This is a genomic window from Rhodococcus sp. P-2 (genome assembly GCF_016598535.1).
Taxonomy (GTDB): domain Bacteria; phylum Actinomycetota; class Actinomycetes; order Mycobacteriales; family Mycobacteriaceae; genus Rhodococcus_F; species Rhodococcus_F baikonurensis.
In genome coordinates, this window is record NZ_CP066779.1 from 2356420 (window position 1) to 2468823 (window position 112404).

113 protein-coding genes (2 of these 113 cut by a window edge) are annotated in these 112404 nt (G+C 62.5%); 49 read left to right on the top strand and 64 right to left on the bottom strand.

The window, feature by feature from the left end:
- Positions 1-291 carry the 3' portion of a nitroreductase family deazaflavin-dependent oxidoreductase gene (locus I7X09_RS11160; RefSeq protein WP_200316810.1) on the top strand. It extends 84 nt beyond the left edge of the window, so only the last 291 of its 375 coding nucleotides appear in the window; its start codon lies off the left edge, out of view; the stop codon is at positions 289-291.
- Positions 292-300: 9 nt separating this feature from the next.
- On the opposite strand, the gene I7X09_RS11165 is transcribed toward I7X09_RS11160, so the two are convergent.
- The 4 genes from I7X09_RS11165 to I7X09_RS11180 form a co-directional block, all read right to left on the bottom strand.
- Positions 301-852, bottom strand: a complete 552-nt coding sequence (locus tag I7X09_RS11165) for a TetR/AcrR family transcriptional regulator (protein WP_124569599.1) — start codon at positions 850-852, stop codon at positions 301-303.
- 27 nt (positions 853-879) lie between these two features.
- Complete coding sequence (locus I7X09_RS11170) at positions 880-1566, bottom strand: ABC transporter ATP-binding protein (RefSeq protein WP_200316811.1); 687 nt, start codon at positions 1564-1566, stop codon at positions 880-882.
- A complete protein-coding gene (locus I7X09_RS11175) occupies positions 1563-2693 on the bottom strand; it encodes an ABC transporter permease (RefSeq protein WP_200316812.1) in 1131 nt (376 codons plus the stop codon). Before I7X09_RS11175 ends, I7X09_RS11170 begins: the two co-directional genes overlap by 4 nt.
- Before the next feature lie 142 nt (positions 2694-2835).
- Positions 2836-3786, bottom strand: coding sequence for a TauD/TfdA dioxygenase family protein (locus I7X09_RS11180; RefSeq protein ID WP_200316816.1), 951 nt, complete (start codon positions 3784-3786; stop codon positions 2836-2838).
- A 174-nt stretch (positions 3787-3960) separates the two neighbouring features.
- Between I7X09_RS11180 and I7X09_RS11185 the strand changes: the two genes are divergently transcribed.
- The 3 genes from I7X09_RS11185 to I7X09_RS11195 all read left to right on the top strand — a co-directional run bounded on the left by I7X09_RS11185 (position 3961) and on the right by I7X09_RS11195 (position 7240).
- Complete coding sequence (locus tag I7X09_RS11185; protein ID WP_200316818.1) at positions 3961-4728, top strand: MerR family transcriptional regulator; 768 nt, start codon at positions 3961-3963, stop codon at positions 4726-4728.
- A gap of 77 nt (positions 4729-4805) precedes the next feature.
- Positions 4806-6362 (top strand): alpha/beta fold hydrolase, encoded by a 1557-nt coding sequence (locus I7X09_RS11190; protein ID WP_200316820.1) that lies wholly within the window; start codon positions 4806-4808, stop codon positions 6360-6362.
- A 92-nt stretch (positions 6363-6454) separates the two neighbouring features.
- Entirely contained in the window at positions 6455-7240 is a 786-nt protein-coding gene (locus I7X09_RS11195) for an IclR family transcriptional regulator (protein ID WP_095968426.1), read from the top strand.
- Positions 7241-7245: 5 nt separating this feature from the next.
- On the opposite strand, the gene I7X09_RS11200 is transcribed toward I7X09_RS11195, so the two are convergent.
- The 14 genes from I7X09_RS11200 to I7X09_RS11260 all read right to left on the bottom strand — a co-directional run bounded on the left by I7X09_RS11200 (position 7246) and on the right by I7X09_RS11260 (position 20618).
- Complete coding sequence (locus I7X09_RS11200) at positions 7246-7932, bottom strand: SDR family oxidoreductase (protein WP_442800596.1); 687 nt, start codon at positions 7930-7932, stop codon at positions 7246-7248.
- Between the two features lie 55 nt (positions 7933-7987).
- Positions 7988-9718 (bottom strand): IlvD/Edd family dehydratase, encoded by a 1731-nt coding sequence (locus I7X09_RS11205; protein WP_200316822.1) that lies wholly within the window; start codon positions 9716-9718, stop codon positions 7988-7990.
- Positions 9711-10604, bottom strand: a complete 894-nt coding sequence (locus I7X09_RS11210) for a 3-keto-5-aminohexanoate cleavage protein (RefSeq protein ID WP_095968423.1) — start codon at positions 10602-10604, stop codon at positions 9711-9713. The genes I7X09_RS11205 and I7X09_RS11210 overlap by 8 nt, the downstream gene beginning before the upstream one ends.
- Positions 10601-11230, bottom strand: a complete 630-nt coding sequence (gene dhaL / locus I7X09_RS29390) for a dihydroxyacetone kinase subunit DhaL (protein ID WP_234036881.1) — start codon at positions 11228-11230, stop codon at positions 10601-10603. The genes I7X09_RS11210 and dhaL overlap by 4 nt, the downstream gene beginning before the upstream one ends.
- Positions 11231-11262: 32 nt before the next feature.
- Positions 11263-12258 (bottom strand): dihydroxyacetone kinase subunit DhaK, encoded by a 996-nt coding sequence (locus I7X09_RS29395; protein ID WP_095968422.1) that lies wholly within the window; start codon positions 12256-12258, stop codon positions 11263-11265.
- Entirely contained in the window at positions 12255-12689 is a 435-nt protein-coding gene (locus tag I7X09_RS11220) for a hypothetical protein (protein ID WP_166809079.1), read from the bottom strand. Before I7X09_RS11220 ends, I7X09_RS29395 begins: the two co-directional genes overlap by 4 nt.
- Positions 12689-13045: a hypothetical protein gene (locus tag I7X09_RS11225; RefSeq protein ID WP_007732768.1), complete on the bottom strand. Its 357-nt coding sequence runs from the start codon at positions 13043-13045 to the stop codon at positions 12689-12691. Before I7X09_RS11225 ends, I7X09_RS11220 begins: the two co-directional genes overlap by 1 nt.
- Before the next feature lie 58 nt (positions 13046-13103).
- Positions 13104-14024, bottom strand: coding sequence for a 3-keto-5-aminohexanoate cleavage protein (locus tag I7X09_RS11230; protein WP_095968419.1), 921 nt, complete (start codon positions 14022-14024; stop codon positions 13104-13106).
- The gene (locus I7X09_RS11235; protein WP_095968418.1) at positions 14014-14778 is read right to left on the bottom strand and encodes an SDR family NAD(P)-dependent oxidoreductase; all 765 of its coding nucleotides are present in this window, start codon (positions 14776-14778) and stop codon (positions 14014-14016) included. The genes I7X09_RS11230 and I7X09_RS11235 overlap by 11 nt, the downstream gene beginning before the upstream one ends.
- 2 nt (positions 14779-14780) lie before the next feature.
- Positions 14781-15323 (bottom strand): VOC family protein, encoded by a 543-nt coding sequence (locus tag I7X09_RS11240; RefSeq protein ID WP_234036882.1) that lies wholly within the window; start codon positions 15321-15323, stop codon positions 14781-14783.
- A 136-nt stretch (positions 15324-15459) separates the two neighbouring features.
- Positions 15460-16839 carry an MFS transporter gene (locus I7X09_RS11245; RefSeq protein WP_019745369.1) on the bottom strand — a complete coding sequence of 460 codons (1380 nt, stop codon included), beginning with the start codon at positions 16837-16839 and terminating at the stop codon, positions 15460-15462.
- Positions 16840-17044: 205 nt separating this feature from the next.
- A complete protein-coding gene (locus tag I7X09_RS11250; protein ID WP_200316824.1) occupies positions 17045-18565 on the bottom strand; it encodes an AMP-binding protein in 1521 nt (506 codons plus the stop codon).
- Between the two features lie 73 nt (positions 18566-18638).
- Positions 18639-19760, bottom strand: a complete 1122-nt coding sequence (locus I7X09_RS11255; protein WP_003940189.1) for a DUF5938 domain-containing protein — start codon at positions 19758-19760, stop codon at positions 18639-18641.
- Positions 19761-19814: 54 nt separating this feature from the next.
- Positions 19815-20618 (bottom strand): SDR family NAD(P)-dependent oxidoreductase, encoded by an 804-nt coding sequence (locus tag I7X09_RS11260; RefSeq protein ID WP_200316826.1) that lies wholly within the window; start codon positions 20616-20618, stop codon positions 19815-19817.
- Positions 20619-20925: 307 nt separating this feature from the next.
- Between I7X09_RS11260 and I7X09_RS11265 the strand changes: the two genes are divergently transcribed.
- Positions 20926-21528, top strand: a complete 603-nt coding sequence (locus I7X09_RS11265) for a TetR/AcrR family transcriptional regulator (protein WP_095968842.1) — start codon at positions 20926-20928, stop codon at positions 21526-21528.
- A gap of 6 nt (positions 21529-21534) precedes the next feature.
- Here I7X09_RS11265 and I7X09_RS11270 read toward each other — a convergent pair whose 3' ends face one another.
- Positions 21535-22128 carry a TetR/AcrR family transcriptional regulator gene (locus I7X09_RS11270; protein ID WP_003940428.1) on the bottom strand — a complete coding sequence of 198 codons (594 nt, stop codon included), beginning with the start codon at positions 22126-22128 and terminating at the stop codon, positions 21535-21537.
- 116 nt (positions 22129-22244) lie between these two features.
- On the opposite strand from I7X09_RS11270, the gene I7X09_RS11275 reads away from it, so the two are divergent.
- From I7X09_RS11275 to I7X09_RS11285, 3 genes are all read left to right on the top strand, one after another.
- Positions 22245-23006: an enoyl-CoA hydratase-related protein gene (locus I7X09_RS11275; RefSeq protein ID WP_172436468.1), complete on the top strand. Its 762-nt coding sequence runs from the start codon at positions 22245-22247 to the stop codon at positions 23004-23006.
- 241 nt (positions 23007-23247) lie between these two features.
- The gene (locus I7X09_RS11280; RefSeq protein ID WP_007732784.1) at positions 23248-23763 is read left to right on the top strand and encodes an OsmC family protein; all 516 of its coding nucleotides are present in this window, start codon (positions 23248-23250) and stop codon (positions 23761-23763) included.
- 37 nt (positions 23764-23800) lie between these two features.
- On the top strand, positions 23801-25114 hold the full coding sequence (locus I7X09_RS11285) for a bifunctional o-acetylhomoserine/o-acetylserine sulfhydrylase (protein WP_124569590.1): 1314 nt from the start codon (positions 23801-23803) through the stop codon (positions 25112-25114).
- A gap of 64 nt (positions 25115-25178) precedes the next feature.
- Here the strand turns inward: I7X09_RS11285 and bphC are convergent, their stop codons facing one another.
- From bphC to I7X09_RS11305, 4 genes are all read right to left on the bottom strand, one after another.
- Entirely contained in the window at positions 25179-26099 is a 921-nt protein-coding gene (gene bphC, locus I7X09_RS11290; protein WP_095968411.1) for a biphenyl-2,3-diol 1,2-dioxygenase, read from the bottom strand.
- Between the two features lie 35 nt (positions 26100-26134).
- Positions 26135-27313 carry an acyl-CoA dehydrogenase family protein gene (locus I7X09_RS11295; RefSeq protein ID WP_003940250.1) on the bottom strand — a complete coding sequence of 393 codons (1179 nt, stop codon included), beginning with the start codon at positions 27311-27313 and terminating at the stop codon, positions 26135-26137.
- 125 nt (positions 27314-27438) lie between these two features.
- The gene (locus tag I7X09_RS11300) at positions 27439-28308 is read right to left on the bottom strand and encodes an alpha/beta fold hydrolase (protein ID WP_019745379.1); all 870 of its coding nucleotides are present in this window, start codon (positions 28306-28308) and stop codon (positions 27439-27441) included.
- A gap of 76 nt (positions 28309-28384) precedes the next feature.
- Entirely contained in the window at positions 28385-29293 is a 909-nt protein-coding gene (locus I7X09_RS11305) for an IclR family transcriptional regulator (RefSeq protein WP_095973173.1), read from the bottom strand.
- A 138-nt stretch (positions 29294-29431) separates the two neighbouring features.
- Between I7X09_RS11305 and I7X09_RS11310 the strand changes: the two genes are divergently transcribed.
- The 3 genes from I7X09_RS11310 (at position 29432) to I7X09_RS11320 (ending at position 32207) form a co-directional block, all read left to right on the top strand.
- Positions 29432-30307, top strand: a complete 876-nt coding sequence (locus I7X09_RS11310) for a TIGR03619 family F420-dependent LLM class oxidoreductase (protein ID WP_200316828.1) — start codon at positions 29432-29434, stop codon at positions 30305-30307.
- A gap of 32 nt (positions 30308-30339) precedes the next feature.
- Positions 30340-30831, top strand: a complete 492-nt coding sequence (locus tag I7X09_RS11315) for a nuclear transport factor 2 family protein (RefSeq protein ID WP_124569213.1) — start codon at positions 30340-30342, stop codon at positions 30829-30831.
- Between the two features lie 128 nt (positions 30832-30959).
- Positions 30960-32207, top strand: coding sequence for an Nramp family divalent metal transporter (locus I7X09_RS11320; RefSeq protein ID WP_095973170.1), 1248 nt, complete (start codon positions 30960-30962; stop codon positions 32205-32207).
- 56 nt (positions 32208-32263) lie between these two features.
- Here I7X09_RS11320 and I7X09_RS11325 read toward each other — a convergent pair whose 3' ends face one another.
- Entirely contained in the window at positions 32264-33859 is a 1596-nt protein-coding gene (locus I7X09_RS11325; protein WP_124569212.1) for an acyl-CoA synthetase, read from the bottom strand.
- Positions 33860-33876: 17 nt separating this feature from the next.
- On the opposite strand from I7X09_RS11325, the gene I7X09_RS11330 reads away from it, so the two are divergent.
- From I7X09_RS11330 to I7X09_RS11340, 3 genes are all read left to right on the top strand, one after another.
- The gene (locus tag I7X09_RS11330) at positions 33877-34185 is read left to right on the top strand and encodes a hypothetical protein (protein ID WP_200316830.1); all 309 of its coding nucleotides are present in this window, start codon (positions 33877-33879) and stop codon (positions 34183-34185) included.
- 160 nt (positions 34186-34345) lie between these two features.
- Positions 34346-35284 carry a 3-oxoacyl-ACP reductase gene (locus I7X09_RS11335; RefSeq protein ID WP_095973168.1) on the top strand — a complete coding sequence of 313 codons (939 nt, stop codon included), beginning with the start codon at positions 34346-34348 and terminating at the stop codon, positions 35282-35284.
- Positions 35285-35311: 27 nt separating this feature from the next.
- The gene (locus I7X09_RS11340) at positions 35312-36055 is read left to right on the top strand and encodes an SDR family NAD(P)-dependent oxidoreductase (protein ID WP_095973167.1); all 744 of its coding nucleotides are present in this window, start codon (positions 35312-35314) and stop codon (positions 36053-36055) included.
- A gap of 23 nt (positions 36056-36078) precedes the next feature.
- Here the strand turns inward: I7X09_RS11340 and I7X09_RS11345 are convergent, their stop codons facing one another.
- Entirely contained in the window at positions 36079-36984 is a 906-nt protein-coding gene (locus tag I7X09_RS11345; RefSeq protein ID WP_200316832.1) for an amidohydrolase family protein, read from the bottom strand.
- A 125-nt stretch (positions 36985-37109) separates the two neighbouring features.
- On the opposite strand from I7X09_RS11345, the gene I7X09_RS11350 reads away from it, so the two are divergent.
- The 3 genes from I7X09_RS11350 (at position 37110) to I7X09_RS11360 (ending at position 39879) form a co-directional block, all read left to right on the top strand.
- Positions 37110-37637, top strand: a complete 528-nt coding sequence (locus tag I7X09_RS11350) for a nuclear transport factor 2 family protein (RefSeq protein WP_166809067.1) — start codon at positions 37110-37112, stop codon at positions 37635-37637.
- Positions 37638-37641: 4 nt separating this feature from the next.
- Entirely contained in the window at positions 37642-38775 is a 1134-nt protein-coding gene (locus I7X09_RS11355) for an oxidoreductase (RefSeq protein ID WP_200316834.1), read from the top strand.
- Between the two features lie 105 nt (positions 38776-38880).
- Complete coding sequence (locus tag I7X09_RS11360) at positions 38881-39879, top strand: acrylyl-CoA reductase family protein (RefSeq protein WP_200316836.1); 999 nt, start codon at positions 38881-38883, stop codon at positions 39877-39879.
- A gap of 5 nt (positions 39880-39884) precedes the next feature.
- Here I7X09_RS11360 and I7X09_RS11365 read toward each other — a convergent pair whose 3' ends face one another.
- Positions 39885-40436, bottom strand: coding sequence for a ribonuclease H family protein (locus I7X09_RS11365; RefSeq protein WP_007729467.1), 552 nt, complete (start codon positions 40434-40436; stop codon positions 39885-39887).
- A 45-nt stretch (positions 40437-40481) separates the two neighbouring features.
- Here I7X09_RS11365 and I7X09_RS11370 point away from each other — a divergent pair, with 45 nt between their 5' ends.
- The 3 genes from I7X09_RS11370 to I7X09_RS11380 all read left to right on the top strand — a co-directional run bounded on the left by I7X09_RS11370 (position 40482) and on the right by I7X09_RS11380 (position 42725).
- Entirely contained in the window at positions 40482-41435 is a 954-nt protein-coding gene (locus tag I7X09_RS11370) for a DNA-3-methyladenine glycosylase family protein (RefSeq protein ID WP_200316838.1), read from the top strand.
- Positions 41436-41465: 30 nt separating this feature from the next.
- Entirely contained in the window at positions 41466-42116 is a 651-nt protein-coding gene (locus tag I7X09_RS11375) for a pyridoxamine 5'-phosphate oxidase family protein (RefSeq protein ID WP_200316840.1), read from the top strand.
- A gap of 111 nt (positions 42117-42227) precedes the next feature.
- Positions 42228-42725, top strand: a complete 498-nt coding sequence (locus I7X09_RS11380) for a hypothetical protein (protein WP_200316842.1) — start codon at positions 42228-42230, stop codon at positions 42723-42725.
- A gap of 7 nt (positions 42726-42732) precedes the next feature.
- Here I7X09_RS11380 and I7X09_RS11385 read toward each other — a convergent pair whose 3' ends face one another.
- From I7X09_RS11385 to I7X09_RS11405, 5 genes are read right to left on the bottom strand one after another with little or no spacing between them, the layout of a single operon-like run.
- Positions 42733-43122: an ArsR/SmtB family transcription factor gene (locus I7X09_RS11385; RefSeq protein ID WP_095973161.1), complete on the bottom strand. Its 390-nt coding sequence runs from the start codon at positions 43120-43122 to the stop codon at positions 42733-42735.
- A 60-nt stretch (positions 43123-43182) separates the two neighbouring features.
- Positions 43183-44379 carry an acetyl-CoA C-acetyltransferase gene (locus tag I7X09_RS11390; protein ID WP_200316844.1) on the bottom strand — a complete coding sequence of 399 codons (1197 nt, stop codon included), beginning with the start codon at positions 44377-44379 and terminating at the stop codon, positions 43183-43185.
- 40 nt (positions 44380-44419) lie between these two features.
- Positions 44420-44872, bottom strand: a complete 453-nt coding sequence (locus tag I7X09_RS11395; protein ID WP_095973159.1) for a MaoC family dehydratase — start codon at positions 44870-44872, stop codon at positions 44420-44422.
- Between the two features lie 57 nt (positions 44873-44929).
- Positions 44930-45676, bottom strand: coding sequence for a GntR family transcriptional regulator (locus I7X09_RS11400; RefSeq protein ID WP_095973158.1), 747 nt, complete (start codon positions 45674-45676; stop codon positions 44930-44932).
- A 31-nt stretch (positions 45677-45707) separates the two neighbouring features.
- Positions 45708-46859: an acyl-CoA dehydrogenase family protein gene (locus I7X09_RS11405; RefSeq protein WP_095973186.1), complete on the bottom strand. Its 1152-nt coding sequence runs from the start codon at positions 46857-46859 to the stop codon at positions 45708-45710.
- Positions 46860-47056: 197 nt separating this feature from the next.
- Here I7X09_RS11405 and I7X09_RS11410 point away from each other — a divergent pair, with 197 nt between their 5' ends.
- Genes I7X09_RS11410 through I7X09_RS11420 form a run of 3 tightly spaced genes read left to right on the top strand, consistent with a single transcriptional unit; the run spans position 47057 to position 50179 of the window.
- The gene (locus I7X09_RS11410; protein WP_166809062.1) at positions 47057-47932 is read left to right on the top strand and encodes an HpcH/HpaI aldolase/citrate lyase family protein; all 876 of its coding nucleotides are present in this window, start codon (positions 47057-47059) and stop codon (positions 47930-47932) included.
- Positions 47929-48927: a MaoC family dehydratase gene (locus I7X09_RS11415; RefSeq protein WP_200316846.1), complete on the top strand. Its 999-nt coding sequence runs from the start codon at positions 47929-47931 to the stop codon at positions 48925-48927. The genes I7X09_RS11410 and I7X09_RS11415 overlap by 4 nt, the downstream gene beginning before the upstream one ends.
- Positions 48928-48958: 31 nt before the next feature.
- Complete coding sequence (locus tag I7X09_RS11420) at positions 48959-50179, top strand: CoA transferase (protein WP_200316848.1); 1221 nt, start codon at positions 48959-48961, stop codon at positions 50177-50179.
- A gap of 65 nt (positions 50180-50244) precedes the next feature.
- Here I7X09_RS11420 and I7X09_RS11425 read toward each other — a convergent pair whose 3' ends face one another.
- Positions 50245-51402, bottom strand: coding sequence for an acyl-CoA dehydrogenase family protein (locus I7X09_RS11425; RefSeq protein ID WP_020970861.1), 1158 nt, complete (start codon positions 51400-51402; stop codon positions 50245-50247).
- 195 nt (positions 51403-51597) lie between these two features.
- Between I7X09_RS11425 and I7X09_RS11430 the strand changes: the two genes are divergently transcribed.
- From I7X09_RS11430 to I7X09_RS11450, 5 genes are all read left to right on the top strand, one after another.
- Positions 51598-53052, top strand: a complete 1455-nt coding sequence (locus I7X09_RS11430; protein ID WP_172436749.1) for an MFS transporter — start codon at positions 51598-51600, stop codon at positions 53050-53052.
- A gap of 134 nt (positions 53053-53186) precedes the next feature.
- A complete protein-coding gene (locus I7X09_RS11435; RefSeq protein WP_095973154.1) occupies positions 53187-54317 on the top strand; it encodes a thiolase family protein in 1131 nt (376 codons plus the stop codon).
- Positions 54318-54371: 54 nt separating this feature from the next.
- The gene (locus tag I7X09_RS11440; protein ID WP_124569201.1) at positions 54372-55136 is read left to right on the top strand and encodes an SDR family NAD(P)-dependent oxidoreductase; all 765 of its coding nucleotides are present in this window, start codon (positions 54372-54374) and stop codon (positions 55134-55136) included.
- Between the two features lie 41 nt (positions 55137-55177).
- Positions 55178-56833 carry a class I adenylate-forming enzyme family protein gene (locus tag I7X09_RS11445; RefSeq protein ID WP_166809466.1) on the top strand — a complete coding sequence of 552 codons (1656 nt, stop codon included), beginning with the start codon at positions 55178-55180 and terminating at the stop codon, positions 56831-56833.
- Between the two features lie 53 nt (positions 56834-56886).
- A complete protein-coding gene (locus I7X09_RS11450; protein WP_442800597.1) occupies positions 56887-57792 on the top strand; it encodes an NAD(P)H-dependent flavin oxidoreductase in 906 nt (301 codons plus the stop codon).
- Here I7X09_RS11450 and I7X09_RS11455 read toward each other — a convergent pair.
- From I7X09_RS11455 to I7X09_RS11480, 6 genes are read right to left on the bottom strand one after another with little or no spacing between them, the layout of a single operon-like run.
- Complete coding sequence (locus I7X09_RS11455) at positions 57789-58745, bottom strand: LysR family transcriptional regulator (protein ID WP_200316853.1); 957 nt, start codon at positions 58743-58745, stop codon at positions 57789-57791. The two genes, I7X09_RS11450 and I7X09_RS11455, sit on opposite strands and share 4 nt — an antisense overlap.
- A 3-nt stretch (positions 58746-58748) precedes the next feature.
- Entirely contained in the window at positions 58749-59651 is a 903-nt protein-coding gene (locus I7X09_RS11460; RefSeq protein WP_124569198.1) for a LysR family transcriptional regulator, read from the bottom strand.
- 30 nt (positions 59652-59681) lie between these two features.
- Complete coding sequence (locus I7X09_RS11465) at positions 59682-60494, bottom strand: enoyl-CoA hydratase/isomerase family protein (protein ID WP_200316855.1); 813 nt, start codon at positions 60492-60494, stop codon at positions 59682-59684.
- Positions 60491-61252 carry a crotonase/enoyl-CoA hydratase family protein gene (locus I7X09_RS11470; RefSeq protein WP_166809056.1) on the bottom strand — a complete coding sequence of 254 codons (762 nt, stop codon included), beginning with the start codon at positions 61250-61252 and terminating at the stop codon, positions 60491-60493. Before I7X09_RS11470 ends, I7X09_RS11465 begins: the two co-directional genes overlap by 4 nt.
- Positions 61253-61289: 37 nt before the next feature.
- Positions 61290-62336, bottom strand: a complete 1047-nt coding sequence (locus I7X09_RS11475) for an MBL fold metallo-hydrolase (protein WP_200316857.1) — start codon at positions 62334-62336, stop codon at positions 61290-61292.
- Entirely contained in the window at positions 62333-63892 is a 1560-nt protein-coding gene (locus I7X09_RS11480; RefSeq protein WP_200316859.1) for a long-chain-fatty-acid--CoA ligase, read from the bottom strand. Before I7X09_RS11480 ends, I7X09_RS11475 begins: the two co-directional genes overlap by 4 nt.
- Before the next feature lie 187 nt (positions 63893-64079).
- Here I7X09_RS11480 and I7X09_RS11485 point away from each other — a divergent pair, with 187 nt between their 5' ends.
- On the top strand, positions 64080-65024 hold the full coding sequence (locus I7X09_RS11485) for a LysR family transcriptional regulator (protein WP_200316861.1): 945 nt from the start codon (positions 64080-64082) through the stop codon (positions 65022-65024).
- Here I7X09_RS11485 and I7X09_RS11490 read toward each other — a convergent pair.
- A complete protein-coding gene (locus I7X09_RS11490) occupies positions 64958-65848 on the bottom strand; it encodes a LysR family transcriptional regulator (RefSeq protein ID WP_200316863.1) in 891 nt (296 codons plus the stop codon). The two genes, I7X09_RS11485 and I7X09_RS11490, sit on opposite strands and share 67 nt — an antisense overlap.
- 181 nt (positions 65849-66029) lie before the next feature.
- Here I7X09_RS11490 and I7X09_RS11495 point away from each other — a divergent pair, with 181 nt between their 5' ends.
- Positions 66030-67700, top strand: a complete 1671-nt coding sequence (locus I7X09_RS11495; RefSeq protein WP_200316865.1) for a chitobiase/beta-hexosaminidase C-terminal domain-containing protein — start codon at positions 66030-66032, stop codon at positions 67698-67700.
- A 71-nt stretch (positions 67701-67771) separates the two neighbouring features.
- On the opposite strand, the gene I7X09_RS11500 is transcribed toward I7X09_RS11495, so the two are convergent.
- Positions 67772-68962, bottom strand: a complete 1191-nt coding sequence (locus I7X09_RS11500; protein WP_200316867.1) for an acyl-CoA dehydrogenase family protein — start codon at positions 68960-68962, stop codon at positions 67772-67774.
- 309 nt (positions 68963-69271) lie between these two features.
- On the opposite strand from I7X09_RS11500, the gene I7X09_RS11505 reads away from it, so the two are divergent.
- A complete protein-coding gene (locus tag I7X09_RS11505) occupies positions 69272-70501 on the top strand; it encodes an acetyl-CoA C-acetyltransferase (protein ID WP_200317780.1) in 1230 nt (409 codons plus the stop codon).
- On the opposite strand, the gene I7X09_RS11510 is transcribed toward I7X09_RS11505, so the two are convergent.
- The 5 genes from I7X09_RS11510 to I7X09_RS11530 all read right to left on the bottom strand — a co-directional run bounded on the left by I7X09_RS11510 (position 70498) and on the right by I7X09_RS11530 (position 76215).
- Positions 70498-71694, bottom strand: a complete 1197-nt coding sequence (locus I7X09_RS11510; RefSeq protein WP_200317782.1) for a CaiB/BaiF CoA transferase family protein — start codon at positions 71692-71694, stop codon at positions 70498-70500. The two genes, I7X09_RS11505 and I7X09_RS11510, sit on opposite strands and share 4 nt — an antisense overlap.
- 87 nt (positions 71695-71781) lie before the next feature.
- Positions 71782-72522, bottom strand: coding sequence for a 3-oxoacyl-ACP reductase FabG (gene fabG / locus I7X09_RS11515; RefSeq protein ID WP_003940214.1), 741 nt, complete (start codon positions 72520-72522; stop codon positions 71782-71784).
- A gap of 42 nt (positions 72523-72564) precedes the next feature.
- Positions 72565-73731, bottom strand: coding sequence for an acyl-CoA dehydrogenase family protein (locus I7X09_RS11520; RefSeq protein ID WP_124569191.1), 1167 nt, complete (start codon positions 73729-73731; stop codon positions 72565-72567).
- 120 nt (positions 73732-73851) lie between these two features.
- A complete protein-coding gene (locus I7X09_RS11525) occupies positions 73852-75372 on the bottom strand; it encodes an acyl-CoA synthetase (protein WP_200316869.1) in 1521 nt (506 codons plus the stop codon).
- 45 nt (positions 75373-75417) lie between these two features.
- Entirely contained in the window at positions 75418-76215 is a 798-nt protein-coding gene (locus tag I7X09_RS11530) for an enoyl-CoA hydratase (RefSeq protein ID WP_200316871.1), read from the bottom strand.
- 109 nt (positions 76216-76324) lie between these two features.
- Here I7X09_RS11530 and I7X09_RS11535 point away from each other — a divergent pair, with 109 nt between their 5' ends.
- Entirely contained in the window at positions 76325-77755 is a 1431-nt protein-coding gene (locus I7X09_RS11535; RefSeq protein WP_200316873.1) for a coniferyl aldehyde dehydrogenase, read from the top strand.
- 32 nt (positions 77756-77787) lie between these two features.
- Here I7X09_RS11535 and I7X09_RS11540 read toward each other — a convergent pair whose 3' ends face one another.
- The 6 genes from I7X09_RS11540 to I7X09_RS11565 are packed head-to-tail and all read right to left on the bottom strand — an operon-like array spanning position 77788 to position 85656.
- Positions 77788-79710, bottom strand: a complete 1923-nt coding sequence (locus I7X09_RS11540; protein WP_234036883.1) for an SEC-C domain-containing protein — start codon at positions 79708-79710, stop codon at positions 77788-77790.
- A 35-nt stretch (positions 79711-79745) separates the two neighbouring features.
- On the bottom strand, positions 79746-81659 hold the full coding sequence (locus tag I7X09_RS11545; RefSeq protein ID WP_095973137.1) for an SEC-C domain-containing protein: 1914 nt from the start codon (positions 81657-81659) through the stop codon (positions 79746-79748).
- A gap of 18 nt (positions 81660-81677) precedes the next feature.
- Positions 81678-82355: a GAP family protein gene (locus I7X09_RS11550; protein WP_095973136.1), complete on the bottom strand. Its 678-nt coding sequence runs from the start codon at positions 82353-82355 to the stop codon at positions 81678-81680.
- Positions 82356-82404: 49 nt separating this feature from the next.
- A complete protein-coding gene (locus tag I7X09_RS11555) occupies positions 82405-83958 on the bottom strand; it encodes an acetolactate synthase large subunit (RefSeq protein ID WP_234036884.1) in 1554 nt (517 codons plus the stop codon).
- A 5-nt stretch (positions 83959-83963) separates the two neighbouring features.
- Positions 83964-84704, bottom strand: coding sequence for an enoyl-CoA hydratase/isomerase family protein (locus I7X09_RS11560; RefSeq protein ID WP_200316877.1), 741 nt, complete (start codon positions 84702-84704; stop codon positions 83964-83966).
- A 49-nt stretch (positions 84705-84753) separates the two neighbouring features.
- Positions 84754-85656 carry an NADP-dependent oxidoreductase gene (locus I7X09_RS11565; protein ID WP_200316879.1) on the bottom strand — a complete coding sequence of 301 codons (903 nt, stop codon included), beginning with the start codon at positions 85654-85656 and terminating at the stop codon, positions 84754-84756.
- A 321-nt stretch (positions 85657-85977) separates the two neighbouring features.
- Here I7X09_RS11565 and I7X09_RS11570 point away from each other — a divergent pair, with 321 nt between their 5' ends.
- A complete protein-coding gene (locus I7X09_RS11570) occupies positions 85978-87291 on the top strand; it encodes a YhgE/Pip domain-containing protein (protein ID WP_200316881.1) in 1314 nt (437 codons plus the stop codon).
- A 99-nt stretch (positions 87292-87390) separates the two neighbouring features.
- Positions 87391-88767, top strand: a complete 1377-nt coding sequence (locus tag I7X09_RS11575) for an NAD-dependent succinate-semialdehyde dehydrogenase (RefSeq protein WP_200316883.1) — start codon at positions 87391-87393, stop codon at positions 88765-88767.
- Positions 88768-88866: 99 nt separating this feature from the next.
- Here I7X09_RS11575 and I7X09_RS11580 read toward each other — a convergent pair whose 3' ends face one another.
- Complete coding sequence (locus I7X09_RS11580) at positions 88867-89145, bottom strand: hypothetical protein (protein WP_020970886.1); 279 nt, start codon at positions 89143-89145, stop codon at positions 88867-88869.
- A 49-nt stretch (positions 89146-89194) separates the two neighbouring features.
- On the opposite strand from I7X09_RS11580, the gene I7X09_RS11585 reads away from it, so the two are divergent.
- Positions 89195-89638, top strand: coding sequence for a hypothetical protein (locus I7X09_RS11585; protein ID WP_200316885.1), 444 nt, complete (start codon positions 89195-89197; stop codon positions 89636-89638).
- 4 nt (positions 89639-89642) lie between these two features.
- On the opposite strand, the gene I7X09_RS11590 is transcribed toward I7X09_RS11585, so the two are convergent.
- The gene (locus I7X09_RS11590; protein ID WP_200316887.1) at positions 89643-90476 is read right to left on the bottom strand and encodes an alpha/beta fold hydrolase; all 834 of its coding nucleotides are present in this window, start codon (positions 90474-90476) and stop codon (positions 89643-89645) included.
- Between the two features lie 74 nt (positions 90477-90550).
- Here I7X09_RS11590 and I7X09_RS11595 point away from each other — a divergent pair, with 74 nt between their 5' ends.
- The 5 genes from I7X09_RS11595 (at position 90551) to I7X09_RS11615 (ending at position 96445) form a co-directional block, all read left to right on the top strand.
- Complete coding sequence (locus I7X09_RS11595) at positions 90551-91030, top strand: MarR family winged helix-turn-helix transcriptional regulator (RefSeq protein WP_200316889.1); 480 nt, start codon at positions 90551-90553, stop codon at positions 91028-91030.
- Positions 91027-91659: a 5-oxoprolinase subunit B family protein gene (locus I7X09_RS11600; protein WP_200316890.1), complete on the top strand. Its 633-nt coding sequence runs from the start codon at positions 91027-91029 to the stop codon at positions 91657-91659. The genes I7X09_RS11595 and I7X09_RS11600 overlap by 4 nt, the downstream gene beginning before the upstream one ends.
- Positions 91656-92519, top strand: a complete 864-nt coding sequence (locus tag I7X09_RS11605) for a biotin-dependent carboxyltransferase family protein (protein ID WP_095973124.1) — start codon at positions 91656-91658, stop codon at positions 92517-92519. Before I7X09_RS11600 ends, I7X09_RS11605 begins: the two co-directional genes overlap by 4 nt.
- Positions 92520-92566: 47 nt before the next feature.
- Positions 92567-94117: a bifunctional 3'-5' exonuclease/DNA polymerase gene (locus tag I7X09_RS11610; protein ID WP_200316891.1), complete on the top strand. Its 1551-nt coding sequence runs from the start codon at positions 92567-92569 to the stop codon at positions 94115-94117.
- Positions 94118-94219: 102 nt separating this feature from the next.
- Positions 94220-96445, top strand: coding sequence for an MMPL family transporter (locus I7X09_RS11615; RefSeq protein WP_124569174.1), 2226 nt, complete (start codon positions 94220-94222; stop codon positions 96443-96445).
- Positions 96446-96449: 4 nt separating this feature from the next.
- Here I7X09_RS11615 and I7X09_RS11620 read toward each other — a convergent pair whose 3' ends face one another.
- Genes I7X09_RS11620 through I7X09_RS11635 form a run of 4 tightly spaced genes read right to left on the bottom strand, consistent with a single transcriptional unit; the run spans position 96450 to position 98935 of the window.
- On the bottom strand, positions 96450-97295 hold the full coding sequence (locus I7X09_RS11620; protein ID WP_200316892.1) for a DNA-3-methyladenine glycosylase family protein: 846 nt from the start codon (positions 97293-97295) through the stop codon (positions 96450-96452).
- On the bottom strand, positions 97292-97897 hold the full coding sequence (locus I7X09_RS11625) for a methylated-DNA--[protein]-cysteine S-methyltransferase (RefSeq protein WP_200316893.1): 606 nt from the start codon (positions 97895-97897) through the stop codon (positions 97292-97294). Before I7X09_RS11625 ends, I7X09_RS11620 begins: the two co-directional genes overlap by 4 nt.
- A complete protein-coding gene (locus tag I7X09_RS11630) occupies positions 97894-98448 on the bottom strand; it encodes an RNA polymerase sigma factor (RefSeq protein WP_124569171.1) in 555 nt (184 codons plus the stop codon). The genes I7X09_RS11625 and I7X09_RS11630 overlap by 4 nt, the downstream gene beginning before the upstream one ends.
- Positions 98435-98935 (bottom strand): methylated-DNA--[protein]-cysteine S-methyltransferase, encoded by a 501-nt coding sequence (locus I7X09_RS11635; protein WP_200316894.1) that lies wholly within the window; start codon positions 98933-98935, stop codon positions 98435-98437. The genes I7X09_RS11630 and I7X09_RS11635 overlap by 14 nt, the downstream gene beginning before the upstream one ends.
- A 144-nt stretch (positions 98936-99079) precedes the next feature.
- On the opposite strand from I7X09_RS11635, the gene I7X09_RS11640 reads away from it, so the two are divergent.
- Positions 99080-99625: a hypothetical protein gene (locus I7X09_RS11640; RefSeq protein ID WP_019745442.1), complete on the top strand. Its 546-nt coding sequence runs from the start codon at positions 99080-99082 to the stop codon at positions 99623-99625.
- Here the strand turns inward: I7X09_RS11640 and I7X09_RS11645 are convergent, their stop codons facing one another.
- The 4 genes from I7X09_RS11645 to I7X09_RS11660 form a co-directional block, all read right to left on the bottom strand.
- Positions 99626-100363 (bottom strand): SDR family NAD(P)-dependent oxidoreductase, encoded by a 738-nt coding sequence (locus I7X09_RS11645; protein WP_200316896.1) that lies wholly within the window; start codon positions 100361-100363, stop codon positions 99626-99628.
- Positions 100360-101385, bottom strand: a complete 1026-nt coding sequence (locus tag I7X09_RS11650; protein ID WP_200316898.1) for a phosphotransferase family protein — start codon at positions 101383-101385, stop codon at positions 100360-100362. Before I7X09_RS11650 ends, I7X09_RS11645 begins: the two co-directional genes overlap by 4 nt.
- A complete protein-coding gene (locus I7X09_RS11655) occupies positions 101382-102593 on the bottom strand; it encodes an acyl-CoA dehydrogenase family protein (RefSeq protein WP_200316900.1) in 1212 nt (403 codons plus the stop codon). Before I7X09_RS11655 ends, I7X09_RS11650 begins: the two co-directional genes overlap by 4 nt.
- Positions 102594-102668: 75 nt before the next feature.
- On the bottom strand, positions 102669-104447 hold the full coding sequence (locus tag I7X09_RS11660) for an ABC transporter ATP-binding protein (protein ID WP_200316901.1): 1779 nt from the start codon (positions 104445-104447) through the stop codon (positions 102669-102671).
- Positions 104448-104542: 95 nt separating this feature from the next.
- On the opposite strand from I7X09_RS11660, the gene I7X09_RS11665 reads away from it, so the two are divergent.
- Positions 104543-105130 carry a TetR/AcrR family transcriptional regulator gene (locus I7X09_RS11665; RefSeq protein WP_095973114.1) on the top strand — a complete coding sequence of 196 codons (588 nt, stop codon included), beginning with the start codon at positions 104543-104545 and terminating at the stop codon, positions 105128-105130.
- On the opposite strand, the gene I7X09_RS11670 is transcribed toward I7X09_RS11665, so the two are convergent.
- Complete coding sequence (locus I7X09_RS11670) at positions 105065-106600, bottom strand: LuxR family transcriptional regulator (protein WP_200316902.1); 1536 nt, start codon at positions 106598-106600, stop codon at positions 105065-105067. The genes I7X09_RS11665 and I7X09_RS11670 overlap by 66 nt on opposite strands.
- A 169-nt stretch (positions 106601-106769) precedes the next feature.
- On the opposite strand from I7X09_RS11670, the gene I7X09_RS11675 reads away from it, so the two are divergent.
- The 6 genes from I7X09_RS11675 to I7X09_RS11700 all read left to right on the top strand — a co-directional run bounded on the left by I7X09_RS11675 (position 106770) and on the right by I7X09_RS11700 (position 110241).
- Positions 106770-107144: a PLDc N-terminal domain-containing protein gene (locus tag I7X09_RS11675; protein ID WP_124569165.1), complete on the top strand. Its 375-nt coding sequence runs from the start codon at positions 106770-106772 to the stop codon at positions 107142-107144.
- Positions 107141-107575 (top strand): DUF6325 family protein, encoded by a 435-nt coding sequence (locus tag I7X09_RS11680; RefSeq protein WP_200316903.1) that lies wholly within the window; start codon positions 107141-107143, stop codon positions 107573-107575. Before I7X09_RS11675 ends, I7X09_RS11680 begins: the two co-directional genes overlap by 4 nt.
- A 1-nt stretch (position 107576) precedes the next feature.
- Positions 107577-107897: an SHOCT domain-containing protein gene (locus tag I7X09_RS11685; RefSeq protein WP_200316904.1), complete on the top strand. Its 321-nt coding sequence runs from the start codon at positions 107577-107579 to the stop codon at positions 107895-107897.
- A gap of 64 nt (positions 107898-107961) precedes the next feature.
- Positions 107962-108903 (top strand): DUF1214 domain-containing protein, encoded by a 942-nt coding sequence (locus tag I7X09_RS11690; protein ID WP_200316905.1) that lies wholly within the window; start codon positions 107962-107964, stop codon positions 108901-108903.
- A gap of 64 nt (positions 108904-108967) precedes the next feature.
- Entirely contained in the window at positions 108968-109381 is a 414-nt protein-coding gene (locus tag I7X09_RS11695; RefSeq protein WP_070385180.1) for a phage holin family protein, read from the top strand.
- Positions 109382-109419: 38 nt separating this feature from the next.
- The gene (locus I7X09_RS11700) at positions 109420-110241 is read left to right on the top strand and encodes a tyrosine-protein phosphatase (RefSeq protein WP_234036885.1); all 822 of its coding nucleotides are present in this window, start codon (positions 109420-109422) and stop codon (positions 110239-110241) included.
- Here I7X09_RS11700 and I7X09_RS11705 read toward each other — a convergent pair.
- Positions 110228-111205, bottom strand: a complete 978-nt coding sequence (locus I7X09_RS11705; RefSeq protein WP_234036886.1) for a DMT family transporter — start codon at positions 111203-111205, stop codon at positions 110228-110230. The two genes, I7X09_RS11700 and I7X09_RS11705, sit on opposite strands and share 14 nt — an antisense overlap.
- Positions 111206-111239: 34 nt before the next feature.
- Here I7X09_RS11705 and I7X09_RS11710 point away from each other — a divergent pair, with 34 nt between their 5' ends.
- Positions 111240-111818 carry a TetR/AcrR family transcriptional regulator gene (locus I7X09_RS11710; protein WP_200316908.1) on the top strand — a complete coding sequence of 193 codons (579 nt, stop codon included), beginning with the start codon at positions 111240-111242 and terminating at the stop codon, positions 111816-111818.
- Between the two features lie 52 nt (positions 111819-111870).
- Here I7X09_RS11710 and I7X09_RS11715 read toward each other — a convergent pair whose 3' ends face one another.
- Positions 111871-112404 carry the 3' portion of a TetR/AcrR family transcriptional regulator gene (locus I7X09_RS11715; protein ID WP_124569159.1) on the bottom strand. 93 nt of this gene lie beyond the right edge of the window, so only the last 534 of its 627 coding nucleotides appear in the window; the start codon falls outside the window, past its right edge — the gene reads right to left on this strand; the stop codon is at positions 111871-111873.

The following is a 112404-nucleotide window of genomic DNA, read 5'->3' on the forward strand; positions in this document are numbered from 1 at the left end:
ACACACGTCGGACGCACATCCGGGACGACCTATCAGACGCCTCTCGACGCCTATCCGGTCGACGGCGGCTACGTCTTCATCCTGGTGTACGGATCAGGCTCGGACTGGGTGCAGAACGTCTTGAAAGCGGGGAGCGCTCGACTGTCGGTCGACGAGACGGAGGTGAGCCTCGGCGCCCCGCGCCTCGCCGCGAAAGACGAAGCATTTCAAGCACTTTCCTCAGACGTGTCCCAACCCCCGAGGATGCTCCGCATCACCGAGCATCTCCGGATGGATCTGATCACGGCTTGAACCTGCTCGTCACGCGAGGACCTCGCGCACGGCGGACCTGACTTCGTCCATGCTGCAACCGGATTCGATCAGTTCTGTACCCGTATGCACGAGCGAGTTGATCAACTTCGCGGTGAGCTTGGGGTCCGACACACCGCGGAGACGGAGTGCCTCGACCAGTGGAAGCACAAGACTGTCGTGCATTTCCATGATCCGCGAATCTCGAAACGTTTGCGGGGTCAGCGTCGCCAGCGCTCCGACTATCGCATGCTCCCCGTCGGCAACCAATTGCAAATTTGCTTCGACGTACGCCCATACCGGATCGTCGGCGCCTGCCATCGCCTCGACGATCTTGTCGTTCCAGCGCGGGAACATGTCTTCGACGACAGCGCTGAGGAGATCCTCTCGGGACCGGAAATAGTGGTAGGCACTCGACCTGGCGAGCCCGGCCTTCGCTGCAACCTCACCGAGCCCCGGCGGCCGGTCCGGGGTCTCGGACAGAAGAGCGTGTGCAGCGTCGAGGAGAGAACGGCGCTGAGCAGCGCGATGCTCGGCCACAGTGGGGGCATCGATCCTCGGCACCGAATCTCCTCCAGTCCTCTTGCGGGCTTACTCGCTCTGACGCAATCGACCGTCAACCATTTCGAGGATGCGGTCGCAGTGCCCGAGCACGTCGTGATCGTGGGTCACCATGATCGTAGCGACGCCTGCTTCATGAGTTTCGCGCGAGAGCAGTTCAACCACTTCGTGGCTGCGCTTGCGGTCGAGAGCAGCCGTCGGCTCGTCGACGAGCAGGAGCGAGGGGTTACTCATCAGTGCCCGAGCGATACCCACACGTTGACGTTCGCCTCCGGAGAGCTGCCCGGGCCGGCGATCGGCACGGTGACTCATACCGACCGAGTCGAGCAGTTCATCGGCGGCGCGTCCGGGCCGCCCCGTAATCTTGGCAACCAGCCGAAGCTGATCACGCGCCGTCAACGCCGGAATAAGGTTTCCGGATTGAAAGACGAATCCGATCTTGTCTCGCCGGAGTTCGGCCAGGGCACGGGCCGGCATGGCCGTGACGTCGGCGCCGTCTATGACGACCGACCCACTCGAGGTACGCGCGAGGCCGCCTGCGACAGCGAGCAAGCTCGACTTGCCAGCGCCCGACGGCCCGACGATCGCGACGAGTTCCCCGCGCCGGACGTCGAGATTCACGTCGTCGAGGGCGAGCACGGTGGAGTCACCGTCACCGAAACGAAGACAGACCGCGGCCAATGTCAATCCGGTAGTGGTCTTTTCGACTGTGGTCATCGGTTTTCTCCCAACGCGGTGAGCGGGTTGACACGGGTGATGCGGACGATGGCAACGGCTGCGCCCATCAGCCCGAGTACCGCCAAGAGCGCCGCGCCGTTGACGATCGGACCGGACTCGAGAGCGAACGGCATTCCTCCACCTTCGAGTCCCGAGCCGAGACCCAACCCGAGTAGGACGCCAACACCGATGGAGCCGAGCAGCACCACCAATGCCTGCGCCAATCCGTCGCGGAGCAGGAAACCGGTGGAAGCACCCATCGCACGCAACACTGCGAGTTCACGACCGCGCTGAACAGTCCAGATACTGAAGAATGCGCCGACAACCAGCGCGGAGATCGCGTACAGAAACGCCTTGATCATCGACATCGTCATCATTTCCGCGGAGAAACCCGGCGACGAGTCGAAAGAGTCCTCGAGCGTCTTGGCAGACGTTCCCGCCGCCGCATCTCCCGATGCGAGGTCCGGCAACGCATCGCCCTTGCCTCGGATTGCCACAACACTTGCCTCGGAATACGCACTGGCGTTGACAGTTTCGCCGATCTTGGCGCCGGCGTGTACCTCCTGCCAGGTATGCAAGGGCAGGTAGGCGACGTCGACGTGTCCGAAAGTGCGTTTGTCTTCGGTGAATCCGACCACTGTCAGCTCGGTGCCGAGTCGGTCGAGTATCACGGTGTCACCGATCGAGACACCGTCGTCACGGAAGGTGGAGCTGACGATGATGTCGGTGTCAGCGAGCAAAGCCCTCCCCTCGGCAGGGACGGGTTCGAGGAACGAGCCCGGTTCGATGCCGAAAAGAGTGAGATCGACGGGAGTGCCACTGCGAGTTTTCGCATTGACGATCATGTTTCCGAACAGTTCGGCGTCTTGGACATCCGGTTGCGCGCGCCATGCCTGCGCCTGCTCTTCGGTGACGACCGACCGTGAAAACGCAGAGTCCGCCTTCGTGTCCGGAGCGAAGGCGAATGCCTGGATCGGTGTCCGCTGCAACGCGGAGACACCATCGTTGACCAGGCCGGACGAGAGCCCGGACAGGATCACCATCAGGATCGCGATGAGGGCAACCACGGCACCCATCAAGAGGAATCGATTTCGCGCAAACCACAGTTCACGCAGGGCGAGGAACATTCGGGAAGCTCCAAAGTCGTCGATGCGAGTCACGCCGACTTTTATCGACGCCTTGTCGAAATCATATCGACAAGGCGTCGAAAAGCTATGTGAGGTACATAACTACGACTTGTAGTAGGCAACCGAAGCAGTGAGTGCCGAATCAACCCACAATGCCCACTGGTCGATCTCCCACAATCGAGATTCGGTCCATCACACGTCTCGCCGGGAAGTAGTCGCTGGCTGCATAGTGCTGGCACGTTCGGTTGTCCCAGAAGGCAACGGTATTCGGCTCCCACTTGAGACGGACCTGAAACTCCGGACGGTTGACGTGCCGGTAGAGCATCGTGAGAAGCTCGTTCGACTCCTCTTCGGATACCCCCAAGATTTTCTGCGTGAAGGTCATGTTGACGAACAACACCCGCCTGCCGCTTTCAGGAATGACCCGCACCACGGGGTGCTGCACAGCAGGAAACTCAGGCCGCAGCATCTCGACGGCATCGGCCGGCATCGACCTCCCGAAAGAATTGATCCAATCATGTTCAGCAACAAGAGGATCGATTCGCCTCTTGACGTCTTCCGGAAGCAGATCGTAGGCAGCAGCGGTGTCAGCCCACAATGTGTCACCACCCACCTCTGGCACCTCGACTGCACGAAGCACAGCAGCAAACGATGGAAACTCGTGCCACGTCACGTCGTTGTGCCAGTTGTTCTCGACGCCGCCGACCATCCCATCCTTGGCCAGCGTCGTGACATCGACGTCCGTCTGCCCGGGCTGCGTGTACTTGAAGAACGGATGCTGTTCCAGATCGCCCCAACGCTCGGCAAATGCTCGATGTTCCGCTCGGTCGAGGTCCTGATCCCGAAAGAAGAGGACTTTCCATTCGAGGAGAGCTCGGCGGAGCTCCGCAATCACGGCATCGGACAGGCCCCCGCCGAGTCGAATACCGGAGATTTCCGCTCCGATCGTCGGCGCGACCGCCTTGACTGCAAAGTGTTCGTACGGCGCCGGAACTACCGACTCGGGATTCCGGCGAGCAACGAGTGGACCGTAGGCAGCAAGCGGATCGGTGGGAATCGGAAAGATTGTTGCCGCAGGAATAAGGGTAGCCATCAGGGCACTTCCTCGGAATCGACAATGTCGTAACGGACGGTACCCACGTTAAGGTTTCATCCTTAATGTGTCAACGGTCACGTTCCCCGGTCGAACCTTGACCCTGACGCCGCGTCAGGGTTGGAGAATGGTTTCCACAGACGGAATCCGATTCGATCACGGGAGGGCAAGGCGATGATGACCATCGGCGAGCTGGCCAAATTGGCCGGCACCACCGTCAGATCCGTGCGCTACTACCACTCGAACGGCCTTCTCGAAGAACCACAACGCCAACCGAACGGCTACCGCATGTACCGCGCGGTGGACCTGGCACGACTGAGCCGCATCCGCCGCCTGCGCGATCTGGGGATTCCTGTCGCCAAGATCGCCGAGCTCCTCGACGGCGACGCTCACGACACCCGGTCCGCACTCGATGCCCTCGACAAGGACTTGGCAACAAAGGCCGAACAGATCGCTGTTCAGCGTGCTCACATCGAGTCGCTACGCCGAAACGCCGACCCTGAACTACCCGATGCATTTTCGGAAGTGCTCGCACAGTATGTCGTTGCCGGTGCGCCGACAGCGTGGATCGACAACGAGCGCGAACTTCTGATCCTCGCACTCACGGTCTCCGGGGGTGATCCCGAGGTCTGCGATTCACTCCTGTCCGCACATCGCCGGGTATTGGCTGAGCCGAACCGCGAGCAGGCCATCGAACTGATAGCTCGCATGTATGCCCTCGCCGACGCACCGGCGGACGCGGATACAATTGCGGCCCTAGCCATTCAGTTCTGCGACTTCACCGAGAGCGTGCTACCCGAACAGGCTGCACCGGAGAACGCTTCCCCAACTCGACTGGTAGCGGTACTGCGCGAACACCAAGCGGATCGACGAACCGTCACCCAGGAAAGATTCGCCAAGGCCGTGGCTGCGGAGTTCTCCGCCCGCCAATCCCGACCCTGAACCCCGACACCGAATCCCCACATCAGAAGTGGGGCGATCAATGCTGCCCGAAGAGGGCTCGACGCAAGGACACGACAATGACTGGATCCATCATGCCCAGATCACGCATGCCTCGACCACGAAAATGGCTGGCTTCCACCGTCGCTGCGGCCGCACTCGCTGTGCCCGCATTGGCGGCGTGCTCGGAACCTTCTGCCCCGCAGACAGCTCCACAACCCGATCTCAGCGCGTTCTACGATCAGACTGTCGAATGGGGGCCGTGCGCCGCCGATACCGCGACATCCACGGCAAGTGACTGCGCCATGGTCACAGTACCTTTGGACTATTCCGCCGCTGACGGCAAGACGATCGAAGTGGCGATCTCGCGGGTTGCCTCCACCGACCCCGCGCAGCGACGCGGGATCCTGCTCACCAACCCCGGCGGCCCGGGCGGCCGAGGTCTGGGCTTGCCCGAGATTCTGAATGCGGGCATGACACCGGAAGTCGCAGCGGCATACGACGTCATCGGTATGGACACCCGAGGACTCGGCAAGAGCACGCCGATCGACTGCGGCGTCGAGCAGATGACATGGATGCGTTCACCCGGTACCACGGATGAGGGGTGGAACGAGAGTGTTGCGCTCGCACGCGAGGCCGCCGACAAATGCTGGGACAAGTACCCGGACTATCTGCCGCACATCAATACTCAGAACATCGCCCGCGATCTCGACGTGATTCGCGGTGCTCTCGACCAGGAAAAAGCGTCGTACTTCGGGTGGTCGTACGGCACATATCTGGGTGCAACCTATGCTCAAATGTTCCCCGACCGGATCGACCGTGTAGTTCTCGACAGTGCACCGGACCCGAAGAAATACGGATACGAAATGTTCCAGGACATGGGCCCGGCCAACGAGAAGGCTATCGACGGTTTCTCGCGGTGGGCAGCAGAACACAACTCCACCTATGCACTCGGATCGACGCCCGCCGAGGTTCGAGCCCTCATCGAGAAGCTGATCTCGGACGCTGCCACCACTCCGATTCGTATCGGTGACTACGTCGTAGACGATCACGTCCTTCCATTCCTGATGTACGTCAACGGAACCGGCGACACCGAGACAGAGAGCGAGGCATTCGCTCAGGTATTGGTTCAGTTGCGCGATCTCGCCGCCGGCAAGACCGTCGAGAACATCCATCCCCAGCTGACGGGACTGATGCAGGCGTGGTTCCAGACCGAGTTGGGAACCGGCCCTGACTATGCCGGAACAATCGCCATTGTCTGCGGAGACGTGTCGATGCCGAGCGATCCCCAGTGGTACCGCGACAAGTTGGAGGAGCACCGCACTGATCAGCCGATCTTTGCCGGCACTCACAACACGATCATGCCGTGTGCATTCTGGCGCAGTGAGGCCCCGACGCGGATCGACATCGACAACAACGTTCCGACATTGCAGATTCAGGCAACCGGTGACACCCGCACGACGTACGACGAAGGACTCGGCATGCATGAAGCGATGAAAGGCTCACGGCTCGTGACAGTTCCAGGCCGTACTCATGCGGTGTTCCCCGGTTACGCGAATACTTGCGCAAACGCCGCCGTCAACTCGTACCTGCTCGACGGCACACTGCCGGAAGAGGACGTGGTGTGCGAGTCGTGACGGTATCCGGTGATCCCGTCGCCGGAAGACCTGCGTGATCTGATGCGCGATTGCCCCTCGACAATCGCGCATCAGGCAGACAGAATAGTTCGGTGAGTCCCATTCATCGGGCCGACGGCGAGATTTCGGCAATTGGTCGTTCCACCGAGATCCTGAAGACTTTTCGTGACAGCTCAGGCGTTCTCAGCGCAGCAGCGCTGGTTCGCCGAACAGGCATGGCGAAAACAACGGTGTACCGAATGGTCGACGATCTCGTCCGAGTCGGGTTGCTCGAACGGCAAGGAACCAACTACCGCCTCGGCCTGCTCTTGTTCGAGATCGGTGAATCCGTTCCACGGCAGCGAAACCTCCGCGAAGCAGCGCGCCGACACCTCTCGGCACTGCGTGAAGCAACCGGACACAATGTGGGCCTCGCGGTGTTGGACGGTTTCGACGTGGTTTACCTGGATGTCTTCCGCGGAGACGACGGACCACGCCTTCCGCAACAGATCGGCGGTCGATGGCCTGCACACGCAAGTTGTTCCGGCAAAGCAGTATTGGCCTTCACAGACTCTTCGGACTTCGCGATGCCCACTCTACTCGAAGCACACACCGAGAACACCATCACCGATCCCGAACTCTTCCGCCGAGAGCTGGACCGTGTTCGCAAGCGTGGTGTCGCCTTCGACCGCCAGGAAGCATTTCCCCGGATCGTCGGCGCCGCAGCACCAATATTCGGCCCCGACGAAGACGTCCTCGGCGCTATCTCCATTTCCGGCATGGCCGGCCGAATCAATCTGACCCGTATCGACGCGGCGGTGCGGACGACGGCAATCGCCATCTCACGCGATCTCTCGAGCGCCCAGTCCGTCGTCCGCCCTGTCCTACAACGACGTTGACGCCGTCAACCACGCCCGACGTACGGCATACGGTTGGCCATGATCGTCAGAGTCGGGACATTCACGTCGAGTGGTAGATCTATCAGTTGCACAACGGTGTCCGCCACATGACGTGGATCGAACGTCGGCTCCGGCTTGGTGGTGCCGTCGGATTGTCTGGCGGAGTGGCCGATTCCGGCTGTCATATCAGTTGCCGCATTACCGATGTCGATTTGACTGCAGCAGATGTCGAACTCTCGGCCGTCGAGAGAGATCGACTTCGTCAAGCCTGACACACCGTGTTTGCTCGCCGTGTAGGCGGCGCTGTCGGGCCGTGGTGTGTGAGCAGAGAGCGAACCGTTGTTGATGATCCGGCCTCCTCTCGGATCCTGCGTTTTCATGATCCGAATCGCTTCACGCGCACAAAGGAATACACCGGTGAGATTGGCTGCGACCGTCGCGTTCCAGGCTTCAGGATCGATCTCGTCCACACTCCCCGATGGCCCGAATGTCCCTGCGTTGTTGACAAGCACATCGAGTCTGCCGAAACGCTCAGACACAGACGCGAACAACCGGTGAACCGAATCGGGCGAAGACACATCAGCGGGAATTACCACTGAGCGCTCGTGACTCGCCCCCGTCGCATCCAAACTCGCTCTGTTTCGACCGGCCAGTACAACATGGTGTCCGGCGTCGAGTAGACCGATGGCCATTGCGCGGCCGAGTCCTGACCCTGCACCGGTCACGACCACGACTCGGCTCACGCGCTCAGTGATTGTCACCGTGTACCTCCGTTCCACGCTTGCCTACCAGGAAATCGAAATCGACCCCACGGTCAGCCTGCATCACATGATCTACGAACAGTCGTTGATACCCACTCGTGCACTTTTGTACGCCCGGCGGCAACGCCTCGAGACGCCTGGCCAGCTCGTCATCGTCGACGAGTACACGCAAAACCCCACGAGCGACATCCAATTCGATCAAATCACCATCCTTGACTGCGCCCAGCGGTCCACCCGCTGCCGCCTCGGGTGCAACGTGCAAAACGACTGTGCCGAAGGCGGTTCCACTCATTCGCGCATCGGAGATCCTCACCATGTCTCGCACACCCTGCTCGAGCAACTTCCGCGGAAGCGGTAGATTACCTACCTCTGGCATCCCCGGAAACCCCTTCGGCCCCGCACCGGTGAGGACGATGACGTCCCCGGCCTCGATGTCGAGATCCGGCGAGTCGACGCGCGCCGTGAAGTCATCCATTCCGTGAAACACGACGGCACGACCCACGTGGTTGAGCAAGTCCGGCGACGCCGCAGATGGCTTGATCACTGCACCGTTCGGCGCGAGGTTGCCAGTCAGCACCGCTATGCCGGCTTGCTCCAGCAACGGTGCCGTCGTGCTACGAATTACGTCGCGGTCCCAGATTGCTTCACCGAAGTTGTTTTCACCGAGCGTCTTTCCGGTAACTGTGGCGGCGGTCAGATGGAGGATGTCTCCGAGCTCGGCGATCACCGCAGGCAGCCCGCCGGCGTAGAAGAAATCTTCCATCAAGTAGGTGCCCGAGGGCATGAGGTTGACCAGCAGAGGAACGTCACGACTCTGCTCGCCGAAATCGCTGAGCTCGAGGGGTATTTCCAGTCTTCCGGCGATGGCAAGCAGATGCACCACAGCGTTGGTGGACCCACCGATCGCCGTGTTCACTTTGATCGCATTCTCGAACGAATTTCGGTCGACGACCGAAGACATCGTCAGGTTCTCAGCGACCATCTCCACGATGCGCACGCCGCTGTCGCGTGCAAGTACACGTCGCCGTGAATCCACTGCCGGGATCGCGGCATTACCGGGGAGCGTGAGTCCCAAGGTCTCGACAATCGACGCCATCGTGGACGCCGTGCCCATCGTGTTGCAGTGCCCTGGTGACCGGGACATCGCCGATTCCGCTGCTCTGAAATCACATTCGCTCATGCACCCGGCTCGCACTGCCTCACTCATCTCGAACACCGAGGTTCCAGATCCGACAGTCTTACCTTGATGGCGGCCGTTCAACATGGGCCCGCCGGATACGACGATCGTGGGGAGGTCACAACTGGCCGCGCCCATCACCAATGCAGGGGTGGTTTTGTCGCAGCCGCAGAGCAGTACGACGCCGTCGACCGGATTGGCTCGGATCGACTCCTCCACGTCCATGCTGACGAGGTTGCGATAGAGCATCGTGGTGGGGCGGATGATCGTCTCACCCAATGACATCACCGGAAACTCAACTGGAAATCCGCCCGCTTCGATGACACCCAGTCGCACCTGCTCGGCCAGATCTCTGAAGTGAGCGTTGCACGGCGTGAGCTCGGAATACGTGTTGCAGATACCGATAACCGGTCGGCCGTCGAACATCCGATCAGGGATACCCTGGTTCTTCATCCACGAGCGGTGGATGAATGCATTGAGATCATTGCCTCCGAACCAATCCTGCGAGCGAAGTGTTCTACTCGTCGGTGTTCTACTCATCCGAACCCTCCAAACCAAGGATTGCCCTTGCCTCCCCAGGTGTTGCAGGCTGCATTCCGAGCCGCTGGACGATGTCGACGATGTTCTCCACCAAACGAACGTTCTCGGCCGGCTCCCCATTCGCGAGAAACGGATAGTCTTCGATTCCCACACGCACGTGCCCACCGAGCACGAGTGCATGAGTCAGACCACGCAGTTGATCTGGCCCGCTGATGCTCACGGAGAAGACCGATTTCTCCGGTAGGTGTTCCACCATCTGCTGCAAGATCTGCGGGGAGTACGGCATCGCATTCTGAAAAGTTCGATCAAGTCCCAGTACAAGATTGACGAGGTGCGGGCCAGGCTGCTCTTCGGTCAACGTACGTATCTCCTGGAGCAGATGTGACGGGCTGAAGGCCTCCCATTCAGGTTTGATTCCTAGTTTGCGCATTGACGCTGCCAGTTCGGCGGCACGACTGGGCGGCGTGTCCATCAGTACCTCACCGACCGGTGAGGTCACATAGGCCGTGATGGCATCGAGGGTGCATGTGTCTGCTCCGCCATGCAGGCCCTGGAGCCTCGCGTCCCAGTCCACGATGCGCGTTCCGTCACTGCGAACACTCACCATGTCACCGTTGACTCCGCCGCCGGTCGAGTTGTTGATCACGATGTCGCAGCTTTGGCGGACAAAAGTATTCATCCGCCGATAGATTGCGGCATCACAGGTCGCTTGATCGTCTGGTCGTCGAGCATGAAGTGCTGCCACGCTGGCTCCAGCGCTGTGGCAGCGTGCCACATCCGCCGCAATCTGTTCAGGCTGAGTCGGAATGAACGGATTGTCGGCAACAGTGAGGAAGCCACCCGTCGGGGCAACTGTGACGATGACCTTGTCTCGCAGATCGCTCATGCCGGAACGCTCTTGTAGCTGGATGCGGCGAAGAACATGGCAATCGCCGATGCCCCGGGGTCCTCGACGCCCCTGGCGTGTTCTCCCACGTAGGCCGCGCGTCCGCGGCGGGCGAGCATCGCGCGAGTCGATTCGGCACCGAGCCTCGCAGCCGTGGCCGCAGAGTTCAAGGCAGCGGACAAGGTTGCCCCGCTGACTGCCGCCTCGGTCAATGCGCTGGTTGCGGGGACCATGGCGTCGACCATGGTCTTGTGACCCACCTGGGCATTGCCGAGACGCTGCACCGCAGCTGTCGCCGTACCTAGGGCAGAAGCCAAGTCTGTTGCGGTCACTTCAACTCCAGAGACTGCTCCGATCCGGCCGAACCACAGACCGAGAAGTGGTCCGCTTGTCCCACCGATGTCGAGAAACGCATCCGACGTACGGGCGAACACTTCACCAGGACTGGTCGGCGGGTCGGAACGAAGTCGTTGCACCGCACTTCGCAGGCCCGTCCGCAGATTCATTCCGAAATCGCCGTCTCCGACGAGCCGGTCCAAATCTGTGAGGGAATCGAATTGATCTTCGGCGGCATCGGCAAATCGGTCGATCCACGCCCGAGTGTCCCCGACGCTCAACATTGTCATCATGAAACTCTTTTCAGTAGTGCATATTCGAGTTACCAAGCGAGTGCGGGAGTGCGTACCGTTGCATCCCAGAGATCCAGAAACTCCTCGGTCGAACGGAGAAGGGTGATAGAGAGCCCGTGCATATCCAATGCAGTGACGAAAGAACCTGCAATCACACGATCCAAACCGATACCGGCATCCTCGAGAAAAGACTTTAATTCTGCAGTGGCAATCGATAATTCGAGTCCATGGGTTGCCCCTAGCCCATTCACTATCGCTATCACACCGTCCCCGCGCTCCACCCCGACAGCATCGAGGATCGGCTCCGACAACTGCGCCACGAGTTCGGCTGCAGGAACCGTCGGACGCGTCTCACGTCCACGCTCGCCATGGATTCCGATGCCGAACTCCATCTCCCCCGGCGCCAGTTCGAAGGACGGACGATCCTGTCCGGGAGCCGTGCACGAGCGGAAAGCTGCACCCAACGTCGCCGACGCCGCCACCACCCGGCGCCCCAAGTCAGCGATCTCGGAAAGCGCCCAGTGCCGTTCCGCGGCCGCCCCACAAATCTTCTCCACGGCAATTACCGCAGCGGTACCACGACGTCCAGGTCCACCCTCGTCTGCAGTCGTCGTCGCGAGATCGTCGTCGACCATCACGATCTCCACTTGCCGCTCAGTTCCGAGTAACTCGGCCGCGATCGAGAAATTCAGTTTGTCTCCGGTGTAGTTCTTCACGATGAGAAGGGCACCCCGTCCGGTCTCGACAGCATTGACCGCAGCGCGGATCTGAAAGGCTGTGGGACTGGCGAAGACCGACCCAGGAACTGCGGCGTCCAACATGCCGGATCCGACGAACTCCGCGTGTAGCGGCTCATGCCCGGCCCCGCCACCCGAGACCAACACAACTTTGTCTCGGGCGACAACCGCGCGAGTCACAAACGACGGATCTCGGTGGTAGGAGAGCATTTCCGGGTGCAGGATCTGAAGTCCTTCGAGCGCTTCGCGGACTACATCCTCGGGCCGATTGACCACATGGCCGATCATGACGAACTCTCGGACGCCGACATTGGACCGACAGGGAAGCAAACCGCGAACGCACTCACACACGTGCGAACATTGTCACCGACCCGTATCCCAGCCGACGCCGCGGGTTCGTTGACGTAGGAGACAGTTCCGTTGTGCCACATATCCATTCCATTGCTGATTTCGGCAGAGTCGTGACTGACCGCTACGCCGGCAAGTCCCGCATCTCCCATGCGGACGATTCCGATGATCCCTGCGTTATCCTTGCCGATTCCGGCATCGTTCAGCACAGCCAACGCACAGCCCGTCGCAATCGCCATCCGCCCTGACTCTTGACCGCCGTTGGATGCCGCAACGACGATGCGGTCGCGGTCCGACCGTTCGATCTGCGACATACTGTCCATGACGACAATCTGTCTACCGTTCTCCACACCGACAATGTTCCGAAACATCAGTCGACGCTCCTCTCTATCAGTGCCAGCACTTCTTCGGAAACGCGGCTGCCCACACGCACACCCGCTGCGACCGCAGTCGGATTGGCATACGTCACGATGCCGCACTCCCACACGTCGTTGCCATCTCCGATACGCGAACTCTCGTGTCCGACTGCAATGCCGACGATCTTCTGGGCATCGATCGCAGCCAAGCCTGCGATTCCGGCCTTGTTCTTCCCTATGCCGGCGTCATTGCACACCACAACACGAACCCCGAACCCGACGGCGTACTCTCCAGCACTCGTCCCTCCGTGTGATCCGGTCACGATCACATCACCGGCCTGAGCCGAAGAAGCAAACGCAATCGAATCCATGATCCACACCCTCTTTCCGTTAGAGGAATGAACCAAAGTAGGTTCGGCACCTTCGGTTTCAACTACTCGCATGGCCATCCACCCCTAGAATTCGACGTGCCTGATCAGGACTTGCGGGTTCACGCCCGTACCGCCGAGCGATCGAAACAACTTCGGTGACCAGATCAGGTGTGGAGGGATATCCCAGTTCTTCGTAGTGGTAGTCACCGGCTCCGATTGCAACGTGGCCCCCGCGCTTGATCGACTCTTCAGCTGCTGCAAGAACATTGCCTCGGTAGGCCGAGACGATCCACTCCACTGGAAGATCAGCCGGCAGGAGGTCCAGTTGCGCACGTAGCCCTGCCGCTGTCGCCGGATGTGCAGCCGGAAACTCGTCACCACCGAGAATGAAAGCGATCACCAATGGTGACGACGGATTCCGCACCCTTGCGTGGGCGAAGATCGCGCGCGTCCAACTCACGTTGAATGACGTCTGGTATGGCGTCATTCCCAATTCACCAGCGCGCGAAAGTAACTCGATCTGTGTTCGAGTGTCGTTGACGAAGACCCTGGAATCGGTTGCGAACAAGCCTGTCGTCGCATCGATCAAGTCCATCGCCGCACAACCCATATCGACGACCAAGAAGTCGGAACGTCGTTTCGGATCACTTTGGTTCGGGGCAAGATTCGACAGCCGCTCATCTATCGTGTAGCCGGGAACATTGGCCATCGACGGCGCAAGCAGCAGATTCGATACCGCCCGAACCCGCTCGACGATCTCTCCGTAGGTCGCCGCCGAGTGATCCACGCCGCCGTCCACGGCTCGACCGTGAAAATGCATCAACGACGCCCCCGCATCCTCACAAGCGCGGGCGGTGTCGGCTATTTCGCTGGGCGTCCACGGAATGTGGGGATTGGGTGCGCGCATGGTGTTCTCGTTGACGTGCACTCCGATGATTACCGGTTTCTCCGTTGTATTGGACGTTGTGTCAAGAGTCATGTCGCTCCTTCGCAAGATTCCAACCGGCTGTCATCGACTGACCTCCGTCGACCGTCCACGTCTGACCCGTCACGAAACCGGCGCCGGGACCAGCGACAAAGGTCACGACTTCGGCAATCTCAGCCGGCTCCGCGTAACGGCTCAACGGGATCGACTGCAAGATGGCGCTCTGCATTTCAGGGCTCTGGGCCCGACTGGCGAGCGGGGTCAGGGTCGATCCGGGCGCGACGCAGTTGACTCGGATCCCCTCGCCGGCGAGCTCGATCGCGAGTTGTGTGGTCAACGCGACCACGCCACCTTTCGAGGCGGAATACGCAGCGCGGTCTACGCTGCCGCGTAGGCCGGAAACCGAGGCAATTGTCACCACCGATCCGCCGCCATCTCCGGCGAGCAGATCCACGAACTCCCTGACCACCGCAAACGTGGAAACGAGGTTCAGCTCGAGGGTTCGCCTGAATCGATCGGGTGTGGTGTGCCGGATCGGCGCGTTGTCCGCGGTTCCCGCCGAGGTCACAACCGTGTCGACACGACCGAACAGCTTCTCGGCGACGTCGCGAAGCCGTCGGATATCCCCCTCATCGGTGACATCCACTCGAACGCCGACTGTCCGTGTATCTGGTTCTGGCGCAGTGTCTCCGGATGTATGCGACAGGTCGGCAGAGATGACATTCCAACCCAAGTCGGCGAATCGTTTGCACGTTGCCAGGCCAATCCCCGATGCGCCACCAGTGACGATCGCTACCTTCCTACTCACGACTACAGCACCTTCCTCATGTCGCGAATGGGATTCGACCCGTCCCACTCCTTCGATGCAGCCTCGACTGCGCGAAACAGATCACCCTTCCTTCCCCTGACCTCCGAGATTTCGATGACTGTTCCCGGATACGGGCCGTCCTCGTAGTACACGAATCGCTCGTCCGGAGCGCCACTACCGGACCTACCACTCTGCAATTCGACAAGCCCTCGGTTCTTGGATTCCTCCATATATCGATCGAAATCCGTTGTCCAGTAGGCAACATGTTGAAGTCCTTCGAGCCCGCGATCTGCGAACTCGCGAAATGCCGACGGCTCATCGTTGTGTTGTTGAATCAGCTCGATCTGCGCGCTTCCGCTGTGCGCGAGCGCCACACTGAATCGAGGCGCACTCGACTTGCCACGGAAGACGAAGTCGTTCAACGGTTGGTCCTCCACGAAGAAGAAGGGGCCAACGCCGACAACGTCGATCCAATGCTTCAGCGCGCTGTCGATGTCGTTGACCACAAAACCCAATTGGCGCAAAGGCCCGAAGTATCTACTCACGAAGTCCTCGTTTGTTCGTTGCCGACGAAACCACGGTCGACGACTGTGATCCTGATAAGTGATGATGTCCTGCGCATGCTCGCCTGAAGAATGAAGAATTCCCGTTGATCGGGAATCTTCCGGGCCGAGACTCGGCTCAAACCTGCTCAGGTGCAACCAAGGTTCCGGCGTCGCGCTCCGCCCGGTAATCCAGAGTCAGTTGGGCGTTGGCCTTGTCGGCCTTTCTGGTGATCACCTTGAGCAGCAGCACGATCAATGCTGCCGTCGCCAGCACCGCGGAGTACACCCCGATCGCCGGTGTGAAACTGTTGGTCGCGTCCTTGATCCATCCGGTGACCTGTGGACCGAAATAGCCTCCGAGGTTACCCATTCCGTTGATGACACCGAAACCTGCCGCCAAGGCAGCGCCGGTAAGGAAGCTCGAAGGCATGGTGATGAAGATGCTCATCGAACTGTAGAGACCGATCCCGGCGATGCAGAATCCGAAGATGGCGACAACAGGTGTGGTGAAGAACAGCGCAGCAATAGCAAAACCGAGTGCTGCGACCGATGCGGCGATGGCGAAGTGCACGGGGCGCTCTCCGGCGCGGTCCGAATGGCGCGTCCACCAGATCATCGGTCCGATCGCAATCAGTGCAGGTAGTGCGGCAACCCATCCGATCTGATTGGTGCTCATCCCGAATTGCGCGTAAATCTGCGGCATCCAAATCTGGAAACCGTTGAGGCTGAAGGTGAAACAAATGAACACGGCGATCAACACCAGTACTCGTGGGTGCACGAGTCCCTGGAGGAAGCTGTGCTTACCGACGACCGCTTCGCGCTCTTGCGCCTCCGACTCGAGCGTATCGGTGAGCCAACCGCGTTCTTCCTCGGAGAGGAACTCCGCCTCGGAAGGCTTGTCCCGCAGAACCTTGTAGATCACAAACGCCATGACCACGGCGGGGACGCCGGTGAGAATGAATACCCATCGCCATCCGGAAAGCCCGAGAAAGCCGTCGATAGCCATCAGGTGCGTGGTGATCGGAGTACCCAGGCCGGAGATACAGATGAAGGTCACGATCCACGCCATTGCTTTGCCTCGATCCCGATTCGGGAACCACTTCGAGACGAAGAACAGCATGCCGGGCGAAAAGCCGGCTTCGGCAATACCCAACAGGAATCGTGCTGCCACCAATCCGCTGGCACCCTGAACGAACGCGGTTCCGATGGTGACCACGCCCCACGTGATCATGATTCGTGTGATCCAGCGCCGCGCACCGACCTTTGTGAGGATGTAGTTGCTCGGGGGTTCGCAGATCGTGTAACTCCAGAAATAGATTCCGGCCGCAAACCCGAACATCGAGGCCGATATTCCGAGTTCTTTGTTCATCGTCAATGCTGCAACGCCGATGTTCAATCGGTCGAGATACAGGACGATGTATGCCAATCCGATGACCGGCATGAAGCGGAGCATGACCTTCCGGACGGTCCTGGCCGGAAGGGGAAGTTGCTCGGTGACTGTTCTTTCGTGACGCATGATTCACCTCGTACTCATTCGAACACATCATTGTGATGGCTGACACAGAGACGATGCGGGTCGCGGTTCGAACTTCACAGACACGATTCCCGATGATCGGTACTCGATTCGTGAGCAATCGACCGGCCGGGGTGACAAGAAGGCGGAGTGCCTGTCGGTTTCGACAGGCACTCCGCGCGGTGAAACATAGGCGTTCCGGGGGCATTCAGCCAGTCAGCTCACTCTTGATCTCGTTCTTGAGAACTTTACCGACCTTGGAGCGAGGTAGATCGTCCCAGACGATGACTTGCTTCGGAGTCTTCACACTTCCGATGCGAGCTTTCACGAAAGCCATCACCTCGGCGCCGTCGATAGCGGCGCCGAGGTGTGGCTGCACCACTGCCACAACACGTTCGCCCCACTTGTCGTCCGGCAATCCGATGACTCCGCAGTCCTGGATCCCCGGATACGCCATGAGCGCCTGCTCCACCTCGACCGAGTAGACGTTGAAACCGCCCGTGATGATCATGTCTTTTGCACGATCGACGATGAACAGGAAATTGTCCTCGTCCAGGTACCCGATGTCGCCGGTGTGATGCCAGCCGTGAGCCGACGCTTCCGCGGTCGCGTCGGGGTTCTTGTAATAGCCCGCCATCACCAACGAACTGCGGATCACCACCTCACCACGCTCCCCGCGGTCGAGCAGTGCGCCTTTGTCGTCCATGATCCCCACGGTCACCAACGGCGACGGTCGACCGGCCGAGGAAAGTCGCGACGTTGCGACAGTGCCGTCCGGGCCGAAGTGTTCCTTCGGTGACATCGTCGAGATCATCATGGGGGCTTCACTTTGCCCGAACAGCTGAGCCATGACCGGGCCGATCTTGTCGATCGCCTCCTCGAGCCTGGTCGGGGAGATCGGTGCCGCGCCGTACCAGAAGCACTGCAACGAGCTGAGATCCGTGGCCGCAAGGCTCTCGTGCTCGAGCAACATGTAGATGAGCGTCGGCGGCAGGAAGGTGTGAGTCACCTTGTGCTTCTGAACGTTCGCGAGGAAGTACCCGAGATCGGGCTTCGGCATGATCACCACTTCGCCGCCGAGGGCCATGATCGGGAAGCACAGAACACCGGCGGCGTGAGTCAACGGCGCCAACGCCAGATACACCGGTCGTCCCTCGAACGGATAGCTCATCAAGGTGATGGCCGTCATCGTCTCGATGTTGTGCCCGGTCAGCATCACGCCCTTCGGCCGACCCGTCGTACCACCGGTGCCGACCAGCATAGTGACGTCGTCGGGTGCAACGACATCGAGTTCTTGTTCCCCGAGCCAGCTTTCGAGAGACAGAGCCGATTCCCATTCGCCGTCGATGCAGACGAGCGTCACCAACTGGGGAAGCGCGTCCTTGATCTGGTCGACCAGCGACGCGTACGACTTCTGGAAGAACAGCGCACGACAGTCGAACAGATCCAACAGATCCCGATTTTCCGCGGCTTCGTTACGAGGGTTGATCGGGCACCAGACCGCGCCGGCCCTGCTGATACCGAACACGCAGGAGAACGAGATCGGGTCATTGCCGGACAGAATCGCGACCTTCTCGTCCGGCCCGATGCCCGAAGCCGCGAGCGACGCTGCGAAGCGTCGACTGAACTGTTGCACCTCGCCGTAGGAGAGAGTGCGCTCCCCCATCGTCAAACACGGTGCGGTGGAACCCAGAGAGGCTCCCTTGTCGAGATAGTCGGTCAAACGCATGGGGAGCCTCCAGGGCGGGGCTCCCGGCGCGATGCACGCCGGGAGCCGTGAACATGATGACGAGGATGACGAGCTAGGCGTTGATGGTTACTTCCGGTTCCAGCGCCAGCCCGAAACTACGTAGCGCGCCGAGCAGTTCGCGATGGCCGAACGCCTGGCACGCCGAGGCAAGCCCGGTCCGCTTGGGCGCCTGCTGAAGCAGCGAATGTGCTGCATATGCATGCAGTAGGCCCGTCTGCTTGTAGTTGCAGTTGCCGTGGATCACGACGTGCGAGCGACCGAGCGGGCCCGACGCGTAGACGGAGTCCAATGAGGTGTTGATACGCGGATTCTCACGAGGCGGCATACCAGCCTGCACCGAACCGGCGATCTCGGCCAGGGCGGCTTCCTGCTCGTCGGCAGGCAGGGTTTTGATCTGCTCCTCCACGATCTTCTGTGTCGCGACAACACCTTCCATCACGGTGCGGTCGAAGACACCGCCCGCAGCCTTGACGTTGGAAACTCGCGGATCGTTCTTGAACCACACCGGGTGACACGTTCCGCCCCACGGCAATGCCAGCGCGGTTTCGTGCTGGCCGGGAACGACGACGTCGAAAGTCTGACCGGGCGCCCACTGCACGTACTTGTTCTGCTCGAGGTAGTACCAGTTCGCCTTGAGGATGGTGAAGATCGTCTGAGTGGAGGCGTAAGTGGGGAATCCCTTCCACAGCACCAGAATGTCGAGCGTATCGAGGCCCGGCGTTTCCAGTGCGATGTTGGCCGCGATCTCACCGGTGGTGTACATCTGCGCGATGCCGGGTGAGAGAAGCAGGCCCTTCTCCTGGTACTTGTCGCTGAACTTCTCCTGGACGTCGAGTACCCAGTCCTGCTCACCGGTGGTGTCCATGTAGTGGCAACCGGCATTCAACGCGGCCTCCACGACGGTGCCGCCAAGCTTGATGAACGGCCCGACCATGTTGCTGACAACCTGTGCACCGGTGAACAATTCGGTGAGCGCCTCGACAGTGTGCTCGACCTCGACGACCTCGTGATCGACGGTGTCCAAACCGGGGATCTTGTCGAGTACCTCTTGAATGCGAGCGGCGTCTCGGCCGGCAGCGATGAACGGGATGTTGAACTCGCGCAGGTATTCACACACCAGGCGACCGGTGTACCCGGAGACGCCGTAGACGATGACTGGCTTCTTTTCGGACATGTTCGTGGAACCTTTCGAAGACGAGAGAAGGGGATAGTTACGAATCGGGGCGAGTTACATGCCCATTCCACCGTCGACCGGGAGGCCGATACCGGTGATGAATCGTGCGGCGTCGGAAGACAAGAACACCACGGCGTCCGCCATGTCGTTCACTTCACCGAGACGGCCGAGCGGGGTGAGACCGACGACGTCACCGACTGCTGCTTCGGCACTGGGCCAGAGGCCGAGCTTCTCCATGTCCGCCGCGAGTCCGAGCCCCATCTCGGTGGCTACGAGGCCCGGGTAGATGCAGTTGACGCGGACTCCGTAGCCGAGCTTGCCCGACTCTGCGGCGGCAACCCTGGTGAAGCGATCGACCGCGGACTTTGTCGCGGAGTACCCGCTGATGCCGGGAAAGGGAATGGTTGCGGCGACCGAGGAGATGTTGATGACGGAACCGCCGGTGCCGGCTACTCCGCCCGGACGCATGCTACGCAGTCCGTGTTTGGTTCCGAGCGCCGTTCCGAGGATGTTGACCTCACACATGCGCCGAATGTCGCCTGGATCGAGGTCGACCACCAGCGAGGAAATCTCGATGCCGGCGTTGTTGACGAGGATGTCGAAGCCACCGAGAGTCTCCGCGGTGGCAGCAACCGCCTCTGCCCAGTTCGCGTCGTCGGTGACGTCCAGCTTCACGAAGCCGGTCTTCACTCCGCCGGAACCGACAGCCTCCGCGGTGGCGCGGCCCTCGTCTTCGAGAACGTCGCCGATCATCACCGACGCTCCCGCCTTTGCCAACGCCTCAGCCATACCGGCTCCGAGCCCCTTGGCACCACCTGTGACCAGTGCTTTTCGTCCCTCGAGATCAAACACACTCATTTTCGACTGCCTCCATGACTGAAACGACTCTCGCGATGCCACCGTTCACAGCGACGCTGCCAAGTGGTGTGAGTCACAGAGTATTCAACTTTGGACGAGTGTCAAGAGAAATCTTGACGACTGTCAAGATTTCGTTACACGCTCGTCAAAGACCAGGGGTTACACTGGGTCGAACGCGGCGATCGTGCCGCTGTGGAAACCGCAGGGAACAGGACGTGCCATCGTGACCACGACAGTCGAGAAGCCAAGTGGGGCAGGAAAAAAGGCGGTTCCTGCCTCTTCGGAGAAGCGGTCCAACGCCGACAAGGTGTCACGTCGCCAGGTCGACAAGTTCTCCGAGCGACGCGATCAACTGGCCGAGGCGGCACTGCAAACACTGGCCGAACTGGGTTACGCACGCACGAGCCTGCGCGAAATCGCCCAGAATTCGGAGTTCTCACACGGCGTTCTGCACTACTACTTCAGCGACAAAGTCGACCTGATCACCCACTGCGTGCGCCACTACAAGGCGCGCTGCGTCACCCGCTACGACGGCATCGTCGCCACCGCTCAGACGCCGGAGGAACTGAAAGCCGGTTTCGGCGCGCTGCTCGCGGAGACCATGATCGAAGAACCGACGATGCACCGCCTCTGGTACGACCTGCGCGCGCAGTCGATGTTCGAGGAGTCGTTCCGAACGGACGTGGCCGCGATCGACGAGAGTCTCGAAAACATGATCTGGCGCATCGTGTCTCGCTACGCCGAGCTTCTCGACGTCGAAGCATCGGTCACCTCGCCGGCGATGTACGCGATCTTCGACGGCCTGTTCCAGCAGAGTCTGCTCCGCCATCTGTCCGGTGATCAGACTGCTGCGAACTATCTTTCGGAGAGCGTCCAGCAGATGCTGCCCCTGGTCGTGCCCACACCCTGAGTCGGCTCAGCGGGCAGCGATGCCTTCCGCGACGTACCTGGCTCCGCGATCGAATTCGCCGACCACGTCGTAGTCGGCGTCTTGCCGCCAGAAGCGGACCAACGCCCCGTAGGTACCACCGATCATCTGCGCGAGAAACAGCGGCGGGTAGTCCGATCTCACTTCGCCGGCTTCGATACCGGCAGTGACGATCCGCAGGAGTTCCACGTGGAACCGATGATCGTGGGCCGCCCCCGCTCCGGAGGAGGCGAAGTCGCGCTCCAGTTCTGCAGTCACCATGCGCAGATAGCGCGGATGCATGATCGCCTGTTGCGCAAAGTCCTGAAAAATCCTGGAGATCCGATCAGAGGTCGGCATCGGCGATTCCATGAGCTGATCCACCAGTGCCGCAAGCTGATCGAGGTGATCACTGTGCAGCGCCTCGAGAACCGAGTCCTTGCCCTGGAAGTAATTGAAGAAGGTGGCTCGCGACACCTCGGCTCGCTCGGCGATGTCGTCGACGGTCGTGCTGGCGAAACCCTGCGCCGAGAACAGAATTCGAGCAGCCGAGAGCAACCTGTCGTTGGTATCGCGCTTGTTCTGTTCTCGTTTGGAAATCACGTCGACCTGCCTTTCTCCGCCTCAGGACACAGTCTTCGCCACAGTCCGGAATGTGTCCAATGTCGGTCTCGCCAGTTGAAGCATCACCCCTTCGATAGATGGACTACAGTCCAATTATGTCGACTGTTTCCACAGACCGCCACGACCGCGTTCTCATCGTCAGGATCGAACGCGAAGAACGTCGCAATGCGATCAATCGTGAAACTGCCGAGGGAATCGAAGCCGCACTGAACCTTCTCGACGACGACCCCGATCTGTGGGTCGGCATCATCACCGGAACCCCCAGCATCTTTTGCGCCGGAACCGATATCCGAGAGCGGGCCGATCTTCGCATGCCCCGCGGCGGCGAGTACGGCGTCATTCGGCGCCGGCGGAACAAGCCCCTGATCGCTGCAGTCGAGGGATACGCGCTGGGTGGCGGTTTCGAAATCGCATTGGCCTGCGATCTGATCGTCGCCTCCGCCACAGCACAATTCGGCCTTCCCGAAACCAAACGCGGCCTGGTTGCGACGTCCGGTGCACTCTTTCGGGCGCCTCGCGCGCTTCCGATCAACGTCGCCCGCGAACTCTTGATCACCGGCCGCACACTGGATCCCGAACGGGCCAAGGACCTCGGCGTCGTCAATGCAGTCACTGCCGAGGGCAAAGCACTCGACGAGGCACTGGTGATGGCAGCGGAGATCTGCGAGTCCTCCCCCACCTCTGTGAGCTTGAGCCTGAAGGCGATCGACGCGCTCTACGCCGACGCCGACGCCGTCGGATGGGAGGTCACCGACGACGCCAAGGACGCAGTGTTGCGCTCCCCGGACATCGCCGAAGGGCTCGACGCCTTTGCCAGTCGTCGGACACCCCGATGGAGCGGACTGCCGCCCGCATGAGCGACCACGATCCGAGACAGATTCCCTATACGTCTGGTCGGAAAGGGTATGAACCGGTTACAGTCTCTCCTGTGACGGGAATCGGCGCATACGAGACGGGCACGCTGCTGACGCGGCGGCGCCATGTCGACTTTGCGCATGTCTGTACATCCGGGTGTCCGATCTACTGATCGGACCTACGACGTGAGCGCCGCTCACGTCGATACTCGTATGTACACCCAGATCAGGGGACATTTCTGTCATGACCACCGCTTCCATCTCACACCTGAGTTCCGTCGTAGCAGCCAACGCCGACGCCATCGACAAGGACGCGAGCAAAGCGCACGTCGTCTTCAAGGCTTCCGCCCAGGCGCACGACGCCGTTGCCAGCACCATTTCTCTCGGTAAGTACAGCGTCGAGGTCGACGAGCCGCCGGCCCTCGGCGGCGAGAACACCGCAGCCAATCCTGTCGAGTACTACCTTGCTTCGCTTCTGTCGTGCCAGGTGGTCACCTACCGCGTCTGGGCCGACAAGCTCGGTATCGCTCTCGACGACATCTCGGCCAGAGCCGAAGGTGACCTCGACGTTCGTGGATTCTTCGGCTTCGACGACGCCGTCCGTCCGGGATTCTCCGAGGTACGCGTGGTCGTCACCCTGACCGGCCCGGAAACCCGCGAACGGTATCTGGAGCTGCAGGAGACGGTCGACGCCCACTGCCCCGTACTCGATCTCACCCGCAATCCCGTCCCAGTGCATACAGTCGTCGAAACCGCCTGACCCGCATCAACCCACCTTCACCACGGAGTATGAATTCATGAGCGAGAACACCCCCGTCGACACCGATCCGACCGCCGATTGGTCGTTCGAAACCAAGCAGGTCCACGCCGGACAGGGCCCGGACAGCGCCACCAACGCTCGGGCACTTCCGATCTACCAGACCACCAGCTACGTCTTCGACAACACCGACCATGCGGCAGCACTCTTCGGCCTCGCCGAGCCGGGCAACATCTACACCCGCATCATGAACCCGACTCAGGACGCCGTCGAGCAGCGGATCGCCGCACTCGAAGGCGGAGTAGCGGCTCTGCTGGTTGCGTCCGGCCAGGCCGCCGAGACCTTCGCGATCCTCAACATCGCCGAAGCCGGTGACCACATCGTCTCCAGTCCTCGCCTGTACGGCGGCACGTACAACCTCTTCCACTACACGCTGCCCAAGCTGGGTATCACCGTCGACTTCGTCGAAGACCCGGACAACCTCGATCACTGGCGTGAGGCAATCCGTCCGAACACCAAGGCGTTCTACGGCGAGACCATCTCCAACCCCAAGAACGACGTGTTCGACATCCCCGGCATCAGCGCAGTCGCCCATGAGCACGGCATCCCCCTGATCGTGGACAACACGGTGGCAACTCCTTACCTCATTCAGCCGCTGAAGCACGGCGCTGACATCGTCGTCCACTCCGCCACCAAATACCTTGGCGGACACGGCACCGCGATCGCCGGCGTCATCGTCGACGGTGGCACCTTCGACTGGACCCAGGGACGCCACACCAACTTCACCACCCCGGACCCCAGCTACCACGGCGTCACCTTCGCCGATCTCGGTGCACCCGCCTACGCCCTCAAGGCGCGCGTTCAGCTTCTGCGCGATCTCGGCTCGGCCATCGCACCGTTCAACGCCTTCCTCATCTCGCAGGGCATCGAGACCTTGAGCCTGCGCATCGAGCGCCACGTGTCCAACGCCCAGAAGGTCGCGAAGTTCCTCGAGGGCCGCGCCGAAGTCACGTCGGTCGCGTACGCCGGACTGGAATCCTCACCCTGGCACGAGCGCGGAAAGCAGCTGGCGCCCAAGGGAACCGGCGCCATCGTCGCGTTCGAGCTCGCCGGTGGAGTCGACGCAGGCAAGAAGTTCGTCAACGCACTGACGCTGCACAGCCACGTCGCCAACATCGGTGACGTTCGCTCACTCGTCATCCACCCCGCCTCGACGACGCACTCGCAGCTCACCCCCGAGGAGCAGCTCGCTTCGGGCGTCACGCCGGGGCTCGTCCGCCTCGCGGTCGGTATCGAAGGAATCGACGACATCCTCGCCGACCTCGAAACCGGTTTGGCAGCAGCAGCTTCCTGATCGAGCACACGAAAAAGCTCGGCCCCGACAAGAGTCGGGACCGAGCTTTTTCGTTGCGTCAGAACTAGCTCTTGGGAGTGAACGCGGCCAGCGGTTCACTGTCGGACCAGTCGTGGCCCCAGTAGCTGTCCGCCGTGATTTCCTCAGCGGTGTAGAAGGTTTCGTCGACAAGCATGCCTTCGCAACCGAACTCGAGATCCCAGCCACCCGGTGCACGCACGTAGAACGACACCATCTTGTCGTTCGTGTGGCGACCCAACGTCGAGGAGATCGAGAAGCCGAGCTTGGCAACACGATCGAGAGCCTGACCGACGGCGTCGAGAGTCTCTGCTTCCATCATCAGGTGCACGAGACCAGGCTCGTCCACCGGCGGCGCCGGGCACAGCGCCAGGCTGTGGTGGCGCTGGTTGACACCCATGAAGCGAACGCGGCGAGCCGGCGGCGGCGCATCGATTCCGCCGAGACGGATGGAACCGCGCGGGAGGAATCCGAGCACCTCGGTGTAGAAGGTGTACGCCTCGTCGAAACGCGTAACCGGAAGCACCACATGGCCGAGGCCCTGATCGCCGGTGACGAAACGGCCGCCGTGCGGGGTGACCAGCGGGCTGTGGTCGAGCACCGGCCCGAAGAAGACCTCGACGCGGTTGCCGTTGGGATCGTCGAATGCGATGACCTGCTCGGCATCGCGGTAGCTTGCGTCGACCTCGGAAAGAACCTCGACCTCGACTCCGGCCTTCTCCACTGCTTCACGAACGCGCTGGAGCGCGAACTGATCTCGCACTTCCCAGCCCACTGCGAGGGCCTTGTCCGTCTCGCCGGGCAGGACGATCAGTCGCGCACGACGCTCGTCCAGGCGCAAGTAGAGGCCGTCGGCTTCCGGGCCACTACCGACCGCGAGGCCGAGTCCGTCGACCACGAGCTCGCGCCAGCGAGCCACGTCCTGCGTTTGGATCCTGAGATACCCCAGGCCCCGAATTTCAGTCATGCCTAACCGTCCTTGCTTCGAGAGTGATTGTGGGACTAGATCATCGAGCGGTGGATGCCCTGCGGTTCGCCACCGAGCTGCGAGAGCGTCGACGCGTGGAAGATGGAACCGGGTACGTGGATCGCGTGCGCGAGACCGGCATGCGCATCACGCCAGAACCGCTGCATCGGCGTGTTCAACTGCAACGCGCCACCACCGGAACGAGCAAAGATCTCGTCCACCGCCCGCACCGCCCGCCACGCCGCAGCAGTCTGCGTACGGCGACCGATCGCACGAAGCTCGAACGAAACTTCCTGACCCTTCTCGGTCATGTCCCAGAAACGATCCACCGTCTCCAAAATCGCAGCCCGAGAAGCAGCGATCTCGGCCGCCGCCTCACCGATCGCGAACAGCACGTACGGATCTTCCTTGATCGGAACACCACTGACCGTCACACGCTCACGCTGCGCAGCCATGTTGCACGCCAACGCACCCTCCGCAATACCGATCAACGACGAGGTGATTCCCAGCGGGAAAATGCACGAGAACGGGAACTTGTACAACGTCTCCGTACGGCCCGCTTCCTTCCACGCCGTCCCGTCGTACACCTTTCCGGCGTCGATCGTGCGGTAGGTGGGCAGGAATGCGTCCTTGACGATCAGGTCCTTCGACCCGGTTCCGCGCAGGCCCACGACATTCCAGCTGTCCTGGTCGATGTCGTAATCAGAGCGCGGCAGCAGTACGTGCAGGTGCTTCGGCGGCATCAACGGCTTACCGGATTCGTCACCGACCATCGCGCCGATCATGATCCAGTCACAGTGATCGGTACCGGACGAGAACGACCAGCGACCGTTGAGGATGTACCCACCCTCGACCGGCCTCGCTACGCCCATCGGCGCATACGGCGACGCCATCCACGTATCAGGATCGGTTCCCCACACCTCTTCCTGAGCCTTGCGGTCGAAGAACGCAAGCTCCCACGGATGCACACCGACGATGCCGCTGACCCAACCCGTGGCACCGTCCATCGCGCCGATAGCCATTGCCGTCTCGGCGAATTCACGCGGATGTGCCTCGAGGCCTCCGAATTCCTTCGGCTGGAACATCCGGATGACGCCGGAGTCGCGCAGTCGCTTCGCGCTGCCGTCCGTCAAGCGCATCAGCTTGTCGCCCTCGACTCCGTCGGCGCGGATCTCGTCGGCGAACTGTGAGATGTTGTCCAGAACCTGACCCATGATTTTTCCGGCTTTCTGGTTTCGGTACCCGGCGAGTGCCTAGGCAGAATGAAAATCTGTTGGTGAAACGGTGGCAGGTAGCCCGCCGAAGTGCAGAAACGCTTCCCGGTGAGTGGGAGCACCCATTACTTGCCTTCTGGACGCGTCAGGAATGCCAGAACGGACGCAACCCAGGCGTCACGGGCTTCGATCATCGTCCAGTGTCCGCAGTTGGGGAAGATGTGAACTTCGCCGTTCGGGATGTCGCGCATCGGCAGTATGGCCATGTCCACGGGGCTGACGCGGTCGTCGCGTCCCCAGGTCAACAGCGTCGGTGCCTTGATCTTGTTCAGCTGCGCCCAGTACGGCACGGCGGTCGATGCAGCGGCAGCTGCGCCCATGGCGGCCATGGCCTTGCTGCTGTACATACGACGGGCGATCTCGAGCGTCGTCGGCTCGGTGGCCAGGGCCCAACGCTCTTCGATGAGTTGCTCGGTGACGACGGCACGGTCGAAGACCATCGAATGCAACCACCGGACCAGAGCTTCGCGGGTGGGGTTGTCGGTGAACTCCATGAGGAGTTTGATGCCTTCACCGGGACCGGGAGAGAAGGTGTTCTTGCCCATGCCGCCGATGGTGACGAGCTTGCTCACGCGGTGCGGTTCGTCGATCGCGACCTTGGTGGCGACGATGCCGCCCATGGAGTTGCCGATCATGTGGACCGGTCCGAGGCCGAGGCCATCGAGGAACATCCCGACCGATGCCTGCGCCATCATCATCGGGTGGTCGGGGCCGGGATCGCTGACGCCGAATCCGGGGAACTCGAGAACGTAGCAGTGGAAGTGCTCCGCGAAGTCCGCGAGAACGCCACGGTAGTTACGCCAACCGGTGACACCGGGACCCGATCCGTGCAGCAGCAGGAGCGGCGGGCCGTCGCCGGCTTCGTGGTACCGGAGCACACCGAGATCGGTCTGCAGTTCCTTCAGAGTTCCCTCGTAGCTCAGTTCAGTCGTCATGGTCCGAACGGTGCCATCAGTACCGCTGAGCTGCTATGACCCGTCCCGATCAGCGAGACAAGTCGATCGAAATACGTCAGATCCAGTGGTCGGACGACGCTGCCAGCAGGCGATCCATCGTCTCCGCCGAGAACGTATTGGTCGGAACGGGAGGCGTCTTGCGGCCGCGGCGAGGAGCACCCAGTTCGGGGTACAACGTCCGCGAGACCTCACGAGCCGCGTCGACGACCAGCGGAGCAACTCGCTCGAGCTGAGCGGTCCGCATGTCGCCACACAACGCGATGCTGCCGACGGGACCCTCGTGTCCGCGAATTGCCGAAGCCACGCACGCGACTCCACGCGCCGACTCCCCGCGTTCGAAGGCCAGTCCCCGACGCTGACGGATGCGGTTCAGTTCCTGATGGAGCACAGCGACGTCGGTGATCGTGTTCTCGGTGCAGCGGGGAAGAGCCGACCCGAACAGAGCGTCGACGCGCTCGGGGTCGATCCATGCCAGCATCGCCTTGCCGCCGGCCGTCGAATGAGCGAGCACTCTGCCGCCGACGCGGGACGGCAGGGCCGCGGCAAACCGTCCGCCGACCTTGTCGAGGTAGACACTCTCGCGTCCGTCGAGCACGGACAGGTGAACGACCATGCCGGTCTGCAGGTGCAGTTCGTGCAGAAGCGGTGCTGCGGCTTCGCGGATCTGGCTGTGGCCGCCGTCGCCACCACCGAGGCCGAGTGCGCGGCGCCCGAGGCAGTAGCCGAACGATGCGTGATCGACCCAGTCCAGCTTGACGAGCTGATCGAGAATGCGGTGGACGGTGGACCGCGGCAACTGAGTACGGCACGCGACCTCTTCCAGCGTCAGCCGCGCTGCACGGCCGTCGAAGGCGTCGAGAATCAGCGTCATCCGCTCGACCATCGACGGCGGCAGATCCTTCTTGGGTTGCCCACCGGCAGTCTGGACGGTGGACAGTGTGTCGTTCATGTCAACGATGGTCATGGACGCCTCCCGAAAACTGGAATTGATTCTACCGACTATAACCCAGGTCACAGTTCCTGGAAAGTGAATCAACCTTTTCGATCCCGATCAGCGGTAATTCCCCTGCTGCCATGCGAGCAGGAGGGCTATAAACGCCCGATGCACCTGGGAATCGTCACGCCGGTACTGATTCAGCACCCGAGCACACGTTCGGAGTGGGAGGCGAGTGCCGACATCGGTGAGATCGCCACAGTGGCCGCTACGGCAGATCGACTCGGTTTCCATCATCTGACCTGCAGTGAGCACGTAGCAGTTCCCGAAGAGATTGCCACCGAACGCGGCGGAACCTATTGGGATCCACTCGCCACACTGGGCTATCTGGCCGCCCGCACGTCGCGGATCCTCCTGACGACGCAGGTGCTGGTACTGGGTTATCACCACCCCCTCGAGATCGCCAAGCGCTACGGAACACTGGATCGCGTCAGCAACGGACGCCTGATACTCGGGCTCGGAGTCGGAACTCTGAAACAAGAATTCGATCTCATAAATGCTCCGTTCGTCGACCGGGGAGCGCGTGCCGACGATGCTCTGGCAGCACTTCGTGCATCACTGTCGACGCCGACTCCGGAGTATCACGGCGAGTTCTACGACTACTCCGGATTCGTCGTCGAACCCCATGCCGTCCAGAAGCGCGTACCCCTGTGGATCGGCGGCCGGACCAAGAGGTCGTTGCGCCGGGCCACCACACACGGCGACGGTTGGGTTCCGTTCGGGCTGCGATTCTCCGAACTGAAGGAAATGCTCGACGCCACGACGCTCCCCGACGGATTCGACGTCGTCCTCCCCGCCGGCGCTCCGCTCGACCCCCTCGGCAATCCCGAATCCACGTTTCGTGCCCTCACTCGCGTCCGCGACGCCGGGGCGACCATCGCCAGTTGCTCGATCGGCGCTCGAAACGTCGAGCACTACTGCGAACAACTCGAAGAACTTCACCGAATCGCCCTCACCGAGGGCGTCGCTTTCACCACTTCCTGATCCGTCAACCTTCCCGAGTAAAGGACGTACCCATGACCGACACGACCGCCCTGATCGAATCTCTGCTGGCCCGAGTGGAATTGCTCGAGGACAAGCTCGCGATCACCGAACTGCTGACCACCTACAGCCCCGCCGTCGACAGTGGATCAGCCGACGAGGTCGCGAACCTGTGGCTCGAGGACGGCGTCTACGACGTCGACACCGGCGCGATGCACGGCCGCGGCGAACTCCGGGCCATGGTTCACAGCGCCTCTCACCAGAACTGGATCATGAACGGCGCGGCCCACATGATGACGCCAGCGCACATCCGCATCGACGGCAACAAGGCCGTCGCGACCTGCCATTCGCAATTGGTCATCAAGGACCCCGAGAACCCGACCGGGTTCAAGGTCCTCCGTATCACCGCGAACCGCTGGGAACTGATCAAGACGGACGGCGAGTGGAAGGTCGAACTGCGTACCAACGCCCTCCTCGACGGACGGCCCGAGGCTCGCGCTCTCCTGGCCGCCGGGGTGACGGCCTAACCCCCTGTGCGCGGTTAAGGACCCTCTGCGGTCGCTAACCGCGCACAGCTGTTGAAAGTTCGGCTCCCCGAACTCTATAGTTCACTTATTCGAACCAACAGGTCCGAGTACGTGTGACCAGGAGACCGATGAGCACCAGTACGCAAGAGCCGACGACTCCGCGCCGACGACCTACGGGGAGATCCATCGCTCTGCTCGGTCCGGCGTTCGTCGCGGCAATCGCGTACGTCGATCCGGGCAACGTCGCCGCCAACCTCACCGCCGGCGCGAAGTACGGCTATCTCCTCATCTGGGTGCTCGTCCTCGCCAACGCGATGGCCGTCCTGGTGCAGTATCTGTCCGCGAAACTCGGGTTGGTCTCCGGCAGATCCTTGCCCGAGATGCTCGGTCAGCGGCTACGCAAGAACAACCGTCGCGCGTTCTGGCTCCAGGCCGAGATGATGGCGATCGCGACCGACGTCGCCGAAGTCATCGGCGGCGCCATCGCACTCAACCTGCTCTTCAACATCCCGCTCTTCCTCGGCGGGCTGATCACCGGATGCGTGTCGATGGTGATCCTGACGATTCAAAGTCGGCGCGGACAGCGCACTTTCGAGTTCGTGGTCATGGGATTGCTGGCCATCATCACGATCGGCTTCCTGACCGGGCTCGCCTTCACCGACGTCTCCGGCAGCGAAGCAGTCGCGGGACTGGTGCCCCGCTTCGAAGGCACCGAGACCGTACTGCTCGCCGCCAGCATGCTCGGCGCCACGGTCATGCCGCACGCGATCTACCTTCACTCCGCATTGGCACGTGATCGCCACGGCCACATCAAACCCGGGCCACGGTTGCAGCGACTACTCAAAGTCACCCGTTGGGATGTCGTCGTCGCCTTGATCATCGCGGGCGGCGTGAACATCGGCATGCTGCTTCTGGCCGCTTCGGCTCTGCGCGGAGTACCCGGCACCGACACCATCGACGGCGCGCATGCCGCGATCGAGAATTCGCTCGGCCCGGGCGTGGCCGTTGTCTTCGCAATCGGGCTCCTCGCCTCGGGACTCGCGTCGACCTCCGTGGGATGCGCAGCCGGCGCCGAGATCATGCACGGTCTTCTGGCCATTCGCATTCCGGTGATCACACGCCGAATCGTCACTCTCATCCCGGCGCTGATCGTTCTCGGACTCGGCGTCGACCCGACGCTGGCGCTCGTGCTCAGCCAAGTGGTCTTGAGCCTGTGCATCCCCTTCGCGATCATCCCGCTGGTGCGAATGACCTCGGACCCCGAACTCATGGGCGACGCGCGAAATGCCCCGATCACGACCGTCGCGGCGTGGATTGCGGCGGGCTTGATCGTTGCACTCAACGTCGCTCTGCTGGTTCTGACGGTGACAGGCTAGAGCACCGGAGCCACCCAACGCGTCCCTCACAAACGCGCTGGACGGCTCCGGCCGGACTAGGAGGCTTGCTCGGCGAGAGTGGCCTTGGCCCAGCGGTAATCGGCCTTTCCGCTGGGAGAACGCCTGATCGACGGAACGTTCATGACGGTGCGCGGCACCTTGTACCGAGCGACCTGCGACGCGCAATGCTCACCGATCTCGGCAGCGTCCGGGACGTCGAAGCCTTCGCGGGTCGTGATGACCGCAGCGACGCGCTCACCGAACTTCGCATCCGGAATTCCCGCGACCAGTGCGTCGAGCACAGCCGGGTGACTCTTGAGTGCCTGCTCGACCTCCTCGGGATACACCTTCTCCCCACCGGTGTTGATGCACTGAGAACCACGCCCCAGCAGGACGATCGAGCCGTCGGCTTCGACACGTCCGACGTCGCCGAGCACCGACATCCGCACCCCGTCGATCACCGGGAACGTAGCCGCGGTCTTGACCGGATCATTGAAGTAGCCGACCGGCACGTGACCACTGCGAGCGATGTACCCGGTCTCGGGAGATCCCGGCTCCAGCGGCCGCATCCTTTCGTCCACGACGCGGGTCTCGTCGCGAGCCGCGATGCGCATCAATCCGTCTTCGCCGATCTCGAGATTGCCGTCGACGCCCGACTCCGAGGAGCCGAATCCGTCGCGGATCACCAGGTTCGGGAGTATGGACTTGAGCTGCTCGCGCAGGGAGAGCGAGAACAATGCTCCGCCCGACGAGACCATTCCGACCGTGCTGAGATCGTAATCCGCAGCGTTGGCAGCCAATTCGTCTGCGAGCGGACGCGCCATCGCATCTCCGACGACGGTGATGGAGACGGCCTTCTCACTCCCGGCGAGCTGCAGGGTCGTCTTCGCATCGAAGCGCGCCATGAGAATTGCGTTGGCGCCCATGAAGAATCCGGTGAACAGCGAGTACGACGCTGCGCCGTGCATCAACGGTGCAGTGCTGAGCATGTTCATCGCGGGCACGTTCGGGACCGCGGCGTACAGAGCTTCAGCGGTGGTGTGCGGCGGACCGAACGGATTTCCGCCGGTGAGCGCCGCGAAGTAGAAATCCTCGTGACGCCACATGACACCCTTGGGCATACCCGTCGTGCCACCGGTGTAGATGACGAAGAGGTCGTCGTTGCTGCGGGGCGCGAAGTCACGAGTAGCGGGCTGCTCCGCGGCAGCGTCGGCATATCGAACGACGTCGACGCCTTCGATGTCGCGGACCACCGACCCACCGACGACAACGACGTGTTTAATTCCGGGCGCGGCCGGGAGGACAGTCTCCACGACGGGAACGAACTCCTCGTCCACGATCAGCGCTACCGACTGCGAATCGTTGTACAGGTAGGTCAGTTCGGCGTCGACGTAGCGATAGTTGACGTTGATCGGGACTGCGCGAATCTTGAGGCAGCCGAGCAAACTCTCGACGAACTCGATGCTGTTGCGCATGTGCAGAGCGACGTGATCACCCGGCCCGACACCGACGCTCGCCAAGTGGCGGGCAATGCGGTTCGATCCCTCGTCCAGTTCGACGTAGGTGCGACGACGGCCATCGCACACGAGTGCGGTGCGGTCCGGAATCAAATCCGAAATGCCCTCGTACAGATCTGCCAAATTCAGTGACACTACTGGTGCCTTCCTTGATGTCCGGCCCGGGGAATGCGGGACCGACCGTACTGCGTTTCGGTGAGAACTATCCGACCCGGGTGCCGACGAATGCGGCCAAGAACTGGGCGGATTCACCCGTTGCGCCACCAGAAGTCGCGAAAGCCGATCCTGCCGTGAGGATCTCCGACGGCGGTGTGGGATGGGGACGTTTCTGGGTGTCGACAACCATGGTGGCTCCGGGACAGGATCGGTGGTGGCGCAGGGCGCGTACGCGGTGGGGTCGCCGCGTCGACCCAAGGTGGCATGCGCCGCTCGTGACCCAGATCACCGCTCCCGCTCAGTGAGACTACTCGTCTTTAGGCCGACATTCTGCTCAAAACTAGAACTAATTCTGATTTTGCTCGAATGATTTTTTCGGAACGACAACCGAACTCTCGACTTCAAATTAGAATGAATACTAATTTTTCTGAACCTACTCGCCAGACCGGATCGAAGGAGCACGACATGACGCAATCACTGAGCTTGGAAGGCAAAGTTGCCGCCGTCACCGGCGCCGGCGCCGGCCTGGGTCGCGCCGAGGCACTCGGACTCGCCGCTGCCGGCGCAGCCGTCATCGTCAACGACATGGGCGCAGCGGCCAACGACGTGGTCGACGAGATCAAGGCAGCAGGCGGACAGGCACTCGCCATCACCGGCGACGTCTCCGATTGGTCACTCGGCGGGCGCATCATCGAAGAGGCCGTCAAGAACTTCGGATCCTTCGACATCCTCGTCAACAATGCAGGCATCCTGCGCGACAAGATGATCTTCAACCTGACCGAATCCGATTGGGACGACGTCATCCGCGTACACCTCAAGGGTCACGCCGCCACCTCACACGCAGCCGCAGTCCACTGGCGCGCAGCCAGCAAGGCCGCCGACGCACCGGTCTACGGCCGCATCATCAATACCTCTTCCGAAGCCTTTCTCTTCGGCAGCGCCGGACAGCCCAACTACTCGGCAGCCAAGGCCGGTATCACCGCGCTGACGCTCTCGAGCGCAGCAGGTCTCTCCCGCTACGGCGTCCGCACCAACGCGATCTGCCCCCGCGCCCGCACCGCTATGACGGCAGAAGCCTTCGGCGAAAACAACACCGGCGTCGTCGGCCTCGATCCGCTTGCACCCGAGCGCGTCGCGACCCTGGTCAGCTACCTCGCATCCCCCGATTCCGACGAGATCAACGGTCAGGTATTCGTCGTCTACGGCAAGATGGTGGCGTTGATGGAAGCACCCAAGGTCGAGAATCGTTTCGACGCAGCCGGATCCGCGTTCACGGTCGAAGAACTCGGTGGCCAGCTCTCGTCCTACTTCTCCGGCCGTGGGCCGTACGAGACCTACGCCGCCTACAGCGTCGCCGGCCTCGAAAAGATCGCACTTGCAGTCGACGAGACCGCAACAGTTTAAGCAGCACTGACGAAGAGGAGCGTTTTCATGAGGTTGAACGGCAAGGTAGCGATCGTCACCGGCGGCGCCGGTGGAATCGGTCGCGCCATCACCCGAGTCTTCGCCCGTGAAGGCGCGAAGGTCCTGTTCGTCGACATCAACGACGAGCAGGGCCAGGCCCTCGAACAAGAACTGGCCGGCTCCGGCAAGTTTCTGAACGTCGACCTTGCTGCTGCCGGTTCGGCCGAGCAGATCCGTGACGCTGCGCTCGCGGCTTTCGGCAAGCTCGACATCCTGGTGAACAACGCTCACGCGTCCCGTCAGGCTCCGTTGCTCGAAACCACGCAGGACATGTTCGACCTGTCCTTCAACACCGGTTTCTACCCCGTTGTCCACCTGATGCAGGCGTGCCACGACGAACTCGCGAAGACCAAGGGTTCGGTCGTCAACTTCGCATCGGGTTCAGGTTTGGACGGAATGCCCACCCAGACGTCCTACGCTGCGGCCAAGGAAGCTGTGCGAGGCCTGACGCGCGTCGTCGCCAACGAGTGGGCGCCGGAAGGCATTCGGGTCAACGTGGTCTGCCCGTTCGCTGCCACCGAAGGCGTCGTCAAGTGGCAGGAAGCCTTCCCCGAACGTGCAGCCGCATCGGTTGCCAAGGTACCGCTCGGACGCATCGGGGATCCCGAAACCGACATCGCTCCTGTCGTGGTGTTCCTGGCGAGCGACGATTCCCAGTACATGACCGGACAGACGTTGATGGCCGACGGCGGCAGCATCAAACTGCGCTGAGCCGAAGTTCTTCTCGGTGGGACTCAGCTCACCGAGAAGAGCTTGGCAGCGTTGTCGTGCACGACGGCTCGCAGCCACTCGTCTCCGAGATCGAAGCGCGTAACCGCTTGCAAGGCCGTGAGATACGGGTACGGGATGTTGGGGAAGTCGCTGCCGAACAGGATGCGGTCCTGCATGTCGACGAGCCGTGACACGTCGGCCTTCGGGAAGGCACACTGCTCTTCCGTGAAGTCGGTGAAGGCCATGGTCGTATCCAGGCGAATGTTGCCGTAAGCCTCTGCCAGATCGAGGAATTCGCTGTACTCGGGCATCCCCATGTGCGCGACGATCAACGACAGGCGCGGGTACCGTGACAACAGCGAAGCAATGCGATCGGGCCCCGTGTACTCCCCCGGCGCCGGTCCCGATCCACAGTGGATCACGATAGGCGTCTCGGAGTCCTCGAGCTGACCCCAGACCTTGTCGAGCAGAGGGTCGTTCGGATCGTAGTTGCCGACCTGGATGTGGGACTTGAAGATTCGCGCACCCGACTCCAACGCCTTCCCGACGTACGACGCTGCCGACTCCTCGGGATAGAAAGTGGCCGTGTGCAGGCAATCGGGTGTTTGCGCGGCAAACTCGACGGCCCACTGGTTGAGCCACTCGGCCATCGCGTGCTTGTGCGGGTAGATCATGGACGTGAAAGCTCGGACGCCGAACTCGCGGAGACGGTGTACCCGCTCCTCCTCGGCAAGGCGGTAGGCGATGGGCCATGGTCGCCCGATCATCGGGCCCGCCGAATCGAAGTAACCCCACACCTTGTCCATGACGCTCTTCGGCATGAAATGGGTATGGACGTCGATCACGCCCGGAACACCCAACTCGCGCCAGAAAGCCCGAACCTCGGCGATCTCTTCCGGTCCGGTCGATGGGACCTCTTCGGTACACACGTCTGACACCCCTTTCGTTCGCTCGACCATACCGAGCGCCGTCGCGCTCACCGGGACAGGTCGTTGACGGCCCGCCATGAGCACCCGAGTGTGAACCCATCTTGCCGATCACCGTTGGAGGTTGAATGTCTCAGGCCGAGTCCGAAGTGGGGTCGATCAGTGCCGTCGAGGAACTGCTCGCAATCGAGGAAATCAAACGTGTCTTCGCCGCGCGCCTACGCTGCATGGACACCAAGCAGTGGCACGTCTACCCGACCCTGCACACCGCAGACGTCGTCAGCGAGACGTGGGGCGGACTCCCGACGGACAAGCAACCCAAGACCGGTGACACCTCGAACCAGGTAGTGGGCATCGACAAACTCACCGCCGCAATTCGGAACATGCTCGACGGCGACATCCCCCTCACCACGGCACACCACGCACACACTCCCGAAATCGTGCTGACCTCGCCCACCACCGCAACCGGTATCTGGGCGATGGAGGACATGCTGTGGTGGAACGACGGCGAGAAAGAACTGCATCTACACGGCTACGGCCACTACCACGAGGAATACCGCAAAGAAGACGGCAGGTGGCTGATCAGCTACCGAACGCTCACGCGGCTCCGTGTCGACCAGGACCCCGGATTCTTCCGATTCATGAAAGCGCTGTGACGAAGTGACCAACCCGCTGTTCCAACCGCTCCGTATCCGTTCGCTCGAATTGTCCAACCGCATAGTCATGTCGCCGATGACGCGCACGTACTCCATCGAGGGCGTGCCCGGGCGCGACGTCGCCGACTACTACCGCCGACGCGCCGAGGGCGGAACCGGACTGATCGTCACCGAGGGCGTCGCGATCGATCACGAGACTGCTGTCGATCACGCCAATGTCCCCAACCTCCACACCCCTGCCGCTCAGGCCGGCTGGCGCAAGGTAGTCGACGACGTGCACGCTGCGGGCGGCAAGATCGTGCCTCAGCTCTGGCACGTCGGACCGCTGTGGGGTGCGATGACGCAAATGGGCCCCTCACTCAAGCCGATGCGCCCCTCCGGCGAATGGGGCCCGCTCGGCGTCACCTCGTACTCTGCTGCCTACGTCGAGCGCGCACAGGCGAGCACCGAAGCGATGACCGAGCAGGACATCCAGGACGTCATCGACGCGTACGTCCGCAGCGCCAAGCACGCCGTCGAACTCGGCTTCGACGGCATCGCGATCCACGGCGGTCACGGCTACCTCCTCGACTCCTTCTTCTGGGAGGGCACCAACCAGCGCGACGACGCGTGGGGCGGCGACCTGGAGCGTCGTACCAAGTTCCCGGCCGCCGTCGTCGCTGCGATCCGCGCGGCCATCGGACCGGATCTGCCGATCATCTACCGTTTCTCGCAGCACAAGCAGCAGGATTTCACCGCCAAGATCGCGGAAACTCCCGAGGAGTTGGGCGTCATCCTGGGCGCGCTGGTCGACGCCGGAGTCGACGTTCTCGATGCCAGCATCAGGCGTTTCGACGTCCCGGCCTTCGAAGGCAGCGATCTCTCGCTAGCGGGTTGGGCGAAGAAGCTGACAGGCGCCGTCACGATGGCCGTCGGCAGCGTCGGGATCGGAAAGTCACTGCGCGACAGTCGCATCGAAGGTGTTGCGCCGGTGGTGGACAACATCCCACAGCTCGAGGAGCGCATCGGCAGCGGTGAGTTCGATCTGATCGCGATCGGCCGCCTCCATCTCGCCGATCCGGCGTTGGCGTCGACCCTGCGCGACGGTGGTCCGCTGCCCGCGTTCGATCGAGCGGTGCATGAGGGCAGCTTGATCTAGGGGCTCGCCCCTGTGATGATCTAGTGGCTCCGCCCCCTGTGCGCCTTTCCGGTAGTTCGCACTACCGACAAGGCGCACAGGGCCGAAGGCCTTTATGTTCGACCTATGACTACCTTCAACGCCTGGGTCGCCCGCGAAAGCGACGGCACCATCGACTTCACCCCCGAAACCGTCGACGAGTCCTTCCTCCCCGCAGGTGAGGTCACCATTCGCGTCGAGTATTCGAGCGTCAACTACAAGGACGCGCTCGCGGTCACCCCGAAAGGCGGGGTGGTTCGCGAGTACCCGATCGTCCCCGGCATCGACGTCGCCGGCGAGGTCATTGCCTCCGAGTCCGACGCATTCGCCCCGGGCGACAAGGTCGTCGCACATGGTTACGAGATCGGGACCGCCCGCAACGGCGGCTACGCCGAGATCGCCCGTTTGCCTGCCGAGTGGGTCGTGAAGCTCGACGGCATTTCCACCGCCGACGCTGCTGCGATCGGCACGGCAGGATTCACCGCGGCCATGAGTGTCCAAGCCATTCTGGCCAGCGGAGTGACGCCCGCCGACGGTCCCGTCCTGGTGACGGGCGCGAGCGGCGGAGTCGGCACCGTCAGTGTCGACCTTCTGGCAAGCGCAGGCTTCGACGTGGTCGCCTCCAGCGGCAAGCCCGGCGCGGCAGACCTTCTGGTCTCACTCGGTGCGTCTTCGGTGATCGGCCGGCTCCCCGAGGATCCCGACGCCAAGCCTCGCCCGCTCGGAAAATCTCAGTGGGCGGCGGCCGTCGACTGCGTCGGTGGAAAGACCCTCGCTCACGTTCTGAGCACGATCAACTACGGCGGTGTTGTGGCCGCCAGCGGGTTGACCGGTGGCGCCGCGCTGCCTACGACCGTGCTGCCGTTCATTCTCCGCGGAGTCTCACTGCTGGGCATGGACTCGGTATTGATGCCGGTCGAACCCCGTCGCGCGCTGTGGGCCCGTCTGGGCTCCGACCTCGCACCACGTCATCTGCAAGAGATCACGAACCTCGTTGCCGTCCGCGACGTCGTCTCGGTGATCGATCAGGTACGCGAAGGCAAGTACACCGGCCGTGCGCTGGTTCAGGTTGCCGCCGGTTTCTGAACCGCTCAGAAAAGTGTGAACAGATCTGCCGGCTCTTCGGCCGTCGTGGACTTCTCTTTGTACGGAGAGTTCACGGCGGTCGGCTCCTTCTTCACCGGGGCAGCAAGCGGCACCGACGCGATGTCCCCCGAGACGATGGCGCGTGCGGCTTCGCCGGCCAGCTTGTCTGCCATCTCGTTGTAGTGGTTGCCCACATGCCCGCGCACCCAGCGGAAGCGCACCGGTCCGACACGATCGGTGATGGCTCGATCGATACTCTGCACCAATTCGAGGTTCTTGACCGCCCCGCCGCTCGCGGTCTTCCAGCCCTTGCGCTTCCAGCTGGGCAACCATTCGGAAGCGCACTTGATGGCGTACTGCGAGTCGGATTCGATGAGCAGAGGATCTGCACCGGGATGGGCGACGACGGCCTCGAACAGAGCACGCAACTCGGCAATCTGGTTGGTGCCGGACGCTTCTCCGCCGGACATGCTCGGACCCTCGTGATTGACCCACGCCCAGCCGATAGCCCCGCCGGGGTTTCGCAGACAGGATCCGTCGGTGCTCACGATGATCATGGCTCGGACAATACGTTGCGCCACCGACACACGCCTTAACGGAGGATGGACGGTGGCGATACGCTGACCTCGATGACGCCGCTATCTCCGGTCGACGAAGTCACGGTGACTTCTCAGCGACCACTCGATGCCGCGCTGACGCTCAGCCCGCATCAGCGCGGACCCGGCGACCCCGCACATCGGCGGTCCGCCGACGGAGCGATCTGGCGAGTTTCCCGCCAACTTTCGGGTCCTGTGACCTACCGCATCACTCAGTCGGATCGCCACTCGGTGCGGGTGCAGGCGTGGGGTCCCGGCGCCACGGAATTACTGATCGGCGCTGAAGCGTTGCTCGGTCTCGACGACGAAGCCGAAGATTTCGCCCCCGAACATCCCAAGCTCGCCGAAGCTCATCGACGCTTCCCGCATCTGCGCATCGGCCGCACCGGCCGCGTCATGGAAGCTCTCGTTCCCGCGATCCTCGAGCAACGCGTCCACGGCATCGACGCGTTTGCCGCGTGGCGCCGCCTGCTGACCAAGTTCGGTGAGCGCCCGCCCGGCCCGGCACCCGACGGAATGCGAGTTCCACTCACCGCGGACCAATGGCGTCGAATGCCGTCATGGGAGTTCCATCGCGCGAACGTCGATCCCGCGAGGTCCAAGACGATCGTTCAGTGTGCTCGCGTCGCCGACCGCCTCGAGCAGGCATCCACGTTCCCCCGGGCCGAAGCGACCAAACGATTGCGAGCGGTGCCCGGCGTCGGAATCTGGACTGCCGCCGAAGTGGCTCAGCGCGCCTTCGGCGATTCCGATGCACTCTCGGTCGGCGACTACCACCTCGCTGCCGTCGTCGGGTGGTCACTGCTGGGTGAACCGATAGACGACGCCGAGATGGTGCAGTACCTCGCGCCCCTTCAACCGCATCGATACCGCGCCGTGAGGCTTCTGCAGGTCAGCGGCCAAGCCGTCAAACCCAAGTTCGGTCCGCGAACTGCCGTTGCCGACCACCGCTGGCACTGAGGGTTTGCACCGAGAACCAGGAGACAAGAAATGTCGACCCGATACGCACACATCGCCTTCTCCCCCGCTGCGGTGGAGCGTCAGCGGTCGACCGGGAGTTTCACTGTCTACGGTTCGAAACTCGATCAGCCCGACGAAGGCCCGATGGAATTCGATTTCCGCGCTCAGGGATTCGTGAAATCCGTGGATTCCTTCTTCATGTCCACGGTGACGCCCGACGGGTGGCCGTACGTCCAACATCGCGGCGGCCCGCGCGGATTCCTGCATGTGTTGGGTCCGAATCGAATCGGATTCGCCGATCTTCCCGGCAATCAGCAATTCGTGACACTCGGCAATCTGGAAGCGAACAATCGCATCTCGCTGTTCGTCATCGACTACCCGACGCGGACGAGATTGAAGATCTACGGGCGTGCGCAGGTGATCGAGGAGGACCAGGACCCTGCACTACTGCAACAGCTCTTGCAAGTTCCCGGCGGCACCATGACCGCAAAAGCCCAGCGTTCCATCGTCATCGAGGTCGAAGCGTTCGACTGGAACTGCAGTCGAAACATCACACCTCGCTTCGACAAGGAGCGCATGGACGAATCCCTCGCTCTGGCACGCCAACCCCTGCAAGCCGAGGTCGACCGGCTTACAGCCGAGGTCGAGGAATTGCGCGCGCGTTTGTCGAAGAACGAATGAGACTGGGCGGTTTCAGGGCACCCGGAGTCGGGTAGCCACCAAACACGGCCCGTCGCACGGAGACGACGGGTCCCGTTGTGCCCGAGGAGGTCCGCACGATCGATCCAGACGGTGGAGTTCAGGCTAACGAACTGCACCGCCACCATTCACGACTGGTTCCACACAGACAGATTGGCCGTCCCCATGAAACTGTCCCGAACTCTCACCATGTCCGTTCTCGTTGTCGCCGCAGTCGGCGCCGGAGCCGGCACCGCGGTCGCAGCGCCCCCGAATGCGGGCTTCGATCCGTCCCAACCCCTACTGACGCCGACCGCCGAGTCGAACAGCCAGGCGGCGTTGATGCTCTTCCCCGGTAACGATCCGAAGCAAGCCGCGTTCGACACGATGGCCAACGAGGTCAATATCGGCTGGAACAACGGCGGCTTGCAGTCGACGCTCATCGGAGCCAACCTCGGCGTCGGAATCGGCTGCCTGTCGATCTTCCCGAACTTCATCGCCGGCTGCATCGTCGGTGGAGTCATCGGCACGGTTGCCGGAGTCGGCGCGGGAATCACCAACGGAAACCCGAACGCTGCGCCGGCCGTCGAGAAGTTCTTCGCGACTCCTTGAGAGGCGCTCAGCTGTGCGTGTGCCCGGGGGTGGGTGTCTCGTCGTGAAAATGTGTGGCGCCGATCGAATGCAACAGCTGGTGAACGGTGTCGTCTGCCAGTTGGTATCGCATCGATCGGCCGTCGCGCGTCGCGCTCACCCACCCCTGGCTACGCAGTAGGCGCAGCGCATGTGAGACCGCAGTGCCGCTCATCCCCAGCGCCACGGACAGATCCGTGACGCAGATCCCCGGTGCGTGGTGAAGGCAGAGCAGCAGACGCAGACGGTTTGCGTCGGAGAGCAGCTCGAAGCGACCGGACCAACTGGTGACGTCCAGACCCTCGAGTGCAGCCCTGGCGCGTCGAACATCCTCGATGCTCAGCGCGCCGCTGGTGTCTGCTGCACCTGCATTCGTCAACCGACTGCCTCCGTAGAACTTCCGATCCCCCGCCGCAAGTGTACCCAGAAGCGAACCCCGTCAGGCGGACTCCACCACGGCCGCCATACCCTGGCCACCGCCGATACACATGGTCAACAGTGCTTTTCCGCCGCCGCGTCGGCCGAGTTCGTGAAGCGCGGTCGTTGCCATACGCGCACCCGTCGCTCCCACGGGGTGCCCTAGTGAGATGCCGGAACCGTTGACGTTCAGGCGATCGAGGTCCTCGAACCCCCATTCCTTCACGACGCCGAGAACCTGGCACGCAAACGCCTCGTTCAGCTCGACCAGATCGAAGTCGGCAAAGCCTGCCCCTGTTCGAGCAAACAGTTTCGAGACGGCGGCAACCGGCCCGAGGCCCATCAGCGCCGGTTCACAACCGGCCGCGGCCCAGCTGTCGAGGAACCCGATGGGTTCCAGCCCCAGCTCGTCCAGACGATCCTCGGCGACCACCAACATCGCTGCCGCAGCGTCGTTCTGCTGGCTGGCGTTACCGGCGGTCACGACGCCTCCCTGTGTCACCGCACGCAGCCGTGCCAGGGTTTCGAGTGAGGTATCCGGACGGATCCCCTCGTCAGCACGAAACTGTGTGACGTTCCCTTTTCGATCAGTCTGTTCGACGGCAACGATTTCGGCATCGAATCGGCCGGAATCTCTTGCCAGTGTTGCTTTTCGGTGACTCTCGACAGCGAAGGCGTCCGACTCTTCCCGCGTGATCCCGCAGCGCGCCGCGACGTTCTCGGCCGTTTCGATCATTCCGCTGATCCGGCCGAATCGCCACTCGGGTTGCGAGCGCTCGCGGCCACGATCGAGGCGGTCGAACAGTTGCAGCCCACCGGATTTGGTTCCCCACCGCGCTCCGGTGGTGTAGTGCTCGATCCCGCTCATCGATTCGACGCCACCCGTGAGAACCACGTCGGCCGCACCCGTCTGGACCATCATGGCCGCGGTAACGATGGCCTGCAGACCCGTTCCGCACCGGCGATCGGTCTGGAAGCCGGCTACCGAAATCGGCAACCCGGCTTCGAGCGCCGCCCACCTGCCGATGCACGGTGCCTCCGAATTGGCATACGACTGCCCCATCGCGACGTCGTCGATGCGGGACGGATCGATTCCGCTGCGACGCACGGTCTCCTTGACGACAGTGGCAGCCAAACTTTCCGCAGGCACGTCACGAAGCGCCCCTCCGAACCGGCCCACCGCGGTTCTGACCGGCGCGACCAATGCTGCTCGTTTCACAACTGACCTCGAATCTCGTTCTGGAAGAATGGAAAAGGAATCAGGAGACCAACAGGCGCACGGTATCCGCCACCAGCGCAGGCTTACCCGCTCCTTCGATTTCGATCGTGTACCGCACGACAATCGTCGCGCCCTTCGCGGAGCGCTCGAAAGAAAGAATCTCCGCACCGGCTCGCACCGAAGAACCGACCTTGACCGGTTCGGGGAATCGCACCTTGTTGCTGCCGTAGTTCACGGTCATGGAGATTCCGTCGACACGCATCACCTGAGCACCGAGCACTGGCAACAACGAAAGAGTCAGATAGCCGTGGGCGATGGTGCCGCCGTACGGACCCTGCGCTGCCCGCTCGGGATCCACGTGAATCCACTGGTGATCCTCGGTGGCGTCGGCGAACTTGTCGATCCGATCCTGCGTGACCGGGAACCACGCGCTGTAGCCCAAGTGCTCACCGACAGCCGTCTCCACGTCGTCGATTCCATTGAAAATTCGCATAGTTCTCTCCTGAAAGGTGTTGAACAGCAAAGAAAAGCAACAGCGCCCGGCGCAGCTCTAATGTGCGCCCCGGCGCAGTGTCACCCGATACGTGTACTGCTCCGGCAAGAAGTAGCTCACCGACAACTCGTTTGCAACGCCCTGCGCGTTGGAGTACAAACGGTCTACCCGCAACATGGCGTGGCCGATTTCGCAACCGACGTCCCTGGCAACGTCCGCCGTTGCCGGGGACACCGTGATCGACTGTGCTGCTTCGACAATCGGACTGTCGATCAGCGGCTCCAGCAAGCCGATCACCGTATTGGCGCTCACCGCACCGGCCGCCATGGCGGGCAGGTCGATGATCTGCCGAGCAACGGCCTCCGGCAGATGCGCCGTCGTCTGAACGAACGGAACTCCCTCGTGTATCCGCCGGAAGACCACGGTGTACACGACGTCGGTGTCGAGCCGAAGCCGACTGGCCGCCTCGATGTCCACGCGCCGTTGCAGCGGTGACACAACTTCCATCGTCGTGTCCCGCGAAAGGTTCATGAGATCTTCGATGGATCCGAGATGACGGAGATAGCGGCCGCTGTTCTCGGTCACGAACGTGCCGCGCCCGGGCACTCGGTACACGATGCCCTCGGCAACCAGGTCGTGAAAGGCTCGGCGGACTGTCTGCCGACTCACGCCGTGATGCTGCGCCAGTTCGGATTCGGTGGGCAGTTGAATGCCGTCGCGGTAGGTACCGGCAGAGATCTGCTGACGAAGCTCACGAGAGAGGCGTTGGTACGCCGGCTCCGTCTCTCTTTCCTTACCGCTCATAGCGACATGATCCTACTTGCTCACCGCTCCGTCACAGACCGCCGCGGGCAACCAGCTGCGAAACGATCACGTTGCGCTGAATTTCGTTGGTTCCCTCCCCGACGATCATCAGTGGTGCATCACGGAAATACCGCTCGACGTCGTACTCCGTCGAGTAGCCGTAGCCGCCGTGGATGCGGACGGCGGACAACGCGATTTCCATCGCCACCTCGGAGGCGTACAGCTTGGCCATGCCTGCCTCCATGTCACAGCGCTCGCCGCTGTCGTACATCTGCGCCGCGTGCCAGGTCAGCTGCCGCGCGGCGGTCAGTTTCGTTGCCATGTCGGCGAGGTAATTGCCGATCGACTGGTGCTTCCAGATCGGCTGGCCGAAGCTCTCGCGCTGTTGCGCGTAGGCAAGTGAATCCTCGAGAGCGGCCGTGGCGACGCCCAGTGCGCGGCAAGCCACCTGGATACGGCCGGTCTCCAGCCCCTTCATCATCTGCGCGAAGCCCTTTCCGGGAGCACCGCCCAGAATGGCCGACTCGGAGATGCGGTAATTGTCGAAGGACAGTTCGCAACTCTCGACGCCCTTGTATCCGAGCTTCGGGAGGTCGCGAGAGACGGTCAGTCCTTCGCCGTGCTCGACGAGGACGATCGAGATGCCCGCATGACGAGGGCTTGCGCTGGGATCGGTCTTGCACAGTAATGCGATCACGCCGGACCGGCGGGCATTGGTGATCCATGTCTTTGCGCCGTTGATGATCAGATCTGTGCCGTCACTCTTGGCGTTGGTCGTCATGGCCTGCAGATCGGAGCCTCCGCCGGGCTCGGTGAGCGCCATGGTTGCCCGGATCTCGCCGGTTGCCATTCGCGGCAGGTACTTCACCTTCTGCTCTTCGGTACCGAACAGCGAGATGAGCTTCGCGACCACCGTGTGTCCACCCATCGCTCCCGCCAAGGACATCCACCCTCGCGACAGTTCCTGCGTCACCTGCGCATAACAAGGCATCGACACCGGCGATCCGCCGTACTCCTCGGGAATCGCGAGGCCGTAGATCCCGATCTGCTTCATCTGATCGATCCACTTCTCGGGATACTCGTTCGCGTGCTCCACCTCCTGGACCGTGGGCTTGACCTCTCGGTCGACGAACCGGCGCACGGTTTCGATCAGAAATGTCTCTTCGTCGTTGAGCTTGAGCATGAATCCGCCTCGACTTGAAAAAGTTTGTACGGCCATATTTCGATATTGTTCGCGCAATGTCAATACCGGCCTTGACATCGATACGCAGCAACTGCCAGCATCGAGGCAGTTCGGTGCACATCAACGCCGTTCACGGCAGCTCATCTATTTCGCAACTGGCCGTACATTTGATCCCCAGATCGAGGTAATCGATACACATGGACGAGAACCACTACCGCGCGACCAGACGCCGCGCGTCCCTGGTCGCACCGGGTTCGGACGAGCGCAAGGCCCGCAAAGCACTCTCTTCGTGCGCGGACGAGGTGATTCTCGACCTCGAAGATGCCGTCACTTCGTCGAACAAGGACCTTGCGCGAACCCTCGTGAGCTCCTTGGTGCTCGAGTTCGGTGGGGCGCGCACCATCTCGGTCCGAATCAACGGCCTGACCACGCCGTGGGCCCGCGACGACCTGATCGCCTGCGGCAGCCTCGAGGAATCGCTGACGAGCGTGATCGTCCCGAAGGTCGAGTCCGCGGACGAACTACTCGAGGCCGAGCACATCCTCTTCACTGCCGGTGGGAACCACACCACCCTGCAAGCCCTGATCGAAACTCCGCTCGGCGTCCAGAATGCCGACTCCATCGCCCGCGCGACTCCTCGTCTGCAGGCCGCGATCATCGGATACGCCGATCTCGGTGCAGCGCTGGGTCGCTCACGCTCGGCACTGCCTGAACACTGGCTTGCCATTCAGGACAGAATCCTGATCGCCTGCCGCGCAGCCGGCGTCGCAGCAATCGACGGGCCCTTCCTCGGCATCACCGACGACGACGCTTTCCGACACGCCGCGCACTGGACCAGCGCTCTCGGGTTCGACGGCAAATGGGTCATCCACCCGGCGCAAATCGACTCGGCCACTATCGCATTCACCCCCTCGGACGACGCCGTCCGTGACGCCAGACGGGTACTGACCGCACTCGAAGAGGCCGAAACCCTGGGTTCGGGTGCCGCCCAGCTCGACGGCCAGATGCTCGACGAGGCAGTGGCCGTGGCAGCGCGTCGTACGCTTGCCCGAGCCGAAGGAGTCACTGTATGAGCGAGCACTACGTCGGAGGACCGTACTTCGACGACCTCACCCACGGACAGGTATTCGACGAAGCCCCCGCGGTCACGTTGACCAGTGGACTCGCCGCCGCCCATCAGGCGATCCTCGGCGACCGCATGCGCCTTCCGCTCGACGCACATCTGTCGTCGAGTGTCACGGGTTCCGCTGCACCAGTGGCGAATCCAGGTCTCGTCACCGACATCGCCATCGGCCAGTCGACCGTGGTCACACACCACGTCAAGGCAAACCTCTTCTACCGTGGACTGCGATTCCACCGTTTCCCGGTACTCGGTGACACCCTGTACACGCGCACCGAGGTTGTCGGTCTGCGCGAGAACTCGGCCAAGCCGGGACGCGGCGCCACCGGACTTGCCGCGCTGCGGATGACGTCCACCGACCAGAACGGCAACACGGTCCTCGACTTCTACCGCTGCGCCATGCTCCCACTGAGCCCCGATCCGATCGAGGCGCGAGTTCGCCACGCCGACGACCTCGGGGCGATCGGTCCGTCCGAACCGGATCCGTACCTGTCACCTGACGGCTGGGACCTCGACACGTATCGAGAGCGCGTACCCGGCAGGCACTTCGAATCCGACCTGTTGGGTTCGGTGTTTCGCAGCAGCGGCGACGTCGTCTCCAGCGCCCCCGAGCTTGCCCGGCTGAGCTTGAACATCGCAGCGACGCACCACGACGAGCGCGTCGGCGCCCACGGTCGCCTCGTCTACGGCGGCCACACCATCGGGATTGCACTCGCCCAGGCAACCCGCGCTCTGCCGAACTTGGTGACAGTGCTCGGGTGGCACTCGTGCGATCACACCGGGCCCGTGCACGAGGGCGATACCCTCACCAGCGAACTACACGTCGAAGGCTCGTCGCCCCTCGAACATGGAACCGCAGTGCAGCTACGTTCACTCGTGTTCTCTCACAATGCTTCTGCAGCACACACCCCGGTCCTCGACTGGCGTTTCACTGTGTTGATGGCATGAGCACACACTTTTCCACCACGGAGGAACACAGATGAATCAGACCCCTAGCCCGTTGTCCGGGCTTCGCATCGTCGAGGTCTCGAGCTTTGTCGCCGCGCCCCTGTGCGGACTGACTCTCTCCCAGCTCGGCGCCGAGGTGATCCGGATCGACCCGATCGGCGGTGCCTCCGATTACAAGCGCTGGCCAGTCACCGACAACGGTGAAAGCATCTACTGGACCGGACTCAACAAAGGTAAACGGTCACTGTCAGTGGACATGCGCGCCGAGCGCGGCCAAGAACTGATTCGGCAGCTGGTCACGGCTCCGGGACCCGGCGGGGGAATCCTGGTCACCAATGCCGGCGGACGCACCTGGATGGGCCACGACTCCCTGACCCAATTGCGTAGCGACGTCATCACCCTCGAGGTTCTCGGACGCCGCGACGGCAGCCCCGGCGTCGACTACACGGTCAACGCCGCGTTGGGATTCCCACAGATCACCGGCCCCGCGGACTACGCCGGAGTTGTCAATCACGCCTTGCCGGCCTGGGACGTCGCCTGCGGGCTCTACGCCGCCCTGTCGATCACTGCCGCTGTGCGCCAACGTGACTCGACCGGACACGGCACGCAGATCACGCTGCCACTCGAAGACGTCGCATTGGCCACCGCGGGAACCCTCGGCTACCTCACCGAAGTACAGGTGAACGGCCGCAGTCGCGAGTCCGGCGGGAACGCCGTCTACGGCACGTACGGAATCGATTTCGTCTCCAACGACAACGACCGGTTCATGATCGTTGCACTCACTACTCGCCATTTCCGTGACCTTGCGTCGGTCACCGGCACCGCGGCGGCTGTCGACGCCGTCGAAGCCGCCCTCGGAGCCGACTTCTCCACCGAAGCGGACCGCTACCGTCATCGAGAGGTCCTGACAGCCCTGTTCTCACACTGGTTCCGGGAACACAGCGCCGCCGAGATCACTGCCGCGCTGGACCAGTCGTCAGTACTGTTCGAGAGGTACCGTAGTTTCGAGGAGGTTGTGAAATCCGGTGAACTCGAGAACAACCCGATGTTCTCCGCACTCGACCAGCCTCGAATCGGAAGTTATCTCGCTGCCGCCAACCCGGCGTCGTTCGACGGCACGCATCTGAGCACCGGACCGGCCTCCGAGGTCGGCGGCGATTCGGTCGCAGTGCTCACCGACATCCTCGGAACCACCGCTGATCACGCCTCGACGCTCATTGCGGACGGCGTCGTCGGGGTTCCGGCGAACTGACCCACTCACGAACGTATTTCGGCCTCGGAACACAGTTCCGAGGCCGAAAACATGCAACGAGCAATTCAGAGACCAAGATCCTTCGCGATGATGGTCTTCATGACTTCACTTGTGCCACCGTAGATTCGCGTGACACGTGTATCGGCGTAGAGGCGTGCGATCGGATACTCCGTGATGTACCCGTATCCGCCATGGAGTTGGAGGCACTTGTCGATCACTCGACCTGCCGCCTCGGTGCAGAACAGTTTCGCCTTCGCTGCATCGGGAATCGTCAGCGTGCCACGGTCATGACATTCGAGTGCGTTGTCGGACACCAACTGGATGGCATCGACCTCGGTGGCACATTCGGCCAGAACGAATTTGGTGTTCTGGAATGCCGCAACCGGCTTGCCGAACACCTTGCGGTCCTTGACGTAGTCGATGGCAAAGCGAAGCGCTGCACTGGCAGTGGCGGCCGCTCCGAATGCGATAGTCAGGCGCTCCTGAGCCAGGTTGTGGGTCAGGTAGCTGAATCCGTCGCCTTCTTCTCCGAGCCTGTCCTCGACGGGTACCTGTACGTCGACAAACGAAAGCTCCGCGGTGTCGGAGGTCTTGAGACCGATCTTGTTGATCTTGCGCCCCACCGAGTATCCGGGCGACGACGTGTCGACCACCAGAATCGACAACCCGGTGCGTCGGTTCTCCGCTGTGCTGGGCGCGGTGCGGCACACCACCAGGACGCGATCGGCAAGTACCCCGCCGGTGATGAACGTCTTGGAACCGTTGACCACGTAGTGCGTACCGTCCTCCGACAGCTTGGCCGTCGTCGCGATGTTCGCCAGATCCGACCCTGTTCCCGGTTCGGTCATCGCGATCGCGAACATCAGATCTCCGGAAGCGAAGCCCGGCAACCAGCGACTCTTCTGCTCGTCGTTCGCGTACTCGAGCAGGTAGGGCAGGATCAGGTTCGTATGCACCGACTGCGAGCCGAAGGAAGCCCCGGCGGCAGCAACTTCCTCGGCGACGACGACGTTGAACTTGAGCGACTTCTCGCCGCCTCCGCCGTATTCCTCCGGCACCTGAATTCCGAGTACGCCCAACTCTCCGAGTCGTCGGTAGAAATCGCGGGGCGGGTGACCGTCCTCTTCCCACTTCTCGTGGACCGGGGTTACTTCCTTCGCGATGAAATCGCGGACGGTAGCCCGGAATGCCTCGTGATCCTCGTTGAACACGGTGCGCTGCATGTATGAACTCCAGTCGGTCGAGGGAACAGGGTGATCCTGATCTCACCTTGCCTCAATGTTCCGCATCCAATCCAACACTCATCGGCTATTGCTCCGATAGGGCGTACCAATATGGCCTGACCTGCGATACATAGGCAACCGCTATCGTTCCGATCATCGACGCGACATTGCCCAAAGTGATCCAGAACACGTTGAATGGGTCAGCCGGCAAACACAACACCATCGATCGCTTCGAGGCCGCGCTTCGAGCACGATCGCATCCGCCCACCAGTCTCGAAGGGACGCCACGTGACCCCCATCGCGCCACAGCGTAACGACGTCCAGCCCGAAGCAACAGCAACGCCAGATTCGTCAGCAGTCCCCGTCTTCGGTACCCGCAAGCGTGCGTGGACGATGACCGGGCTCGTCGTCTTCCTCTACATCGTCAACTACGCGGACAAGGCAGTCCTCGGAATCATCGCTCAGCCCCTCGCTCGTGAGCTCGGACTGAAGTCTTCGCAAATCGGCATGGTCGGCTCGCTCTTCTTCCTGATGTTCTGCATCGGCGGATTCCTCGCCGGACCACTCAACAAGTACCTGACCCTACGTTGGGCACTGTTGATCCTGGCCGCAATCTGGTCTGTGGTCATGCTCCCCCTCGTTCTCGGCGCCAGCCTCGCGATGTTGATCGTCTCGCGCATGCTCCTCGGATTCGCCGAGGGTCCCAGCTCGGCGCTGATGCACACCGCGGCGTACTCGTGGCACCCGCCGGCCAAGCGCGGCCTTCCCGGCGCAATGCTCGCCGGATCCGCCTCTGTGGCAAAGATCGCCCTCGCGCCGGTACTGACCTTCATCGCCGTTCATTACGGCTGGCGCGCAGCGGTTCTCTCGCTCTCCGTTCTCGGTCTCGTGTGGATGGGTTGCTGGTTGGCCGGTTGGTCCGAGGGCCCGTACACGAGCAAGGCCGTCAAGGCGACAAAGACTGCGGATACAGAAGCAACCGAGGCAGCCACGAAGACGGTCACCGAGCCCAACGTTCCGTGGCGCAAGATCCTGCTCTCCCGCACCTTCGTCAGCTGCTGCTTCCTCATCGCCACCATCTACGCGCTGACCACCGTCGTTCTCACCTGGTTGCCGTCGTACTTCGAGGTCGGCCTCGGATACAGTGCGATGCAAGCCGGTTCGATGTTCGCGCTGCCCTCGATCGTCGGTCTCGTCCTCATGATCACCTCCGGTTCCGTCACGGACAAGTTGATCGGCCGCGGCTTCACTTCTCGCACGGTCCGCGTCATCGTTCCCTGCGTCGGCGTTCTGATCTGCGGATCGATTCTCCTGTTCCTGCCACAGATCTCCACTCCCATCGTCGCTGTCGCCATGGTCTCGATCGGCTACGGGTTCTCGGCAATCACCTTCCCGCTCATCAACGCTGCAATTTCGGAACTGTGCCCGCCGCAGCAGACTGCCGGAACGATGGGATTCTTCCTCGCCATCATGTCGATCGGTGGCCTGATCGCTCCTTACGCAACGGGAGTCATCGTGGACAACGCTGCAACCCCGGCCGACGGTTACGCCCAGTCCTTCCAGGCAATCGGCGTCATCGGAGTCATCGCCGCGGTTCTGGTCCTCGTCTTCGCCAATCCCGAGCGCGATCGCAAGCTCATCCGCGGCTGAGTACTCCACGTATAGCCATTCGCTAACAAAGCTATTCACCGAAAGACATTGCCGGGTCGACCCGCTCGTGATCGACTCGAGGCACGCCCCGACCGCACAGTCGCAGAACCGGGCACGAACAGCAGGAGAGATACATGCGAGATGCCGTCATCGTCGACGCAGTACGTACACCGATCGGCCGTCGCGGCCGCGCCCTCTCGGAGATCCATCCGGCCGAACTGTCTGCACATGTGCTGCGTGCACTCGCTGAACGGACCGGACTCGACGCGGCGACGGTCGACGACGTGATCTGGGGATGCGTCAGTCAGGTCGGCGAACAGGCCGGAAGCATCGCCCGTACAGCAGCACTCGCCGCCGGCTGGCCCGACAGCGTTCCCGGCGTGACACTGACACGGGCCTGCGGATCGAGCCAGCAGGCAGTTTCCTTTGCTGCGGCCACCGTCATCTCCGGGCAGAACGACGTGGTCGTAGCCGGAGGCGTCGAATCGATGTCGCGAGTTCCGATGGGAACCGCCAGCAAGAACGGTGAGCATTTCCCGGCTTCGGTACTCGAACGCTACGGTGTGGACAGTTTCAGCCAGGGGACCGGCGCCGAGATGATGGCCCGGAAATGGGCACTCACTCGAACGGCTCTGGACGAATATTCCCTCCGCTCACACGAACTCGCGGGCCGTGCCACCGATGCAGGAGCATTCACCGGGCAGATCACTCCGATCGCCGGCTTGTCCCAGGACGAAGGCATTCGGCGAGGTGGAAGTCTGGAGTCGCTCGCGAAGTTGCCCCCGGCCTTCGACGCCGACGGTGTCATCCACGCCGGCAACTCTTCTCAGATCTCCGACGGGGCGGGCGCCACACTCGTCACGACCAGCGAGTACGCCCGCGCACGCGGGTGGAAGCCGCTCGTCCGTATTCACACCGCGGTGGTCGCAGCCGACGACCCGGTCATCATGCTCACCGGTCCGATTGCCGCCACCGCAAAGGCATTGGATCGCTCCGGCCTGTCCATCGACGACATCGGAGCGTTCGAGATCAACGAGGCATTCGCCCCCGTCCCCCTTGCCTGGCAGGCTGAAACCGGCGCAGCCATCGATCGTGTGAATCCTCTCGGCGGCGCTGTCGCGGTCGGCCACCCACTCGGCGGATCCGGCGCGATCTTGATGACTCGCCTGGCACATCACATGCGCGACAACGGAATTCGATACGGACTCCAGTCGATGTGCGAGGCCGGCGGCATGGCCAATGCGACCATTCTCGAATTGATCTGACCCGACAACGCTTTCGGGCCGACACGTCATCCAGCAGGAAAGAAGAATTGATTCATGAAACTCGAGGGACTTTCCACCGCGATCACCGGCGGCGCTTCAGGTCTCGGCCTGGCTACCGCTCGACGACTGCTCGACGCCGGAGCGCAGGTCACATTGATCGATCTGCCTTCGTCCGACGGTAAGCAGGTGGCGGCCGATCTCGGAGCTGCCGCACAATTCGCCCCGGCCGACGTCACCGACAGCGAACAGTTCGCCGAAGCACTCGACGCGGCGCACGAGCGCGGCGGCCTTCGCGGCGTCGTCCACTGCGCGGGTGCCGGACGTCGCATGCGCATTCTCGACAAGGACGGAAAAGCCGGATCGGTCGAAGATTTCGAGTTCGTCGTCAAGCTGAATCTTGTCGGTTCGTTCAACGCACTCCGTCTCGGCGCCGAACGGATGGCGGAACTCGACGCCGTGGACGGTGAGCGAGGTGCCGTCATCATGACGGCGTCGGTCGCAGCATTCGAAGGTCAGATCGGTCAGATCAACTACACAGCGTCCAAAGCCGGCATCGTCGGTATGACGGTCACCGCTGCCCGCGATCTCGCCAGCCGCGGAATCCGCGTCAACACCATTGCTCCCGGCATCATGGACACTCCCCTGCTGGCGCGCCTGCGCGAAGACGTGCGCACGGCCCTCGAAGCCTCGGTTCCCAACCCCTCACGGCTGGGTCGCCCGGACGAGTTCGGCCAGCTCGCCGTCTCGATGCTCGAGAACGGCTATCTCAACGGCGAAACCATCAGACTCGACGGCGCTATCCGAATGGCTCCACGGTGACGGGCGCCAGCGTGATCGCCAATCCACAACTGCGCCACAACATGCACTACCCGGATACGACCATGGCGTACTGGGCACCCAGCATGGCGGCACTGTACGGTGATCGCCTCGCCGTCGTGGACGGCGAGCGCACGTGCACGTTCCGCGAACTCGGTCAGCGCAGTGCGCAATTCGCCGGTGCACTGCGGCGGGCTGGGGTCGGCGTCGGCGATGTCGTGTTGCTACATCTCGGGAACTGTGTCGAGTTCCTGCAGGCCTACTACGGCTGCCTGCAGGCCGGGGCGACCGTGACATTGGTCAACCCGCTGCAGCCAGAACTCGGACTGCGCAAGCAGATCGAGGAGACGTCCGCCGTTGCTGCGGTCACTCAGAGTTCGCAGCTGCACGTACTGCTTGCAGCCTCTTCAGGAACCTCCGTACGTACGATCGTGATGGTTCAGGACACCGAGGGCACGCTCGATACACCGGAGTCGGTCGTCGCGTTCGACACCTTCATCGCCGATCTACCCACCGAATTCACCCCTGCCTCCGTTCGTAGCGACGACATCGCACACATCGCGTTCACCGGCGGAACCACCGGAGTCTCCAAAGGTGTTCGTGTTCTTCACCGCAACGTCGTCGGCAACATCACGCAGATGTGTGGGTGGAGAACCGGGCACGAGTTGGAAGCAGGTCCTGACGGTCTCGTCACGCCTCGACGCATCGAAGGCCTCGACGTGCTCGGTCCGACGCCGGGGACCGGGGCGACCATCGTCGTCTCACCTCTCTTCCACGCACATTCATTGCTCAACACGTCGTTCCTGTTGATTTCCGGTCTCACCCAGGTATTTGCCGGTCGGTTCGAACCCGGCCGCATGCTCGAGCTGATCGAAAAGCACGAGGCCACCTATCTCACCGGGTCTCCCGCCATGTGGCACGCACTGTCGGTTCATCCCGACGCCACGGTGCGCAACACCGACAGCGTGTGCGTCGTCTCTTCGGGCGCTGCCCCGATCGACAGCGTCACCCTCGCCGCACTCCGCCGGGCATTTCCCAAAGCGCTCGTCGTCGAGGGGTACGGGCTTACCGAGGCCACCTGTGTGGTCACGGCCGCTCCGCTAATCAACGGCTCGCAGTACCGGCAGAGCAGCGTCGGCCTCCCGATCTTCGACACCGAAATCCAGATTCGCGATCAGCTCGACCGAAAGACTGTTCTGAGCGAGAACGAACGCGGCGAACTGTGGGTGCGTGGACCTCAGGTCACCGACGGCTATCTCGGACACCCGGAAACCACCGCAGAACAGTTCGTCGACGGCTGGTTGGATACCGGAGACATCGCGTACCTGGACTCGGACGGATATCTCTTCATCTGTGACCGGGCAAAGGACATGCTCATCTACAAGGGGTACAACGTCTATCCGCGTGAACTCGAAGAGATTCTGGTTTCGCACCCGGCGATCTCGACTGCTGCGGTCGTCGGCCGCGAAGTGGGGAGCAACGGCCAGGAGCCCGTAGCCTTCGTGGTGATGATTCCGGGCGCCGAGTTCGACGCCGAGCAGATCAAGGCGTTTGTCGCCGAGCAGGTGCTGCCGTACAAGAAGATTCGCGAAGTCGTCGAGGTAGAACTCCTTCCGACATCGGCTGCCGGTAAGGTCCTCAAGACCGACCTCCGCTCGAGACTTCTCGAATCCGTCGATCAGAAAGGCGGTTCCAGGTGACGACCTTCGCAGACCTGACGTCGCAACTGCGTGTCCCGGTTCTCGCTTCACCGATGTTCATCATCTCGACTCCTGACCTCGTCATCGCGCAGTGCACCGCCGGGATCATCGGGTCCTTCCCGGCCCTGAATGCTCGTCCGCAGTCGGCACTTCGGGATTGGCTCAAACTGATCACGGTCGCTCGTGAGGACCATGATCGTGAGCACCCGGAAAATCCGTCGGCGCCATTTGCCGTCAACCTCATCGTCCACCGGTCCAACAACCGCCTGGAAGAGGATCTGGCGACCATCGCCGAGTTCGAGGTTCCGATCGTCATCACGTCCCTCGGCGCTCGCACCGACATCAACGACGCCGTCCACGCATACGGCGGAATCGTTCTCCATGACGTCATCGACAATCGCTTTGCACGCAAGGCGATCGAGAAGGGCGCCGACGGACTGATCGCGGTGGCTGCCGGGGCTGGTGGTCATGCCGGTAGGCAGTCGCCGTTTGCCCTGATTCGTGAGATTCGTGAGTGGTTCGCCGGTCCGCTACTGCTGTCGGGGGCTATTGCTCATGGCGATTCGGTTCTCGCTGCGCTCGCGGCCGGTGCCGACCTTGCTTATGTCGGTTCGGCTTTCATCGCCACCGAAGAGGCCAATGCGGATCCTGCGTACAAGGAGATGATCGTGGGTTCAGGGGCCTCCGACATCGTCTATTCCAACCTGTTCACCGGAGTACACGGAAACTACCTGCGGGGCAGCATCGTTGCCGCCGGCTTGGACCCCGACAACCTGGCCGAATCCGATCCATCCGCAATGAGTTTCGCGACCACCGACACCGATACCAAGGCGTGGCGTGACATCTGGGGCGCCGGACAGGGCATCGGAGCGATCGACGCAGTCCTTCCGACGCATGCAGTAGTAGAGCGTCTCGCCGCCGAGTACGCTGCCGCTCGAGAACGTATCTGCCGACTCTAGTGCTGTGACCGGCGTTCGTCAGGCAGGCGTTCGTCAGGCAGGGATTCGTCAGGCAGGGATTCGTCAGGCAGGGATTCGTCGGACAGGTACTCGTGGACCAGGTTCACGAATACCTGTCCCACCGGCGACAGTGTCGAGGGGTCGAAGGCGAGACCGTACGCACGCAGGAATCTCGGCTCACAGGCCCGTTCCACCACCTGACCTGGCATCGATTTGGCCACCGAGCGCTCGACCAACGAACCGCCGAGCCCGGCGATGACCATCGGGAGCCGCGACTCCCGTTGCTCGGTCACCACCGCGAGTTCCGTTCTGGTACCCGCCTTTCGGATCGAATCTTCTATCGCGTCACCCATCGCTGCCCCGCGAGGAACGAACACCATGGGAATGTCCGGCATTTCCGAAAGGCGTACCGGCCCCTCGGGTAGTTCGGTTCCCGCCGGGTAGACCAGGCGGTACTCCTGCTCCCCCAATTCGACGATCTCGAGGCCTTCTCCCGCCTCCAGTGGCAGATGAGCCACCGCGAATTCGCAGTGGCCGTCCCGGATGAGACTTTCCAGATTGTCCTCACGCTCGAGTTCCGAGAATCTGACTCGTGCTTGCGGATACCGTCGACAGAACTCCGCAATCAGATCGACGATCGTCCCCGAGGTCAGTGCCGGGAAAGCCATGATGTCGAGGCGACCGACGATGGCGCCATCGGATGCCGTCAACTGTTCAGCCGCCGCAGCTACGTCTCGCAGGACCTGTCGACTCGGGCCGACCAGGCTGCGACCGGCCGCACTGAGCACCATGCCGCGCCCGATGCGATGGAACAGCCTCACTCCCAGTTCACGTTCGAGCCCGCGCAACGCTTGTGACACGGTCGGCTGAGCAACTCCCAAAGCCGCTGCGGCGCCGTTGATCCCCTTGTTCTCGACGACCGCGAGGAAGTACTCCATCTGCCGGAACTCCACAGTTCACTCCTCTTCCTCGGACGGAACGGCGGAGGAAGCCATTTCCGCAGCCGTCGCGATGAATGCAGCGGCTGCCGGAGATTGCTCGCCCGAGCGATAGACGATGCCGACGTCGCGTGTCAGCGGCGGATCGAAGGAGAAGGCGCCGACGTCTGTCATCTGCTGCTGTGCAACCCTTCTCGGCACGACAGTGGCGCCGATCCCTCGACGCACGAGTTCCCACGTGGTCACAGGATGGACGCAGTCCACGACTACGTTTTCGGCGCCTTCGCTGAGTAGACCCCGGAACTGATTCGATTGATCACCGAGATCGACCACCAGCGGCAAACTGTGCAAGAGCGCTCGCGGAACCGGATCCGTCAACGGCGCTGCAAGCCGGCCGGACAACGACGCATGGGTGGCGAGTACCAACTCCTGAGTGGCAATCGGAGCCGTGACCAAACCTTCGTACCCGATACTCAGATCGGTGACGCCGACCTCGGCCGACCCTCGCCGTAACGCATTGTCGACCCCGGCCGGGCCGTACGTGTCGAGAACGCGCACGACGATCTTGGGGAAGTTGGCGCGGAATCGCCTGACCAACTCGACCATCGGATCGATCGAGAACGCCGAGTACGAGACGACGTCCACCCGGCCGAACTCGAGTTCGCGAACGGCGGTCACTTTCGCCTTCGCGCGCTCGACGTCGGCAAGGATTCTCCTGGCCGCGAGATCGAACGTGCGGCCCGCGTCGGTAAGAACCAACCGCCTACCGGTCCGGTCGAAGAGCGTGGCGCCGAGTCGACGCTCGAGCGTGCGAATTGCCTGTGACAGCGAGGGCTGCGAAATGTAGAGAGCTTGAGCGGCCTTCGTTATCCCACCGTGGTCGACAACAGCGACGAAGTAGGTAACGAAGTGCAGATCCACTCATCCATCATACGACCAGCGATCTGACGCTCACTCCACCCGAGTTACCCCTGGTACGGCCCACTCACCGGTGAAGACCGGCTCCCGCTTTTCCACGAAGGCACGAACCGCGTCGGTAGCATCCGTCGCAAAATTGACCGCCTGGGCCCTCGCCTCGTTGTCCAAGGCTTCCCGCAACGAGAGTGAGGTGTGATGTTCGAGCATCGCAGCAGACTGACTCAGTGCGGCCGGCGGACCGGCGGCGAGCCGCTGCGCCAGTGTGGACGTGTGTTCGTCCAGTTCGGCCGGTTCGACCAGATACGTCACCAACCCGAGCTCGTAGGCTTCCTGTGCGTCGATCGTCTCGGCGAGCATCACCAGTCGCTTGGCTTGTTGGAGGCCGACCAGTCTCGGCAGGATCCACGAACCCCCGAAGTCGACAGACAACCCCCGTTTGGCAAAAATCTGGCTGAACTTCGCACCCTTGGCTGCCACGACGAAGTCGCAGAGCAACGCCATGTTCCATCCGGCTCCGACGGCAAACCCGTCGACCTTCGCCACCAGAGGCTTGGGAAACTCGCCCAGTGTGATCGCCGTTGCGTTGATGACACGCATGCGATCGAGCGGGTGCGACGAGCCACGCTTGTCCAGATCGGATCCCGCGCAGAAGGTCCCGTCCGCGCCGGTCAGGATCACAGAGCGAATCTGCGAGTCCTCTTGAAGTTCGAGGACTGCTTCACGTAGAGCGATCCAGGCGTCGAGATCGAGAGCGTTGCGGCGGTGCGGCCGACAGAGAACAATCGTCGCGACGGCACCGTCACGTTCGATGCTCACGGCCGCGCGCTCGATCGTCTCGGCACTCATGAACCGCTCCACACGGGAGAGCGCTTCTCGGCAAATGCCGTGGCGCCTTCCTTGGCGTCACGTGAGGTGAAGACCGGATCGATGAATTCGCGTTGCGCGACAAAGGCGTCCGGATCGGTGTACTTGGCGGACATTGCCAGTACCTGCTTGGTCGCGCGCACAGCCAGTGGACCGTTTGCCGCTACTCGGGCCGCAAGCTCGCGTGCGACGGTCAACGCCTGTCCCGGTTCGGCGAGCCGATTGACCAAGCCATGATGATGCGCCACGGTGGCACTGAGCGGATCCCCCGTGATCGCGATTTCCATGGCCAACTGGTACGGGAGAATTTTCGGCAGACGTAGGAGTCCGCCGGCCGCCGCGGCAAGCCCCCGCTTCACCTCGGGCAGGCCGAATTTCGCGTCCGTGGATGCCACGATCAAGTCGGCCGCCAAGGCCAGTTCACAACCGCCGGCGAGTGCCCAACCTTCGACGGCTGCGATCAGCGGCTTCGACGGCGGAGCCTCGGTCAGACCGGCAAATCCACGACCCGGCAGCGATGGCCGCTCCCCGCGGGCAAAACCCTTCAGATCCATACCGGCGCAGAAGGTTCCACCGGCTCCGGTCAGAATTCCGATGGTGAGATCGGACCGTTCCTCGAACTCGTCGATCGCGGCTGCGAGTGCCTTTGCGAGGTCCAGGTTGACCGCGTTCTTGGCCTCGGGACGATTGAGGGTGATGACGGCAACGCCGTCGGCGAAGTCGGTGAGCACGACGCTCATGTTCGGTTCCTACTTCCGTGATGAGATTCTTGAAAGGTCACTGCGCGCGAAGACTCCAGCGCACGGGCGTGCCGCCGGACGGTGTCACGATCTCCCGCTTGGCAAGAACAACAAGATGAGCATGGGTTTCGCGAACTGCCAAGCGAAGTAGTCGCGGCGACATCTGGTCGAACGGGCGAGACCAGGAGATCGTGCGCGAGAGTTCCCAGGCCGTGGATTCGGGCTCAGCCTGCACCGCAGCCACGATCTCCGCCAATCGCTCCTCGTGGTGCCCCATCAGTTGACGTGCACGATCGGTGATCCCACGGAATCGATATTCATGTGCCGGAAGCACTTCGCATTCGCCCAGTGTCGTCGTCGCCTCGAGCGAGAGAAGATAACGATGAAGCGGGTTCTCGAGTTCACCGGGAATCGTGGAGATGTTCGGGCTGATCCTCGGCAGCATGTGATCGCCGCTGAACAACAAACCTCTGTCCTCTTCCACGAAGCAGAGATGTCCGGGAGTGTGCCCCGGTGTCCATTGGGCCCGGAGATTCCAACCGGGTAGGTCGAGTGAATCCCCATCTCCCAGAACAACGTCGATGGTTTCGTGCTCAGCGAACCGCACCAGGTCGACCCGAGACGCGTCGAGCACTTCGGCCGGTGCACCGAGTTCGGACAACTGCAGGTTCCAGCCGGTGATGTCGTCGCGGGTCTGCTCGGGACCGTGGTATCCGAGAAGCGTCGCATCGGCCACGTGCATCGCAAGCGTCGCGCCGCTGACCTGCCGAAGACGCGGTGCCAGGCCGAAGTGATCGGGATGCAGGTGGGTGATTGCCGCATAGCGCACTTCGGAAACGTGGTATCCGATCGATGTAATGCCGTCGACGAGAGCCTGCCACGACTGTTCGTGATCCCAGCCGACGTCGATGAGGGCAAGTCCGTCGTCGAGCGCGAGTGCGTAGACGAGTACGTAGCGCAAAGGGTTGTCCGGCATGGGAACAGGGATCGACCACAATCCGTCCCGGACTTGTTCCACCGGTGGAAGAACTTTGTTCGCCCACGCCTCACGTTGTGCGACACCCACGTCTTCGGTCACGATCATGATGCTTCTCCGCTCGCGTTCAGCATGGTCCGCAGGCTCGACTTGAGCAGTTTTCCGCTCGCGTTGCGAGGTAGGGAGTCCACGAAATGGATCTGGCGAGGTTTCTTGTACGACGCCAACTTCGCTGTGCTGAAAGCGATCAACTCGTCGACGCTTGGCATGTCGGCACCGTCGACCAGTTTGACCACCGCGGTGACGGATTCACCCCAGCGCTTGTCGGGAACCCCGACCACCGCGACCTCGGCGACCGAGGGGTGTTCGGCCAGAACGGATTCCACCTCGATCGGATAGACGTTCTCACCGCCGGTGATGATCATGTCCTTGAGTCGGTCGGTGACGAACAGATACCCCTCGTCGTCCAGATGGCCGGCGTCCCCCGTCCGGAGGAAGCCGTCGTGGGTGAACAATTCGGCGGTCTCACGTTCACGTCGCCAGTACCCGCGAGTGTTGTTTCTACTGCGCGCGACGATCTCACCGGAATTGTTGGGCGGCAATTCCTCACCAGTGGTGACGTCTCGAATGGAGATCTCGACGCCGATCATCGGTTTTCCCGCAGAGCGGAGCAACTCCGAACGCGGTCCGCTTACGTGATGGTCGTAAGCACGAAGGACGGATACCGATCCCGTTGTCTCGGTCATCCCGTATCGCTGGACGAATTTGCACTTCAAGACGGTCATCGCATGAGCGAGGAGCGCCGGAGTGATCGGCGACGCCCCGTAGGCGACCACCTCCAGGCTGGTCAGATCGAAACTGTCGAGAGTGGGCAGATCTACCAGCGTCTGAATGACGGCAGGTACCAGAAATGCGTGGGTGACGTGGTGAGTCGCGATGGCATCAGCGACCCGAGCCGGCGCCAGGTCTCCGAGCAGCACCAATGGCACTCCGGCCGACAAGCACGTACTCATCCAGCCTGCACCGGCGATGTGAAAGAGAGGAAGTGCGTCGAGTGCGACTGCATTCGAACCGAATTCGTAGACATCGAACCCCTCGGGCTCGTTGTACAGATTCCGGTGCGTGGCCACGACGCCCTTGGGCCGGCCGGTTGTCCCGGACGTGTACAGCTGCAGAACTGCTGCGTCCGGATCGTGCCCCTGTCCGGGGTCGACGCCGGTCCCGGAGGCCACGAACTCCGCCCAGGTTCGCGAATCCGGCAGGCCCCCTTCAGCTCCCACGGTTATGACCTCGATCTCCGGCAACGCTGAGGACATCGCCGCCGCCCCCGCGGCGAACTCGTCATCGACGATCAAGACGTCGAGCTCCGCGTCCTCGGCGATGTCGACGAGTTCGAGTGGGTTGAGCCGCCAGTTCAACGGGATGAACACTGCGCCCGCCTTCGCACACGCGATGAAGGTTTCCGCACCTTCGAGCCCCATCCGCAGTAGCGCACCGACGCGAGCACCGGCAGCGGTCACTCCCGTCAGCGCACTCGCCAAGGCACTGGTCTCGCCATCCAGCGCAGCCCATGTCAAAGTTCGGTCGCCGCACGTGATCGCCGGATCGGACGGCCGTGTCGACGCCGAGTGGCGTATCCGGTTGGGCAGGTGAAGCTCGCTCACATCACGCTCCTGTGTTCCAGGTACTCACCGAGCACGAACCGCGGTCGGTGGTACTGGAACAGTCGACCATCGCTATGGCCTGCGCCACAAAGACGAGAAGGCGCACAGAGCCATAGCTCAGACCTATGTCTGCAGGTCGCAGCACGTCACCACCGCCAAGGTCCGGTCATCTGGGAGAATTTGCCAGATGCAGGCAACCGGGATGGACATACGCAGCGCACAGTATCTCGTCGCCGTTGTCGATCACGGCAGCGTCACCGCCGCCGCGGACGTCCTGCGTATCTCGCAACCGTCACTCTCGCAGGCCGTACGCAACCTCGAACGAGCACTCGGAGCCACACTCTTCGAGCGCACCACTCGCGGTTTGGCTCCCACCGCAGTCGGACTGGCAATTGCCGATTCTGCACGTGCGTTGCTCGCCGACGTTGCTCGGGCCGAATCCGCCGTGGCCGCAGTAACCGCTTTGCGCGCCGGGGAACTCGCCATAGCTGTTCAGTCCGATCTTGCCATCGACCCTGTTGCAGAGGTCGCCGGACGCCTCCATCTGACGGCACCCGGAATTCGATTCTCCACGAACGCCGTCGCGAACGCGCAGGACGTGCGCGCACTGGTCAGAGCAGGTACGTGTGAACTCGGGTTTCTCGAGACCCACCCGGGTACCGATGTCTCCGACGGGCTTCGAGAAATTGCCGTGAGTAGCCAGGAAACGGTCTTGTCGATCCCCGTTCGCCTGGCCACAGACCTCCCCGATCCGGTTCCGCGCGCCGTGGTTACGCACCTGCCGATGGTGGTCGAGGCATCGACAGTTCGGCGCGGGCATTCGATCGACGACGATCTGGACCTCGCCAACGTCGTCGTGGAAGTGCCTGATCGCCTTGCCGTCCGGGAAATGGTCGGGCAGGGTGTAGGCGCCGCGCTGCTGCCCAGATCGATCGCCGAACAAGACTCCCCAGCGTCCGAGGTTCGCTCGCTCTTCCCGCCCATCACGCGGCAGACGATCTTGATCTACCGCGACGGCCCACTCTCGCCGGCCGGGTCCGCGTACATCGAGAACGTCTCAACACGTCACAAGCCGTCTACGAACAGCCTGCCCAACGGCGAGAGCGTATCCGGATCGAACTCGACGCCGTAATTCAGTGAGATCGGAGGCTCCACCGGAAATATCTCCGCGCCGGACGCGACCGATCTCTCGGCCAGCGAACGCTCCATGAATGCCATACCCAAACCCGCAAAGACGAACGCGCCGACGGTCTCCCGCTGCGACAACTGCGTCGACATCCGAGTCCGGGCCCCGGCGGCCTGCAGGGACGACTCGATGGCAAGCCGAGCCCGCGAGTGTTTGAGCACACCCACCACGGGGAGATCGGGCAACGCCGTCAATGACACCGGCTCTCCCGCAGCGGGTTTCACACCATTCGGCCAGACGCCAGGATGAACCCCCGACGGCACTGCCAGCCAGTATTCGTTCACCCCGATCACTTTCGTGGACAGCGCCGACATGTCGGGTGGCCAATAGCTGAAGACCACCTCGCATGCGCCGTCTGCCAACACCTGCTCAGACGTTGCACCCTGCGGCAGTTCACCGACCCGAACGGTCACAGCAGGCCACCGCTCACGAAAGTCCGCCACGATGCGTGCGATCGGACCTTCGAGACCATGTGCCGCGGAGCAGATGTCGAGCCGCCCACGAGGCTCGTCGGCCGTACCGATCGCGACGTTGAATCCGGCCGCACTGCTGCGCATCATCTGCCTCGCCGGCCCTACCAACGCCCGACCTGCCGCCGTCAGAACCAATCCACGACCGACTCGGTGAAACAGTTCGACTCCGAGTTCACGCTCGAGACCACGAATACCCTGCGACAGCGACGGCTTGGTGACCGACAGATTCTGCGCAGCCGTCGACAAGGACTCCCCACCGGCAACGGCAAGGAAGTACTCGATCTGACGTAGGTCCACGGCATCGACTTTGCCACAAGCGCGGCCGACAGTACCGCCGGCAAGCGCGGACGGTGTTCATACACGCTTCACTAGTCGGACATACAGGACACACCTTTTTCTACCCGGCGCCACCTACCGTAATTGGTCCAGACCAATTACGTATGGGTCTGAACCACCGCGTCGAAGACAAGGAATCCTCGTGAGACGTACGACCATCGCGATAGCAGCCGTGACCGCGGCTCTCGCCGTTCCCGGCATCGCCCCCGCCGAATCCCACGCCGAACCCACTTGGGGCAGTTCGTCCTTCGAATGGGGTAGCTCTTCGGGCGAGAACAACACGCCACCCGCAGCTCCCGGCGTCAGCGTCCCCGGCGGACGGTACGAGCACCCCGTCGACCTGACCTTCACCGCCGAGCGCGGCGCCACCGTCCGCTACACCTTGGACGGAACGACACCCACCACCGACAGCCAAGCTGCCACGCCAGGACGTCCGTTGCAGATCGCACAGGACACCAACGTCACTGTCGCCGCTTTCCGCGGCGATCACGCGAGTGCGGCCGTCTCGTTCGGCTACCTGATCAAGACCTCGGAAAAGCCGCTGGCTCAGGTCGTCGTAATGTCCGACGTCCACGTCGGCGATCACGCGAACAATGACAAGAAGTACGAAAGCTTCTTCGACACAATCGGTTCCATCTTCCCGAAACCCGACGCGATCCTCTCCAACGGCGACATGATCAACGACAACGGAGACGGCAAGGGGCCCGACCACAAGATCGTCGCAGAAATCTTCCAGGCAAACCTCGCCAGGAAGGGCATGAACGAGACACAACTCCTGATCTCCAACGGCAATCACGATGCAAGTCTCGCGGCGATCAGAGCCGGATATCCGGCGGAGTGGTTCCCGGATTCCGGTGGCGGATACTACGAATCCGACGTCAGCGGTGTCCATCTCTTCACGGTCAACACCGAGACATACAACAATGATTCAGCGCAACGTAATTGGCTGAAGTCCCGCCTGACCGAAATCACCGCGGAATCCGGAAACCTGACCAAGCCGATCCTGGTCCAGGGACACCGGCCGGCAAGCAACACAGCCATGGACGGCCAACAGGCGTCGAATCCTCGACTGACCGAAGACTTGAGTGCCTTCCCTCAGGCAATTTTCTTCTCCGGGCACTCGCACCTGAACAACAACGACGACCGGTCGATCCATCAGCGCGACTTCACGGCGGTCAACGACGGCTCGATGTCGTACATCGAGATCGATCACGGCTACCAGATGGTGACCGAATCCGGTCTCGCGAACCGTTTCGAATCACCCACTGCCCAAGCGCTCTTCGTGGAGGTCTACCAGGACCGCACGGAAATCAACCGCATCAACATGGCGGCCGACAAGCACGACATCTACACCGGAGGCGCGTGGTCGGCCAACTGGCAGCCGCCGTACTCGAGCGCGGGCACGCTGAGCGGCCCGGGGTGGACGGTCGAACTCGACGGGTCGACCAACCAGCAGATCAAGGACAACTTCCGCTACACCTCCGGTGCACGCAACACGAATGCACCGGAATTCACCACGGCCACCCCGCTCTCGGTGAGCACCGGAGCGAACGGTGAAGCAGCGCTACGGATCGCGCAGGCGAAGGACGACCAGATGGTCCATCACTATGCCGTCGAGATCACGGACACAGCCACCGGGGCGAAGGTCGTCTCGTCGAAGGTGCTCTCCGACTTCTACTTCATGCCACGACCGAACAGCCTCGACATTCCGATTCCCGATGCAGCAGCGGGCACAGCATACGAAGCCCGTGTCGAAGCCGTTGACGCATACGGTAACCGGTCACCGGTGACGACTCTGGCCTTCACCCGCTGATTTTTACCCGTCAGCTTACTGATCTGACACGACAAGCGGCACCGCGCATGTTCGCGGTGCCGCTTCTCGGCTCAGTTGTAGGTGCGCAACAGGCCCTTGCTGATGATCTGCTTCTGGATGTCGCTGGTGCCTTCACCGATCAGAAGGAACGGTGCCTCACGCATCAACCGCTCGATCTCGTATTCCTTGGAGTAGCCGTACCCGCCGTGGATGCGGAAACTGTCCTGTGTGACCTCCGAGCAGAATTCGCTCGCCAGATACTTCGCCATACCTGCTGCGACGTCGTTGCGCTCGCCCGAGTCCTTGAGTCTGGCAGCATTGACCATCATCAGATGGGCCGCTTCGACTTTGGTGCCCATCTCGGCGATCCGGAATGCGATGGCCTGATGTTCGGCGATCGGTTTGCCGAACGTCTCTCGTTGTTTGGCGTAGGTGACAGCCAGTTCGAAAGCACGCTGGGCGATTCCGCACGCGCGAGCGGCGACGTTGACCCGGCCGACCTCGACGCCGTCCATCATGTGCCGAAATCCCAAGCCAGGGGTGCCACCGAGAACCTCTTCCGCTCCGATCTCGAAACCGTCGAAGATCATCTCGGTGGTGTCGATTCCCTTGTAGCCCATCTTCTCGAGCTTCCCCGGAATGGTCAGGCCCGGGAGTACCTCACCGAAACCTGCCGGCTTCTCGATCAATATCGTCGTCAGATTGTTGTGCGGCTTCTCCGCACCCTCGTCCGTCTTGACCAGGACTGCCACCAACGTCGACGAACCACCGTTGGTCAGCCACATCTTCTGCCCGGTGATCACGTAATCGCCGGACTCCGTGCGCTTCGCCTTGGTCGATATCGCAGCAACATCTGAGCCCAGTGCGGGCTCCGACATGGAGAAAGCGCCGGTGAGCTCCCCGGAAGCCAGACGCGGCAGGTACTTCGCCTTCTGTTCCGGCGTCCCGTGCGCGGAAATCATGTGGGCCACGATGAAATGGGTGTTGATGACACCGGACACGCTCATCCATCCGCGGGCCAGCTCTTCGACACACAGTGCGTAGGTGAGCAGTGATTCGCCGATACCCCCGAACTCGGGGTCGATGGTCAGACCGAACAGGCCCATGTCCTTCATCTGCTCGACGATGTCGGTCGGGTACGTATCCGTGTGTTCGAGTTCCTGCGCCGCGGGGATGACCACCCGATCGACGAACTCGCGTACCGCCCCGACGATATCGGTCTGGGTTTCGGTCAATCCCGCCGTCTGCGCCAAACGAGTCACTGTTCCACCTGTCAGTCGGTACTTTGTGCTCTCCTGTCGACGAAACTGATTCGACTCCAGGAACTTTCATCCCACCACGACGTGTGTGCGGCAGAGACGCTGCATCCATTCAATCCCCGAACGGTATATGTGTCAAAGTCGATTTCGCATACGAACCGTATGGCGGAAACTATGTCCGAACAGGTCATTCCTGCTGTTGACAACCGCGCCACGCGTGCTGGATATTCGAGTGAGCAGGTCGCGGTGGGCCCTTCGATCGGCCCGTTCACGCGACGCATTCCCCACCTCTCCTCGAGACAGGCACATTCCATGCACGACGCAGTCATCTGTGAACCCGTTCGCACCCCGGTGGGCGGATTCGGCGGAGTCTTCAAAGACGTTCCCGTCACCACACTCGCCAGCACTGTTGTGCGTGGCCTCGTCGAACGAACCGGCATTGCGTCCACCGATGTCGACGACGTCATCTTCGGTCAGGGTTACGCCAACGGAGAGGCCGCAGCCATCGGGCGAATCGCGGCACTCGACGCCGGTCTCGACGTATCCGTTCCCGGAATACAACTCGATCGCCGTTGCGGTTCGGGATTGCAGGCGATCATCTACGCCGCGATGCAGGTACAGACCGGGATGAGTGATCTGGTCATCGCCGGCGGCGCCGAGAGCATGAGCGGAACCGAGTTCTACTCCACCGACATGCGTTGGGGCACAAAGCGCCCTTCCGTCGAGTTCCACGACCGATTGGCCAAACCGCGCACGAACTCCGGCGGAGTCAACTTTCCGGTCGAAGGAGGCATGATCGAGACCGCCGAGAACTTGCGCCGCGAGTACTCGATCACCCGCGACGAACAGGACCGATACGCAGTGCGATCGCACGAACGGGCCGTTCACGCCCAGGACAGCGGGTACTTCGACGACGAGACCATTCCCGTTTCGGTGCTCGGGCGCCGTGGTGAGCAGACAGTCGTCACCCGCGACGAGCATCCGCGCCGGGGGATTCAGCTGTCCGATCTTGCTGCACTGCGCCCCATTCGAGGTCGCGTCGACCCCGAAGCCACAGTCACCGCCGGAAACGCCTGCGGCCAGAACGACGCCGGAGCTGCGGCCATCGTCACCACTGCGGCCAACGCGGAACGACTGGGCCTGCGTCCGTTCGCGAAACTGGTCAGTTGGGGCGTCGCCGGTGTGGAGCCGAACCGGATGGGCATCGGCCCGGTGCCAGCGGTAGCGAAAGCCCTCTCCCGTGTCGACCTGTCGCTCGGCGACATCGACCTCATCGAAGTCAACGAGGCCTTCGCCGCACAGGTTCTCGCGTGCGCCAAGGCTTGGGGATTGAGCGCGCAGGACATCGAGGAGCGCTTCAACGTCAACGGTTCCGGGATCTCGCTCGGACATCCTGTCGGCGCTACCGGCGGACGGATCCTCGCCAATCTGCTGCGCGAACTCGACCGACGCCAGGCACGGTACGGGATCGAGACCATGTGCATCGGTGGCGGACAAGGGATTGCAGCGGTGTTCGAGAACCTGCGACGTGAGAAGCGTTAACCGATCGATCCGTCGCGGCGAAGGTCTGCGATCTGGTCGCCCGTCCGTCCCAGCTCGGCCAGTAGCGAATCCGTCTGCTGGCCGAGCGCCGGAACGTCACCCATACGCATTTCGACATCCGAGTACGTCATCGGAGGCAGCACGGCATCGATCGGACCGTTCTCGGTGCCCACTGACCGCCACCTGGCCCGCTTCTCCAGCTGCGGATGTTCCAGCAGACCGGCCATGTCGTTGAGTGCTGCGGCCGGAACACCGGCGGCGGCCAGACGCTGATCCAGGTCCGCTGTCGAGTACAGACGAGTCAGCGAACCCACCAATTCGTCTACCTCGACGCGGTTTTCGACGCGCACGATGTTGGTGCGGTACCGCGGATGATCGACCAGATCCTCGCGCTCGAACACGTCCACCATCAGTGCACGCCACCCACGGTCGTTCTGGACGCCGATCAGGATCTCGCCGTCGCTCGTGGGGTACGAATCGTAGGGAACGATCGCGGCATGGCCGAGACCGACACGCGGAATCTGCTTGTCCGCATACATTTTCATGTACATCGGATGCCCCAGCCACTCGACGGTGGAATCGAACATCGAGACCTCGACTAGCGCTCCTTTACCCGTTCGCTCTCTACGGAACAAGGCGCTCAGAATCGAAGTCAGCGCGTACATTCCCGCGGCAATGTCCGAGACCGGGATACCCGTCTTGGTGGCCGTCTCCGGTGTGCCGGTCACGGAGATCATTCCGGTCTCGGCTTGGACCAGCATGTCGTACGCCTTGCGCTCGCGCCGTGGACCGGCACTGCCGTAGCCGGACATGTCGATCACGACGAGCCGAGGGAATTCCTCGCGCAGTTCCTCCGCACCGAATCCCAGTCGCGCAGCTGCATCGGGAGCCAGATTCTGTAGGAACACATCTGCGCGCGCGACAAGATCGAGAACGATCTGCCGGCCGGATTCCGACTTCACGTCGACAGCGATCGATTCCTTGGAACGGTTGAGCCACACGAAGTGTGACGCCTGGCCGTGAACCGCCTGGTCGTAGTGACGCGCGAAGTCGCCCTCGCCGACGCGTTCTATCTTGATCACCCGCGCACCCATGTCCGCGAGATGTCTGGTGGCGAGCGGTGCCGCCACCGCCTGTTCGAGTGCAACCACGGTGATTCCGTCGAGCGGAAGATCCGAGTTCGGCTGTCCCATGTCAGTAGTCACCCTTGAATTCTCACACTCAGAAGTCTCACGCTCAGAATTCTTGCACTCAGAATTCTTGCACTCGAACAGGACGGATCAGATGTGGCGGCCGCCGGTGATCTCGAGAACCGTGCCGGTCATGTAGCTCGAGAGGTCGCTCGCGAGGAACAGCACAACCGAAGCGACCTCCGAGGGCTCGGCCGCACGCCCCATCGGGATCTCGGCAAGCTTCTCGTTCCAGATCCGTTCGGGCATCGCCTCGGTCATCGCCGTGCGGACCAGCCCGGGCTGAACGGCGTTGACGCGAACGTTCTTGAACGCGACCTCCTTTGCCGCGGCCTTCGTCAGACCGACGATGCCGGCCTTGGCGGCCGAGTAGTTGGTCTGCCCGAGCATGCCCACCTTGCCGGAGATCGACGAGATGTTCACGATTGCGCCCGTCTCACGCTCGCGCATGCGGGCGGCGGCAGCGCGTGTTCCGTTCCAGGCGCCCTTGAGGTGTACGGCGATCACGTCGTCGAAGTCCTGCTCGGTCATCTTCCGCATCGTGGCGTCGCGCGTCATGCCGGCATTGTTGACCATGACATCGACTGGACCGAAGGCACTTTCGGCCAGATCGAGCATGGCCTCGACCTGTCCGGAGTCACGCACGTCGCAGGAAGCGAAGCGGGCGACCGACTCTCCACCGAGTTCGGCGACCGCAGCCGTTCCCACGGTTTCGTTGATGTCGCCGAGAACGACGGTCGCGCCTTCCTTGATGAAGGTGCGCGCAATTTCGAGCCCGATGCCCTGGGCTCCGCCGGTCACTACCGCAACCTTGCCGTCCAACAATCCCATGTCCACTCCGTTCGTGAGGTTAAAGCTCGTCAGGTAAATGTGTCAGCGCTGGTTGCGCTTTTTCGCTTGCGCCACGAGCCCACCGCCGAGAATCAGTCGCTGGATCTCACTGGTTCCCTCGTACAGGCGCAACAGGCGAACTTCACGGTAGATGCGTTCGACCGGCACACCTCGCATGTACCCGTTGCCACCGTGGATCTGCACGGCGAGATCCGCGACCTTGCCCACCATCTCGGTGCAGAAGAGCTTTGCCGCCGAGGGGCCGAGACGTCGATCCTCACCGCTGACGTACCGCGCGGCCACCTCACGCACCATCGCCCGCCCGGCCATGACACCGGCCTGTTGGTCTGCCAGCATCGCTTGAACAAGCTGGAAGTCGCCGATAGCGGTGCCGCCTTGTTCGGTGACCACGGAGAACGCGACAGATTCGTCGAGCGCTCGCTGCGCTGCTCCCACCGAGAGGGCCGCGATATGGACTCGTCCGCGTGCGAGAGACGTCATCGCTGCGCGGTATCCGGTGTCCTGGTCGCCACCGACGAGGGCCGACTCGGGAACCCGGACGTTGTCGAAGGTGACCTCGGAGGTCCAGGCACCTTCCTGACCCATCTTCTTGTCCTTGGGACCAACTGTGACTCCCGGCGTGTCGGCCGGCACCAGGAACACTGCAATTCCCGGACCATCGGAATCCGCCGGGCGAGTGCGCGCGAACACCACGAACAGCTGTGCCAGTGGAGCATTGGTGATGAACCGCTTGTTGCCGTCGATGACCCATTCGGATCCGTCCAGGACGGCCTTGGTCCGAAGACCGGCCGGGTTGGAACCTGCGCCTGGTTCGGTCAGAGCAAAGGAAGCCACGACGTCACCGGAGGCGATGCGCTCGAGCCACTGAGCCTTCTGCTCGTCGGTACCGAAGCCGACCAGCACCTGCCCGGCAATTCCGTTGTTGGTACCGAACATCGAACGCAGCGCCAGGGACGTGTAACCGAATTCCATTGCCAATTCGACGTCTTGGGTGAGGTCGAGTCCGAGCCCACCCCATTCCTGAGGAATCGCGTAGCCGAAGAGCCCGATGGCTGCGGCTTTCTTGCGTATGTCCTCAGGAATGGCGTCGGTGTCGGCTATCTCCTGCTCACGCGGCACGACTTCCTTGCGGATGAACTCCCGCGCAGTCGCCAAGATATCTGCGAAGTCATCTGCATCGACCTGCATTCCCACCACTCACCTTGCTGTTTCCGAAGTCCATGCCGTCCTCCGAAGTCAATACCGTGAGGCAATCGGAGTCAAAGACCTGAAAACGAACCGAAGGTAAGGCGGAACCTATAGCAAGTGTCAGACAGTGCGCAGTTCCCGCTTCAGCAGTTTGCCACTCTGGTTACGCGGGAGTTCGGCCACGAACCGGACGTGCTTGGGGACCTTGAACGGGGCGATTCGCTCCTTGACGTGGGCAATCAACGCCTCAGGCGTCAACTCGTCGTTGCCGTCCTTGAGCACGACGATCGCGGTGACCGCCTCGATCCACTTCTCGTCGGGCGTACCGATCACGGCGACTTCTGCCACGGCAGGGTGCGTGTAGACCGCATCTTCGACCTCGCGCGACGCGACCAGGATGCCACCGGTGTTGATGACGTCCTTGATTCGGTCGACGACGGTGATGAACCCTTCTTCGTCCCGCACGACAAGATCGCCTGAATGGAACCAGCCGTCGCGGAATGCCTCGGCCGTGGCTTCCGGGTTTTCCCAGTAGCCGTTGCACAGCTGCGGTGAGCGGTAGAGAACCTCACCGGACTCACCGTCGGCGACGTCGTTTCCGTCGGCGTCGACGACACGGGTTTCGACGAAGAACACTGCTCGCCCGCAAGAAGACGGACGATCGGCATGCTCGCCGGGCTGAAGAACGGTTGCCAGCGGACCGATTTCGGACTGGCCGAAGCAGTTGTAGAAGCCTATGTCCGGGTAACGCTCACGCAGACGATTGAGCACCGTGACCGGCATGATCGAGGCGCCGTACTGCGCCTTCTTGAGCGAAGACAGATCGCGGGTCTCGAGGTCCGGATGGTTGGCCAGCGGTACCCACACGGTCGGAGCCAGGAACAGCGATCCGATCTTTTCTGCTTCGACGCGGCGCAGGATCTCCGGGATGTCCGGCGCCTGCATCAGACTGACCGTCGCACCGACGGACAGGTACGGCAGCATGAAGACGTGCATCCCCGCGGAGTGGTACATCGGCATGCAGATCAGCGGGTTGTCGTTCTTGTCCAGCCCGAGCGCGATCACCGAGGACACGTACTCGTGTACCAGCGCACCGTGAGACATCATGGCGCCCTTGGGCTTCGAGGTGGTTCCCGAGGTGTACAGCAGTTGCGCCAGATCCGTCGACGTCGCACGCGGTTCGAAAACAGGCACCTCGCCGGCCTCGCTGATCGTGACCACCGACAGTTCCGCGTCCCGCAGTGCGATCACGTGGTCGAGATCGAGGTCGGAGCGAACCGAGTCGAGCGTCGACGCCAATGCCGGATCCACCAACACCGCGCGGGCGCCTGATTGCGCCACGAGGTACCGGAGTTCCTCCCCCTTGAGTGCGTAATTGACCGGAACATGCACCAAACCTGCTCGCGCACAGGCAAGGAATCCGATTGCATAGGCGTCGGAGTTGGTTCCGTACGCCGCGACGCGGTCGCCGTGTTCGAGACCCAGACCGAGTAGATGAGCCGCGACCCGCGTCACCGCGTCGTCGAGTTCGCGGTACGTGCGGGTGCGGTCCTCGAAGACGACGGCTATGCGGTCTGGGTACTTGGCTGCCGAGCGCCGAAGCACTCCGTCGACGGTGTTGGTGCGTGGATCGAGGCTCATGCGCCTCAGGTTATAGGACGTCCAACTAAACCGGAAGAGCGATCGTTACTTATTGCGCCATTCGGGCTTTCGCTTGTCCACGAAGGCCCGCATGCCTTCCTGAGCGTCGCAGGTCACGGCGTTGGTTGCCATCGTTTCCGCCATCGCCTCGTACGCCTGTGCTTGCGGCAGATCGATCTGGTGATAGAACGCCTGCTTACCGATCTTCACCGTCAAGGGGCTGGCCGTCGTGATCTTGGCGGCCAGTTCGCGCACCTGCCGGTCCAGTTCTTCGGGCGTGACGACGAAGTTCACCAGACCCCAGTCCGCAGCGGTGTCGGCGTCGATCGTCTGACCGGTGAGCAACATCTGCATCGAGCGCTTGCGCCCTACTGCCCTGCTCAGAGCCACCATCGGAGTCGAGCAGAACAGTCCGATCTTGACACCGGGCGTGCCGAAGACCGCGTTCGACGCAGCAACAACCAGATCACACGACGCAGCCAGCTGACAGCCCGCCGCGATAGCCGGGCCCTGGACTGCGGCAATCACCGGCTGCGGAATCCGCTGCACGGTCTCCATCATCTCGGTACAGCCGTCGAAGATCGCCCGCTCGTCTTCGAGGGTTCGCCCGATCATCTCCGTCAGATCGTGACCGGCAGAGAACACCGGGCCTTCGGCGCGCACGACGACAACCCGCACGCGCTCGTCTGCAGACAACTCGAGAAGGGCAGCCGTCACCTCGCGCATGGTCTCCGCCGAGAGCGGATTTCGCCGCGCCGGCCGATCGAGTGTCAGGAATCCGAGTCCCACCGATTCCTCGACGGAAATCTTCACTGCAGTGTTTTCTACCTGTGTCTGCGACATGTGTTCTCTCTACCAATCGAATCCGTCCCGGTCAACGAGACGAAACGGGCGTCGGTTCGCGCCGCGTCGATACGGTCCGGTCAATACTTCGCCACTACGAGGAGTGCCCATGAGCACCGATGCCGCCGTCACCACCGATCTCGAAGAGATTCTGCGGGCCCAGCAGGAAGCAACTCGCGCCGCCGGTCTTCCGTCCGCGCAGACACGACGCGAGCGCATCCAACGCGTCGTCGATCTTCTGGTGGCAAACCACAAGGATCTGACCGAAGCGATCAACGAAGACTTCGGCGGCCGAATCCCGGCCTACTCGGTGATGAATGATGTTCTGGGATCCATGGTTTCACTCAAGCACGTTCGTGATTCGCTCGAAGAGTGGATGATTCGCTCACCGAGAGCCACCGGAGCGGTGCAGGATCAGCTGGGTGCCACGGCGTACGTGTCGTACCAACCGAAGGGTTCGATCGGCATCATCGGAACCTGGAATGCTCCCCTTTTCACTCTCCTGAGCCCACTCGCCTGCGCCCTCGGAGCGGGAAATCGCGCCGTTCTCAAACCGTCGGAAATCGTGCCGAACACGGCGGCGGTCCTGGCCGAGGCGGCGCGTCGAACGCTCGACCCCGTGGAGGTCGCGGTGGTGACAGGTGGCCCGGAGGTCGCTGATCTACTGACGTCTCTGCCTTTCGACCACCTCGTCTTCACCGGCAGCACGACCGTCGGAAAGCTCGTCATGGCCAACGCCGCGAAGAACCTGGTGCCGGTCACCCTCGAACTCGGCGGCAAGTCACCGAGCGTCTTGAGCCGCAGTGCCGATATCAGGTCTGCTGCATCACGTTTGGCCATCGCGAAATCGACCAATGCCGGCCAACTCTGCGTCTCTCCCGACCTGATCTACGTCCCGCGCGAGAACACGGAAGCATTCATCGACGCATTCACCGACCAGTTCACGGGACTGTTCCCCACGATCGCCGACAACAAAGACATGGTCTCGATAGTCAGCGACCGTCACCTCGCACGCATCGAGGGGTACATCGCGGACGCCGCAGAGCGCGGAGCGCGAATCATCACCGTTCCCGACGAAGAACTCTCCGCAGACACTCGTCGCCGCCCACTGCGCATCGTGGTCGACCCTCCGACCGACGCGCAGATCATGAAGGAAGAGATCTTCGGACCGGCCGTCGTGATCCTGCCGTACGACCAACTCGACAGCGTCGTCGCCGACATCAACTCACGGCCGAAACCGTTGGCGCTGTACTACTTCGGCACCGATCTGGACGAGAAGGAATCCGTACTCGAACGCACCGTCTCTGGCGGCGTCACCATCAACGACGCGATGTCACACCCAGGGCTGAGCGACGCACCCTTCGGCGGCGTCGGAGCTTCGGGCATCGGGCACTACCACGGCCGCGAGGGCTTCCTCGAGTTCAGTCACGCCCGAACGGTATTCGAAGCAGCGCAGCATGACCCACGCGGCGAGTGGGGAATGCTCCCGCCGTACGGTGAGGGTTTCGAGCAGATGATGCTGGCTCAGGTCACGCCCTAGTGCCTTCCGCCCCGCCTTTTCGGTAGTTCGCGCTACCGGAAAGGCGCACCGGCAAGGCCTCGGCTGAGGAACTCCACCAACTGACCCGGCTCGGTGTCCGCCGACTCGATCAGTTGGATCAGTTCCTTCTTGTCCTCTGCTGCAAGCGGTTCGATGCCACCGAAGGTGCGCATCGTGGAGCCGGCCGGAAGGACTCGTGCACACACGAGCGTGCCCGGCTCGAGATTGACCGAGCCCCACTCGTCCGTGACCTTCACCAGATGCCCGTTGCGGACGTCACTGAGAGTCACCGACTGCCCCGGCTCCGTCGAAGCGACCTTGTACACCGAGCGCGCAATCTTCAACCACTCGTCGGCCAGTTCCCGCTCGTCGGCAGGAAGCAGTTCTCCGCGCCGCTCGACAAACGCCGCGAAAATACCGGCGTCGAACAAGGCAACGTCGACGGCCAAACCGCCCTCGACGGCCAGCGTCAGTGCTTCCTCACTGTTCCACTGCTCGGCACGGATGAGCGCAAGATCGAAGACGGCATCGAAGTACTCCGGAGTGCGCGAGAACAGCTGTGCCTTGACGTACAGCCAGTTGGCCCGATCGTCGAACGTCACCTCGGACTTGCCGAGATGGCAGACCTTGAACTTGCGACCGGAACCGCACCAGCACTTGTCATTTCGCCCGAGTTCGGGGTGCTCAGCCGGGGCATAGCGCTGAAGAACCTCGTGCAGAACCTCGGACTCGCCGCCCTCGATCCGCCCGAGAAGTGCCAGCGCGCGCGTCACATCGCTGCGATCGGCCGCCAGTAGCGCCAGATCGAAGATCGCGGGAGTCCAGTCGGGATCGAGATCGTGTGCAGTTTCGTACGACGCCTCGGCGGCAAGGATCTTGCCGAGACGATCCGAAGCCTTGCCCGCCAGCCAGTGCGCTGCCGGCTTGACACGACGCGACCCTTTCTCGGCGAGAGCAGTTGCAACAGAATGCAATACGGAATCGTGATCGTCGAGTTCGGTCAGCAGCTCCAACGCCGCCGCAGCCGCGGGCGGCTCGGCGATACCGGCGAAGGTCTGCGGATCCTCTTTGACCTGCTTGCGCACCCAGTCCGAGACGTCCTCGACGGCTTCGACTTTCGCGGCCATCACCAGATCGACGAAGGCAATCACCGACGCGGCTTCTTCCGGGTGCAGGTTCTCCCGAACCTCGAGCATGCGGGCCCGGTTCGCCAGGTGGTAGGCCTCGAAATCGAAACCGTCCACTGCGACGTAATCGCCGTCGCGGACGTACCCTGCCGCCTCGAGCATCTCGCCCAGCGGGGCGGTCGGCTGACGGAAGAGCGACGGCTCGTCGAGCATCAATTGCCAGACGATGGCATCGAGGGTGTCCGCACCGATGTCGGCAAGGACCGTCGCCAGACTCTCGCCGAATCCGGGTGCGGGATCGAGTACCTCGGGAATGGTGCAGAGCGTCAGCTCACGGTCTGCAACGAACAATCCGATCAAATCGCCTGCAGAACATTCGGCGAGAGTATCGGTGCCGAGGAGAAAACCCTCGTCGTGCGGGAACTCCGGATCTTCGATCCCCCGATCAGCCAACAGGTCGTCGTCGATCCCGCGGTGCACGACGCTGATGCCATGGACCTCGTCGTCGTCCCGATCGAGGAAAACCCGCAGCATCATCAGATCGGGGTTGGCATCGAGGACGCCGGACTTGATTTCCGCTTCGGTGAGCCGATGGGTCAGCACTCGATGCTCGAACAACGTGTCGAGTGCGGCGTACCGCTCCTCACTCAGGTAGCCGAGCAGCGGGTCCTCGACGTACTCGACGAACTCGGCCATGTCCTCGGCTGTACCGTGACCGGCATCGGCCAACAGGGTGCCCCAGTCCGCCGCTGTCTGCGGGCCGTGCTCACGCAACAACTCCATCGCGGCTTCGGCGATCAAGTCATTGGCATCCATCGGTTCGTTCACCTATCCAACTTTAACGGGGTCGACTCGATACATCGTCACCGGTCATCGGTCGAGTGATCGGCGCCTCCACGCGACGCACGCACCACTTCTTCGGCGTCGAGCTCCTCGGAAGCGAGAACCTCGAGGACCTTCGCAGCCTGCGATTCCGAAGCAATGACGACGACGCCCACCACAAGTGCGCCAGTGGGGACCGTCAGGACCCGGGCACTGATCACATCACCTGGCGTGCCGTCGAGCGAGTGCGCAACGGTCACGGCCTTCTCGGACCCACGATCGAGCAACACGACGCCGGCGTCGGAAGTTTCGACCACCTCGTACACCGACCTCCGGGTTCCGAGCCACTGTGCGGCCGTGACAACCTCCGACTCCGGGAGCAGTTCACCGCGCCTGGCCAGGAAGTCGGCAAAGATCCCACCCTCGAACAGAGCCACGTCCAGTGCCGAGCCGTCGAAGATCGTGGCGGCGATCAGTTCGTCCTCGGACAGACTGTCGTTTTCGAGATCGTCGAGCCCGGTCACGATGTCGGCGTATTCGGAGGCAAACGCGAACAGGCATGCCTTCTTGTACAACCACCGACCATCCGACTCGACGGATTCATCCGCCTTTCCGAGGTGGCAGACCTTGTACTTGCGGCCGGAACCGCACCAACACTTGTCGTTTCGCCCGAGTTCAGGATGATCGACCGGGACGAAGTCCTGCAGTACGGCGTAGAGATTCTCTTCACTTCCGCCGTCGATCCGCCCGAGCAGTGACAACGCGCGGGTCGCGTCGCCGCGGTCCGACGCGAACTGGGCCAGCTCGAACAGGGCAGGACCCCAACCGGATTCGGCAAGGAGCGCCTTCTCGTAGTGCGCCTCCGCTTCGAGGACGCGCCCCAGCCGATCGACTGCCTTACCGGCGAGCCAATGCGCCGCCGCCCGGACCGACCGTGGACCTCGCTCGGCCAGTTCGGCCGCAAGTGCTTCGAGAATTGCGTCGGTCACCGGGTCCTGGTTCCGAAAACCGAGATCGAACACCGCTACCGCTGCACCCGGATCCGCGAGTGAGACAAAAGAATCCGGAGCAGCGCTCACATGACGGTGGGCCCAGTCCGCGATGTCGAAATCGGCGATGACGGCGTCGGTGTATCCGCGATCCGCCAGATCGACAAACGCGACGGCAGAGACTGCCTCGTCGTGGGTCAGGTCGTAGGTGCTCGCGACCAGGGCGGTCCGAATCTGCCGATCGTAAGCATCGAAGTCGAATCCCCGCCGAGCCAGTAGTTCTCGCTCGTGTTCGTACCCTGCTGCCTCGAAAAGCTCGCTCAACGGCGCAATGGGAACTGTGAACAGTGACGGGTCTTCGAGCAGGAGTTGCCAACACACGGAATCCAAGGCCTCGACGCCGTCTTCCTCGAAGAGTTCGCCGAGGGACGGTACGAGATCTGGTTCGTCCTCGATCTCCACCAGACGAAACGCAAGTCGTCCGTCTTCGACAGCCAGACCGACGAGATCACCTTCGGCACACTCGCCGAGGGTTCCGGCCGGGAGCATCACGACTCGTCGGCTCCGGAAGTGGGCCGCTCCGCGTTCCACGGCGGCTTCTTCCGCCGCGATCACACGGATCGCCCCGTCCTCTCCGTCGCCGTCACCGTCACCGTCACCGAATGCCAAGATCGGTTCCAGGTCGGGGCTCGCGTCGAGGATGTCGGACGCAATCTCCAGGGCGCTGAGTCGGTGAGTGAACACGAGACCTTCGAGGACAGTGTCGAGCGCAACGTACTTTCCGCTCGGTAGGTATCCGAGCATGGGTTCGGACAGATACTCGAGCACGTCGGCTACCTCGGTCGCCGATCCGTACTCCTCGAGATGGGTCGCCCACTCTTCGAGACTCAGCGGGCCTTGCTCGCGCAGAACAGCCAAAGCTGCGGAAGCAATGGAACCAGCGGCATCGTCGTCGAAATCAGTCACCCGCCAATGGTAGGCGACTTATTGCAGTCCGCTGAGCCCCTCGCCCAGCACGGTCGCACCGAGGATCGCCAGAATGACCGCCATCATCACTGCATTGTTCGCCGTCATCCACGCTTTCGCCGACACGAGGATGTCGTCGGCTCGCTTGCCGGAGAACACCTTCACCAGGATCGGCGACGCGATACCGACGCTCGCGATGATCGTGAAGATCACCGCGGCAACAATCTGTTGGGCAACAACATTCGTGGCGACCGCGATAGTGGCCGCACCGGATACCGCCAGCGCTGCATTCTTGGGATTGACCGCCGCGGACAAGAACGCCAACCCGAACGCCTTCCGCGGAGTCAACCCGTCGATGCTCTTCATCCACTTCGGAACTGTCGGATCGCTTCCGTCCCTCGGACGCGCTCGCCACTGCTTGAACGCCAATCCGAACAGAACGAGCCCCAACACGATTCGTACGACGCTCGACCACACCGAACTCTGCGCCGACTCCGACTCCGCAAACGAATAGTCCGCGATCACGATGGTCACCGCAACGACTGCCGAGATTCCGAGGACCCACCCGAGTAGAAAAGATGCCGCCCCGCGATGTGCTCCAGCGGTGATCATGACGAGCACGATCACCGCCATGGGCATCGAGACGAAAAGCAGGCCGAGGGCAATCGGAAGAGACAGACCGATTGCGGCTAGCACCGAAAACCTCCAGTTGAATACACGATCGATGATCGACTCGAAGTCGAAATCACGACGGGGGTGGCAGCATGACCTCGATGAGATGAGGACCGGGTTCCGCAAGCGCTGCGGCAAACTGCTCCGCCAACTCCTCCGCAGTGCTCGCCCGTGACGCGGGCACGCCCAATCCCTCGGAGATCTTCACGTAGTCCATGTCGGGAGACGACAGATCCAACATCGACTGCGCGACGACGCCGCCACCATCTGCACCGACTCGTTGCAGTTCGCCACGCAGGATGGCGTATGCGCGATTGTTGAGCAGAATCGTCGTGACATTCAACTGTTCTCGCGCCTGCGTCCACAACGCGGTGATGGTGTACATCGCGCTTCCGTCTGCCTCGAAATTGATCACCGGTCGCTCCGGCGCGGCAATCGCGGCGCCCGTAGCCACCGGGATGCCCTGGCCGATGGCACCTCCGGTGAGGGTAAGCACGTCGTGGCGCGGCGCTCCGGCAAGGGCAATCGGGATCGCCCAACCGGAAGTGGCTGCCTCGTCGGAGATGATGGCGTCATCCGGCAGGAGCGCGCCGATCACGTCGGCCCAGTTCCGCACGTCCAGAGGCCCGCTCGGCAGCGCAGGCCGATTCACCTCCTGCAGAACAGGTTCGACTCCTGGTGCCACGAGTTCGGCCACTGCTTCGAGAGCGCCGACAACATCGTCACCGACGCTCGCCAGCGTTGTCACTGCTGCGCCGTCAGGGGCCAGATCGCTCGGCTTTCCGGGATACGCAAAGAACGACACCGGCGAAACCGCGCCGGCCAGGACCAGCTGAGTTGTTCCGCGAAGTTGTTCGGTGGCGTGCTCGGCGAAGTATCCCAAGCGCTCGAATGACGGTAGCCCCGCGCCTCGTTGAAGCCTGGCCGGAAAGGTCTCGACCAGAATTTGCGCTCCCGTCGCGGCCGCGATCCGAGAAGCGGCGCGCAGTCCGGCCTCGGAGCAGGCTGCGCCACCCAGCAGCAGCGTGGTGCGTCCCTCGGCATTGACCGCGCCGACCACCGAGTCGATCTGTGCTGCAGAAACTTCCGCTCGCGGAGATATGTCCCGAGGACCCGCAATCACTCCACCTTCGCCCCACGAGACGTCGGCGGGGAGGACCAGCGTCGCGATTCTTCCAGCCGAATCCATCGACGCGGCAACGGCGTCGGCCGCATCGCTACCGACAGTCGCGGTGGATTCGGAACGTCTACTCCACCCCTCCAGCCATTCGGTCAGCGCGTCGATATTCGATTCGAGAGGAGCGTCGAAACCGTGGTGGTAGGTGGCGTGGTCACCGACGATGTTCACGATCGGCGTGTGGGCGCGGCGCGCGTTGTGAAGGTTCGCCAGCCCGTTCGCCATTCCGGGTCCGAGGTGAAGAAGTGTCGCGGCAGGCTTTCCGGCGATACGCGCGTAGCCGTCCGCTGCACCGGTGACAGCGCCCTCGAACAGTCCCAGTACCGCACGCATCTGCGGAACGGAATCGAGTGCGGCGACAAAATGCATCTCGGACGTTCCGGGATTGCCGAAGCACACTTCGACGCCCGAGTCGGCCAGGCTCTGGATGAGCGACTGTGCACCGTTCATTTCGATCACCTCTTCTGCATGAAAGCTGCGAATGCTTCTTGCGCTTCGTCGGATCGCCGCCGTCTCGCGAAATGATCCGACTCCACGTCGATGGTCTCCAGCAGGGCATCGAGATGTGGACGACGAAGCAGCATCTTCGTCAGCGCTACCGATTCAGTCGGGGAGTCTGCAATGCGTACTGCCCGGTCCAGCGCCACGTCGAGTGCGGTCCCGGCTTCCACGACCCGATTGACCAGGCCGGCTTCGGCAGCCTCGTCGGCGTCGAACATATCGCCGAGCATCAACAGTTCCGTCGCGCGTTTGAGGCCTGCGATCTGTGGCAACAAATAGCTCGATCCGCCCTCGGGCGAGAGTCCGAGCGGAACGAACGGCAAGCGGAATCGTGTACCTCGCCCCGCGAATGCCATGTCGCAGTGCAACAACATCGTGGTGCCGATTCCGACTGCAAACCCCTCGACCGCCGCGACGATCGGCTTGCGTGCGGTGACGAGCGCGATCAACAAATCCTTGGCCTCGCCGCCGTCTTTCCCGGCGGTGTCCTGGAAACTTCCGATGTCGTTGCCACTGGTGAAGACACCACCGGCGCCCGTCAGCACCGAAACCCGCACTGCATCGTCGTCGTCGGACTCCCGGATCGCGTTCGTGAGTTCACGGTACGTCTTGGGGTCGAGCGCGTTGCGCCTCTCCTGGCGGTCCATCGTGAGCAACCGGACTCCCGGTGAGTGCTCCTCGATCCGAACAGTCATCCGTACCTCCGTCGTAGCCGAGAGTCTCGGTTCAAGCTACTCGGTCGATTCAGCCGACCTCCAAGACGAGCTTTCCCCGCACGCTTCCTTTCTCACCCACACGGTGAGCCTCCACGATTTCGTCGAGTGGGAAGGCCCTCGTGGAGGGGAGGACGAAGCGCCCGGACTCGATCAGCGCGCCGATTTCGGCGAGGGCGTGGATCGCGCGTCCACTGTCGCCTCGACTGAACCTCACCCCGGATTCCTGCGCACCCTCGAAGTCCGCGATCGTGATCACGTGTTCCGCGCCGCCTGCCAACTCGATGAGCACCGGCAACACACCCGTCCCTGCTACGTCGAGCGCCAGATCGACGCCGTCCGGCGCGAGTTCACGAACTCGCCCGCTGAGCCCTTCCCCATAGGTGACCGGCTCGGCCCCGAGCGACCGTAGGTACTCGTGATTGGATGGGCTGGCGGTGCCGATCACCCGGGCTCCTCGAATCACGGCCAACTGGACTGCGGCACTACCGACGCTGCCTGAGGCCCCGTTCACGAGAAGAGTGCCGCCATCGTGCACCCCGAGTTGGTCGAGCGCCCGTGTCGCTGTCTCGACCGCCGCCGGCAGTGCAGCGACGTCGACAAAGCTGCGCGACAACGGAATAGGTGCGAAGTACGAGAGCACTGCCAGTTCAGCTTGTGCTGCGCCGCCTGTGCAGAAACCGAAAACACGATCGCCGAGGTTCACATCAGTGACGCCCTCACCGATCTCGTCGACGACGCCCGCCGCCTCGTACCCCAGGGTTTGCGGGAGTTCCTGATCCATCAGCCCCTGGCGCTTCTTCCAGTCACTCGCATTGACACCTGCCGCGTGGACGGCAATTCGAATCTGGCCCGCCCCCGCGTGGGGGTCGGGCAGGTCAACGAGCTCGAGGACTTCAGGCCCCCCGAACCGGCTGAAACGGGCCGCTTTCATTCGTTGTGCTCCGATCTTGATCCCGGGCTAGAACTCCACACCTGATTGAAATGTAGGCGAAGTCCCGTCGACGATGCGAGGAACCTCGCGTTCAGCGTTTCTTCAGAAGAAGGCCCGTACCGTCGTCACTGGTTCGTCGAACTACCTGAGGATGAACTGGCGGGTGATGCCCCCGATTCCAGAGGGTCGGGGGCATCCTCTATTGGGGGGCAGCGCCTGTTGGAGCAGTGTCTGTTGGAGAGCGAAAGACTGCCCCGGCGTACCTTTGCGTTTACGCTCAGCCCGAGGAACTCCGCGCGAAAGAAAGCCGGTCGACTGACGATGAGCAAGAACACGGAGCCGTCTGCCCGCACCGTCATGCACACACCACGATTCTGGTTGACGCCGTTGATAGTGGTCACCCTCTTGATGTCGGCGCTGGCAGCGCTGTACATGGGCGGAATACTCGACCCCAAGAATCACCTGGACCAGTTCCCGATCGCCCTGGTCAACCAGGACGAAGGCGACACCCTCCCCGGCGGCGACCCCGCCGACCGCAAGAATTTCGGAAACGACATCGTCGCCGGCCTCGACAGCGGAATCGACCACCAGAAGATCGACCTGCAGCAGATCGGTATCGCCGAAGCCCAATCTCGGTTGAACTCCGGCACGCTGTACGGCGCGATCGTGATTCCCAGTGATTTCACGAAGAGGACGATCATCCTGGCGGAGGCCAGCGTCGTCGCCGGTGACGTAGAGCAACCGATCATCACGATCTACACCAATCCGCGCGCCGGTTCCGTATCCGCATCTCTGGTCCAGTCGATCGGAACTACAGCCCTCGCCTCGGTCAACAAGAACATGGGCGAGCAACTCACCACCCTGGTCACCCAGCAGTTGGAAGCGGGAGGCACCGGAACCCAGATCTCAGGAGCGAGCCGCCTGCTGCTCGAAAATCCGGTGAACGTACTCACGGTTGCCCACGATCCGCTTCCCGACGGCACCGGAATCGGTTTGGTTGCATTCTATTTCGCGCTGCTGTTGGTCCTTGCGGGATTCACCGGAGCAACGGTGGTCAATTCCTTGGTGGACGGCATGCTCGGATATGCGCCTACCGAATTCGGTCCGCTCTTCGTTCAGAACGACGTTGTGGGTATCAACAGGTTTCGGACGCTGCTCGTCAAATGGGCGTTCATGATCGTGTTGTCCGGCATAGTCTCCGCGTTGTTCCAGTGGATCAGTCGCGCCCTCGGAATGCCGGTCACTCACGGGCTTGCATTGTGGGAGTTCGGGGCATTGGTCATCACAGCGGTCGGCATCACGGCAATGTCGGTGATGGCCGCGTTCGGCTCGTTGGGCATGTTGATCAACCTGTTCGTGTTCGTCATTCTCGCGCTGCCCTCTTCCGGTGGCACCATCCCCCTCGAAGCCAGCCCCAGGTTGTATGCCTGGCTGGCGCAATTCGAGCCGATGCACCAGATCTACATGGGTACGCGATCGATCCTGTTCTTCGGCGCACGCGGTGAGGCAGGGCTGCTGCATGCCGTCTGGATGACGTTGGTGGGTCTACTGATCGGCGTCGTACTCGGCATCGTGACCACCCGTTTCTACGACCGCAAGGGCTACGAGCGCACACATCGTCCCAAGGTGGCGTGAGGTGGTACCCAGTCGGGATTCGATCGAAACCTGTTGGGCCAATTCAATGTGATTGCGCGTTTCGGGAATCTTCGAACCCCCTCCGCACGTTGTACAACTATGGCTAATTACAAAACAGTCAATCCCGCGACAGGTGAAACCGTCAGGGAATTCGATACTTTGGATGACGCCGGAGTTGAAGCCGCACTTGCGAACACGCATCGCGGCTACTTGACCTGGCGCAACAGTGCGCCACAGCAACGTGCGGCAGTCCTGAGCAAGACGGCCGAACTGTACACAGAGCGAGCAGACGAACTGGCCCGAATGATCTCGTTGGAGATGGGTAAGCCGGTCCGCGAGGCCAAGGGCGAAGTACAACTCTCGGCCGCGATCTATCAGTGGTACGCAGACCACGGCCCGGCGTTGCTCGAGGAAGAACGGCTCGACGTTCCCGGGGCCGAGGAGTCGGTTGTGTACCGGCGACCGATCGGCGCCCTGATCGGCGTCATGCCGTGGAACTTTCCGTACTACCAGGTCGCCCGCTTCGCGGCACCGAATCTCATGCTCGGCAACACGATAATTCTCAAGCACGCGTCCAACTGTCCGCAGTCCGCCCTGCTGATGGAAGAGATTCTGCGACAAGCCGGATTGCCGGACGACGCCTACGTCAACGTCTTCGCGACCAACGAACAGATCGCGGACATGATCGCCGATCCCCGAGTTCAAGGCGTGTCACTGACTGGTAGCGAACGCGCAGGCACCAGCGTCGCCGAAACTGCTGGACGCAACCTCAAGAAGGTCGTCCTCGAACTCGGCGGATCGGACGTGTTCATCGTCCTCGATTCCGACGACATGGATGCCACCGTCAAGTCAGCCACCAAGGCACGTCTGTCCAACGCAGGCCAGGCCTGCAATGCGGCCAAGCGTTTCATCGTCACCGAAGATTTCTACGATGATTTCACGCGCAAGTTGGCGACCTCCTTCGAATCCGTTTCTGCCGGTGACCCGTTGGATGAATCCACAGTCCTGGGCCCGCTGTCCTCACAGAGCGCGGCGGACACACTGATCGAGCAGATCGACGACGCCGTGTCCAAGGGCGCAACCCTGCTGGCCGGTGGAAAGAAGATCGACGGCCCGGGCGCCTACGTTCAACCGACGTTGCTCGCAGACGTGACCCCGGACATGCGTGCCTACAGCGAAGAACTCTTCGGACCTGCCGGCGTCGTCTACAAGGTCAAGTCGGCCACCGAGGCTGTGGAACTTGCCAATTCGTCGGTCTACGGTCTGAGCGGGTCCGTCTGGAGCAGCGATCTCGATTCCGCCCGGTCGGTCGCTGCCGATCTCGACGTGGGAATGGCGTTCGTCAACGAGCACGGAACGACGTTGCCCGGACTTCCCTTCGGCGGAGTCAAGCGCTCCGGAGTCGGCCGCGAGCTCGGTCCGTGGGGAATGGACGAGTTCGTGAACAAGAAGCTGCTCCGCGTCTCCAAGAAGTAGCTCGGTGCAAAAGTAGCGCAATACAAAGGAAGGCCCTGATCTCTGTTGAGGTCGGGGCCTTTCCTCATATCCCACGGACCAGCAAGAGCAATGCCCTGGTCACTCGCTTGCCGGAGTGACACTCCCACGAGTGAGGCTCCACCCGAACCTCGTCGCGATGACAGCTGACAGCCAGCCCAACAGCGCACCCACCAGTGGAGCAGCGATCGCGGTGTAGATCGCCTCGTTGGAAACACCAACCGACACGGCGGAGTCACCGACAAAGGCGAAATCGGTTCGGGAGGCGACGGACGCCAACTCGATCAGGCCGGAGACAACAATAATCAGGAACCCCAGCAGGAAACCGAAGCCGGCCAGAAGAAGATGAAGTGCACGCATCCGATCAGTCTGCCTGTAACACCCATCCAGATGAAACCGACCTGCTGGTATGACACTTTCACGAATCGCGCGCACCACCGCGCTTGCCGCCGCCCTCTGCGCGAGCGCAGCCATCTGTACCGCGACGTCGGCTTCCGCGGACGTAGTCGACGTCACGATCCTTCCGGGTCTCAGCAGCGGGCCGACGACGCCGTACGGAGCTGGTTGCACGTATCTGGTGGTTGCCAGGACAGCAGCGTTGGACGAGGCGAACGTCTCGATTGTCGACATGAACCGGGCATCGACCATGTTCCCGCAGGAATTGATCTGGGACACCGTCAATCCCTACTTCACCTTGCCGGTTGTACTCGGCCATGCCGTCACTCTGTGGACTCCGACTGCACCCGGCGAACACTCTCTGATGGCCTACCAGACGTCCGCGGGCGGGCCGGTCACAACGGTCGAAGTCAATCCGGCCACGCCGATCGGTCCGGGGTGCGTCGTCGCACCCTGATCCGCTAGCCCTCCAAGAAGTCGACGAGCACCCGGTTGAGTGCATCGGCCGGGACCATCGGAATACTGTGGTGCGAAGCATCTTCCAACACTTCGATGCGTGCTGCGGGAACAGTTTTCCGCACTGACCTCGACACCGCTTCCGCATCATGCACCCGTCCGTCCTGCGCGAGGACCACCAGCAACTCGATATCCAGTGCGCTCAAGTCCTCCACCGAAGGACGTTGAGGCACAACGAGATCGGGGCGCGGGAGTTCCGAAGCGCCTGCTTCCGCAAGTGACAGCCAGTCGGAGTCGATGCTCAACTCGCCTGTCTCCCAATCCAACAGTCGCCGTCGGCCAGCCCGCGACGGCTTGAGCAACAGCGGAAGCGCACGCAGAAGGTAGCCCGACTTCATACCGGAGAAACTCGAATTAGGATCGAGCAGAACAAGTTTCCCGACACGTTCCGGGCGACGCAAAGAAAATGCCAATGCGATCATCGCGCCGTAGGAATGTCCGATTACATCGACGGCCTCGGCGCCGGTGTACTCGACTATCGATTCCATCCACTCGATCAGATCGTCGGCGGACTTCATCGGATTACCATTCGGAACGCTGCGCCCGGCATCCCCCATGGTGTCGACGGCAAAGACTCGTCGAGATTTCGACAACGCCGCAACGTTGTCGAACCACACCGTCGAGGTGGCGCCTCCACCGGAAAAGAGGATCAACGGCGTCGAGTCCTCAGGTCCACAGACGTTCACATGCGTGCTCCCGAACCGGCCTGTGAGGTCCACACCCAGCGGTTTCTGCGGCCATTTGGTCAGTACAGCGTCGTATGCGCGATCGAAGTCCATCCCCCACCCCCATTTCTCTCGATTATCGAGATAGTAGACAATCGAGAGACAACACACCAGGGCTGGAGGCATCCTTGAGCGTCGGCGATGCAGAAGACGAAGCGATGGCGATCGTGCACTCGCTTCGCGCACTGACCGTCGACTTGAACGTGGCGGTTTCCGGCTTTGCAAACAAGTACACAATGCACTCCACCGACGTGCGCGCGTTGATCTGCCTTCTCGATGCCGAGCGCTCGGACACACCGGCGACGCCAGGCTGGCTCGGCGCACAACTGGGAATCAACTCGGCATCGATGACTGCGCTCGTCGACCGCATGGTCAAAGCGGGCCACGTAGCTCGCGAACGGGACTCGGCGGACCGACGGCGAGTGCTCTTGCAGGTCACACCCACTGCAGTCACTCTCGGCGAGAGCTACTTCGATCCGCTCATTTCACGGGCGGTGAGCACCATCGGCAATTACACGGCCACGGAGCGAGCCACCATCGCGAGTTTCATCGCCGGGATGCGAGCGGACGTGGAGCGGACTCGAATCGACAGGGAGCCCTCCCCGTGACTCGCCTACTTCCCGCTGGAGAATGCGCATTTCTCGTAGACCTCGATTCCGAAGCCGACGTTCTCGCGTTCACCGAAGCACTGACACGGAACACCCCGGTCGGGGTCGAGGACTTCCTCCCGGCAGCTCGCACGGTCCTGGTCACGTGCACCCCGGCGGCAGACCTCACGTACGTCCGGAAGTGCTTGAACGATCTCGAGCAGACCAATTCTGCCTCGATCGCAGACGAACGTTCCGAGGCAGACGCACTCACCATCGCCGTCAGGTACGACGGACCCGACCTCGACGACGTCGCACAGTCACTCGGAATGAGCCGATCCGAGGTGGTTGCGGCCCATACCGGGGCGAAGTGGCGTTGCGCCTTCATCGGATTCGCACCCGGCTTCGCCTACCTGACTTCAAACGACACGCGACTCCACGTACCGCGTCGAACTCAGTCACGAACGTCTGTGCCTGCCGGTTCCGTCGCCCTGGCCGCTGGATACAGCGCGGTCTACCCGCGGGCATCTCCGGGCGGCTGGCAGATCATCGGAAGCACCGACACCGTGATGTGGGACCTGAACGCCACTCCACCGGCCACCGTTCAGCCCGGGGGCCGCGTGCGCTTCGTGAACGAGGAACAACGATGAACGGCCTGGAGATACTCGAAACCGGGCCGCTGAGCCTGATCCAGGACCTGGGACGGATAGGGCATCTGCGCTCGGGCGTCGGGGTTTCCGGTGCTGCGGACCGGCGATCGCTCGGACTCGGCAATCGACTCGTCGGCAACGACAAGAGCGCGGCCGGTATCGAGGTCCTCCTCGGTGGGCTGAGTCTTCGGTCCCGTCAATCGTCGACGATCGCGTTCACCGGTGCGCCCGCACAGGCCTACCGCGACGGCATTCCGGTCGGGCATGCGAGCGTGATCTCTCTGCGGCCTGGTCAGACCGTCCACCTCGACTACGCACCGAGTGGACTGCGGACGTATCTGACCGTCAGAGGGGGCATTGTGGTTCCCTCGGTCCTGGGATCGCGCAGTACCGACACCATGTCCGGGATCGGTCCGGTACCGCTCGAGCCGGGTGTCATTCTCCCGATCGGGCCGTCGCCGATCGCGTTCTCGCCGGTCGACCTCGCCCCGGTGCCGCCGATGACAAACGAGACTCTCCACCTTCGAGTCGTCTTCGGTCCACGTGCAGATCGATTCACCAACCCCGAAACGCTCGTCCAGGGGCGATGGGAGGTTTCGAGCGACTCGGACCGGATCGGCGCACGCCTCGGCCGCGTCGGCACCGATGAACTACTTCGAAGAACAGATGACACCGAGCTGCCCACCGAAGGCGTGGCCCTCGGATCGATCCAGGTCCCGCCAAGCGGCCAACCTGTCGTGTTTCTCGCCGATCACCCCATCACCGGCGGTTATCCGGTGGTGGGAGTGGTGGCGGACGCGGATATCGATCGGCTCGGTCAAGCCCGCCCGGGTCAGCACATCCGGTTTGTCGCTGCCTGAGCAGCGCCGAGCATGGTCGTGTCGGACCCTGCCGTCACACTGATGTCGTGCGAGTTGTCCTGGTTCCCGGTAGTACGACGTCCACGGGAGCTGTGACGGCAACTGTCCTACGGACCGATCCCGGTGGAACGCCGCTCGCCGATCCCGTCGAGTACCCCGACCTGATCGCGGCAGTGCGCACCATTGAGGAAGCCGAGCACCCACGATGGGTGTGGCCCAGCACGGCAACCGTGTACCCACCCCTACTGCGGGCAGGCGTACGGGTTCAGCGATGCCACGACATTTCCCTGACTCGCGCGATCCTCGGAATGCGCGTCGGTAAACCGTCACCGCCTGCCGACGAGTTCGACGACGATCGCCTCGGCCTCTTCGATACTGCCCCCGTTCTCGATCCCGTCGCTGTCGCCACCGAGTTCGCCGAGCAGCGCGCAACCATCGGCACGGACGCGCGTTTGGATTTGTTGATCGCAGCAGAATCGGCCGGAGCTCTCAGCGCCGCCGAGATGACACACACGGGCCTGCCGTTCTCGACGCAGAAGCATCGCGAACTCCTCGAAGAACGGCTGGGGCCGCGGCCGACGGGATACGACCTCCCCGCTCGTATGCAGGAACTCGCTGCCCAGATCAGTGAGGTCTTCGGGCGCCCGGTCAATCCTTCGTCGTCGGTGGAGATCACCGAGGCGTTCGGGCGTCAGGGCATCGAACTGCCGTCGACGCGCAAGTGGTTTCTGCAGGAAATCGATCACCCGGCGGTCCCGTTGCTGCTGCGTCATCGCGAACTCGCCAAGCTGTACAGCACCAACGGTTGGCAATGGATGGACAGTTGGGTGCGGGGTGATCGATTCCGCCCGATCTACGTCCCTGGTGGCGTTGTATCCGGCAGGTGGGCGAGCCGGGGTGGCGGGGCCCTGCAGATTCCCAAGACCATGCGCTCGAGCGTCGTCGCCGATCCTGGCCACGTGTTCGTCGTCGCCGACGCCGGTCAGCTCGAGCCCCGAATTCTGGCCGCCATGTCCGGCGACCGCCGCATGATGGCTGCCGCCGGCGACGACGATCTGTACGCACTTGTCGGTGCCGAAGCCTTCGGCGGCGACCGCGCCAAAGCGAAGGTGGCCATCCTCGGAGTCCTGTACGGAGCAACGGCTGGTGAGGCCAAAGCACTGCTCATCTTGTTGCGGAAGCGATTCCCGGTCGCCGTCGAGTACGTCGAGCAAGCTGCCAAGGCAGGCGAGCGCGGCGAGGTGGTGAAGTCGCTGCTCGGCCGGGCCTGTCCCCCACCGTCTCCCGACTTCTACTCCCACGGCGACGCTCACGCTCGCGGCCGATTCACGCGCAACTTCGTCGTGCAGGCCACCGCCTCCGAGTGGGCACTCTGCCTCCTGGCCGACCTCAGGCGCCGCCTCGCCGACGATCCGGACGGCGAGTTGGTCTTCTTCCAACACGACGAGGTGGTCGTGCATACGCGAAACCCCGAGTCAGGTACCGCTCACGTGCTGGCCGCTGCGGCTTCGGCAACTCGATTGTTGTTCGGCGACACAGTCGTCCGTTTTCCTATGGACGTCGCCGCCCGCGAGACTTACGGCAAAGGCACTTCGTAGCGTCGTCAATTCCACTCCAAGTGGTTCCACCGCGCCCGTATTGCGTGTTCTACTGGAAAACGTTGCTTTGTTGGTGCTGGTCGACTGTGTTCGAGGAGAACCATGACCAAGCTGGATACAACTGACGCAGAACAGAACGACAGCGGAGCGGTCAAACGCCGTCGACTGCCGATCTTCACCGTGATCGCCCTTGCCATCTTTGCCTTCATTGCAGGTGGATTCGGCGGTTCGTTCCAAGGCAAACTCGCCGAGGTTCAGAAGAACGACAACGCCTCGTACCTCCCGAGTTCCGCCGAATCGACGATCGTCAGCAACCAATCCGCGAACTTCCTCGCGGTCGAGACGATCCCTGGTTTTGTTCTGTTCCATCGGGATTCGGCCCTCACCGAGGCAGACAAGTCTGCGATCGACTCGGCACGTAACTCCATTTCCGGCATCTCCGGAGTGGACGCCGACGGTATGCAGCCCACCCAGTACTCCGCCGACGGCACAACTGCGTCGATCTTCGTGCCACTCGTCGCCAAAGACGGTGACACCGCAGTCGCGGGCGACGTCCTGGCGACCACCGAGCAGAACGTCATCGACGCCGCCGAGCAGGCCGCTGGTGATGTCGAGGTACTCCCTGCTGGACCAGGTGGACTACTCGTCGCTTTCATCGACGCCTTTGCCGGTCTGGACGGAGCGCTGTTGGGCGCGGCACTTCTGGTCGTGATCCTCATCCTGCTTGTCGTGTACCGATCGCCGGTGTTGTGGTTCTTCCCGCTGTTCTCCGCCCTTCTCGCCATCGGCTTGTCGTCGATGGTGATCTACTTCCTCGCGAAGGCCGAAGTACTCACGCTGACCGGCCAATCTCAAGGCATTCTTTTCGTGCTGGTGATCGGAGCCGGCACCGACTACGCCCTACTCTTGATCTCTCGCTATCGCGAAGAACTGCACACGTATCCCAACCGCTTCGACGCGATGATCAAGGCCTGGCGCGAGTCTGCGCCGGCCATCACCGCTTCGGCTGTCACCGTCATTCTCGGACTGCTCTGCCTGACGTTCTCTCAACTCAACTCCAACAAGAGCCTCGGACCCGTCGCCGCCATCGGGATCGCCTGCACCTATCTGGTGATGATGACCTTCATGCCGGTCGCCCTGGCCGCTACCGGACGGTGGGTCTTCTGGCCGCGCAAGCCCAAGGTCGATCACGCCGCAGACCTGACGACGCACGGGATGTGGGGCAAGATCGCCGAGGTCGTCGGTAGCAAGGACCGCCCACTGTGGATCGGCGCCACAGTCTTGTTGATCATCCTGTTCGCAGCCGGGATCGGCAGTCTCAAAACCGATGGCCTGACATCCACCGAAAGCTTCACCAACCGCCCCGACGCCGTTGTCGGACAGGAACTCTACGACTCGAAGTTCGATCCCGGAGCGGGCGCACCGGCCGTGATCACCGCAAACGCCGACCAGGCCGACGCCGTCATCAAGGCCGCCAGCGGTGTCGAAGGTATCTCGCAGGATCCCGGCGCCGTCTGCACCCAGGTGGACGTCGCGAAGGTCAGCGAGCTGATCAAGACCAATCCCGCTGCCGTCGCCCAAGCCGCCGCTGCGGGTTGCGCCCCAGCGGCTTTCACCGTTGCACCGATCGACGGCCGCACCATGATCAATGCGACCCTCGCCGACTCCTACGATTCACCGCAGGCACTCGATACTGTCAAGCGACTGCGGACGGCCGTCCACGACGTGCCCGGCGCCGACGCACTTGTCGGCGGCAGCACGGCCACCACCCTTGATGTCCAGGCCGCCTCGGTCCGCGACAGGAATCTGATCATCCCGATCGTGTTGGTGGTGATCTTCCTGGTCTTGGCCGCTTTGCTTCGCGCTCTGCTGATCCCGGTGATTCTCATTGTCACCGTGGTGCTTTCCTTCGCGGCGACCCTCGGCGTGAGCGGATTCTTCTTCACGCACGTGTTCGGGTTCGCCGGGGCTGATCAGTCTTTCCCGCTGTTCGCCTTCGTGTTCCTCGTCGCTCTGGGTATCGACTACAACATCTTCTTGATGACCAGGGTCCGGGAGGAGACGGGAGAATTCGGTACCCGTGCAGGCGTTCTGCGCGGTCTTGCAGTGACGGGCGGCGTGATCACTTCAGCCGGAATCGTCTTGGCCGCAACATTTGCCGTACTGGGCATCCTGCCACTGGTCTTCCTGGCCGAGATCGGTTTTGCCGTGGCCTTCGGCGTGCTGCTCGACACGATCATCGTGCGCAGTGTCCTCGTTCCGGCGCTCTCACACGACATCGGGAAACGTATCTGGTGGCCGTCCGAATTGGCGCGCGCCAAAGACTGACCGACTACAGAAACGCCTCTTTGGTCCACAGATGAAAAAGCGCATAGGCCCGCCAGGGTCGCCATTTCTCGGACAACGCACCGGCCTCTTTACCGGAGGAGACACCCAACGCACGTTTCAAGACCAGATCATCAGGTACGAATGCGTCGCGATCACCGAGAATTCGAACAGTGAGATAGTCAGCGGTCCACGGTCCGATTCCTGTTAGTGACAACAACTCTCGCCGAAATTGGACGGGATCCGCATCCCAGGAGAGATCGAGGCCGTTCGCTGCCGCAGTTGCCAACGTGTGCACCGTTTTTGCGCGCGCGGTGGTCAGTCCGACGGCTTTCTGAATATCCTCCGGCGATAGCGCTGCAACCGAGGCCGGGCCGGGGAAAGCAAGAAACTCCGCGTCCACCGCCGCTCCGAATGCGCCGACGAAGCGCCCACCGAACGTCCTCGCCGCGCCGAGCGATACCTGTTGTCCCAGAACGGTGAGCACCGCGGTCTCGAACCCGTCCACCGAGCCGAGCACCCGCAATCCTGGACGGGCGGCCACTAGTGGGGCCAACAACTCATCGCTACCGAACGCTGCTTCCACAGCAGTGTGATCGGCGTCGAGGTCGAGCCAACGACGCACGATCACCTCCAGCTCTGCGGAATCCGATACCGGCACATCGGAATCCACGACAACACCGTCGTCCGTCCACGACACCGACACGACAACCGGGCCGGACGGCAACGGGATGACTCTGGTGTGAACACCGTCGTCGTGACGTTCGAGGCCGGCGACGCAATGAGCCCGCAGGGCACCGGTGAGCGGTTCGACTGCATAGGGCGCCTGAAAGCGCAGTGTCACTGCGCTCACCGGCCGGCTTCCAGATCCAGCAGTATCGCTTTCAGTTCGGGGCCGCCGGCGTACTGCCCGAGGCTGCCGTCGCTGCGCACCACCCGGTGACAGGGGACGACCAACGGTAGTGGGTTCTTGGCGCAGGCGGTCCCCACGGCCCGCACGGCACGTGGGCTGCCCGACGCTGCTGCGACCACCGAATAGCTTGCAGTGTGGCCGTATTCGATCTCGGGAAGATGACGCAACACTTCGCGTCGGAACCCCTTGGCGAGTTGGAAATCCAAGCGCAGATCGAATTCTCGACGAGCACCGGCAAAGTACTCGTCCAACTCGCGAGCGACGGTGTCCAGTCGGCGCGGGTAATGAAGCACTCGGGGACTGACCGTACCGGCCAGCCGTTCCAGAACAAGGTCGTGCCCTTCGACGGCAAAAGCAACCCGCACCAAGCCCACATCGGTCGCTGCGAGCAGTAACTTCCCGACCGGCGAATCTACGGTTCGGTATGCCACGTCGATCAACTCGGCGGCGGAGGCCTCCGCGGCCAGGCGCGCGCGAAGGCGGGCCAGAGCGCCGGCGTCAACTGCTGGAAGTGCCTCGAAAACTTCGGCATCGGTATTCATGAGTGACTCCCTTCCGCAGCGGTGGCGGACAGATAGGTTCTTCGTAAGGTGGCGATTCCGTCGGCGCCCGCCCGTCTGGCTGCTGCCGGCGTATTGCCGAGGATGTCCGCGATCTCTGCGTACGGCAGCCCACCCAGAAAGTGATAGGCAACTGCCGCACGTTGTTTGAGCGGTAGCTGTTCGAGGGCGTCCCACAATTCGTGATCCCACGTTCCCGGTACGCCGATTCGCGTCGGCAGTTCCGGAACGTCGTCTGTCGGGACGGCCACGCGGGCACGCACTCGGGTGATGTCGATCGCCTTGCGATGCGCGATGGTCACCAGCCAGGCTTCGACGTTCGCGTCCGGGTTCAGATCCGGATAGGCCCGCATCGCTGCAATGAACGTCTCGGACCACGCGTCCTCGGCGTCGACGGGACCGACCACAGCGCGGCAGACACGCAGGACCACCGCACCGTATTCGGTCACGACGTCTTCGAACGGTTTGAGTGTCACGAGCGGTAGACGTTCCCGATCACCGAATTGTGAGTCGAACGCATCAGAAGAGAACATCCGATTCGCCGCCGTGCTCGCGGTCGAGCAGGAACCTCTTGCGTTCGAGACCGCCGGCGAAACCGGTCAGGCTGCCGTCGCTACCGACCACGCGATGGCAGGGAACGATGATGCTGATCGGATTCTTGCCGTTGGCAGCGGCGGCAGCACGGATCGCAAGTGGGTTACCCAAAGTTTGCGCGAGCTCCATGTAGGTCCAGGTTTCGCCGTAGGGGATCGTTCGCAAGGTATCCCAGACCCGTTTCTGGAACCCTGTGCCCACGGGCGCCAGCGGCACGGAGAACTCCGTGCGATCCCCCTCGAAGTACTCGGCGAGCTGCGATTCGACTTCACCGAAGACCGCTGTGGAACGATCACCGAACGTGGACTCGTCCGGCTTGTGACGATGCTCCGCCATGTACAGCCCGCAGAGGTTTTCACCTGCCGCTACCAGCGTCAACGCCCCGATCGGCGAATCGATCACAGTGTGTGTACGGATAGCCGTCATGTCTCGATCCTTCCAGGTTGCGCGGTGCAGCAGGCAGCGGGTGAATTGATTGTCCGTGCCGGCACCGACACCTCGAAGACGCCGCGAGCCTCGTGAATGTGAGATTTACCTGTACTTTGACGTCACATCAGGCAGTATCGAGGGATGGCTCTAGTTTTGCCCGGCAGCTCCACCGTCGTCCGATCCGTCGGCGACGTGGTGCACTGGTCCCTGTCCACGGTCGCTTTTGCGGTCACCCTGCCCACTCGACTGGAGGCGCTCCTCTTCTCGGTCGAGAGGTTGGTGGCGCGCATCAACCAGATCGCCGACAACGCCGACCGCGTGGTCATCGGAGCCGCCGCCGTGACCGTTCGAGCTGAGACGCTGGTCGAGGCCGTCGAGCAGACCTCGGACATCGCGGGACAGCTCCTCGAGATCTACGAGCCCATTGCATTGCAGCTCGCGCCGCTGGCGGCCAGATTCGCCGACGACCTGTCCGAGGCGGAGGTCAGCGCCGCGATCAAACTGATCGACCAACTGCCGGAGCTCACCGACCGCGTGACCGCGGTCCTGCCCATCCTCGGAACCTTGGACTCCGTCTCGCCCGAGATCCACGAACTCCTCGGAGTGGTCAAGGACCTGCGGCAGGCGATCGTCGGAGTGCCCGGCTTCCACTTCTTCCGCAAGCGAGGCGAAGCCAAGCTGGATTGATCAGGCCGAGTAGCCGTTGGTTCCGGCTCGCGTCATGACGACCTTCGGAACCACGGCTCGAGACGAGAGCTTGAGCAGTCCGTCCACCAACTCCACGATGTCGTCGACCTTGATCATGGTCTCGGGTGTGATCCGATCGTGCGTCCACGCCGACATGTCCGTGTCGACGTAACCGGGAGCAATGGCCGTCGCGCTCACTCCGTTTCCGGATTCCTCGGCATTGAGTGCTTCGACCATCGAAATGAGTGCAGCTTTGGTGGCTCCGTAGACAGCCAGGCCGCTCTCGGCGTAGACGCCGGCCATCGAGGCGAGAGCGATCACTTTCGCGCCACCGGCAAGGTCCGCGTCCGCCGCAGTGCGCAGGAGCGGCAGTGATGCTTGTAGGAGCGCGAACGGTGTCCGCAGATTGACGGCGACGGTCTTGTCGAAACGTCGCATGGGGTAATCCGCTACTCGCCCACTGGTTCCCACTCCGGCGTTGAGGACGAGGGCCCGCATGGAGCCGAACCGATCGCCGTGCGTGGCGACGAGTGCTGAGGCGAAGTTCTCGTCCGCCATGTCACCTGCCGAGACTACGACGTCCGGCGATCCGGCGCGCGTAAGTTCTTCGGCGACGACCGCAAGTCGTTCGGCGTCACGGGCGGTGATGGTCAATCCGTACCCTTGAGATGCCAGGCGCGTTGCGATGCCGAGGCCGATTCCCTTGGAGGCGCCGGTGACCAGTGCTGATCGAGTCATTCGAATTTTCCTTGCAGTGCATTGAGTCCGGCCGAGATCAGTTCCGGCACAGAAGATCCAGCCTTGTCGAATCCCCCACCGACGGTGGCGCCTGCTCGGTATCGGTGATCGATACCCTGCGCCACGACGGCGAGTTTGAAGAACCCGAGCGCCATGTAGAAGTTCCAGTGCGCCAGCTCTCGACCCGATACGGTCGAATACCGTTGCGCCAGATCGACAACAGAGGGTAGTGACGGGCTCGTCCACGCGGCAGGTTCACCCAGAACCAGATCCAAGGCGGGGTGCCGGTAGACGCACATCATCGCGATGTCCGCCAGCGGATCTCCCAGCGTCGAGAGTTCCCAGTCCACCACTGCGGCAACCTTGGTGACGTCGTTCGCCGCAAGGATCGTGTTGTCGATCCGGTAGTCGCCGTGCACGATCGACGAAGCCGATTCAGCCGGAATCATGTCCGCGAGGCTCGAGGCCAACCTGTCCACGTCTGCCGAGTCCTCAATCTTGACGCGCGACCATTGACCGGCCCACAACTTCACCTGGCGGGCGACATAACCGTCGGGACGGCCGAGTCCGCCGAGACCCACGGCGTTGTAATCGACGTCGTGCAGGGCGGCCAGTACACGCACCAATTCGTCGGTGCACTGCGTTACCTGCTCTGCCGAAACAGCTTCCAGCTCGGTTTTGGTCCGGATCACCTGACCGGTGACGAACTCGACCACCGTGAACGACGCACCCATCACCGAGGCGTCCTCGCACAGCACGACGGTCGGCGCGACCGGTACTGCAGTGTTCTGCAACGCCGAGGTGATTCGGAACTCGCGCGCAACGTCGTGCGCCGACGGCGTGAGACCGGCGGTAGGTGGACGACGCAGAATCCACTTCGAGTTGTCGTCGAAGATTCCGTAGGTGAGATTGGATTTGCCGCCTGAAATCAGTTCGGCTCGCAACTCACCGCTGACCGTGACGCCTGCGGCTTGCAGATACTTGTGGAGCGCCGCGAGATCGAGTCCTGGAAAGTCCGTCACTTCGACTCCTCCCGAGCGGCCCGCTTCGCGGCTCCGACAACACGTTTCGCGATTGCCCAGCGATGAACCTCGGACGGGCCGTCGTAGACGCGGAAGGGACGCACTTCGCGGGACAACCGTGCCAGGGGCAGATCGCCGGACACGCCCATTCCGCCACACATCTGAATGGAGCGGTCGACGATCCGGAAGATCGCCTCGGCCGCATAGGTCTTCGCGATGGAGGTCGCGTTGCTGGCGTGTCCACCCTGATCGAGCTCGAAGCAGGCCTGGACCAAGAGCGCGCGGCTGGCCGCGATGTCGATCTCGTTGTCGGCGACCATCTTCTGGATCATTCCGAGATCACCGAGTTTCGAGCCGAAACCTTCACGCTCGGCAACCCTGGCCACGGCAACGTCGTGGCCGCGGCGCGCTGCACCGAGCCAGCGCATCACGTGCGTCATGCGGGCGGGACCGAGGCGAACCTGGGCGTAGGCGAAACCTTGATCGACCTCACCGAGAACAGCCTCGTCGGGAACGACGAGATCCTCGAACGTGACCTCGCAGTGCCCGCCGATCATGGCCTTGTCCAGGGTGTCGATGTGCCGCCCCACGACGAGACCCGCAGTGTCCGTCGGCGCCAGGAACATGGTCGCTCCGCCGCGCTGCCCGGGCTCGCCGGAGGTGCGCGCCATGATGATGAAGAATCCGGCACCGTCGGCGCCGGTGATGAACCACTTCTTACCGTTGATCTTCCAGCCGCCGGGGACCTTCTCCGCGCGGGTGTTCAAGGCCGAGGGGTCGGATCCGGCTCCGGGCGCAGGCTCGGTCATGGCGAAGGCCGACCGCATGTCCCCGCTCGCGAGCGGCGCGAGGAACTGCTGCTTCTGCGCTTCGTTCGCGACGTGGGCCAGCATGTGGACATTGCCCTCGTCCGGCGCAGCGATGTTGAGCGCAGTCGGGCCGAAGAGCGAGTAGCCGGCTTCCTCGAAGACCGGCGCGCGATCACTCATGTTGAGCCCGTGGCCGCCGTATTCGATCGGCGCATGCGGGGCGAAGACACCTGCTTCTTTTGCTGCCGCCTGCATCTCGATACGGATGGCGTCGCCACCCGCGACGGCGATGTCACCGGCGTGTTCGTCTTCGATGGGGAGCACTACGTTGCGCGTGAAGTCGCGCGTCTTCTCGATCAGCGCCACCACCTCGGGCGCGTACGTCAGATCGATTGCCACCAGACACCTCCGAATGAACATCCCGACCGAGCGATCGCTCGGTACCAGCACTCTCGCACACGCCGACGCGTCGGGTCAACAATCCTCGAGCATCGCCTCGCCCTGATCGAGCCTGCCGGCAACCACCATGTCGCGGTACAGATCGTCCTTGTCCATGAGCTCGTCATGGTTGCCGATGTTGCGGATCCGACCGTCCTCCATGACCACGATCCAGTCGGCGTCACGCACCGTCGAGAGCCGGTGAGCGATAGTCACCACGGCGCCGGTGCGCGCACGTTCGTTGATCGCGTCGACAATCGCAGCTTCGGTGAGCGTGTCGACCTGGGCTGTGGCTTCGTCGAGCAGAAGCAAAGCACTCGGTCGCAGAACTGCGCGTGCCATCGCGATCCGCTGACGTTGGCCGCCCGACAGCGACGTGGCGGTCAGTGCGGTGTCGAGTCCGTTGGGCAGGGCCTCGATCGCGTCGTCGAGGCGGAGCAAGCGCAGAACGGACTGCACCTCTTCGTCCGTTGCGTCGGGATGGCTGAAGACGACGTTCTCCCGAATCGTTCCGGGCACCACCGGGGTCTCCTGCTCCACGTACGCGAGACTCTCTCGCACAGCCCGGTGATCGAGCGCGTCGTAACCGACACCATGCAGGAGAACCTCACCCGATCGGGGCTCGACGAATCGCAGGACGGTGGAGAGCAATGTCGTCTTTCCGGCACCCGACGGGCCGACGATGGCCATGTGCCCACGCTCGGGGATGACCAGCGAGACATCGCGCAACGCAGGCTGGTTGGAGCCGTGGTAGCTCACGGTGACGTCGCGCAACTCGATCAGCGGCGCGGCTGCGCTCGTTTTCTCGACTACGTCCACGACCTCGTCGTACTGCTCGGTGGGCAACGATTGCATCTCGCGGATCCGGATAGCTGCCGCGATTCCCGACTGAACGGACGTCACGTTCTGCGCAAGCTCGGACACCGGCCCCATCAGTGTGAAGGCGTAGAGCAGAAACGCGATGAGCGTCGAGACTGCCATTTCGCCGTCGGCGACGCGCCAGGCACCGAACCCAAGGATGGCAATGATCGACCCTTGGATGGCGGTCCAGGCGACGGTCCATGCGGTCGCGGATACTCGAACCGCTGTGATCGCATGCTTTTTCGCATCGGACGCGTTGCTCGTCACCAGAGCGCCGACGCGATCCTCGGCCAGGGAAACCTTGACCGTCCGGATCGCACGTAAACCGCCCTCGAGAACGCCGCCGAGCTGACCGAGCGATTCCTGGGTTCGCGCCTCGGCTGCGGAGATCCGCGGCATCAGAACGGCAAAGAGTATGGAGGCGAACACGATTGCCACCATGGTCACACCCAGCAACGGCAGATCCAGAACGCCCATCAGAACGATTGTTCCGATGGTCAACGCGGCTGCGTTGAGAATATTCACTGCGGCCGACGACGCCGCCTCCCGCAGCAGCAAGGTGTCCGAGGTGACCCGGGTGACCAATTCGCCGACCGATCGCGATTGCAGCGAAGGCACGGTCGCGGCGAGGAATCGCCTCACGAGCGAAGACCGGGCGTCGAAGACAACCCTCTCGGCAGCGGTCCCGAGAACGATCCACTGAGCACAGCCGAGCACCGCACCGACGACCAGGAGGACGACGAGCGTGAGGATCGGCCCCTTCAGCGACGCACCGGTGTCGAGGGTGTCGAGAACCCATTTGGTGACCATCGGCGTTGCCAGCGTTGCCGCGGAACCGCACAGAGCCAGCACCAATCCGAGGAGGAGCGAGGGCAGATGCGGGCGAGCGAACTCCGAGAGGACGCGGAGATTGCTCCATTTCGGCGCGGGCTGAGGCGCATCGGATTCAAGCATGAATTTATGGAACACGAATGTTCCATAAAGGGCAAGAGGAATTCCGATACGGAAACACTGGATACCGAAACCTGACACGGCTACGCTTCGAATTCGTGACAACGATCCACAGCGCACCAGAACAAAGCGCGACCCGCGAGCGCACCCGGAAGGCCATCCTCGATGCTGCCGTTTCGGTGTTCGCATCCAAGCCGGCCGCGACGCTCAGCGAGATCGCTTCGGCGGCGAAGGTCGGACGAACCACCTTGCACCGCTACTTCCCCGAACGGTCAGACCTGGTCGACGCAGTCGCCGCCGAGGCCACCCGAGCCGTCGGTGAGGCCGCAGCGGCGGCGCGACTCGGTGAGGGCACCGGAGCCGAGGCACTGGTTCGCCTGTGCCATGAATACTTCGAATTGGCCGACCTTTTGACGGTCCTGTTCTTCACTCCCGGCGTGTATCAAGAAGATTCGTTTGCCGAGTCCGCGTCGAACGACGACGACGTCACCGACGCCATCGAGCGCGGACACTCCGACGGGTCCATCGACCCCGACATGGGTTCGGACTGGGTGCAGAACCTGCTGTGGTCACTGCTCTACACGTCCATGGACTACGTGAACCGCGGTTCCGGGACGCGACTACAGGCCTTGGACCTGACGGTTCGCAGCCTCCGCCGCGGAATCGCGCCCGATCCCGCGGTCTAGGTTGTCGGCTGCTTGAACAGCGGCACGCCTTTTGGTCACACCCAATTTGCGGTAGATCGAGCGAATGTGTGTCTTCACGGTGGGATAGGCAATGCCGAGATGCGCAGCGATCTCGTCCGCAGTCATCGTGGTGCGCAGAAACGTGAGAATCTCGGTCTCACGTTCGGTCAGAACTCCTGTGAGCTGGGCAGAGAGCCGGCTCCGTTTTTCCAGAATCGTGCGCAGGAGTTCCTGGTGTCTCGACCCTTGTACTGCGTGCGCGTTCAAGAGATCGACAATTACCGGATCGCCGCTGAGAAAAGGAGCGAGAATCCGCTCGGGGATTGCCTCCGCCAGCGCACGATCCAACTGCTCGTGCGCCTGCGATCCACGCCCTGCGACGGAACTCAGCGCAGCAGACGTGACAAGTGTGCTCACCAACGCATATCGGGGTAGCCCCGCCGAGGTTGCCAAACGAATCGCCCGAGCCGACGGTTCCGGATCTCCCAAGACTCGGTAGAGCTCCGAGAGAAGGGCATGAGCGACCGCAGCACCGGTTCGGGTCAGCGTGGGCGTTGCGATCCGGCGCGCTTGGTCGTCCTGCCCCTGAGCGTGGGCGAGCCAGGCCGTGGTGACGCGTCGCAATGTATCCCAAGGAATGCCGTGCTTGTCCGCAGTGCTCACGCCGCGCAGCAGACGAGCGGCGTTGTGGTACCGGTCTTCCCGGTTCAGAGCGATCAGGCTCATCACCAGGTACAGCCGGGCGAGCGCCTCGAAGTTGGTTCCGGGACTGCCCTCGACGATGATCGAGTCGAACTGAGCGATCGCCTCCTCGAAGTCGCCACGCCAGTACGCGATGCATCCTCGATTCGACTGCGGGAGGCCACCTTCGAAGCGTTCCCAGTCGGACGCCACTTCTCGGGACGGGAGGCCGTCGAGAATCTGTTCGGCTTCGGTGAATGCTCCCGCGTGAGTGAGGGCAAACGCCAAGTTGGATTGCGCCAGACGAAATGTCTCCGCACGCGACTGCAACTGTGCCTCATCGCTGGCGGAACGAAGTAGCGCGATGGCACGAGGAAGATCGCGACGAAGCCTGATCTCGGTCCATCCGAGGAGGAACAGCGCGGACGGGTAATCGTCTTCGGGCTCGCACTGGGAGAGCGCGTGGCGCGCACGATCGGCGATGACGGCCTTGGTCGAGGTGTCCGGAGCGAGCAGCAGGTCGGTGAAGCAGACGACAAAATCGTCGGACGCCACCCGCAGACCCTGCCCGCGGAGAAACTCCGCGCCGTACGGGTCGCCGCTGAGGTCACGGCAGCACGCTCTTATCAGCAGGATGTGCGGATCGTGCGGATCGGGATGAGCAAGGCAGAGCTGCTCCAGTTCCCTGGTATGAGATTCGAGAATCAGACGGAGCCAATTCTTCCGCAGCACGCGTCGAGCCTGCTCCGCTTCACCGGAGGCGAGTGCATCACGCACGGCTTCGATCATGTGTCGAAGATACTCGAGACATTCGACCGCCGTGGAAATCCGGTCTCATCCGCTTCGGATGAGACGGCGATCGAAGCCTGCGGAAACCGGTGAGAATTGCCGGAATCAACCAAAATGCGCCAGTCGGCGAAATACCGGTGCGCAGGCCCGACACGAACGGACAAGACACATGAGTTTCTGGGAAAGCCTCGGCTGGATGCTGTGGGCGACCGTCTTCATCGGATATCTCTTCGCGCTGTTCGCGATCATCGCTGACCTGTTCCGCGACCACAAGCTGAGCGGCTGGTTGAAAGCTGTCTGGATATTTTTCCTGCTCTTCCTGCCCATCCTCACCGCGCTCGTCTACCTCGTCGCTCGCGGCGAAGGGATGACGGAACGCAGCAACAAGGCCGCACGTGACGCCGAGAACGCTGCCGAATCGTATATCCGCGAGGTCGCAGGAAAGAGCCCCAGCGAGGAGATCGCCACAGCCGCAGCGTTGCTCGAAGCCGGAGCGATCAACGAGGACGAGTTCGCCGCACTGAAACTGAAGGTCCTCTCGTGAGTGCCCGCTTCGGACCTGTCGACTTCTATCTTCTCGGCCTGCCTGGAGCCGGCCTCGATCCCGCCGCTCTCTCCGCGCTCATCGACCTCACGGATACCGGCCTGGTGCGACTGCTCGATCTGATCGTCATCGCCAAGGCCGAGGACGGTGAACTCACCCTCGTCGAGGTCGAGGAACTACCGAACAGCTTCGAGATCAGCGTCGAGATGCTCGGCGCGTCCGGTCTGCTCGGGCACGACGACATCACCGAACTCGCGGCAGCAATCCCCGCCGGCGCGTCAGCGCTGCTGGTCGCTCTCGAGCTGGTCTATCAGCGCGAGCTCGCCGCCCGGACCGCCGAGTCCGGCGCGGTACTGCTGGGCTACGAGCGGATACCCGCACCCGTCGTCAACGCCCTCATGGACACGATCATCCCGAAACTGGAGGTCTGACATGCCGTACATCCCGAGACGAGGCCGCCCCGGACTACTGGGCCTCGCCGCCCGTACCGCGGTCGTGACCGGTACCGCGACCGCCGTCAGCGACGGTATGGCCACTCGCCGGCAACGGAGAGCCCAGGCCGAATACGAGCACGCACAGTACGAGTTTGCCCAGCAGCAGGCAGTACTCCCGATTCCCACACCCACACCCACACCCACACCCACAGCCTCGGTCGATCTCGTCGCGGAGTTGCAGAAACTCGGCGACCTCAAATCGCAGGGCCTACTGAGCGAATCAGAGTTCGAAGCCGCGAAAGCACGACTGCTCGGCTGATTCACCCCGATGGAGCGAGGGATTCCCGCTCCCGTGCCGTACCCGACACCGAATGGAACCAGTTATGTCCGCGATCGCAGTCAACGTCCTGAACTTCAATCGGGCAGAATCCGACCTCATGTTCGCTCGCCTGGCCGCGGGCGTCGGCCTGGGCACGTGGAACCACACTCGTGATCTCGGGTCACTCGACAACCAGCCGATCATCCGCCAGAACCGCGACACCCTGTACAGCAGCGCGATCATCGACGTGCGCGAGAACGTCACGATCACGGTGCCCGATACCGGCAAGCGCTACATCTCCGTGTGGGTGGTCAGTCAAGATCACTACGGTCCCGTCATCCTCCGCGATCCGGGCGAGCACCTGCTCACGCGCGAACTGGTCGGCACCGACTACGCCGCGCTCATCGTGCGCATCCTCGTCGATCCGAACAGCTCCGAAGACGTCACCGAGGTGAACCGGTTGCAAGACGCCCTCACCATCGACGGCGGCGGAACCGGTGAGTTCCCGATGCCCGACTACGACGAACAGTCGCAGACCGAGACCCGCGACGCGCTCCTCGCACTCGCGCGTGGCATCACCACATACGACCATTCATTCGGCACCGCTGCGGAAGTCGACCCCATCAGGCACCTGCTCGGTACCGCCTCCGGCTGGGGTGGCCTTCCCGAGTACGAGGCCACCTACGTCAACTTCGACGAAGGTCTCCCGGTCGGGGAATACCGTCTCCGCCTGAACGACGTTCCCGCGGATGCGTTCTGGTCGGTCTCGCTGTACAACGCAGCGGGATACTTCGAAGAGAACGCCCTGGGCGTGAACAGCATCAACAGCCTCACCGCCGCCCTCGATGCCGACGGCAGCACGACTGTCCGCTTCGGTATTCACCTTGACGGCGTCGCGAACGCGCTGCCCATCATGCCGGGCTGGAACTACGTACTGCGCCTGTACCGCCCCCGCCCCTCCGTGCTCGACGGCACCTGGACGGCGCCTCGTCCCGAAGCGCTCTGACGAAGCGTTTCCCCACGCACACACCACTCTCGGGTGATTCGACCCGATCACGGAGGTACAAGCCATGCGTCTGCTGTTTCAGCTCGTTTCGCAATGCGTACTCGGCGCGATCGCGCTGATCGTCGTGCATTTCGCTTTACCCGGGGTCAGCCTGAGCGTCAACGGTTTCTTGGCCGCTATCGGTGTATTCACCCTCGCCCATATGATTCTCGGCCCGTTCGTGCTCAGCGTGGCACTGCACTATGCGGCTCCGCTCGCGGGTGGTGTCGGCTTGGTCGCCACACTGCTCGCGCTCTGGGTTGCGACCCTGGTCCCCGACGGCATTGCGATCAGCGGCGTCGGGTCCTGGATCCTCGCCCCGATCATCGTGTGGGTGATCACGGCGTTGGGAGGGTGGATCTTCATGGCACTCGTCATCGACAAGTGGATCAAGAGACGCAATGCCGAAAAGCTCGTGCGCAGTGTGCAGAAGGCATGAATGATCAGTGCAGAAACGGAACCCACGAGGAGTCAGCCATGCCAACTCACCCGCTCGATCGTCGCGTTCTCCTGAAGACCGCTCCGAACTTCCGGGACCTCGGTGGCATTCCCGTTGCAGACGGCACCGTCCGCGCCGGCGCGCTCTATCGTTCGGCGACGCTGGCAAAACTCGACGGCGACGACGTTGCCGCGGTCGCCCGCCTGGACGTTCGGACTGTGTACGACCTGAGGACCGCAGCTGAGCGCGACGGCGCACTCGACAATCTCCCTGACTCGACGCGGACAGTCTGGCTCGACGTACTCGCCGACAATGCCCACAACGCCGCGGCCACCGGACTTCTCATGACGGACCCGGCCGCGTACGCCGAGAGTGTCAGCGGTGGCCGTGGGATCGCGCAGATGGAGGAAGCCAACCGCAACTTCGTCAGCCTGCCGTCCGCACTCGACGCCTACCGCGCGTTCTACCTCGACCTCATCGACGAAAAACGCACCGGGGCGGCGCTTTTCCACTGCACCACCGGCAAGGATCGCACCGGGTGGGCCGCGACCTCTTTCTTGCTCCTCCTCGGCGCCGACGAAGCCGATGTACGCGCCGACTACCTGGAGACGAACACCGATCTGGCACCTATGACGGAACCGATCCTCGACTTCGCCGCAAGCAAAGGCGTTGACGGAGAACTGCTCCGGCCGCTCCTCGGAGTCCGCGACAGCTACTTCGACGCCGCGCTCGACGAAATGCGCACGCAATTCGGCGCAGTCGAGGACTACGCAATCAACGGACTCAAGCTCACCTCAGAACAAATCACCGCGCTCCGCGAGCGGTTCACATCACGATCGGGCTTCGTCAGCGCGACGTGATCGGAGCTCTTACCGGGCAGGAATCCGTGCTCTCGTCCTGCTTCTTCGGTCGATTGTCCACGCGGGTGACCACGATGACGGCGAGGATGCCCACCGCCAATCCGAGCGCGGTGAACGGAGTGAAAGATTCTCCGAACATCAGTGCGCCCCAAACCGCGGTGACCGGAGCGATCAAGAACATCAAAGTGTTGACGGACGTGATGCCGATGCGACGCAGCAACAACCAGTACAGGCCGTAACCGCCGAAGGTGGACAACACGATCAACCAGAGCAATGCGATCCAGAATGTGTTGACACTCGGCGGTGCGGCAGCACCCGAAGCGAACGCAAGAATCGTGAAAACTATTGCGCTGGTTAAGCAGTGGATGGCCAAGGCCTGCAGTGGTGGCATAGACGTGGGAGCGCGTTGCTGGACGAAGGTGGATGCAACCAGGCTCACCATCCCCAGGAACGGAATCGCGTAGGCCCACCACGGCGCCGATGTACCGGCTCCGGCGTCGGCTGCCGTGACCATCGCGACGCCGGCCAGTCCGATCGCTAATCCGATCCACTGCATCCGCGGGACTGCGACACCGAGGACCGGGCCGAGCAGCGCGGCTGCCACCAGCGGCTGAATACCGTCGATCAGCGCAGTTGTCCCGGTGTTCACGCCGAGATCGACTGCCCAGTACACGGACAACAGATAGCCGCTCTGGGAGAGCATCCCGATCACTATCTGCCTGCCGAGCGCTCGCGGTGTCGGCATCGTGTTCCGGCGCCGGGCGGAGAGCCAGACAATCGGGACCAGTACCGCCGCAAGCGGGAGAAAACGCCACATCAGCAGCGTGGGTACCTCGGCACTGCCGGCGCCGAGTTTGGCTCCGATGAATCCCGAACTCCAGCACGCGACGAACAGGATCGACAAGGTGGCCGTCACGGCAGATCTCGGGGTCACGATCCGAGGTATACCGATCTGTTTACTCATGGAGTCGACTATACAGATCGGTATACTTTTGTCCATGGCAGACGAATCCGTACCCGAATTGACTCCGAAAGCACGTCGCATTCTGGAGTCGGCATCGAAGCTGTTCTACGAAAAGGGAATTCACGCCGTAGGCGTGGATACCGTCGCACTGGACGCCGGGGTCACGAAGAAGACTTTGTACGAGCGGTTCGGCTCGAAAGACGGCCTCGTCGTGGAATATCTGAAGGATCGAGATCGGCGGTGGCGGATTTTTCGCGACAAGAAGTTGGCATCAGCCGGACACAGCCGCGCCGAACGGTTGAGTGCGGTGTTCGATGCTTCCGCCTCCTGGTCGAGGGCGAGCGGAGGCAAGGGGTGCAGCATGATCAACGCTCACGCTGAGTTCAGTGATCGCTCACATCAGGTATTCGCTGTCATCGCCGAACAGAAGCAGGAAATGTTGGACGTCTTTCGGCGCATTCTGGCGACGGACGGGCGGGCCGACGAACGTCTCGTCGAGGCAATCATGCTGCTTCACGAAGGTGCCCTCGTCGCAGACGGGATCGGTATCGGCACCGACCCCTTCGGGGCCGGCCGGGACGCGGCGCTCGAATTGCTGAAGAATTCCGGTTGATCCACCCCGCTACGCCCCCACAGTCACTCCCCAACCCGCTTCGCCCCCACAGTCACTCCCCCACCCGCTTCGCCCCCACCATGCGCCGCGCTATCTCCAAATACCTCTCCACCAACTCCTCCGGAGACAACTCACCGTCCGGTCGGTACCACACCGCCACGGCGACGCACATTGTCACAACGGCGCGGCTGGCATCCTCGGGATGGTCGGCCTCGAACACTCCCGAATCGACGCCGTCGAGGACGATCCGGTCCACCTGTTTCTGCTGTTCGTCGCGCTGCGCGATGTAGCTCGCCCGACTGTCGGGCTCCATGCTGCGGATCTCGGAGGAGGCGACGAACGACTGCTCGCGTCGAAACATGTGGAACCGCAACAGAGATTCGATCACCGCGTCGAAACGGTCCGAGGGATCGTCCCCGGCATCGAGTTCGGCGGCGCGGCTTCGCTCCAACAACTCCGTCATCACGACGGTCGCCAGACCGATCAGCAGAGCCTGCTTGGACGGATAGTGGTGGTAGAGCCCAGGCACCGACAGCCCGGACCGCGACGCCACGTCACGGATCGACGTTCCGTGATAGCCCTGCTC

What these genes read in the sequence shown, in the direction of transcription:
- I7X09_RS11170 (WP_200316811.1), bottom strand. Translation starts at nt 1,566, where the DNA reads ATGACCACAGTCGAAAAGACCACTACCGGATTGACATTGGCCGCGGTC.
- I7X09_RS11175 (WP_200316812.1), bottom strand. Translation starts at nt 2,693, where the DNA reads ATGTTCCTCGCCCTGCGTGAACTGTGGTTTGCGCGAAATCGATTCCTC.
- I7X09_RS11180 (WP_200316816.1), bottom strand. Translation starts at nt 3,786, where the DNA reads ATGGCTACCCTTATTCCTGCGGCAACAATCTTTCCGATTCCCACCGAT.
- I7X09_RS11185 (WP_200316818.1), top strand. Translation starts at nt 3,961, where the DNA reads ATGATGACCATCGGCGAGCTGGCCAAATTGGCCGGCACCACCGTCAGA.
- I7X09_RS11190 (WP_200316820.1), top strand. Translation starts at nt 4,806, where the DNA reads ATGACTGGATCCATCATGCCCAGATCACGCATGCCTCGACCACGAAAA.
- I7X09_RS11200 (WP_442800596.1), bottom strand. Translation starts at nt 7,932, where the DNA reads ATGGCCATCGGTCTACTCGACGCCGGACACCATGTTGTACTGGCCGGT.
- I7X09_RS11205 (WP_200316822.1), bottom strand. Translation starts at nt 9,718, where the DNA reads ATGAGTAGAACACCGACGAGTAGAACACTTCGCTCGCAGGATTGGTTC.
- I7X09_RS11210 (WP_095968423.1), bottom strand. Translation starts at nt 10,604, where the DNA reads ATGAGCGATCTGCGAGACAAGGTCATCGTCACAGTTGCCCCGACGGGT.
- dhaL (WP_234036881.1), bottom strand. Translation starts at nt 11,230, where the DNA reads ATGACAATGTTGAGCGTCGGGGACACTCGGGCGTGGATCGACCGATTT.
- I7X09_RS29395 (WP_095968422.1), bottom strand. Translation starts at nt 12,258, where the DNA reads ATGATCGGCCATGTGGTCAATCGGCCCGAGGATGTAGTCCGCGAAGCG.
- I7X09_RS11220 (WP_166809079.1), bottom strand. Translation starts at nt 12,689, where the DNA reads ATGTTTCGGAACATTGTCGGTGTGGAGAACGGTAGACAGATTGTCGTC.
- I7X09_RS11225 (WP_007732768.1), bottom strand. Translation starts at nt 13,045, where the DNA reads ATGGATTCGATTGCGTTTGCTTCTTCGGCTCAGGCCGGTGATGTGATC.
- I7X09_RS11230 (WP_095968419.1), bottom strand. Translation starts at nt 14,024, where the DNA reads ATGACTCTTGACACAACGTCCAATACAACGGAGAAACCGGTAATCATC.
- I7X09_RS11245 (WP_019745369.1), bottom strand. Translation starts at nt 16,839, where the DNA reads ATGCGTCACGAAAGAACAGTCACCGAGCAACTTCCCCTTCCGGCCAGG.
- I7X09_RS11250 (WP_200316824.1), bottom strand. Translation starts at nt 18,565, where the DNA reads ATGCGTTTGACCGACTATCTCGACAAGGGAGCCTCTCTGGGTTCCACC.
- I7X09_RS11255 (WP_003940189.1), bottom strand. Translation starts at nt 19,760, where the DNA reads ATGTCCGAAAAGAAGCCAGTCATCGTCTACGGCGTCTCCGGGTACACC.
- I7X09_RS11260 (WP_200316826.1), bottom strand. Translation starts at nt 20,618, where the DNA reads ATGAGTGTGTTTGATCTCGAGGGACGAAAAGCACTGGTCACAGGTGGT.
- I7X09_RS11275 (WP_172436468.1), top strand. Translation starts at nt 22,245, where the DNA reads ATGTCGACTGTTTCCACAGACCGCCACGACCGCGTTCTCATCGTCAGG.
- I7X09_RS11280 (WP_007732784.1), top strand. Translation starts at nt 23,248, where the DNA reads ATGACCACCGCTTCCATCTCACACCTGAGTTCCGTCGTAGCAGCCAAC.
- I7X09_RS11285 (WP_124569590.1), top strand. Translation starts at nt 23,801, where the DNA reads ATGAGCGAGAACACCCCCGTCGACACCGATCCGACCGCCGATTGGTCG.
- bphC (WP_095968411.1), bottom strand. Translation starts at nt 26,099, where the DNA reads ATGACTGAAATTCGGGGCCTGGGGTATCTCAGGATCCAAACGCAGGAC.
- I7X09_RS11295 (WP_003940250.1), bottom strand. Translation starts at nt 27,313, where the DNA reads ATGGGTCAGGTTCTGGACAACATCTCACAGTTCGCCGACGAGATCCGC.
- I7X09_RS11300 (WP_019745379.1), bottom strand. Translation starts at nt 28,308, where the DNA reads ATGACGACTGAACTGAGCTACGAGGGAACTCTGAAGGAACTGCAGACC.
- I7X09_RS11305 (WP_095973173.1), bottom strand. Translation starts at nt 29,293, where the DNA reads ATGACCATCGTTGACATGAACGACACACTGTCCACCGTCCAGACTGCC.
- I7X09_RS11310 (WP_200316828.1), top strand. Translation starts at nt 29,432, where the DNA reads ATGCACCTGGGAATCGTCACGCCGGTACTGATTCAGCACCCGAGCACA.
- I7X09_RS11315 (WP_124569213.1), top strand. Translation starts at nt 30,340, where the DNA reads ATGACCGACACGACCGCCCTGATCGAATCTCTGCTGGCCCGAGTGGAA.
- I7X09_RS11320 (WP_095973170.1), top strand. Translation starts at nt 30,960, where the DNA reads ATGAGCACCAGTACGCAAGAGCCGACGACTCCGCGCCGACGACCTACG.
- I7X09_RS11330 (WP_200316830.1), top strand. Translation starts at nt 33,877, where the DNA reads ATGTCCGGCCCGGGGAATGCGGGACCGACCGTACTGCGTTTCGGTGAG.
- I7X09_RS11335 (WP_095973168.1), top strand. Translation starts at nt 34,346, where the DNA reads ATGACGCAATCACTGAGCTTGGAAGGCAAAGTTGCCGCCGTCACCGGC.
- I7X09_RS11340 (WP_095973167.1), top strand. Translation starts at nt 35,312, where the DNA reads ATGAGGTTGAACGGCAAGGTAGCGATCGTCACCGGCGGCGCCGGTGGA.
- I7X09_RS11350 (WP_166809067.1), top strand. Translation starts at nt 37,110, where the DNA reads ATGTCTCAGGCCGAGTCCGAAGTGGGGTCGATCAGTGCCGTCGAGGAA.
- I7X09_RS11360 (WP_200316836.1), top strand. Translation starts at nt 38,881, where the DNA reads ATGACTACCTTCAACGCCTGGGTCGCCCGCGAAAGCGACGGCACCATC.
- I7X09_RS11365 (WP_007729467.1), bottom strand. Translation starts at nt 40,436, where the DNA reads ATGATCATCGTGAGCACCGACGGATCCTGTCTGCGAAACCCCGGCGGG.
- I7X09_RS11370 (WP_200316838.1), top strand. Translation starts at nt 40,482, where the DNA reads ATGGACGGTGGCGATACGCTGACCTCGATGACGCCGCTATCTCCGGTC.
- I7X09_RS11375 (WP_200316840.1), top strand. Translation starts at nt 41,466, where the DNA reads ATGTCGACCCGATACGCACACATCGCCTTCTCCCCCGCTGCGGTGGAG.
- I7X09_RS11395 (WP_095973159.1), bottom strand. Translation starts at nt 44,872, where the DNA reads ATGCGAATTTTCAATGGAATCGACGACGTGGAGACGGCTGTCGGTGAG.
- I7X09_RS11400 (WP_095973158.1), bottom strand. Translation starts at nt 45,676, where the DNA reads ATGAGCGGTAAGGAAAGAGAGACGGAGCCGGCGTACCAACGCCTCTCT.
- I7X09_RS11405 (WP_095973186.1), bottom strand. Translation starts at nt 46,859, where the DNA reads ATGCTCAAGCTCAACGACGAAGAGACATTTCTGATCGAAACCGTGCGC.
- I7X09_RS11410 (WP_166809062.1), top strand. Translation starts at nt 47,057, where the DNA reads ATGGACGAGAACCACTACCGCGCGACCAGACGCCGCGCGTCCCTGGTC.
- I7X09_RS11415 (WP_200316846.1), top strand. Translation starts at nt 47,929, where the DNA reads ATGAGCGAGCACTACGTCGGAGGACCGTACTTCGACGACCTCACCCAC.
- I7X09_RS11420 (WP_200316848.1), top strand. Translation starts at nt 48,959, where the DNA reads ATGAATCAGACCCCTAGCCCGTTGTCCGGGCTTCGCATCGTCGAGGTC.
- I7X09_RS11425 (WP_020970861.1), bottom strand. Translation starts at nt 51,402, where the DNA reads ATGCAGCGCACCGTGTTCAACGAGGATCACGAGGCATTCCGGGCTACC.
- I7X09_RS11430 (WP_172436749.1), top strand. Translation starts at nt 51,598, where the DNA reads ATGGGTCAGCCGGCAAACACAACACCATCGATCGCTTCGAGGCCGCGC.
- I7X09_RS11435 (WP_095973154.1), top strand. Translation starts at nt 53,187, where the DNA reads ATGCGAGATGCCGTCATCGTCGACGCAGTACGTACACCGATCGGCCGT.
- I7X09_RS11440 (WP_124569201.1), top strand. Translation starts at nt 54,372, where the DNA reads ATGAAACTCGAGGGACTTTCCACCGCGATCACCGGCGGCGCTTCAGGT.
- I7X09_RS11445 (WP_166809466.1), top strand. Translation starts at nt 55,178, where the DNA reads ATGCACTACCCGGATACGACCATGGCGTACTGGGCACCCAGCATGGCG.
- I7X09_RS11450 (WP_442800597.1), top strand. Translation starts at nt 56,887, where the DNA reads ATGTTCATCATCTCGACTCCTGACCTCGTCATCGCGCAGTGCACCGCC.
- I7X09_RS11465 (WP_200316855.1), bottom strand. Translation starts at nt 60,494, where the DNA reads ATGAGTGCCGAGACGATCGAGCGCGCGGCCGTGAGCATCGAACGTGAC.
- I7X09_RS11470 (WP_166809056.1), bottom strand. Translation starts at nt 61,252, where the DNA reads ATGAGCGTCGTGCTCACCGACTTCGCCGACGGCGTTGCCGTCATCACC.
- I7X09_RS11475 (WP_200316857.1), bottom strand. Translation starts at nt 62,336, where the DNA reads ATGATCGTGACCGAAGACGTGGGTGTCGCACAACGTGAGGCGTGGGCG.
- I7X09_RS11485 (WP_200316861.1), top strand. Translation starts at nt 64,080, where the DNA reads ATGCAGGCAACCGGGATGGACATACGCAGCGCACAGTATCTCGTCGCC.
- I7X09_RS11505 (WP_200317780.1), top strand. Translation starts at nt 69,272, where the DNA reads ATGCACGACGCAGTCATCTGTGAACCCGTTCGCACCCCGGTGGGCGGA.
- I7X09_RS11510 (WP_200317782.1), bottom strand. Translation starts at nt 71,694, where the DNA reads ATGGGACAGCCGAACTCGGATCTTCCGCTCGACGGAATCACCGTGGTT.
- fabG (WP_003940214.1), bottom strand. Translation starts at nt 72,522, where the DNA reads ATGGGATTGTTGGACGGCAAGGTTGCGGTAGTGACCGGCGGAGCCCAG.
- I7X09_RS11520 (WP_124569191.1), bottom strand. Translation starts at nt 73,731, where the DNA reads ATGCAGGTCGATGCAGATGACTTCGCAGATATCTTGGCGACTGCGCGG.
- I7X09_RS11525 (WP_200316869.1), bottom strand. Translation starts at nt 75,372, where the DNA reads ATGAGCCTCGATCCACGCACCAACACCGTCGACGGAGTGCTTCGGCGC.
- I7X09_RS11530 (WP_200316871.1), bottom strand. Translation starts at nt 76,215, where the DNA reads ATGTCGCAGACACAGGTAGAAAACACTGCAGTGAAGATTTCCGTCGAG.
- I7X09_RS11535 (WP_200316873.1), top strand. Translation starts at nt 76,325, where the DNA reads ATGAGCACCGATGCCGCCGTCACCACCGATCTCGAAGAGATTCTGCGG.
- I7X09_RS11555 (WP_234036884.1), bottom strand. Translation starts at nt 83,958, where the DNA reads ATGAACGGTGCACAGTCGCTCATCCAGAGCCTGGCCGACTCGGGCGTC.
- I7X09_RS11560 (WP_200316877.1), bottom strand. Translation starts at nt 84,704, where the DNA reads ATGACTGTTCGGATCGAGGAGCACTCACCGGGAGTCCGGTTGCTCACG.
- I7X09_RS11565 (WP_200316879.1), bottom strand. Translation starts at nt 85,656, where the DNA reads ATGAAAGCGGCCCGTTTCAGCCGGTTCGGGGGGCCTGAAGTCCTCGAG.
- I7X09_RS11570 (WP_200316881.1), top strand. Translation starts at nt 85,978, where the DNA reads ATGAGCAAGAACACGGAGCCGTCTGCCCGCACCGTCATGCACACACCA.
- I7X09_RS11575 (WP_200316883.1), top strand. Translation starts at nt 87,391, where the DNA reads ATGGCTAATTACAAAACAGTCAATCCCGCGACAGGTGAAACCGTCAGG.
- I7X09_RS11580 (WP_020970886.1), bottom strand. Translation starts at nt 89,145, where the DNA reads ATGCGTGCACTTCATCTTCTTCTGGCCGGCTTCGGTTTCCTGCTGGGG.
- I7X09_RS11585 (WP_200316885.1), top strand. Translation starts at nt 89,195, where the DNA reads ATGACACTTTCACGAATCGCGCGCACCACCGCGCTTGCCGCCGCCCTC.
- I7X09_RS11590 (WP_200316887.1), bottom strand. Translation starts at nt 90,476, where the DNA reads ATGGACTTCGATCGCGCATACGACGCTGTACTGACCAAATGGCCGCAG.
- I7X09_RS11605 (WP_095973124.1), top strand. Translation starts at nt 91,656, where the DNA reads ATGAACGGCCTGGAGATACTCGAAACCGGGCCGCTGAGCCTGATCCAG.
- I7X09_RS11615 (WP_124569174.1), top strand. Translation starts at nt 94,220, where the DNA reads ATGACCAAGCTGGATACAACTGACGCAGAACAGAACGACAGCGGAGCG.
- I7X09_RS11625 (WP_200316893.1), bottom strand. Translation starts at nt 97,897, where the DNA reads ATGAATACCGATGCCGAAGTTTTCGAGGCACTTCCAGCAGTTGACGCC.
- I7X09_RS11630 (WP_124569171.1), bottom strand. Translation starts at nt 98,448, where the DNA reads ATGTTCTCTTCTGATGCGTTCGACTCACAATTCGGTGATCGGGAACGT.
- I7X09_RS11635 (WP_200316894.1), bottom strand. Translation starts at nt 98,935, where the DNA reads ATGACGGCTATCCGTACACACACTGTGATCGATTCGCCGATCGGGGCG.
- I7X09_RS11640 (WP_019745442.1), top strand. Translation starts at nt 99,080, where the DNA reads ATGGCTCTAGTTTTGCCCGGCAGCTCCACCGTCGTCCGATCCGTCGGC.
- I7X09_RS11645 (WP_200316896.1), bottom strand. Translation starts at nt 100,363, where the DNA reads ATGACTCGATCAGCACTGGTCACCGGCGCCTCCAAGGGAATCGGCCTC.
- I7X09_RS11660 (WP_200316901.1), bottom strand. Translation starts at nt 104,447, where the DNA reads ATGCTTGAATCCGATGCGCCTCAGCCCGCGCCGAAATGGAGCAATCTC.
- I7X09_RS11670 (WP_200316902.1), bottom strand. Translation starts at nt 106,600, where the DNA reads ATGATCGAAGCCGTGCGTGATGCACTCGCCTCCGGTGAAGCGGAGCAG.
- I7X09_RS11675 (WP_124569165.1), top strand. Translation starts at nt 106,770, where the DNA reads ATGAGTTTCTGGGAAAGCCTCGGCTGGATGCTGTGGGCGACCGTCTTC.
- I7X09_RS11685 (WP_200316904.1), top strand. Translation starts at nt 107,577, where the DNA reads ATGCCGTACATCCCGAGACGAGGCCGCCCCGGACTACTGGGCCTCGCC.
- I7X09_RS11690 (WP_200316905.1), top strand. Translation starts at nt 107,962, where the DNA reads ATGTCCGCGATCGCAGTCAACGTCCTGAACTTCAATCGGGCAGAATCC.
- I7X09_RS11695 (WP_070385180.1), top strand. Translation starts at nt 108,968, where the DNA reads ATGCGTCTGCTGTTTCAGCTCGTTTCGCAATGCGTACTCGGCGCGATC.
- I7X09_RS11700 (WP_234036885.1), top strand. Translation starts at nt 109,420, where the DNA reads ATGCCAACTCACCCGCTCGATCGTCGCGTTCTCCTGAAGACCGCTCCG.
- I7X09_RS11705 (WP_234036886.1), bottom strand. Translation starts at nt 111,205, where the DNA reads ATGAGTAAACAGATCGGTATACCTCGGATCGTGACCCCGAGATCTGCC.
- I7X09_RS11710 (WP_200316908.1), top strand. Translation starts at nt 111,240, where the DNA reads ATGGCAGACGAATCCGTACCCGAATTGACTCCGAAAGCACGTCGCATT.